At 63.8% G+C, this 111805-nt stretch carries 115 protein-coding genes and 1 tRNA gene (2 of these 116 cut by a window edge); 39 read left to right on the top strand and 77 right to left on the bottom strand.

What is annotated here, in order from left to right:
- From BH93_RS25090 to BH93_RS25080, 3 genes are all read left to right on the top strand, one after another.
- Nucleotides 1-1314 carry the 3' portion of a VanW family protein gene (locus BH93_RS25090; protein ID WP_037173228.1) on the top strand. The gene continues 876 nt to the left of window position 1, outside the view, so only the last 1314 of its 2190 coding nucleotides appear in the window; the start codon falls outside the window, past its left edge; its stop codon occupies nucleotides 1312-1314.
- Between the two features lie 170 nt (nucleotides 1315-1484).
- Complete coding sequence (locus BH93_RS25085; protein WP_032378376.1) at nucleotides 1485-1976, top strand: flavin reductase family protein; 492 nt, start codon at nucleotides 1485-1487, stop codon at nucleotides 1974-1976.
- A gap of 535 nt (nucleotides 1977-2511) precedes the next feature.
- The gene (locus BH93_RS25080; protein ID WP_052065034.1) at nucleotides 2512-3498 is read left to right on the top strand and encodes a hypothetical protein; all 987 of its coding nucleotides are present in this window, start codon (nucleotides 2512-2514) and stop codon (nucleotides 3496-3498) included.
- Between the two features lie 480 nt (nucleotides 3499-3978).
- On the opposite strand, the gene BH93_RS25075 is transcribed toward BH93_RS25080, so the two are convergent.
- The 3 genes from BH93_RS25075 to BH93_RS25065 all read right to left on the bottom strand — a co-directional run bounded on the left by BH93_RS25075 (nucleotide 3979) and on the right by BH93_RS25065 (nucleotide 7569).
- Entirely contained in the window at nucleotides 3979-5814 is a 1836-nt protein-coding gene (locus BH93_RS25075) for an acyl-CoA dehydrogenase (RefSeq protein WP_037173227.1), read from the bottom strand.
- A 79-nt stretch (nucleotides 5815-5893) separates the two neighbouring features.
- Nucleotides 5894-6517 (bottom strand): class I SAM-dependent methyltransferase, encoded by a 624-nt coding sequence (locus BH93_RS25070; RefSeq protein ID WP_037173226.1) that lies wholly within the window; start codon nucleotides 6515-6517, stop codon nucleotides 5894-5896.
- A gap of 23 nt (nucleotides 6518-6540) precedes the next feature.
- Complete coding sequence (locus BH93_RS25065) at nucleotides 6541-7569, bottom strand: DUF4185 domain-containing protein (protein ID WP_230592733.1); 1029 nt, start codon at nucleotides 7567-7569, stop codon at nucleotides 6541-6543.
- A 219-nt stretch (nucleotides 7570-7788) separates the two neighbouring features.
- On the opposite strand from BH93_RS25065, the gene BH93_RS25060 reads away from it, so the two are divergent.
- The gene (locus BH93_RS25060; protein WP_037173225.1) at nucleotides 7789-8223 is read left to right on the top strand and encodes a MarR family winged helix-turn-helix transcriptional regulator; all 435 of its coding nucleotides are present in this window, start codon (nucleotides 7789-7791) and stop codon (nucleotides 8221-8223) included.
- Between the two features lie 6 nt (nucleotides 8224-8229).
- On the opposite strand, the gene BH93_RS25055 is transcribed toward BH93_RS25060, so the two are convergent.
- From BH93_RS25055 to BH93_RS25035, 5 genes are all read right to left on the bottom strand, one after another.
- Nucleotides 8230-8391 (bottom strand): hypothetical protein, encoded by a 162-nt coding sequence (locus tag BH93_RS25055; protein WP_165712864.1) that lies wholly within the window; start codon nucleotides 8389-8391, stop codon nucleotides 8230-8232.
- A 172-nt stretch (nucleotides 8392-8563) separates the two neighbouring features.
- On the bottom strand, nucleotides 8564-9238 hold the full coding sequence (locus BH93_RS25050; RefSeq protein WP_037173224.1) for a TIGR04282 family arsenosugar biosynthesis glycosyltransferase: 675 nt from the start codon (nucleotides 9236-9238) through the stop codon (nucleotides 8564-8566).
- On the bottom strand, nucleotides 9235-9849 hold the full coding sequence (locus tag BH93_RS25045) for a glycosyltransferase family 2 protein (RefSeq protein ID WP_052065060.1): 615 nt from the start codon (nucleotides 9847-9849) through the stop codon (nucleotides 9235-9237). The genes BH93_RS25050 and BH93_RS25045 overlap by 4 nt, the downstream gene beginning before the upstream one ends.
- Before the next feature lie 31 nt (nucleotides 9850-9880).
- Nucleotides 9881-10939, bottom strand: a complete 1059-nt coding sequence (locus BH93_RS25040; RefSeq protein ID WP_037173223.1) for an NAD-dependent epimerase/dehydratase family protein — start codon at nucleotides 10937-10939, stop codon at nucleotides 9881-9883.
- Nucleotides 10936-11733, bottom strand: coding sequence for an S-methyl-5'-thioadenosine phosphorylase (locus BH93_RS25035; protein ID WP_032405817.1), 798 nt, complete (start codon nucleotides 11731-11733; stop codon nucleotides 10936-10938). Before BH93_RS25035 ends, BH93_RS25040 begins: the two co-directional genes overlap by 4 nt.
- 79 nt (nucleotides 11734-11812) lie before the next feature.
- Between BH93_RS25035 and BH93_RS25030 the strand changes: the two genes are divergently transcribed.
- Nucleotides 11813-13129 (top strand): hypothetical protein, encoded by a 1317-nt coding sequence (locus tag BH93_RS25030; RefSeq protein WP_037173550.1) that lies wholly within the window; start codon nucleotides 11813-11815, stop codon nucleotides 13127-13129.
- Here the strand turns inward: BH93_RS25030 and BH93_RS25025 are convergent.
- From BH93_RS25025 to BH93_RS25005, 5 genes are all read right to left on the bottom strand, one after another.
- Nucleotides 13116-13781, bottom strand: a complete 666-nt coding sequence (locus BH93_RS25025; RefSeq protein WP_080734215.1) for a methyltransferase domain-containing protein — start codon at nucleotides 13779-13781, stop codon at nucleotides 13116-13118. The two genes, BH93_RS25030 and BH93_RS25025, sit on opposite strands and share 14 nt — an antisense overlap.
- Nucleotides 13778-14248: a hypothetical protein gene (locus BH93_RS25020; RefSeq protein ID WP_032405292.1), complete on the bottom strand. Its 471-nt coding sequence runs from the start codon at nucleotides 14246-14248 to the stop codon at nucleotides 13778-13780. Before BH93_RS25020 ends, BH93_RS25025 begins: the two co-directional genes overlap by 4 nt.
- Nucleotides 14249-14339: 91 nt before the next feature.
- Nucleotides 14340-15038, bottom strand: coding sequence for a hypothetical protein (locus BH93_RS25015; RefSeq protein ID WP_032405820.1), 699 nt, complete (start codon nucleotides 15036-15038; stop codon nucleotides 14340-14342).
- A gap of 161 nt (nucleotides 15039-15199) precedes the next feature.
- Nucleotides 15200-16786 (bottom strand): GMC family oxidoreductase, encoded by a 1587-nt coding sequence (locus tag BH93_RS25010; protein WP_037173222.1) that lies wholly within the window; start codon nucleotides 16784-16786, stop codon nucleotides 15200-15202.
- 34 nt (nucleotides 16787-16820) lie between these two features.
- Nucleotides 16821-18545, bottom strand: a complete 1725-nt coding sequence (locus tag BH93_RS25005; protein WP_032378380.1) for an aldehyde dehydrogenase family protein — start codon at nucleotides 18543-18545, stop codon at nucleotides 16821-16823.
- Nucleotides 18546-18735: 190 nt separating this feature from the next.
- On the opposite strand from BH93_RS25005, the gene BH93_RS25000 reads away from it, so the two are divergent.
- A complete protein-coding gene (locus tag BH93_RS25000; RefSeq protein WP_037173220.1) occupies nucleotides 18736-19914 on the top strand; it encodes a PucR family transcriptional regulator in 1179 nt (392 codons plus the stop codon).
- Nucleotides 19915-19918: 4 nt separating this feature from the next.
- Here the strand turns inward: BH93_RS25000 and BH93_RS24995 are convergent, their stop codons facing one another.
- The 6 genes from BH93_RS24995 to BH93_RS24970 all read right to left on the bottom strand — a co-directional run bounded on the left by BH93_RS24995 (nucleotide 19919) and on the right by BH93_RS24970 (nucleotide 27005).
- Nucleotides 19919-20878 carry an esterase/lipase family protein gene (locus tag BH93_RS24995; protein ID WP_037173218.1) on the bottom strand — a complete coding sequence of 320 codons (960 nt, stop codon included), beginning with the start codon at nucleotides 20876-20878 and terminating at the stop codon, nucleotides 19919-19921.
- Between the two features lie 179 nt (nucleotides 20879-21057).
- A complete protein-coding gene (locus tag BH93_RS24990; RefSeq protein ID WP_037173216.1) occupies nucleotides 21058-21909 on the bottom strand; it encodes a glycoside hydrolase family 16 protein in 852 nt (283 codons plus the stop codon).
- A 269-nt stretch (nucleotides 21910-22178) separates the two neighbouring features.
- Nucleotides 22179-22252, bottom strand: a tRNA-Gly gene (locus BH93_RS24985).
- A gap of 32 nt (nucleotides 22253-22284) precedes the next feature.
- Nucleotides 22285-24066 carry a putative bifunctional diguanylate cyclase/phosphodiesterase gene (locus BH93_RS24980; RefSeq protein ID WP_052065032.1) on the bottom strand — a complete coding sequence of 594 codons (1782 nt, stop codon included), beginning with the start codon at nucleotides 24064-24066 and terminating at the stop codon, nucleotides 22285-22287.
- 117 nt (nucleotides 24067-24183) lie between these two features.
- On the bottom strand, nucleotides 24184-26295 hold the full coding sequence (locus tag BH93_RS24975) for an Rv1355c family protein (protein WP_037173213.1): 2112 nt from the start codon (nucleotides 26293-26295) through the stop codon (nucleotides 24184-24186).
- Nucleotides 26292-27005 (bottom strand): hypothetical protein, encoded by a 714-nt coding sequence (locus tag BH93_RS24970; RefSeq protein ID WP_052065031.1) that lies wholly within the window; start codon nucleotides 27003-27005, stop codon nucleotides 26292-26294. Before BH93_RS24970 ends, BH93_RS24975 begins: the two co-directional genes overlap by 4 nt.
- Before the next feature lie 140 nt (nucleotides 27006-27145).
- Here BH93_RS24970 and dcd point away from each other — a divergent pair, with 140 nt between their 5' ends.
- From dcd to BH93_RS24935, 7 genes are all read left to right on the top strand, one after another.
- On the top strand, nucleotides 27146-27724 hold the full coding sequence (gene dcd / locus BH93_RS24965) for a dCTP deaminase (RefSeq protein ID WP_037173212.1): 579 nt from the start codon (nucleotides 27146-27148) through the stop codon (nucleotides 27722-27724).
- A 165-nt stretch (nucleotides 27725-27889) separates the two neighbouring features.
- Nucleotides 27890-29440 carry an Hsp70 family protein gene (locus BH93_RS24960; RefSeq protein ID WP_165712862.1) on the top strand — a complete coding sequence of 517 codons (1551 nt, stop codon included), beginning with the start codon at nucleotides 27890-27892 and terminating at the stop codon, nucleotides 29438-29440.
- A gap of 54 nt (nucleotides 29441-29494) precedes the next feature.
- Nucleotides 29495-30937 carry a CYTH and CHAD domain-containing protein gene (locus BH93_RS24955; protein ID WP_037173208.1) on the top strand — a complete coding sequence of 481 codons (1443 nt, stop codon included), beginning with the start codon at nucleotides 29495-29497 and terminating at the stop codon, nucleotides 30935-30937.
- Between the two features lie 84 nt (nucleotides 30938-31021).
- A complete protein-coding gene (locus tag BH93_RS24950) occupies nucleotides 31022-32068 on the top strand; it encodes a hypothetical protein (RefSeq protein ID WP_052065030.1) in 1047 nt (348 codons plus the stop codon).
- A gap of 150 nt (nucleotides 32069-32218) precedes the next feature.
- Nucleotides 32219-32506 carry an ANTAR domain-containing protein gene (locus BH93_RS24945; protein WP_037173205.1) on the top strand — a complete coding sequence of 96 codons (288 nt, stop codon included), beginning with the start codon at nucleotides 32219-32221 and terminating at the stop codon, nucleotides 32504-32506.
- A 139-nt stretch (nucleotides 32507-32645) separates the two neighbouring features.
- Nucleotides 32646-33614, top strand: a complete 969-nt coding sequence (locus BH93_RS24940) for an Hsp70 family protein (protein ID WP_037173203.1) — start codon at nucleotides 32646-32648, stop codon at nucleotides 33612-33614.
- Nucleotides 33615-33664: 50 nt separating this feature from the next.
- A complete protein-coding gene (locus BH93_RS24935; RefSeq protein WP_080739007.1) occupies nucleotides 33665-34780 on the top strand; it encodes a fused (3R)-hydroxyacyl-ACP dehydratase subunits HadA/HadB in 1116 nt (371 codons plus the stop codon).
- Nucleotides 34781-34894: 114 nt separating this feature from the next.
- Here BH93_RS24935 and BH93_RS24930 read toward each other — a convergent pair whose 3' ends face one another.
- Nucleotides 34895-35290, bottom strand: coding sequence for a VOC family protein (locus BH93_RS24930; RefSeq protein ID WP_037173199.1), 396 nt, complete (start codon nucleotides 35288-35290; stop codon nucleotides 34895-34897).
- Nucleotides 35287-35841 (bottom strand): CGNR zinc finger domain-containing protein, encoded by a 555-nt coding sequence (locus BH93_RS24925; RefSeq protein WP_052065028.1) that lies wholly within the window; start codon nucleotides 35839-35841, stop codon nucleotides 35287-35289. The genes BH93_RS24930 and BH93_RS24925 overlap by 4 nt, the downstream gene beginning before the upstream one ends.
- A 52-nt stretch (nucleotides 35842-35893) precedes the next feature.
- On the opposite strand from BH93_RS24925, the gene BH93_RS24920 reads away from it, so the two are divergent.
- Nucleotides 35894-36484: a LysE family translocator gene (locus BH93_RS24920; protein WP_037173198.1), complete on the top strand. Its 591-nt coding sequence runs from the start codon at nucleotides 35894-35896 to the stop codon at nucleotides 36482-36484.
- 53 nt (nucleotides 36485-36537) lie between these two features.
- Here BH93_RS24920 and BH93_RS24915 read toward each other — a convergent pair whose 3' ends face one another.
- A complete protein-coding gene (locus BH93_RS24915) occupies nucleotides 36538-37005 on the bottom strand; it encodes a winged helix-turn-helix transcriptional regulator (protein ID WP_155290919.1) in 468 nt (155 codons plus the stop codon).
- 93 nt (nucleotides 37006-37098) lie between these two features.
- Between BH93_RS24915 and BH93_RS24910 the strand changes: the two genes are divergently transcribed.
- A complete protein-coding gene (locus BH93_RS24910) occupies nucleotides 37099-38268 on the top strand; it encodes a thiolase family protein (RefSeq protein ID WP_037173194.1) in 1170 nt (389 codons plus the stop codon).
- Between the two features lie 96 nt (nucleotides 38269-38364).
- Here the strand turns inward: BH93_RS24910 and BH93_RS24905 are convergent, their stop codons facing one another.
- From BH93_RS24905 to BH93_RS24870, 8 genes are read right to left on the bottom strand one after another with little or no spacing between them, the layout of a single operon-like run.
- Nucleotides 38365-38991, bottom strand: a complete 627-nt coding sequence (locus BH93_RS24905; RefSeq protein ID WP_037173191.1) for a TenA family protein — start codon at nucleotides 38989-38991, stop codon at nucleotides 38365-38367.
- Entirely contained in the window at nucleotides 38988-39740 is a 753-nt protein-coding gene (locus BH93_RS24900) for a glutamine amidotransferase (RefSeq protein WP_037173190.1), read from the bottom strand. Before BH93_RS24900 ends, BH93_RS24905 begins: the two co-directional genes overlap by 4 nt.
- A 9-nt stretch (nucleotides 39741-39749) precedes the next feature.
- A complete protein-coding gene (locus tag BH93_RS24895) occupies nucleotides 39750-40778 on the bottom strand; it encodes a phosphotriesterase family protein (protein WP_037173188.1) in 1029 nt (342 codons plus the stop codon).
- A complete protein-coding gene (locus BH93_RS24890; RefSeq protein ID WP_037173187.1) occupies nucleotides 40775-41809 on the bottom strand; it encodes an ABC transporter permease in 1035 nt (344 codons plus the stop codon). The genes BH93_RS24895 and BH93_RS24890 overlap by 4 nt, the downstream gene beginning before the upstream one ends.
- Nucleotides 41806-42588, bottom strand: a complete 783-nt coding sequence (locus BH93_RS24885) for an ATP-binding cassette domain-containing protein (RefSeq protein WP_037147221.1) — start codon at nucleotides 42586-42588, stop codon at nucleotides 41806-41808. Before BH93_RS24885 ends, BH93_RS24890 begins: the two co-directional genes overlap by 4 nt.
- Nucleotides 42589-42592: 4 nt before the next feature.
- Complete coding sequence (locus BH93_RS24880) at nucleotides 42593-43606, bottom strand: substrate-binding domain-containing protein (RefSeq protein WP_037173185.1); 1014 nt, start codon at nucleotides 43604-43606, stop codon at nucleotides 42593-42595.
- The gene (locus BH93_RS24875; RefSeq protein ID WP_037173183.1) at nucleotides 43603-44499 is read right to left on the bottom strand and encodes a carbohydrate kinase family protein; all 897 of its coding nucleotides are present in this window, start codon (nucleotides 44497-44499) and stop codon (nucleotides 43603-43605) included. The genes BH93_RS24880 and BH93_RS24875 overlap by 4 nt, the downstream gene beginning before the upstream one ends.
- Before the next feature lie 2 nt (nucleotides 44500-44501).
- Nucleotides 44502-45368: a BtpA/SgcQ family protein gene (locus BH93_RS24870; RefSeq protein WP_242459065.1), complete on the bottom strand. Its 867-nt coding sequence runs from the start codon at nucleotides 45366-45368 to the stop codon at nucleotides 44502-44504.
- A 201-nt stretch (nucleotides 45369-45569) separates the two neighbouring features.
- On the opposite strand from BH93_RS24870, the gene BH93_RS24865 reads away from it, so the two are divergent.
- A complete protein-coding gene (locus BH93_RS24865) occupies nucleotides 45570-46595 on the top strand; it encodes a LacI family DNA-binding transcriptional regulator (RefSeq protein ID WP_032377610.1) in 1026 nt (341 codons plus the stop codon).
- Here BH93_RS24865 and BH93_RS24860 read toward each other — a convergent pair.
- The 6 genes from BH93_RS24860 to BH93_RS24840 form a co-directional block, all read right to left on the bottom strand.
- Nucleotides 46556-47653, bottom strand: a complete 1098-nt coding sequence (locus BH93_RS24860; RefSeq protein ID WP_037173541.1) for a M20 family metallopeptidase — start codon at nucleotides 47651-47653, stop codon at nucleotides 46556-46558. The two genes, BH93_RS24865 and BH93_RS24860, sit on opposite strands and share 40 nt — an antisense overlap.
- Nucleotides 47643-48506 (bottom strand): alpha/beta fold hydrolase, encoded by an 864-nt coding sequence (locus tag BH93_RS24855; RefSeq protein WP_037173180.1) that lies wholly within the window; start codon nucleotides 48504-48506, stop codon nucleotides 47643-47645. The genes BH93_RS24860 and BH93_RS24855 overlap by 11 nt, the downstream gene beginning before the upstream one ends.
- Nucleotides 48500-49708 (bottom strand): lipase family protein, encoded by a 1209-nt coding sequence (locus BH93_RS24850; RefSeq protein ID WP_080739006.1) that lies wholly within the window; start codon nucleotides 49706-49708, stop codon nucleotides 48500-48502. The genes BH93_RS24855 and BH93_RS24850 overlap by 7 nt, the downstream gene beginning before the upstream one ends.
- Nucleotides 49709-49770: 62 nt before the next feature.
- Nucleotides 49771-49905, bottom strand: coding sequence for a hypothetical protein (locus BH93_RS28175; RefSeq protein ID WP_277950837.1), 135 nt, complete (start codon nucleotides 49903-49905; stop codon nucleotides 49771-49773).
- A gap of 749 nt (nucleotides 49906-50654) precedes the next feature.
- Complete coding sequence (locus tag BH93_RS24845) at nucleotides 50655-51320, bottom strand: TetR/AcrR family transcriptional regulator (protein ID WP_037173178.1); 666 nt, start codon at nucleotides 51318-51320, stop codon at nucleotides 50655-50657.
- Nucleotides 51321-51390: 70 nt separating this feature from the next.
- Nucleotides 51391-52593, bottom strand: a complete 1203-nt coding sequence (locus tag BH93_RS24840) for an oxidoreductase (protein WP_037173176.1) — start codon at nucleotides 52591-52593, stop codon at nucleotides 51391-51393.
- 139 nt (nucleotides 52594-52732) lie between these two features.
- On the opposite strand from BH93_RS24840, the gene BH93_RS24835 reads away from it, so the two are divergent.
- Entirely contained in the window at nucleotides 52733-53164 is a 432-nt protein-coding gene (locus tag BH93_RS24835; RefSeq protein WP_037173174.1) for a type II toxin-antitoxin system Rv0910 family toxin, read from the top strand.
- A gap of 51 nt (nucleotides 53165-53215) precedes the next feature.
- On the opposite strand, the gene BH93_RS24830 is transcribed toward BH93_RS24835, so the two are convergent.
- The 4 genes from BH93_RS24830 to BH93_RS24815 all read right to left on the bottom strand — a co-directional run bounded on the left by BH93_RS24830 (nucleotide 53216) and on the right by BH93_RS24815 (nucleotide 58015).
- Nucleotides 53216-54001 (bottom strand): 2-oxo acid dehydrogenase subunit E2, encoded by a 786-nt coding sequence (locus BH93_RS24830; protein ID WP_080739003.1) that lies wholly within the window; start codon nucleotides 53999-54001, stop codon nucleotides 53216-53218.
- 28 nt (nucleotides 54002-54029) lie between these two features.
- The gene (locus BH93_RS24825; protein WP_242459260.1) at nucleotides 54030-56330 is read right to left on the bottom strand and encodes a transketolase-like TK C-terminal-containing protein; all 2301 of its coding nucleotides are present in this window, start codon (nucleotides 56328-56330) and stop codon (nucleotides 54030-54032) included.
- Between the two features lie 355 nt (nucleotides 56331-56685).
- Nucleotides 56686-57156, bottom strand: a complete 471-nt coding sequence (locus BH93_RS24820) for a flavin reductase family protein (RefSeq protein WP_037173169.1) — start codon at nucleotides 57154-57156, stop codon at nucleotides 56686-56688.
- Between the two features lie 232 nt (nucleotides 57157-57388).
- Nucleotides 57389-58015 (bottom strand): TetR/AcrR family transcriptional regulator, encoded by a 627-nt coding sequence (locus tag BH93_RS24815; protein WP_037173168.1) that lies wholly within the window; start codon nucleotides 58013-58015, stop codon nucleotides 57389-57391.
- A 118-nt stretch (nucleotides 58016-58133) separates the two neighbouring features.
- Here BH93_RS24815 and BH93_RS24810 point away from each other — a divergent pair, with 118 nt between their 5' ends.
- From BH93_RS24810 to BH93_RS24800, 3 genes are read left to right on the top strand one after another with little or no spacing between them, the layout of a single operon-like run.
- Entirely contained in the window at nucleotides 58134-58769 is a 636-nt protein-coding gene (locus tag BH93_RS24810; protein WP_032405324.1) for a VOC family protein, read from the top strand.
- Between the two features lie 40 nt (nucleotides 58770-58809).
- Entirely contained in the window at nucleotides 58810-59736 is a 927-nt protein-coding gene (locus BH93_RS24805; RefSeq protein ID WP_037173162.1) for a fumarylacetoacetate hydrolase family protein, read from the top strand.
- Nucleotides 59733-61547 carry an FAD-dependent monooxygenase gene (locus tag BH93_RS24800; RefSeq protein WP_052065025.1) on the top strand — a complete coding sequence of 605 codons (1815 nt, stop codon included), beginning with the start codon at nucleotides 59733-59735 and terminating at the stop codon, nucleotides 61545-61547. The genes BH93_RS24805 and BH93_RS24800 overlap by 4 nt, the downstream gene beginning before the upstream one ends.
- Here the strand turns inward: BH93_RS24800 and BH93_RS24795 are convergent.
- Genes BH93_RS24795 through BH93_RS24760 form a run of 8 tightly spaced genes read right to left on the bottom strand, consistent with a single transcriptional unit; the run spans nucleotide 61544 to nucleotide 69127 of the window.
- Nucleotides 61544-62215 carry a 4-carboxy-4-hydroxy-2-oxoadipate aldolase/oxaloacetate decarboxylase gene (locus BH93_RS24795; RefSeq protein ID WP_037173161.1) on the bottom strand — a complete coding sequence of 224 codons (672 nt, stop codon included), beginning with the start codon at nucleotides 62213-62215 and terminating at the stop codon, nucleotides 61544-61546. The genes BH93_RS24800 and BH93_RS24795 overlap by 4 nt on opposite strands.
- A gap of 8 nt (nucleotides 62216-62223) precedes the next feature.
- Nucleotides 62224-63435, bottom strand: a complete 1212-nt coding sequence (locus BH93_RS24790; protein ID WP_037173159.1) for an aspartate transaminase — start codon at nucleotides 63433-63435, stop codon at nucleotides 62224-62226.
- 31 nt (nucleotides 63436-63466) lie between these two features.
- Nucleotides 63467-64516 carry a zinc-binding dehydrogenase gene (locus BH93_RS24785; protein ID WP_037173157.1) on the bottom strand — a complete coding sequence of 350 codons (1050 nt, stop codon included), beginning with the start codon at nucleotides 64514-64516 and terminating at the stop codon, nucleotides 63467-63469.
- Nucleotides 64509-65264, bottom strand: coding sequence for an SDR family oxidoreductase (locus tag BH93_RS24780; RefSeq protein ID WP_037173155.1), 756 nt, complete (start codon nucleotides 65262-65264; stop codon nucleotides 64509-64511). Before BH93_RS24780 ends, BH93_RS24785 begins: the two co-directional genes overlap by 8 nt.
- 9 nt (nucleotides 65265-65273) lie before the next feature.
- A complete protein-coding gene (locus BH93_RS24775; RefSeq protein WP_037173152.1) occupies nucleotides 65274-66620 on the bottom strand; it encodes an MFS transporter in 1347 nt (448 codons plus the stop codon).
- The gene (locus BH93_RS24770; RefSeq protein ID WP_052065024.1) at nucleotides 66617-67675 is read right to left on the bottom strand and encodes a biotin-dependent carboxyltransferase family protein; all 1059 of its coding nucleotides are present in this window, start codon (nucleotides 67673-67675) and stop codon (nucleotides 66617-66619) included. Before BH93_RS24770 ends, BH93_RS24775 begins: the two co-directional genes overlap by 4 nt.
- Nucleotides 67665-68345: a 5-oxoprolinase subunit B family protein gene (locus tag BH93_RS24765; protein WP_037173150.1), complete on the bottom strand. Its 681-nt coding sequence runs from the start codon at nucleotides 68343-68345 to the stop codon at nucleotides 67665-67667. Before BH93_RS24765 ends, BH93_RS24770 begins: the two co-directional genes overlap by 11 nt.
- Nucleotides 68342-69127: a LamB/YcsF family protein gene (locus BH93_RS24760; protein ID WP_037173531.1), complete on the bottom strand. Its 786-nt coding sequence runs from the start codon at nucleotides 69125-69127 to the stop codon at nucleotides 68342-68344. Before BH93_RS24760 ends, BH93_RS24765 begins: the two co-directional genes overlap by 4 nt.
- A gap of 277 nt (nucleotides 69128-69404) precedes the next feature.
- Between BH93_RS24760 and nac the strand changes: the two genes are divergently transcribed.
- Entirely contained in the window at nucleotides 69405-70328 is a 924-nt protein-coding gene (gene nac / locus BH93_RS24755; RefSeq protein ID WP_170944619.1) for a nitrogen assimilation transcriptional regulator NAC, read from the top strand.
- Nucleotide 70329: 1 nt separating this feature from the next.
- Here the strand turns inward: nac and BH93_RS24750 are convergent, their stop codons facing one another.
- From BH93_RS24750 to BH93_RS24735, 4 genes are all read right to left on the bottom strand, one after another.
- Nucleotides 70330-71247, bottom strand: a complete 918-nt coding sequence (locus BH93_RS24750) for a D-isomer specific 2-hydroxyacid dehydrogenase family protein (protein WP_037173148.1) — start codon at nucleotides 71245-71247, stop codon at nucleotides 70330-70332.
- An 18-nt stretch (nucleotides 71248-71265) separates the two neighbouring features.
- Complete coding sequence (locus tag BH93_RS24745; RefSeq protein ID WP_037173147.1) at nucleotides 71266-72039, bottom strand: SDR family oxidoreductase; 774 nt, start codon at nucleotides 72037-72039, stop codon at nucleotides 71266-71268.
- The gene (locus BH93_RS24740) at nucleotides 72036-72533 is read right to left on the bottom strand and encodes a gluconokinase (protein WP_037173146.1); all 498 of its coding nucleotides are present in this window, start codon (nucleotides 72531-72533) and stop codon (nucleotides 72036-72038) included. The genes BH93_RS24745 and BH93_RS24740 overlap by 4 nt, the downstream gene beginning before the upstream one ends.
- Before the next feature lie 234 nt (nucleotides 72534-72767).
- Nucleotides 72768-73682 carry an alpha/beta fold hydrolase gene (locus tag BH93_RS24735; protein ID WP_037173144.1) on the bottom strand — a complete coding sequence of 305 codons (915 nt, stop codon included), beginning with the start codon at nucleotides 73680-73682 and terminating at the stop codon, nucleotides 72768-72770.
- A gap of 180 nt (nucleotides 73683-73862) precedes the next feature.
- Here BH93_RS24735 and BH93_RS24730 point away from each other — a divergent pair, with 180 nt between their 5' ends.
- The 3 genes from BH93_RS24730 to BH93_RS24720 all read left to right on the top strand — a co-directional run bounded on the left by BH93_RS24730 (nucleotide 73863) and on the right by BH93_RS24720 (nucleotide 76495).
- Nucleotides 73863-74843, top strand: coding sequence for an NmrA family NAD(P)-binding protein (locus tag BH93_RS24730; protein WP_037173141.1), 981 nt, complete (start codon nucleotides 73863-73865; stop codon nucleotides 74841-74843).
- Between the two features lie 9 nt (nucleotides 74844-74852).
- Entirely contained in the window at nucleotides 74853-75614 is a 762-nt protein-coding gene (locus tag BH93_RS24725; protein WP_037173139.1) for a lysophospholipid acyltransferase family protein, read from the top strand.
- Nucleotides 75615-76282: 668 nt separating this feature from the next.
- The gene (locus tag BH93_RS24720) at nucleotides 76283-76495 is read left to right on the top strand and encodes a hypothetical protein (protein ID WP_037173136.1); all 213 of its coding nucleotides are present in this window, start codon (nucleotides 76283-76285) and stop codon (nucleotides 76493-76495) included.
- A gap of 10 nt (nucleotides 76496-76505) precedes the next feature.
- On the opposite strand, the gene BH93_RS24715 is transcribed toward BH93_RS24720, so the two are convergent.
- Entirely contained in the window at nucleotides 76506-77174 is a 669-nt protein-coding gene (locus BH93_RS24715; protein ID WP_037173134.1) for a TetR/AcrR family transcriptional regulator, read from the bottom strand.
- Between the two features lie 154 nt (nucleotides 77175-77328).
- On the opposite strand from BH93_RS24715, the gene BH93_RS24710 reads away from it, so the two are divergent.
- Genes BH93_RS24710 through BH93_RS24695 form a run of 4 tightly spaced genes read left to right on the top strand, consistent with a single transcriptional unit; the run spans nucleotide 77329 to nucleotide 80256 of the window.
- Nucleotides 77329-78531: a cytochrome P450 gene (locus BH93_RS24710; protein WP_037173132.1), complete on the top strand. Its 1203-nt coding sequence runs from the start codon at nucleotides 77329-77331 to the stop codon at nucleotides 78529-78531.
- The gene (locus tag BH93_RS24705) at nucleotides 78528-78725 is read left to right on the top strand and encodes a ferredoxin (RefSeq protein ID WP_032405340.1); all 198 of its coding nucleotides are present in this window, start codon (nucleotides 78528-78530) and stop codon (nucleotides 78723-78725) included. The genes BH93_RS24710 and BH93_RS24705 overlap by 4 nt, the downstream gene beginning before the upstream one ends.
- The gene (locus BH93_RS24700) at nucleotides 78722-79864 is read left to right on the top strand and encodes an NAD(P)/FAD-dependent oxidoreductase (RefSeq protein ID WP_037173131.1); all 1143 of its coding nucleotides are present in this window, start codon (nucleotides 78722-78724) and stop codon (nucleotides 79862-79864) included. The genes BH93_RS24705 and BH93_RS24700 overlap by 4 nt, the downstream gene beginning before the upstream one ends.
- Nucleotides 79865-79875: 11 nt before the next feature.
- Nucleotides 79876-80256 (top strand): hypothetical protein, encoded by a 381-nt coding sequence (locus BH93_RS24695; RefSeq protein WP_037173129.1) that lies wholly within the window; start codon nucleotides 79876-79878, stop codon nucleotides 80254-80256.
- A gap of 21 nt (nucleotides 80257-80277) precedes the next feature.
- On the opposite strand, the gene BH93_RS24690 is transcribed toward BH93_RS24695, so the two are convergent.
- On the bottom strand, nucleotides 80278-81582 hold the full coding sequence (locus tag BH93_RS24690; RefSeq protein WP_242459064.1) for a carboxylesterase family protein: 1305 nt from the start codon (nucleotides 81580-81582) through the stop codon (nucleotides 80278-80280).
- A gap of 95 nt (nucleotides 81583-81677) precedes the next feature.
- Between BH93_RS24690 and BH93_RS24685 the strand changes: the two genes are divergently transcribed.
- The 4 genes from BH93_RS24685 to BH93_RS24670 all read left to right on the top strand — a co-directional run bounded on the left by BH93_RS24685 (nucleotide 81678) and on the right by BH93_RS24670 (nucleotide 86036).
- Nucleotides 81678-82229, top strand: coding sequence for a TetR/AcrR family transcriptional regulator (locus tag BH93_RS24685; RefSeq protein ID WP_037173128.1), 552 nt, complete (start codon nucleotides 81678-81680; stop codon nucleotides 82227-82229).
- Nucleotides 82230-82331: 102 nt separating this feature from the next.
- Nucleotides 82332-83921 carry a GMC oxidoreductase gene (locus BH93_RS24680; RefSeq protein WP_037173126.1) on the top strand — a complete coding sequence of 530 codons (1590 nt, stop codon included), beginning with the start codon at nucleotides 82332-82334 and terminating at the stop codon, nucleotides 83919-83921.
- Nucleotides 83922-83942: 21 nt separating this feature from the next.
- Nucleotides 83943-85235 (top strand): lipase family protein, encoded by a 1293-nt coding sequence (locus BH93_RS24675; protein ID WP_242459063.1) that lies wholly within the window; start codon nucleotides 83943-83945, stop codon nucleotides 85233-85235.
- Between the two features lie 45 nt (nucleotides 85236-85280).
- Nucleotides 85281-86036 carry an EAL domain-containing protein gene (locus BH93_RS24670; RefSeq protein WP_052065023.1) on the top strand — a complete coding sequence of 252 codons (756 nt, stop codon included), beginning with the start codon at nucleotides 85281-85283 and terminating at the stop codon, nucleotides 86034-86036.
- 8 nt (nucleotides 86037-86044) lie between these two features.
- On the opposite strand, the gene BH93_RS24665 is transcribed toward BH93_RS24670, so the two are convergent.
- From BH93_RS24665 to BH93_RS24650, 4 genes are read right to left on the bottom strand one after another with little or no spacing between them, the layout of a single operon-like run.
- Nucleotides 86045-86656, bottom strand: a complete 612-nt coding sequence (locus tag BH93_RS24665) for a methyltransferase (RefSeq protein WP_037173125.1) — start codon at nucleotides 86654-86656, stop codon at nucleotides 86045-86047.
- A gap of 23 nt (nucleotides 86657-86679) precedes the next feature.
- The gene (locus tag BH93_RS24660) at nucleotides 86680-87672 is read right to left on the bottom strand and encodes a Bug family tripartite tricarboxylate transporter substrate binding protein (RefSeq protein ID WP_037173123.1); all 993 of its coding nucleotides are present in this window, start codon (nucleotides 87670-87672) and stop codon (nucleotides 86680-86682) included.
- Complete coding sequence (locus tag BH93_RS24655; protein WP_037173122.1) at nucleotides 87669-89192, bottom strand: tripartite tricarboxylate transporter permease; 1524 nt, start codon at nucleotides 89190-89192, stop codon at nucleotides 87669-87671. The genes BH93_RS24660 and BH93_RS24655 overlap by 4 nt, the downstream gene beginning before the upstream one ends.
- Nucleotides 89193-89195: 3 nt before the next feature.
- Nucleotides 89196-89771, bottom strand: coding sequence for a tripartite tricarboxylate transporter TctB family protein (locus BH93_RS24650; RefSeq protein WP_032377631.1), 576 nt, complete (start codon nucleotides 89769-89771; stop codon nucleotides 89196-89198).
- A 142-nt stretch (nucleotides 89772-89913) separates the two neighbouring features.
- Between BH93_RS24650 and BH93_RS24645 the strand changes: the two genes are divergently transcribed.
- On the top strand, nucleotides 89914-90753 hold the full coding sequence (locus BH93_RS24645; protein WP_080739000.1) for a MurR/RpiR family transcriptional regulator: 840 nt from the start codon (nucleotides 89914-89916) through the stop codon (nucleotides 90751-90753).
- Nucleotides 90753-91922, top strand: a complete 1170-nt coding sequence (locus tag BH93_RS24640; protein WP_052065022.1) for an MFS transporter — start codon at nucleotides 90753-90755, stop codon at nucleotides 91920-91922. Before BH93_RS24645 ends, BH93_RS24640 begins: the two co-directional genes overlap by 1 nt.
- 1 nt (nucleotide 91923) lies before the next feature.
- Here BH93_RS24640 and BH93_RS24635 read toward each other — a convergent pair whose 3' ends face one another.
- The 7 genes from BH93_RS24635 to BH93_RS24605 form a co-directional block, all read right to left on the bottom strand.
- The gene (locus tag BH93_RS24635) at nucleotides 91924-92358 is read right to left on the bottom strand and encodes a GNAT family N-acetyltransferase (RefSeq protein ID WP_037173119.1); all 435 of its coding nucleotides are present in this window, start codon (nucleotides 92356-92358) and stop codon (nucleotides 91924-91926) included.
- A gap of 31 nt (nucleotides 92359-92389) precedes the next feature.
- Entirely contained in the window at nucleotides 92390-92809 is a 420-nt protein-coding gene (locus tag BH93_RS24630) for a DUF4234 domain-containing protein (protein ID WP_037173118.1), read from the bottom strand.
- 101 nt (nucleotides 92810-92910) lie between these two features.
- Nucleotides 92911-93627, bottom strand: coding sequence for a TetR family transcriptional regulator (locus BH93_RS24625; RefSeq protein ID WP_052065021.1), 717 nt, complete (start codon nucleotides 93625-93627; stop codon nucleotides 92911-92913).
- Between the two features lie 57 nt (nucleotides 93628-93684).
- The gene (locus BH93_RS24620; protein ID WP_037173116.1) at nucleotides 93685-94470 is read right to left on the bottom strand and encodes an SDR family NAD(P)-dependent oxidoreductase; all 786 of its coding nucleotides are present in this window, start codon (nucleotides 94468-94470) and stop codon (nucleotides 93685-93687) included.
- Complete coding sequence (locus BH93_RS24615; protein ID WP_037173114.1) at nucleotides 94467-95447, bottom strand: NmrA family NAD(P)-binding protein; 981 nt, start codon at nucleotides 95445-95447, stop codon at nucleotides 94467-94469. Before BH93_RS24615 ends, BH93_RS24620 begins: the two co-directional genes overlap by 4 nt.
- Nucleotides 95448-95653: 206 nt before the next feature.
- A complete protein-coding gene (locus BH93_RS24610; protein ID WP_242459062.1) occupies nucleotides 95654-96409 on the bottom strand; it encodes a bile acid:sodium symporter family protein in 756 nt (251 codons plus the stop codon).
- A 145-nt stretch (nucleotides 96410-96554) separates the two neighbouring features.
- Nucleotides 96555-97607 (bottom strand): YihY/virulence factor BrkB family protein, encoded by a 1053-nt coding sequence (locus BH93_RS24605; RefSeq protein WP_037173112.1) that lies wholly within the window; start codon nucleotides 97605-97607, stop codon nucleotides 96555-96557.
- Between the two features lie 101 nt (nucleotides 97608-97708).
- On the opposite strand from BH93_RS24605, the gene BH93_RS24600 reads away from it, so the two are divergent.
- Nucleotides 97709-98089, top strand: a complete 381-nt coding sequence (locus tag BH93_RS24600) for a VOC family protein (protein ID WP_037173111.1) — start codon at nucleotides 97709-97711, stop codon at nucleotides 98087-98089.
- Between the two features lie 7 nt (nucleotides 98090-98096).
- Here BH93_RS24600 and BH93_RS24595 read toward each other — a convergent pair whose 3' ends face one another.
- Nucleotides 98097-98582: a hypothetical protein gene (locus tag BH93_RS24595; RefSeq protein ID WP_037173109.1), complete on the bottom strand. Its 486-nt coding sequence runs from the start codon at nucleotides 98580-98582 to the stop codon at nucleotides 98097-98099.
- Nucleotides 98583-98735: 153 nt separating this feature from the next.
- Here BH93_RS24595 and BH93_RS24590 point away from each other — a divergent pair, with 153 nt between their 5' ends.
- Nucleotides 98736-100019, top strand: a complete 1284-nt coding sequence (locus tag BH93_RS24590; protein WP_052065020.1) for an MFS transporter — start codon at nucleotides 98736-98738, stop codon at nucleotides 100017-100019.
- Here BH93_RS24590 and BH93_RS24585 read toward each other — a convergent pair.
- Both BH93_RS24585 and BH93_RS24580 read right to left on the bottom strand, forming a co-directional pair.
- Nucleotides 99994-101016, bottom strand: coding sequence for an ABC transporter substrate-binding protein (locus BH93_RS24585; protein WP_037173107.1), 1023 nt, complete (start codon nucleotides 101014-101016; stop codon nucleotides 99994-99996). The two genes, BH93_RS24590 and BH93_RS24585, sit on opposite strands and share 26 nt — an antisense overlap.
- An 81-nt stretch (nucleotides 101017-101097) precedes the next feature.
- Nucleotides 101098-101778 carry a FadR/GntR family transcriptional regulator gene (locus BH93_RS24580; protein ID WP_037173106.1) on the bottom strand — a complete coding sequence of 227 codons (681 nt, stop codon included), beginning with the start codon at nucleotides 101776-101778 and terminating at the stop codon, nucleotides 101098-101100.
- Between the two features lie 177 nt (nucleotides 101779-101955).
- On the opposite strand from BH93_RS24580, the gene BH93_RS24575 reads away from it, so the two are divergent.
- On the top strand, nucleotides 101956-103716 hold the full coding sequence (locus BH93_RS24575; RefSeq protein WP_052065019.1) for a 2-isopropylmalate synthase: 1761 nt from the start codon (nucleotides 101956-101958) through the stop codon (nucleotides 103714-103716).
- Here BH93_RS24575 and BH93_RS24570 read toward each other — a convergent pair.
- The gene (locus BH93_RS24570) at nucleotides 103713-104156 is read right to left on the bottom strand and encodes a VOC family protein (RefSeq protein ID WP_037173102.1); all 444 of its coding nucleotides are present in this window, start codon (nucleotides 104154-104156) and stop codon (nucleotides 103713-103715) included. The genes BH93_RS24575 and BH93_RS24570 overlap by 4 nt on opposite strands.
- 17 nt (nucleotides 104157-104173) lie before the next feature.
- Between BH93_RS24570 and BH93_RS24565 the strand changes: the two genes are divergently transcribed.
- The gene (locus BH93_RS24565) at nucleotides 104174-104689 is read left to right on the top strand and encodes a hypothetical protein (RefSeq protein WP_242459061.1); all 516 of its coding nucleotides are present in this window, start codon (nucleotides 104174-104176) and stop codon (nucleotides 104687-104689) included.
- A 2-nt stretch (nucleotides 104690-104691) separates the two neighbouring features.
- On the opposite strand, the gene BH93_RS24560 is transcribed toward BH93_RS24565, so the two are convergent.
- The 3 genes from BH93_RS24560 to BH93_RS24550 form a co-directional block, all read right to left on the bottom strand.
- Nucleotides 104692-105489, bottom strand: coding sequence for a hypothetical protein (locus tag BH93_RS24560; RefSeq protein ID WP_165712860.1), 798 nt, complete (start codon nucleotides 105487-105489; stop codon nucleotides 104692-104694).
- Between the two features lie 149 nt (nucleotides 105490-105638).
- The gene (locus tag BH93_RS24555) at nucleotides 105639-105923 is read right to left on the bottom strand and encodes a hypothetical protein (RefSeq protein WP_037173098.1); all 285 of its coding nucleotides are present in this window, start codon (nucleotides 105921-105923) and stop codon (nucleotides 105639-105641) included.
- A gap of 74 nt (nucleotides 105924-105997) precedes the next feature.
- On the bottom strand, nucleotides 105998-106414 hold the full coding sequence (locus tag BH93_RS24550; RefSeq protein ID WP_197914487.1) for a hypothetical protein: 417 nt from the start codon (nucleotides 106412-106414) through the stop codon (nucleotides 105998-106000).
- Nucleotides 106415-106480: 66 nt separating this feature from the next.
- Between BH93_RS24550 and BH93_RS24545 the strand changes: the two genes are divergently transcribed.
- A complete protein-coding gene (locus BH93_RS24545; protein ID WP_037173096.1) occupies nucleotides 106481-107050 on the top strand; it encodes a CGNR zinc finger domain-containing protein in 570 nt (189 codons plus the stop codon).
- On the opposite strand, the gene BH93_RS24540 is transcribed toward BH93_RS24545, so the two are convergent.
- The 5 genes from BH93_RS24540 to BH93_RS24520 all read right to left on the bottom strand — a co-directional run.
- Nucleotides 107051-108184, bottom strand: a complete 1134-nt coding sequence (locus BH93_RS24540; protein ID WP_037173094.1) for an FAD-dependent oxidoreductase — start codon at nucleotides 108182-108184, stop codon at nucleotides 107051-107053.
- A gap of 100 nt (nucleotides 108185-108284) precedes the next feature.
- Nucleotides 108285-108947 carry a TetR/AcrR family transcriptional regulator gene (locus tag BH93_RS24535; protein ID WP_037173093.1) on the bottom strand — a complete coding sequence of 221 codons (663 nt, stop codon included), beginning with the start codon at nucleotides 108945-108947 and terminating at the stop codon, nucleotides 108285-108287.
- Between the two features lie 265 nt (nucleotides 108948-109212).
- Complete coding sequence (locus BH93_RS28170; protein WP_037173520.1) at nucleotides 109213-110241, bottom strand: hypothetical protein; 1029 nt, start codon at nucleotides 110239-110241, stop codon at nucleotides 109213-109215.
- A gap of 5 nt (nucleotides 110242-110246) precedes the next feature.
- The gene (locus tag BH93_RS24525; RefSeq protein ID WP_037173091.1) at nucleotides 110247-111362 is read right to left on the bottom strand and encodes a glycosyltransferase; all 1116 of its coding nucleotides are present in this window, start codon (nucleotides 111360-111362) and stop codon (nucleotides 110247-110249) included.
- Nucleotides 111359-111805, bottom strand: partial view of a lipopolysaccharide biosynthesis protein gene (locus BH93_RS24520; protein ID WP_242459060.1) — the 3' portion only. 708 nt of this gene lie beyond the right edge of the window; the window shows 447 of its 1155 coding nt (coding positions 709-1155); its start codon lies off the right edge, out of view; the stop codon is at nucleotides 111359-111361. The genes BH93_RS24525 and BH93_RS24520 overlap by 4 nt, the downstream gene beginning before the upstream one ends.

The raw sequence follows: 111805 nt of genomic DNA, 5'->3' as shown, positions 1-111805 counted from the left end.
GCTCCCGTCGAAGGCGACGTCGTGTTCGACGGCGTCACTCCTGTTGCTGTTGCACCACTCGAGGGTCGGGTGTTGGATGCCGACGGGACGCGTCGCAATCTGCAGACCGAATGGGCTTCGGGGGCAACGGAAGTGGCCTACCAGTCCACCCCCGTCACGGTGACCCAGGAAGCTGTGGATCGAGCCTTCGCCGAGATCGCTGTTCCCGCTGTGGAGGCACCGGTAATCGTCGCCGGTCGCGAGAACGTCGATGCGACGCTGCCGACCGACCGAGTGGGCGAGATTCTGCGCTTCGATCCGGACGGTCAGGGCGGCTTGACTCCGATCTACGACACCGATGTCGCCGCCGGCATTCTCGCTCCGCAACTCGTACGCACCGAGGTACCGCCGAAGGACGCGTCGTTCACGTTCTCCGGCGGTGCGCCGACCGTCGTGCCTGGCGTGATGGGTGAGCTGGTGGAGTGGCGTAAGACTCTCGAGCAGCTGCCCGCACTGTTGTCTGCGGACGGGCCCCGCACCACCGAGGCGATCTACGAACCGGCTCCGCCCGCTCTCACCACCGAGGCCGCGCAGAATCTCGGTGTGCGAGAAGTGATCGCCGAGTACACCACCGGCGGGTTCGAGTACGCGTCCGGCGTCAATATCGGGCTCACCGCGCAGATCGTCAACGGTGCACTCGTGAAGCCGAAGGAGACGTTCTCGCTCAACGGATACACCGGTCCGCGAGGTACGGCGCAGGGCTTCGTCGAGTCGGGGATCATCGACAACGGCAGACCCGATCGCGCTGTCGGCGGTGGCATCAGCCAGTTCGCGACGACGCTGTACAACGCGTCCTACTTCGCCGGTATGGAAGACACCGATCACACCGAGCACAGCTATTACATCAGCCGGTATCCCGAGGCCCGCGAGGCGACGGTCTTCGAGGGTGCCATCGATCTGAAGTTCACCAACCCCAACGACACCGGCGTGGTCATCGAGTCGTTCGCCGATTCGTCCAGCGTCACCGTTCGACTGTGGGGAACAAAAACCGTCGACGTCGAATCCATCACCGGGTCGCGAACCAACCCCACGTCACCCAATACGGTGACGCTGCCCGCCGGCGCAGGCTGTGTCGCATCGGGTGGAGGACCGGGATTCACGGCCAGCGACACCAAGGTGATCAACGATGCCGCGTCGGGCAGGGAATTGTCGCGGAACACGAGAACGGTGAAGTACGACCCGATTCCGATCGTGAAATGCGTCCAGCCCGATCGCCCTGATCCTTCGCCTGCACCTCGACCCGACCCCGCGCCGGAGCCGGAACCGGATGAGTGACGTTCGGGCTGCGAGGACACAGTTCGAATCACCTCGAGTCGGACTGTGGCGTCGACGCTCGATCGGGTGTTTGCTGGTTACAGGAAACTGCTCGAAATGAATGTGTCCGTGCGGGGGTTGCACTGCACAGGTGCTTCGCTGCACTCGACCACCGAAAGGGAGCATTGCCGATGACGCTCACACGTACCGTCCTCGATCAGCAGACGCTGCGTGAGGCGTACGCGCAGTTCCCCAGCGGCGTTGTGGCAATCGCCGCGAAGATCGACGGCGTGCTGGTGGGGCTGGCAGCGAGCAGCTTCGTTCCGGTGTCCATCGATCCGCCTCTGGTGGCTGTCTGCATTCAGAACACGTCGACGACGTGGCCCAAACTCGAATTGGCACCGAACATCGGCGTCAGCGTTCTGGGTGAGGCGCACAACGATGCGGTTCGCACGCTGGCGGCCAAGACCGGAGACCGATTCGCCGGTCTCGATCTCACCGTCACGGACGGGGGAGCCGCCTTCATCGTGGGTGCAACAGCGTGGCTCGACACCACCATCGACCAGCAGATCCCCGCGGGCGACCATGCAATCGTGTTGCTGCGCATCCATTCCCTGGACGTACAGAGCGAAGTGAACCCAATCGTGTTCCACGGCAGCAAGTTCCGCAAACTGCAGCAATAGTCGCTCGATTCCTTTGCTCGGCCTGGTTCTGCCTTTGCCCGGCCTGGTTCTGCCCGGCCCCAGGATTCCGCCCGGCCTGGTTCTGCCTTTGCCCGGTTCTGCCCGGCCCCAGGATTCCGCAAACGCGCGCGCATTTGCTGAACGCGCGCGAATTGGTGGCCTGATCGCGGGCGATTCTGCGCGCACCTGACAAACGCGCGCGCGTTTGCGCGACGGACGGCGTGGCCTTGAACGCTTCGCTGGGTCAGCCCGCTCACCGGAGCGCCCTCGACCAGGTCTGTGTTCGGATCTTCCTCGATTCCCCGTTCGGCTCTCCAGGATTCCGTAAACGCGCGCGCAGTTGCTGAACGCGCGCGAATTGGTGGCCTGATCGTGGGCAATTCTGCGCGCACCTGACAAACGCGCGCGCGTTGCGCGACCAACACAGCCCAGCGAACTGGTACGCCGGTACCTGTATTCATCCACAGGTCCGAAGTTGTGCACAGGCGGTCACTTTCGCCCTCGACTCGCTGTCGAAATAGCCGAGACTCGGAGAATGAAGGATGACCGAATGGTGCGACGCTCGGAAGCGCTTGCCGATGGCCACGCCGATCACCAATTGCGGGCGCTCTACGAACGCGATGGTTGGGAACGTCTGGTGAACGGCGTTTACGTTCCGTCGTCGAGGCTGGCCGGCCTCACTGAGCACGAGCGGCATCGACTTCTGATCGCCGCCGTATTTCCGACTATCGCTGAGGGCAGCGCCGTCAGCCATCGATCGGCAGCGCTACTGCACGGATTGCCCTTGCCGTCAGGCAGATTCGACAAGGTCCACGTCACTCGACACCACCGCGGCGGCGGCCGTACGAACGCGACGGTGGTCGTGCACTGTGCACCGTGGGTACCGAGTGTGATCGTCGACGGAATTCACGCGACCTCGTTGGCGCGGACGGTAGTCGACCTCGCTCGCACCGAGGAGCTTCTGTCGGCGGTTATCGCAGGTGACGTGGCTCTGAAGCGCTGCGATCCGAAGGAACTCGACGCGGAGTTGCAGCGTGCTCGAGGATGGAAGGGTGTGGCGCAGGCGCGACGAGCCGTGAACCTGATGGACGGGCGCAGCGAAAATCCCGGGGAATCGCAGAGTCGACTCATCCTGCGCGAGAGTGGATTCGACGTCGAGTCTCAGGTAGAGATCCTGGATCCAGGCGGGCGGTCGGTGGCACGGATCGACTGGTTGGTCAATGACGTCGTCGTGTGCGAGTTCGATGGTAAAGCGAAGTACACCAAGTACTTACGGCAGGATGAGAACCCCGGCGACGTGGTGTTCAAGGAGAAGGTACGGGAGGACGCGGTGCGTGATCTCGGCTATCCGGTGGTGCGCTGGACCTGGGCGGACCTGGCTGATCCGGCAGAGTTGGCGGCGCGCGTTGCCCGAGCTGTCGAACGGGCCGCTGCACTACCGCCACCGCGAGGGAGCGTGCGGAGTACACCGTGTGGCCCGCAAACGCGCGCGCACTCGTTGAACGCGCGCGAAATTGCCTGAGGATCCCGCTGAATTTGCGCGCATCTGACAAACGCGCGCGCGTTTGCGATGGGAGGGCTTGCGACGCCGCAACTCTGACAAACGCGCGCGCACTCGTTGAACGCGCGCGAAATTGCCTGAGGATCCCGCTGAATTCGCGCGCATCTGACAAACGCGCGCGCGTTTGCGATGGCAGGAGGGCTCGGGACCCGGCAACTCTGACTAACGCGCGCGCATTTGCGCCCGCCGGGGGCTTGCGACGCCGCAACTCTGACAAACGCGCGCGCACCCGTTGAACGCGCGCGAAATTGCCTGAGGATCCCGCTGAATTCGCGCGCATCTGACAAACGCGCGCGCGTTTGCGCCCGCCGGGGGCTTGCGACGCCGCATCTCTCACAAACGCGCGCGCGTTTGCGACAAACCGAGCGCCAACCGACACCCAGCACACAAAGAACAACGGCCGCACCCGTGAACAGGTGCGGCCGTTGCAAGGTCAGTGGATCAGAACGCTGCTTCGTCCAGTTCCATGATGTCGTTGTCGATGTTGGTCAGGATTGCTCGCGTCGAGGTGAGCTGCGGCAAGATGTTCTTGGCGAAGAACGAGGCCACTGCGATCTTGCCCTCGTAGAACGCCTTCTCCTTGCCCTCTGCACCGTTGTCGAGTGCGGCGATGGCGATTTCGGACTGACGCAGCAGCAGCCAGCCGATGAGCAGGTCGCCGAAGCCCATCAGGAAGCGCACCGATGCCAGGCCGACCTTGTACAGCTCGGTGGGCTGGTCCTGTGCACCCATGAGGTGCTGGGTCATCGAGGTGACGATGGCCTGCACGTCTTCGAGTGCGGTGGCGAGCAGTGCGCGCTCGGCCTTGAGGCGGCCGTTGCCTGCTTCGCTGTCGATGAACGACTTGATCTGTCCGGCAACGTGAGCCAGAGCAACGCCGCGGTCGCGGGCGATCTTGCGGAAGAAGAAGTCCTGCGCCTGGATGGCGGTGGTTCCTTCGTACAGCGAGTCGATCTTGGCGTCACGGATGTACTGCTCGAGGGGGTAGTCCTGCAGGAAGCCGGAGCCACCGAAGGTCTGCAGCGACTCGGCCAGCACCTGGTAGGCAATTTCCGAACCGACGCCCTTGACGATGGGGAGCAGGAGGTCGTTGACGCGGTATGCGATGTCTGCGTCGGCGTCCGAGACCTGCTTGGCGGTGATCGGATCCTGGTGTGCGGCGGTGTAGAGGTACACCGCGCGTAGGCCCTCGGAGTACGCCTTCTGCAGCATGAGGCTGCGGCGGACATCAGGGTGGTGCGTGATCGTGACGCGCGGCGCGGTCTTGTCGGTCATCTGCGTCAGATCGGCACCCTGGACGCGCTCCTTGGCGTAATCGAGTGCGTTGAGGTAACCGGTGGAGAGGGTGCCGATTGCCTTGGTGCCGACCATCATTCGAGCGTGCTCGATGACGTCGAACATCTGCGCGATGCCCTTGTGGACCTCGCCGACGAGCCAGCCCTTGGCCGGGACGCCGTGGCCACCGAAGGTGAGCTCACAGGTGGCGGAGGCCTTGAGGCCCATCTTGTGCTCGACGCCGGTGACGAATGCGCCGTTGCGCTCGCCCAGCTCGCCCTTCTCGAAGTCGAAGAGGACGGACGGTACGAAGAACAGGCTCAGGCCCTTGGTGCCCGGTCCGGCACCTTCGGGGCGAGCGAGCACGAGGTGGAAGATGTTCTCGAACAGGTCGTCGGAGACAGCCGAGGTGATGAAGCGCTTGACGCCTTCGATGTGCCACGAGCCGTCGTCCTGCTTGATGGCCTTGGTGCGACCTGCGCCGACGTCGGATCCGGCGTCGGGCTCGGTGAGCACCATCGTGGCACCCCAGCCGCGCTCGACAATGACCTTGGCCCACTCCTTCTGCTCGTCGGTTCCGTTGTGGTACAGGATGTTTGCGAAGCCGGGGCCTGCGGAGTACATGAATGCTGCGGGCTGCGAGCCGAGGAGCATCTCGTTCATGCCCCACAGGAGGTTGCGGGGAGCCGGGGTGCCGCCGATTTCCTCGTCGAGGCCGACGCGCCACCACTCACCGTCGTAGAGCGCCTTGAACGACTTCTTGAAGGAGTCGGGCAGCTTCAGGCTGTGGGTATCGGGATCGAAGACGGGCGGGTTGCGGTCCGCATCGGCGAAGGACTCGGCCAGCGGTCCCTCGGCCAGGCGTACGACCTCACGCAGCATGTCGCGGGCGACCTCGCCGTCCATGTCGCCGAAGTTGTCGCCTTCGAGCGTCTCGTCGAGTCCGAACAGCTCGAAGAGGTTGAACTCGAGGTCCCGAAGGTTGCTCTTGTAATGGCCCATTGCTCGTTCGCTCTCCAGTCGGTGGTGCGGTCTCGTGAGTACCGCCCAAGTTAGCTACTCGTCGGTAACTTAAGGGATATTACCCCCGATCCGTTTCGCTGCCAAGGGCAGACCTACTCGCCAGTAGCAGTGCATCGATCGCAGTGCTGTCGCTCACGTCGCGATACCGATTCTCGGCGGTCACAATGGTCAGGCGGGAGTCGATGTCGGAGACCAAATCCTCTGGCGTGTAAAGGATTTCGATTTCCTGTGGGCCGCCGATGCCGGACTCGATGTTCGACGTGTGGTGCCCGAGAATCATGAGGATTCCCTCAGGTTTCAGCGCCGAAATTGCGGCCGAGACGGCCTTCCGTCGTCCTTCCGGGGGCAAGTGCAGGTAGAACATGAGAACCAGGTCATAGTTGGGTTCCGTTGCCAATTGCGTCACATCGGCATGAATCCAGGTGAGGCGTTCGCGAACGGACGCGGGTGCAGTGGCGGCGATACGACTCGCCCTCGTCAACCCCACCGAGGAGAAATCGACCGCGTCGACGGTCCAGCCGCGGGTGGCCAACCAGATGGCGTTCCGACCCTGGCCCGACGCGAGATCCAGTGCGCGACCGCGCTTCAGAGTTGTCGCGACCTCGACCAATGTTGCATTCGGTGCCTCGCCGTACACGAGTTCTCGGCCGTCGTACTTGCGATCCCACTCTGCGGCGTCCACCTTCGGAAGCCTAGTGGGGGCTACTACAACGTGGTGCGCAGCAGCAGGACGTTGTAGTTCTGGTAGACGGTGGCGAGGAAGTACAGGTCTCGGCCGGTCGAGAACGGGTGGATGTACGGCGCATAGATGGAGCTGACCTCGCGGGTGTCGACCAGAACCTCCGGTTCGCTCCACGGACCGACCGGTGACGGTGAGCGCCGCAGCACGATCGAGTTGGCATTGTCGGTCGTCATCATCAGGTACTGCCCGAGCGTGGCGTTGTACGCGACCGAGAGTTCTCCCACTCCGCCGACGATGGGTGCCGCCGCGGCCGGGTCGCCCTTCTTCCAGTCCTGGCCGGTCCAGTACTCGTATTCGCCGAGCTTCGCGATGTCCTGCTCTTTCACGCGGGCAACGTGGCCGAGGTTGAATCGGCCGGGCGGGGTGCCGTATTGGTAGACGTAACCGCCGTCCTTCAAATATGCGCTCTGCTGGAAGTTACGGTCGCCGCCGACGCTGGGGCGCTGGGTCTCCGGCAGTGGTGCCCAGTTCTCCCCGTTGTCGTTCGAGACCGCCAGCCCCGAGAAGTTGGTCTCCCAGGTTCCGGCCGGGCCCCAGTTCTTCACCGACATCAGGTTCAGATACTGGGTGTCGCCGACGGCCACGCCGGCCGTCGGGATCCGACTGATCTCGACGAACGGGATCTTGGGACTGGGAACGACCTCTTTGGTCTGGCCCAGCGGGTCTTTCACGATGCTGTCGAAGTTCATGCCGTCGGCGAGGTTGCGGTCGGTGCTGCGGACGATGGCATTGCTGCGCCACGACCACAGACTGCCTTGCAGCAGGTTGGGTATCCCGAGTCCCGCGGTGTCGCCGAATGCCGTCAACACCTCTCCGCGGCCGTTGTCCCACATGATTCCGAGATCGGTGCCGATCATGTTCACGTTCTGGGTGTTGTTGGGGCTCGACATGCCGGTCACCTGGGCGACGGCCTGGGCTCGGCCGTGCAGCTGCGGCAGCCCGAACGTGCCGTTGAGCCCGGCTATGGGATTGACCGCATTGGGATCCGCCATGGCATTGGGGCCTGTGACCAGCAGCGACGCCGCCAAGGTCACGGTAGCGATGGTCAATGCTCTGGAACCTACGCGACTCAAGACGTCCCCCCGATTTCGATCTCCCACCCCGACAACCTCAGGAACCATATCAGCGGTTTGTTCGAGGGGTAATACATTGAGTGATCCGCTGTTTCGGAGGAATCGGGCGAATGCACCTCGATGTCGTAATCTGGACACGTGAGTGATCTACCCGATTCCGGGCTGGCCAGGGATCTGTCCGTCAGTGCGATGAGGTTGAATCGGAGGCTGCGTCTGCGCCATTCCAGCGACAGATTGCCCGTCGCTCAGCTGTCGATTCTGACGACTCTGCTGCGAGAAGGGCCGATGACGACGGGTGAGTTGGCGGCGCGGGAGCGAATAAAGCCACCGTCGGTGTCGCGGTCATCGCACACGTTGGTGGAATCCGGTTTGATCTCTCGGGCACCGCACCCGACGGATGGCAGGCAAGTGGTTCTGCAGCTGACCGATACCGGGACTGCTGCCGCGCGGGACGAGGTCGCGTCTCGGGAGATTGCGCTTGCCGAGCAGTTGGAGAACCTGACGGCACAGGAGCGGGAGACATTGGCCGCCGCCGCCGGCATTCTCACCGAGATCGTCGAACAGGTCGACTGAGCTTCGTCAGTTGTCGTTCCGTACTTCGTGATCGAGGGTGTCGATGTCCCACTCGAGAGTCGAGCCCAATTCTTCCGAATCGCCCCGGCGCGCGACGCGACCGAGGACGGTGGCGACGACTGCCGCGCACACCATCCATACGGTAACGACTATCCACAACCCGGTCATGACACACTTTCTAGCACCCGTGTCTGTGAAATCGCCGTGAAACGGTGATTCGGCTTTGTTGCGATTCGATATTGGTCGTCGATGGTTCGACAATCAGGACATATCGAAGGCGCTGTTCCACAACAGATGTGGAGTTTCGGGCTTTACGGAACCAATTCGGGCAAAACAAACCTCACGTAACGGACTCGAAATCCTGTTTCGATCGAATTCGGTCGACGGCAATGCGGAACCGACTCTCCGGTGCGCACTTGTGGGATACCGGGTCCAGATCCGACTCGAAATCGACATCCCGCAATTTTTCGAGCATGGTCAGCGACGCCCCCGCGGCCGTCAGCGCGGCGTGTGTGTCGGTGCCCGTCGACGGCACCGACATGGGCACGTCGAGCAGGGCCCGTGCCATGGCCGGGTCACGCAGGCCCAGCGCCCACCAGCCGCCGTCCTCGGCCGATCCGAGCACGTCGCCATGGTCCAGCCGCGCGGCCGCGTCGGACAGTATCTGCGCGGTTACCTGGGGTGTGTCCATACCGATCTGCAAGACGGCTCCGTCGGTGGCCGCGTCTGCGTGTGCGTTCGCCAGCCGTTCCCCCAGTCCGTCGCCGCGTTGCGTGATCACCGTGAACGACGCCAGAGCCCGAGTCAGTTCGTCGGAGCGGGCCGCGTCGGCAAGGGTGCCGGTGAGAGCCACGACGCGGTGATCGACGTCGGACGCGGAGACGGCATCGAGGGTGTCCAGCAGCGAGGCCGCGGCAAGCTCGGCCGCAGCGGCATCCCCGATCGTGGCAGCGAGGCGTGTCTTGGCCAGGCCGGGAACGGGAGCTTTGGCAACGACGAGAGCGGTGACGATCACGAAAGAACCTTCCAGAAATCTCGCACGGCGACGATCGTTCCCTTCACCGAGCCCGAAACCTTGGATGTACCTGCCGTTCTCGGACGGTAGTCCACGTCGTGTTCGGCAACGGTCCACCCGGCTTCGGCTGCCAACACGAGCAGCTGGAGCGGGTAGCCCGAGCGGCGGTCGGTGACGCCGAGGTCGAGCAGTGCCTGGCGGCGGACCGCGCGGATGGCGCCGAGATCGTGCACCGGAAGCTTGTACTTGGTCCGGAGTCGAAGGGACAGAACGGCATTGCCGATCCTCGCGTGCAGGGGTGAGCTTCCCTTGGCCGGTCGTCGACGGCCGACGGCGAGGTCGGCGTGATCCAATGCGGCCACGAGCGTCGGCAGGTCACCCGGATCCATCGAGCCGTCTCCGTCGAGGACGCACACGATCTCGGTGTCGGCGGCGAGGACGCCCGCGTGCACGGCAGCCCCGTAACCAGGTACCGATTCCGACACCACGGTGGCTCCGTGCGCCGCGGCGACGGCGGCGGTGTCGTCGGTGGAGTTGTTGTCCACCACGATGGTCCGATACCCCGACGGCATCGAATCGAGAACTGCAGGAAGCGATTCGGCCTCGTTCATGCAGGGAACGACGACGGTGACCGAGCCCGGGTCAGACACGAGGGGGACCCGTACCCTCGGCGTCGCGCAACGGTGCGTCGGCGAATGCGGTGAGGCCTTCGCGAGGCATGACCTTCGCGCGGAATCCCAGAGTCCGTTCGGCGAGTTCCGAACTGGCGACGATGTGCCGCACATCGCCCGCTCGGTACTGTCCGGTGATCTCGGGTGCCGGTCCGCCGCGTGCGTCCGCGAGGATGCCTGCGACTTCACCGATGGTGATCGGTTGTCCCGAGCACACGTTGAGCGCGGTGAAGCCGTCCAGTGCGGCCGAGATCGACGCGATGTTGGCCGCCGCTACGTCGTGAACGTGGACGAAGTCACGGGCCTGCTTGCCGTCCTCGTAGACCGTCGGAGCCTGGCCGCGTTCGAGGGACGATCGAAACATCGCTGCCACACCGGAATACGGGGTATTGCGTGGCATGTGCGGGCCGTACACGTTGTGGTAGCGCAGTGCTACCACCGATCCGCCGGTAGCAATCGCCCAGGCGGAGGCGTAATTCTCCTGAGCAAGCTTGCTGGCGGCGTAGGTACTCCTGGGCTCGAGTCTCGAATCCTCCTCGACCAGAAGCCAATCGAGTGGCTCACCGGACCTGGGATCGCGGTTGTCGAACATGCCTGCGTCGAGGTCGGCGCGGGAGCGGGGCCGAGGAACGACGGTCTCGCCCGACGAATTGAGGTACCGCCCCTCGCCGTACACGACCATCGACGAGGCGAGAACCAGTCGGGTGCAGCCCGCCTCGTACATGGCTGCGAGCAGGACTGCCGTCCCGTAGTCGTTGTGGCTTGCGTACGCCGGGGCATCTGCGGCGTCGACGCCCGCTCCGACGACTGCGGCCTGATGACACACGACGTCCACTCCGCGCAGTGTCTCGACGAGTGCGTCCTTGTCTCGCACATCGAGGTCGATGATCCCATCGGCATGCGCGCCGGGGCCGTGCGCCGATTCGAGCATCGCGTCGACGCCGACCACGTCTAGGTCGGCGGTTCGCGCGGCGTCGAGGATGTGGCCACCGATGAATCCGGCTGCGCCGGTGAGGAGTACCCGTGTCATGGCAGCTCGATCGGCAGGGTGATCCCGGTGTGCACGCGGCACGTAGGGCAATCACCGGTCGGAGCGTCACGAACGGCCGATCGCACGAGGGTCTTGAGTGGTTCGATGTTCTTCTGGAATTCCGCGAACACGTCCACGGCTTTGACGCCCTGACCGGATTCGATGCCGGCATCGAGGTCGGTCACCAATGCGATCGGTGCATAACAGAGTTCGAGCTCGCGAGCGAGAACGGCTTCGGGGTGACCGGTCATGTTCACCAGTGTCCAACCCTGGCGGGCGAACCACTGGCTTTCCGCGCGAGTGGAGAATCGCGGACCCTCGACGACCACCATGACGCCGCCGTCGATCGCGGTGTCCTGGAGGGCCGCCCTGCGCAACTCCCCGCAATAGGGATCGGCGAACTCGACGTGGATGCCGCCCTGATCGAAGTAGGTCTGCGTTCGCCCGGAGGTGCGATCGACGAGCTGATCGGGAATCACGACGGTGCCGGGGCCGTACTCGGGCACCAGTGATCCGACGGCGCACGGCGCGAACACTCGACTCACCCCGAGCATCCGCAGCGCCCACATGTTCGCGCGGTACGGCAACGTGTGCGGGGAGTACTCGTGATTCCGCCCGTGCCGAGGGAGGAAGGCAACATCTCTACCCTCCACCTCGCCCAATGTGATCGGAGCGCTCGGGACTCCGTAGGGCGTATCGAGCACGATCTCCTCGGCGTCGTCGGCGAAGAACGAATAGAAGCCGCTGCCGCCGATGACGGCGATCTCGGCCCGTCCCTGCGCGTCCTTGTTCATCTGTTCATCCTCCATCACCGTCGGTCGATATGCTGATCGGAAGTCGTGTTCGTCTCGAGGTCCGCAGGGAGAAAACACTATCCGTTACTGGAGAGAAGCCGTCGCCGGTGCGCTCGCCGTCGCGCTCGTCGTGGTCGCGTTCATCGTGCCGTATCTGGGAAACGAACTCGTCACGCCCATCATCAACAGAACCCCTCAGCAGGTGCGCGATTTCGCAGACGCGGCACCGCTGTTCGGATTCCGTGAGATTCACTTCGGGTGGGGAACTCCGTTCGCCGTACTCATCGCCGTGGCCACCGTGCTGTGGGGGCCTACGGTGGCCCGCCGGTTGTCCTGGACGCGCTTGCTGTTCGTCGTCTGGGGCGCGTCCGCAGCATGGACGATGTCGTTGGCGATGGTCGATGGGTGGAGGCGCGGCTTCGTCGACCGGCTGGCGTCGACGGACGAGTACTTGCACGAGGTGCCGGGGATCACCGACCTTCCCGCAACTCTGCGCGGGTTCTCCGAGAGAATCCTGGATTACCAGGCGGATTCGTGGACCACGCATGTCTCGGGACATCCGCCGGGCGCGTTGTTGACGTTCGTCTGGCTGGACCGCCTCGGCCTCGGCGGCGGTGCGTGGGCGGCGACGCTCTGCGTGTCGGTCGGGACGAGTGCCGCAGTGGCTGTCGTCCTCACGCTGCGGGTGTTGGGCGACGAGAAGATGGCCAGGCGCGCGGCGCCGTTCGTGGCCATCGCGCCGGCCGCGATCTGGATCGCCGTGTCGGCGGATGCGTTCTATGCCGGGGTCGCCGCGTGGGGTATCGCGCTGCTGGCGATCTCCACGAAGCGGTACCTGTGGCCCGCGTCGATCGGTGCGGGAGTGCTGCTCGGTTTCGGTATCTATCTGAACTACGGGCTGGTGCTGATGGGCTTGCCCGCGGTGGCGGTACTGATTGCCGGTCGAAAGATTCTCCCGTTCGTGGGCGCGGTCATCGGAGCGCTGATCGTCGCGGGAATATTCACGGCGTACGGATTCTGGTGGTACGACGGTTACGAGTTGGTGCAAGAACGTTACTACCAGGGCATCGCCAAGGATCGCCCGTTCGAGTACTGGGGTTGGGCCAACTTCGCGGCGCTGTTCTGTGCGCTGGGTGTTGCTGTGCCAGCGGCATTCCCGCGAATTCTCACGCGAGTGCAGCCGATCAACCTGCTGGTGATCGGCGGCCTGGCGGCGGTGGTCATGGCAGATCTGAGTCAGTTGAGCAAGGCCGAGACCGAGCGAATCTGGTTGCCGTTCGCGATGTGGATGCTCATTGCGCCCGCGGTGTTGCCGATGCGCACGCACCGATTCTGGTTGGCACTGCAGGTGATCGGCGCATTGGCGGTCAATCATCTGCTGTTCACGAATTGGTGAGCGGTGCAGGCGTCATCTGGGCGAACCAGCGCCCGTCGATCGGTGCGACGTCGATCATTCGAAGGCCTGCTGCCCGAGCGAGATCCGCGGTGGCGTCGGCGCTGACACTCGACCACGCGAACCAATCTCCGACCATGGTGTCGGTTTCCCAGCGCACGGTGCGGTGCCGCACTCCGTAGTTGCTCGGCGCATCCACCTCGGCGATGACGGCTCCGTGCGGTGCCAGCAGGTCGGCAGCGCGGCGCAGCAGCCGAACCGGATCGCCGCCGATGCCGATGTTTCCGTCAGCAAGCAGCACGCAGGACCATTCGCCGGTGTCGGGCAGTGGCTCGAAGATGTCCTTCAGGACGGCGTTTCCGCCGCGGCCGATGGTCAGGTCGACGGCTGCCTTCGAGGTGTCGACGCCGAGTGCCGACACTCCCCGTCGAGCAAGTGCTTCGGTGAGGCGCCCGGGCCCGCAGCCGAGGTCGAGGGTGGGGCCGGTACATCGACTGATCATCGCGTGGTCCGCACGGCGATCCTCCACGGACGAGGCATCCCCGCCCATCCAGCGGGCAGTGGGTAGACGTTCTCGTGAGCCGTCGGAATCGCCTATCCAACAGGGCAATCCGGCTGCTGCGCGGTGGAAGAGTGTATCGGCGGTGACGCTCATGCTCGGCTCCGTACGAGGATCAATCGAATGAAGTAAGCGGCTGCGCTCACGGTGAACAACGCGGCGGTGAGCGCGAGCCAACGACCGAGGAAGGGCTCTTGCGTCAAACCGGTTGCGGCCCGATACGACTCCGCACCCTGGGTGAGTATCCCGGGAAAGAACATGAGAAACGTCAGTCCGGCTCCGAGAGCGGGAACGCGAACGTAGTTGACCGGAGACAACATCCAGGGGCGGTGTGTCGATCCGGTGAGAAGTCGGTCGGCGAGCGAGTAGAGCGGATACAGCACGGCGTCGTGCAGCAGGACCGAACCGAAGAACCACACGATGATGGACTTCCACCACACGTCGTTGTTCCACAATGTTTCCGGTCCGGCAATCGCGATGACGTAACCGACGAGGGCGAACGAAAGCAGCAGACCGACTGCGTGCAGTGGGTGCCCACCGTAGATCTTCGTGAACGCTCTCATCCGAGGCTCCTGACCTTGCTATGCAAAAAGACCCGTGCGCGAGAGCCACCGTCTGTCACGGTGTGCTCTCGCGCACGGGGTCAGGCAATGGTTATGCGGCGGTCTTGACCGTGATGGTCGCAACGCCCACGAGCAGGCCCGGGGTCACAGCATCGGTGTTGAAGGTGCTGTTGAGCAGTCCGGCAGCGGTCTCCGAGATCTTCACCTGGGTGCCCTGCAGGATGGCGGTGTTGTCGGGTCCGGTTGCGAGCGGCTGCAGGGTGCGGCCGTCGAGATCGAACAGCACGGCGTCCGCAGCAGCCTCTTCGCCGTTGACGGTGACGTCACCGGTGAGAAGTGAAGTGCCCGGGTCGATGTCGAAGTTGGTGAGCTCGACGACGGTTTCGCCGGCGGTCAGCGACAGGCCGCTGCCGTCGTGCATGATCTCGCCCTGGACGTAGGGATCCACGGTGCCGGGCTCCCAGTACTTGACGTCTCCGCCGGTGATCGGGAAGCGGATGGAACCGTCTGCGAGAGTGGCGGTTCCGACTACGCCGGGCGTCAGGCCCAGGGTGGTCAGTGCGCCCAGGAAGCCGGGATCGAGTGCAACTGCGGTGTCGACGCCGTTGCTGAGGTCGGCGACCTCGGCAGCGGGCTCGGGGGTGCTCTCGGTGGTTTCCATGGCCGATGCGGCCGAGGACGTGGCTGCATCGACTGTGCTGGAAGCGTCGTCGCTGGAGCATGCGGCAAGCGGGACGATCGTCATTGCACCGATTGCGGTGGCGGCCAAAGCTTTACGAACAGTGAACATGTCGGTCAACCTTCCGTGCTCGTCTCTCGAGCGTTGTGGGTCATTCGGCGCTGCTTGCCGAGCGGATGGGTTACATCTCGATCCCTGCTGGGAGCGTGACAACCTGTTACCCGACAAACCGGACCGTCAAACCGGAAAGATTCCTGATGTTCGGTGCAGACTCAGCGAAGTATCAAATCCGCTGCCCGTTCTCCGATCACCACCGACGGCGCATGGGTGTGTCCGCGAATGATGCTCGGCATGATCGACGCATCGGCCACGCGAAGGCGGTCGACTCCCCTTACCCGGAGCTCGGAATCGACGACACTGTCGGCGTCGTTACCCATCCGGGCGGTGCCCACGGGGTGGTACAGAGTGTGCGCATTCTGCTCGAGGGCTTCGGTGAGCAGGTCCGCCGGGGAGATGTTCGACGCCACCCTGGGGCGGAGGATGTCGCCGAGCTCGCCCTTCAGCGAGGGGGTTTCCGAAATCGCGACGCAGGCCCGTAGCCCTTCGATCATGGCGCGGCGGTCGAGTCCGCCGGGGTCACTGAGATAGCGCGGCTCCACGATGGGCTTCGCCAAGGGGTCGGCAGAGCGCAGGGTGATCTCGCCGTGGCTCTCGGGTTTGACGAGTACCGCGCCGATGACGGCGGCGTGTGAGTCCTGGCCGACGAGTCCCTCGTCGAAGAACGGTGCCGGTCCGAAGATGAGTTCGACGTCGGGCAGGGCAAGGTCTTCTCGGCTCTTGATGAATCCGTACGCCTCGGCGACGTTGGAGGTGAGCATGCCGCGTCGGCGCGTGAGGTAGTTGACCAGCTCGGGGATCTTCTCGGCATGGAAGAGGGAGTCTCGTTCGGTTTTCCAGCCGATGAGGGCGGCCAGGTGGTCGAGGAGATTCTGTCCGACGCCCGGTGAGTGATGCTGAACGGCGATGCCGTGCGATTTCAGTTGTTCCTGGTCGCCGATGCCCGAGAGCATGAGCAGCTGTGGGGTGTTGATCGCTCCACCGGAGAGGATCACTTCCTTGTGTGCGCGCACGGTGTGTGTCTCGCCGCCGGAGATGTATTCGACGCCCACGGCCGCAGTGCCCTCGAACAGCACGCGAGTGGCGTGTGCCTCGGTGAGGATGGTGAGGTTCTTGCGCTTCTTCGCCGGTCGCAGGTATCCATCCGCGGTGCTCCACCGTGCTCCGCGCTTCTGGTTGACCATCGTGCGGGTGAAGCCCTTGGGCTCGGGCAGGTTGGCGGTTTCCAGCGGATAGCCCGCTTCTTCGACGCCGTCGAGGAACGACGACGTCAGGTCGCGAGGGCTGCGCTGGTGCGAGACGATGAGTGGGCCGTCGGTGCCTGCGTCGAGTGCTGTTGTGCCCTCGATGTTCTCGATCTTGCGGAAGTATCCGACGAGGTTACGGAACGACCAGGAGTCGTCGGAGACTGCCGCCCACTCGTCGTAGTCGGCGGCGAATCCGCGCACCCACATCATGGCGTTCATCGACGACGAGCCACCGAGCATCTTGCCGCGCGGCCAGTAGATGCTGCGATCTCGGAGCTCCGGCTGCGGTTCGGTCAGGTAATCCCAATCGACCTCGCTACGAAAGAGTTTGGAGAACGCAGCCGGGATGTGGGCGAACTTGTTCTTGTCCTCGGGGCCTGCTTCGAGCAGTATCACCTCGTTGCGAGGGTCGGCGCTGAGGCGATTGGCCACCACTGCGCCTGCGGAACCTGCGCCCACCACGATGTAGTCGGCAGTCTTGTGCTGTGAGCTCATCTTTGTCCTTGAAGTCGTGGCGGGCGCAGGGGTGTCAGCCGCGGAGGGCGGAGGCGAATATCGCGGGCAGTTTGGCCCAGGACGGTGCACCGGCGAATGCAGTGAGCAATTTGCCGGTCGATGCTGCGGTCTTGTTGGTGACGAACCACGGCGGCTTCGGGGAGATGGAGAGTTCGCCGTTGATCAGTGAACGCGACAGGGGACGGAAGGGGCCACGGACCACTGTTCTTTCGGCCCCGTCGATCAGCAATGCGTTGTGCACGATGCCGATTCCGCTCTGCACGTCGTCGACGGTGTGACCTGGGTAGGCGCCCCAGGTGGCCGATGCGGTGAGGAAGCCGAGCGCTGTCCATGCGTTCACGGCGATGGTGCCGTACCGCAGTTCGGCGAGCATGGTGTCGAACTTCTCGCCGAGTCCCTTGATGGTGGCAGGGGAGCCGATGATGTTGATACCGAGGGTGCCGGTGAATTCCTCGTTCGCGGCCTGGACGGCCTTGGCTGCGAATGCTGCACCGCTGTAGGGCAATTCGATGACACCCATGACCGGAGCGAAGTACTCGGTTTGCAGCAGGGGTGCGTATTCACCGGGGTTCAGATCGGTGATGAGCACGCGGCCCCCACCGTCGCCGAGTCGTTCCGCGGCCGGGTAGGTGGCGGTGGCGTCGGACACCCTCTTGTCGCTGCCCGGGTAGTAGGGAGTGCGTGCCGGTGCGCGATCGAGTGCCGCGCGCAGAGCAGCGATGAATTCGTCGCGCTGCTTCCATTCGGAGGACAGCACGACGACCTGTGATGCGACACAGTTGTACCCACTGTTGTGCAGGCGTTGGGTGGCAACGTGTTCGGCCTGGAACAAGATGTCGGCGCGGCTCCACTCACCCGGCAGCACGATGGTGGGCGAGACGCCGCCGAGCTCGCTGGAGATGTCCTTGGTGAGAATCGGGTCGTTCGCGGCCTTGCGGGCGGCTCCGTCGTTGCCCGTGCCGAACACGATCGCATCGTGTGTGAGGGAGCTACCGGTCATGTGAACGTGGTCGACGAGATCGTGCCGAACCAGGTAAGTGCCCACATCGGCACCGCCGGTGAGCAGGCGCAGTGCCCCGATGTCGACGAGGGGTGCAAGCACCTTCTCGAACACCGGTAGCAGCGGATCCATGATGGGGTTCAGCTTGAGTGCGACCACCCGGTTGAACGCGAGCAGTTCGTACAGGGCGTCGAGCGGGGCGATCGAGGTGATGTTGCCTGCGCCGAGTACCACTCCGATGCCAGCGGTGTGGGCCGGGTCGAGTTGGGCGAGCCCAGCGGTGCGCTGTGCGGTCGCACGATCGATTCCGGGCTTCAGCCATACCTCGCCGGTGAACCCGTTGAGTAGCAGGCGGTCGAAGATGTTGAGCGGCAGCACCGACACCGTCGTCCGCCCGCCGGGCGCCGTCCCGAACTTCACATCGGCCAGCGGACTGGTGCCCGCTTCCAGCGCGGTGAGCGTGTGAGAGAGGGCGCCGAGCGCACCGAGGAAGGAGTAGGGGCCGGACAGCCATTCCTCACCGACGAGGCTGGACGAGCTGTCGAGGCCCTTGATCGACGAGGCCGCTGTCACCCATTCCTGGGCGTGAGTGGAGGTCAGCGCGTGCATGCGTTCGAGCAGTGCCCGCCGGTCGGCCAGGGTGAGCTGTCCCCAGGTCTTCTCACCCTGAGACAGATCGGAGAGAGCGGCATCGACGGCTGGCTGGGAGTCGGAGCCAGTGGTCGGGACGGGATGCAGGTACGGGGTGGCTTCGCTGGTCAACTTCTCGGCTCCAGATCGTTGTTCGGGTACACGGCTTCGAGTGTGATTGTCGTCGCATTCGTGGCGCGAACGCTATGGGCCACCGCTCTCAATCGAGTCCCACCGTTTGTGCCGTCGCACAGTTCGGGTGTGGCGTGGCTTACATGGGTGCGGTTAGAGTTCTGTCATGACCGCGACCGAATTGGATCTGCATCCGTCACCGACCGATCTGGCCGCGACGATGCTCGACGGCGTCGACGATCTGGCGAGCGAACTGGTGCGTCGGATTCTGGGGGCAGAGCACGCATACCTCGAATCGACGCTGCTCACCCCCGAGCAGCTGCACGAGGCGGCGCGGAGCAATCTGGTGTCGATGCTGGGCAAGCTGTCCGGTCGCGCGCCCATGCAGCTGGAGTCGGCACAGGCCGCAGGCCGACTCAAGGCCGAGCAGGGGGTGCCGCTGGCAGCCTTGCTGCACGCGTTCCGGCTCGGCGGCAGGTTGGTCTGGGACGAGTTGATGCAGCGCTCGGACGGCCGGGCGAGTCACGCACTTCTCGACATGGCCGCACAGGTGTGGGCTCTGGTCGACGTGTATTCCGACGAGGCCGCGGAGGCCTATCGGCAGAGCGCAGACATGCGTGCCCGCGAGAGTGCCGAGGCCCGTGGCCGACTCATTCGGGTGCTCTTCGCCGATCACACGGCGAATCCGTCCGCGGCTGCCGACGCGCTGCGAGCATTTCGCATTCCCGACCACGGTTACTTCGTGGTGGTCTCGCAGGAGCCGCTGACCACGGCCGTGGGGGTCGACGGGTTGATCGCGCGACTGCGTGCGACGGGCGCCGAGTCCGTGTGGGATGCGGAGGTGGACGGAAGCGTCGGGTTGATGTGCGCGGCAACCGAATCGGAGATCGACTCTGCGTTGGTGACGCTGAGTGAATTGTGTGCGGGGCGGGTAGGGGTGAGTTCGGTCTTTCGGTCCCCGTCGGGTATCGGCGACGCCGTGGTTCAGGCGCGGTTGGCGAGATCCTGTTGCACTGTCGAGTCGACGCCGATTCGATACGACTCGGTACCGGTGCCGCTGTTGTTGGTCCGCGATCCGAAGTCGGGTCGCATCGCCTCGCGTCAGATCCTCGGCGATCTGCTGGCGTTGCCACGCGCCGAGCGGCAGAGCCTGCTGGCCACACTCGACGCGTGGTTCTCGTGCGGTGGATCCACCAAGGGCGCCGCCGAATCGCTGCACTATCACCGCAATACGGTGTTGTATCGGCTACGTCGAATTGCCGAGCTGACCGGCCGCGATTTTCGTGATCCCGTTCAGGCCGCAGAACTGTACGTCGGACTCAGAGCGCATCAACTGCTCACCTGAGACGTCAATTGCTGGCCAGGGCGACGTCGAGGATTCCGGATCCCAGGGGTACCGGGACGCACGTCGGTGGGCGTGCGTTCGCCGGATCCAGTGCATTGAGCGCCAAGCGCAGTGCAGTGGGATCGTAGGTGAACGTGAAGTGCGCTACCTCGGTGTCGGGGCACACGTCCTGCACCACGATGTTCTGGGCTCCGGGATCCCGAAGTAGCGCATTGGTATACGGCTGAATCACTTCGTCGACTCTGGTTGCGATGGACGTGTACTCGACGCCGGGCACGGTGTCGCCGCCTGCATTGAGGCGATCGAGAAAGTCGGATCCGGCCATCAGCTGCGCCAGCCCGGGTCCGAATTCGCCTGCCACCAGACTGGTTGCACCGGGCACAGCCTGCACGACGGGGGTGGCTCCGTACATGGTGCCGCCGTAGGTCGGGGATGCAATTCCCACCCAGCGACGCACCATGGCGTTACCGCCGAGCCGGTTGACGAAGTACCGTGCCACCGCCGCGCCCTGTGAGTAACCGACCACATCGACCGCTGCAGCCCCGGTCGCGTCCAAGATGGACTGGGCCATCGATTTCAGTTGTGCCGCACTGTCTTCGATGGCACCGTAGCCATTGCTCGTGCCGTCAGGAGATGCACCGTAGTTGATGGCGAACACGCAGAATCCGGCTGCTCGGAGTATCGGGGAGAAGGCGGCCCAATCGGAGTACGCAGTGGAGTCGGTGCCGTGCACCAGGACGACGGGGTCGGGGTGCTCTGCGGTGGGTGTGCAGCTCATGTCGTTGGACCCGGGTGGGGCGGCGTCACGGTTGGTTGCCGCGTAGCGGATGGCCTCGGCGTGATCGGGTTGCTCGGGCGCAGCCGCAATGGGCATCAGCGGAGTCGCTTGTGCGGTCGGTGCAGCGATGGCGACAGCAGCAGCGGCGATGACGAGGGTGATCAGACGATGGCGTGGTCCGCGCATGTACAGACGGTATTCCTGAATTTGTGAGATGTCCCTACGACCAACGCGTTTGACCGGTAAAAGTCCTAAGAATTGTTCTGCTACAAAGAACCGAGCAAAAAGAGGAGAAATGACCGACGCACGACGAGGGGCCCGGCCGATGTGGCTGGACCCCTCGATCGATCGGGCTTACCTGCAGGTCAGAGACGGCTCACGCGGAGCCAGTCGACGCTCATGGTCTGCGGGTACGGCGTGCTCGTGGGTGTCTTGCCGACCCAGTTGTTGCCCACTGCCACGTTGAGGAGGATGTAATGCGGCCAGGCACCCGAGAATGCCTTCCAGTTGCCGCCTTTCGCCTCGTACTGCGCCTTGGTCAGTGAATATCTCGCAACTCCGTCCACGAACCAGGTGATACTGGTCGGTAGCCAGTCGATTCGGTAGGTGTGAAACCCGTTTCCGACGGGACCCATTCCTCCGCCTGCTTTTACGTCCTGGCTCGAATTCCATTTCGAGGGACCGTGCAAATTGAACGAAGGCCCGTTCAATCCAGGAATTTCGACCGCATCTATCTCGCCTTGACTGGGCCACGAATACTCACCGCCGGGCTGAAGTCCCAGTGTCCAGAATGCAGGCAACAAACCCTGTGCGCTCGGCATCTTGATCGATGCCTCGATGCGTACCGGTGGGGTTGCCGACTGCTTCCCCATGCTGACCACGCGAGCGCTGGTGAAGTTGTTCGGTGCCCCCTTGCGGTCCGGCGGGGTTTCGCGACGCGCGGTGATGTTCAGGGTTCCGTTGAACTGGTTCGCATTGTTCCAGGAGTTCGTATAGTACTGCTGCTCACCGGAACTGGCACCCCACCGGCCGGTCTGGAACCCCCACTTGGAGGGGTCCGGTCCGCCGTAGCCGTTGAATTGATCTTCCCACAGGAGGGTTCCTGCTCCGCCTTGGGTTCTCGGGGGCGCAGCGAGCGCGGGGGCCGCAGTGGCCGACGAGACGGCAACGGCCAATGTCGTCAGGGTGACCGCAGCAAGGGTCGATAGTGAACGCATGAGGGGATTCCTGTCAGGTCAGATGTCGTGTGAAAGAACGTCGACATTCGATTTCTAGCACGCCGAAGAAGGCGGAAGAAGACTCTTTTGAAATGCAGGAATTCTTGCGAATACAATGAATGAATTCGCATACGCTATCGGTCTTTTGCGAGGGTACCGACCGATCGACCCGTTGGTCGGTTTGTTTCAGGAGTGAATGTAGTGACTCAGGATGGTCGGTGTGTTCAGGGATGCTCGCGAGTCGGAGGCGAAGCCGAAGGGTCGGTCCGTGGAGCCGGTGACGGGAATCGAACCCGCCTCTCAACCTTGGGAAGGTCGCGTTCTACCAATGAACTACACCGGCGTGGTGTTGCGTTGTTCAGGTTAGCAGGGCGCTCAGACGTCGATTCGCACACCGTGCAGCAGGATCAGGGCGTCTCCGGCGGCTACCGGTTTGGAGAACAGGTATCCCTGCGCGCGAGTGCAGCCCAGTTCGATGAGGGTGTTTCTGGCGCTCTGCGTTTCGACGCCTTCGGCGATGATGCTGAGCCCGAACGCGTCGGCGAGTCCGATGATGGACTGGACGATGGCGAGGTCGCCGGTGGTCCCGTTGCCGAGCTCGGTGACGAAGGCGCGATCGATCTTGAGTGCGTCGACGGGCAGTTCCTTCAAGTGCGACAGTGAGCTGTATCCGGTACCGAAATCGTCGATCGCTACTTGCACGCCGAGTTCGCGAAGTTCGCGGAGCGTTACGCGAGTGCGTGAAAGATCCTGTACCACTGCTACTTCGGTGATCTCCAGGCAGAGGTTGGGGCCTGCTATCGAGAACTCTTTCAGTGCTCTGGCGACGGCGCCGACGAAACCGTTGGTGACGAGTTGGACCGGCGATATGTTCACCCGCATCGAGATGTCGAGCTCGGGGATGTCCCGTTGCCAGTTGGCCAGGGTGCGGCAGGCGTGTTCGAGAACCCAGCGACCGAGTTCGCCGGCGAGGTTCGTCTCTTCGGCGACGGGGATGAACGCGGACGGGGGTAGCAGTCCACGGGTGGGGTGCTGCCATCGAACCAATGCTTCGACTGCGGTGATCCGTCCCGAGACGAGGTCCACCTCGGGCTGAAAATGCAGGATCAACGAGTCGCCTGCGATGGCGTCGCGCAGGTGGATCTCGACGTCGTTGCGTAGTTCGGAATCGGCATGCATTTCGTCGGTGAACAGAGCGATGTCATGACCGCCTGCACGTTTGGCAACCAATGCTGCTCGATCTGCCTGTCGCAGCAACGATTCCGCGGTGTGCCGGCCGGGTTGGCCGAAGGCGATTCCGATACTCGCGCTGCGGCTTATCCGTTCGACACCGAGGGTGACGGGTGCGTTCATGGCGTCGGCGATGAGTTCGGCGTGGTGTTTCGCGACGCGGGCCGAGCACGGTCCGGCGAGTACGACGACAAATTCGTCGCCGCCCAGACGCGCGACGATGCCGGCCGAATCGCCGACGAAGCTCTGCAGTCGGTTGGCGATGGTTTCGAGGAAGTGGTCTCCGGCGAGATGTCCGAGAAAGTCGTTCAGTGCTTTGAGTCGATCGAGGTCGATGTGCATCACCGCGACGGGACCGGGCATGGACGGGTCGAGTCGTTCGCGGAGGTGCTGCGCGAGGGCCGTGCGGTTCGGCAGTGAGGTCAAGTGGTCGTGCAGGGCCGAGAATCGCAGTTGTTCCTCGGCGATCACTCGTGCTTGTAGTTGGGAGAGCAGCGCCGCAATTGCTTTGAGAGCGTTGAGTTCTATCTCGGACCAGGAGCGGTCGCCGATCTTGATCAGGCCGAGGATGCCGATGGTTCGTTCCGCGTGCAGCAGCGGCACCACGGCCATCGACGTCGCGGAGAATCCCGATCCCTGCTCGACGCGTCGACGATAGCCATCCTGTTGCCGGCCCGGCCGAAACACTGCCGGTTCGGTCAGTGTTTCGGCCAGTGCGAACACCGAATCGGCGTCTTCGAATTTCACGACGGCCAACGGATCCGGATCGGGCCTACTCAGTCGTCGGGGCCATTCCGCGCTGAGCACAGTGGCTCTGGCCTCGAAATCGTTGTGCCTGAGGAAACCGAAGTCGATGCCGAGGTGGTCCACGAGTCGCCGCAGCACGGATTCGTACGCCTCGTGCACCGTCGCCGCATCGACTCCCATGAGTTCGGTTGCGACGCCGGTGACGAGAACCTCGAGCGTCTGTGTGTGCTCCAGTGCCCCGCTCCCGCCTCTTCCCAGACACAGTGCAGGACTGGTCCCCCTGGTCTTTGTCGGACTCTACCCCGATCCGAGAGCCGAAACAGGCACTCTGCGACTGTATATCCCGCTTTTCGGGGCGCAACTGAGCCGCAACACCAGCGCTACCGATTCGATGTCGGCGATGTCGAGGAGTGCGCGAAACCTCGAGTTCAACTCCAGCAACGCTTCTCCGCGATGCATCGACAGCTGCTGATGTTCTTCCGGGGTGCGTGCGTACAGGAACGCGGGGGAAACCGGCTGTACGGCCAGACCGTGCAAATGCGCAGTTACCCAAACGTTCTCCGTTGCATATCCTCCCCGAATGTAATGGTCTGCGGTCGATCCGGGTACGACGATCACCACGAGCGCCGAGCTCGACAGCACCCGATCGCGCATGTCGGACCCCAACGCCGCGCCGGCGTCCCAGGTATCGACGAGCGCCATGACGTCCGGCCGCTTGACGATCTCGAGCTTGGACAGATCCGCGTCGTCGATCCCCAGGCTCGATACCTCGATGCCTCGGTCCGGATCGGGATCTCCCGGCCATCTCAACTCGGAGAACATCTCTCGGTGCAGACGTGGTGTGAGATACCGAATACGGTCGGCGTCGGCGAGGATGTCCGCAGCGGCCGAAATGGATTCGCGTGCCGTCAGCAGCACGGCTCGCCCACCTTCCGCCGCGGCCGCAGTAACGACGTCTGCTGCAACGCTCGCGTCGAGAGGCTCGGCGGTGCCCAACTCCCGATCGGTGCATCGTCCGACAACGCCGTCGAGGAGGCGTCGATCGGTGATCGGTTCGGGGTCACGGTCACTCAACGAGATCTCGACTCCGTGGTCGGTGATGAGCTCACCGTCGAATCTGCCCTGAGCGGCGGCAGCCACGCGAGCGTTGAAGGCCGCGGCACCCACTGCTACACAGCTGCCGCGGAAAGCGATGTCGAGTGTCGAGGTGCGGGATCGGTCGATGCCTATCGTCACCGTGCGTCCGTCGGTCGACAGCGTCCACGGCTGACTGTTGCCGCCGGACGGTGCGCGTCGGGCAGCGTCGAGAACGGCTTCGTCGGGATCGACGGAGCTCGTCGGCGAACCGTCTGCACCCTCGTCCGGGGACAGTTCCTCCGTCCGAGTCGGATGCGGAGAGGCGAGCGCATCGAGATGAGTGTCGAGGTCGATCCGGATTCGTCCGGACGGCAGGTGGGCTCCGGTGCCGAAGCGTCGAACAGCGGCCGCGACGGTGGCACCACCGAGCTGGACGTCTCCGCCCAGCTGTGGCCACGTCTCGATCGTCTCGCTCACCTCCACCATCGATGCGGCCATGCGTGCCGAGAGGAGCGCGGCGTCCAGCTGGTCGAGCACGATCGGAATCTTGTCCCGGGTGCCCAGACCCCGCAGGCCCGTCGAGTCGATCTCTCCTAGTACGCCGTGGAACACCGGGCGCTCGGGTTCGAGGTCGAAGCGTTCGACGTCGAGCAATCCACGGTCGGATGTCTCCATCAACACCGGGATACGGCGCGATCTGGCAGCTTCGCGGGCGAGGACCTTGACGTCGAGTGAGTCGCATTCCTCGACGAGCAGGTCCAGTCCGTCGAAGAACCCGTCGATGGTGTCCTCCGTGATTCCGTCCTCGACTATTTCTATCCGCAGATACGGATCGATCTCCGCAATGCGTCTCGCCGCGACGACCGCTTTGTTGGTACCGAGATCGAGGATGGATGCCGGAATTCTGTTGAGATTGGAGAGCTCGATGGCGTCGAAGTCTGCAAGGCGCAGCGTTCCGCATATTCCTTCGAGTGCCAACGTGTGGGCAATGGCGTGTCCGACGCTGAGGCCGATAATTCCGATGGTGAGATCTCCCAATGAATTCTGTTCGGAACGGGTTATCTTGTTCCTGTTTCTGTCGAGTCTCAGGTGTCGAAATGCCGTGGGTCCGAGAACCGCGACCACCGTTTTTCTCCACGGGAAGTACACCCACCGGTCGTTCTCTTCGAGAACGCTCTGCTCAGGGCTGGGAAGGAGAGTGCGCAAGCCTTTTCTCTGCGTCTCGCGCTCGTCGAGAAATGTCAGGCTCGTATCCTGTTCGAGTTCCGTCAGGGCGGCGCGCTGTGCGGCATCCGTCTTGTCGAATATCACAGGCTGCCATACCTCGCTCATGATGCCACTGCTTCCGGGAGTTCGATGGACGGTCGACGGTGGGCGAGCAAGGTGACTGTGTTGCGACGCATCCGACGCCAGGTGGACAGTTCGGCGTCGAACGCGAGAGTTCGCCTGTCCCACCAGAACACCTCTGTTCGGTAACGCTCGTCGGGATAGGGGATGGGTTCGATCTGGGTGGCGATGATTGCGCCGGTGTCGAGCCATGCGCTGCGGACGTGGGAGGCGGCGGTGGCCAGTGCGTACCGCGCGCCGAGCAGCGCGGTGCTGTACGCGGGCGATTCCGCGATCACTGCCGTGACGGCGCGGCCGCGGTGTGCGTCCCGCGCGACCCATGCCGACTTGAGTTCGACCACCCCGTGCGCGATGCGCTCGTCGAGCATGGCCCGAACGCGGCGGCGGCCGGTGGGGTGTCCGGCGAATTCGACGAGTGCGTGTGATTGATCCACCGAGGAATACGGGCCTTGCACGCGCACCCCGCCGACCATCACCTCGGCGTGATCGAGTGCTGCGAAGAACAGGGTGGTGGTTTCACCGTCTCGAATGGTCGACATTTCGAGCGCAGAAGCAACACCGTGTCTCATATAACTTTCTTCTGCGCCGTCGAGGAATTGTTCCCACAGCACCGGATTGTTTCCGGGTGTTGCGGCGACAATGCGGCATCGAGATCGATCGTCCTGGTACGACGGAACGTCGAATGGAATTCTCATTTCACTCTTCCTGATAGGAGTTGCCCGAGTGTGAAAGTTGGTGCCGCTCGATTGTCCGGATTTTCTTTTGCCTAGCTACTCGCCCTGACCGGGGCTCGGGTGTGTCGCGGGAGGCAGTAGTGGACCAGTAGCCTGCAGAGGTGCTGCTCTCCGACCGTGACATCCGTGCCGAAGTGACCCTTGGCAACCTGGCCATCGAGCCGTTCGACCCGTCGATGGTTCAGCCGTCGAGCGTCGATGTACGGCTCGACAAGCTGTTTCGTGTGTTCAACAACACGCGCTACACGCACATCGATCCGGCCATGCAGCAGGACGAATTGACGACGCTGGTCGAGCCCGAGGCCGGCGAACCCTTCGTTCTGCACCCGGGCGAGTTCGTGCTCGGCTCCACCCTGGAACTGACGACGCTGCCGGATTATCTGGCCGGTCGACTCGAAGGAAAGAGCTCACTCGGACGGCTCGGTCTGCTCACTCATTCGACGGCAGGGTTCATCGACCCGGGCTTCAGCGGCCACATCACACTGGAGTTGTCCAACGTCGCCAATCTTCCGATCACATTGTGGCCGGGAATGAAGATCGGGCAGCTGTGCCTCTTCCGGCTGTCGTCGCCCGCCGAGAACCCCTACGGAAGCGCCGCCGTCGGGTCGAAGTACCAGGGCCAGCGCGGTCCCACCCCGTCCAAGGCGTACCTGAACTTCAATCAGTCGATCGTGGACTGACCCCCGAGTTTGTTTTCGGCCGTCGAAACATGACGAATGGCCGGTTGTAGCGGTACTCTGGTGACCTAACGTGGGTTGGGGCCTACCAGAACGAGGTTTCTTGTGTCCGCGGTTGTCGGTGCGTCTGTACTCGGTGCATCACTGGGATCGAGCGGTGTTCGCAGCGTGATCAGCAGCAACACTCCTCCCGGTTCCGTCCTGGAAGTACACGAACCAGTGGCGTCAGGGCCTGCACCCAACGGTCTTGCACCCGATCCCTGGGATGCCGTCATCACCTCGGTGCACAATCTGGCAGCCGAGCATGCGTCCGCTGACTACTACCCGGTGCTCGCACTTCGCGAAAGCGACCCCAGAACGGCCTTCGACCAGGATTTCTCCGACGACGTTGTGCTCGTCTCGGAGCTCGGTGCCCAGTTGGGTGCGCTCCGGGAAACGGGTGTGCTGGCCGGGGAAAGCTGCGTCGCGCTGTTCGACGTCGGTGCGTCCGGCACGTCGGTGTCCGTGGTGGATGTCCGCAGCGGCCGGGTACTCGCCGCGTCTCGGACCGATGAATTGGGTGGTGATGCCTGCGATCGTGTCCTGTGCGATCACCTCATTGCTATGTTCGGGGCAGCGGAAGCCCTGACGGTCGAGGCCAGGCGACGGCTCGTCCACGACGTTCGAGCCGGTAAACACCAACTGTCGCTCCTGCGCAGCGTCTCGGTTCTCGGACCTTTCGTCGGCGGTCGCGCGACCTTGTGGCGCGGCACTCTCGACGAGCTCATCGGCGACTCGGTCCACCGAGCCGTCTCGATGGCGGTCGATGTGCTCGACGCCGTCGGTGCGCGAGGCATCCGCGTCGACGCCGTCGTCGCGGTGGGTGGCGGCGCCAACATGCAGATCGTTCGACAGGTCTTGTTCGACGCGGTCTCGATGCCGGTGTTCGTTCCCGAAGAACCGGAACTGTTGGCGGCCCGCGGTGCTGCAGGGATTGCTCGGACGGTAGGCGTGCGGCCTGCGCCGATTGCGCACGACGCGATCACCGAGCAATTCGCGGCCGTCGGTGGCGAGTCCGCCGATCGCGAGGTGGCCGCAGTTGTCCCGGTGGGTGCAGTGGTCTCCAAACGCCCGCGCCACAGCGACACCTCCTCCAAGCGGATGACCAGAGCCAACAAGTCTCGGCATCTCGGACGCGCAGTCGCCGCACTGGTTGCGGTCTGTGCGGCCGGGACCGTCGTCGCCGCAGCAGCGCGGACCAGTACCGACGATCCGGCTCCGTCGGTCGGCAGCTCGCAGGATTCGTCGCAGACCGTCCGCTCCCAGTCCGTGGAGCCTGCATCGGCTGGTTCTCCTGCAGATCCGGATCGGTCATCGGTGCCGCTCGCGACCACGACGACGTCGACATTCCCGTCCGGGGACGCCTCCTCCCCGGTGCCCACGACATCTTCGTCGGACGCACCCACGACCTCCGATGCGGCACGAGCAACCACGACGCGGCGAACGACGGCCTCAACCGGTGCGACTCCCGACAACGACGGGTCGACGGCTCCCGTCAGGCCCACGTCGGAGCAGTCGACGGCGGTTCCGACGACGACGGCTTCACCGCCCACCACCACACAGGCTCCGGCGACCACCAGCACGCGGCCGACGACCACCACCACGCGTCCGACGACCACCACCCGCTCGACTCGGACGTTCGATTTCCCGTTCCCGAAGCTGGACATGCCGCGAGGCTGACGGGTCTGCACTTTCCGCCGCCGTCGGACCCGGTACTCGAGGCAGGATGGTCGCATGGAGTCGATTCAGACCGAGCGCGAAGACAAGTTCGACGTCGACGCACATTTCGAGTTGCCCACTCTCGCTTCGCTGGTGCCCACCGATGGGGTTCTGGCGTCGAGTGAGACCGATCTGATCAGCGAGTACTTCGACACCGCCGGGCACGATCTGTTGCGACGGGGAATCACGCTGCGGCGGCGCACCGGAGATTCGGACAACGGCTGGCACGCGAAGGTTCCGGCCGAGAAGGCGCGAACGGAGATTCGACTTCCTCTCGGCAGCGGTGCCGACGACGTGGTGCCCGACGAGTTGGCCGACGTTCTTCGCGGCGCCGTGATGGGCGGGCAGCTGTCCGCGGTCGCGACCTTGACGACGCGTCGGACGGTGCATTCGGTGTCCGACGCCGACGGGGCGGTGGTTGCGGAGATCGCCGACGACGAGGTGTCGGTGGTCTTGATCGGCGGCGCGACGGGGCCGCGGTGGCGGGAGGTCGAGGTCGAACTCGGCCCCGCCGGCTCCGAGTCGTTTCTGAAGAAAGCCGGAAAGCTGTTGCGCGGTGCGGGTGCTCGCCCGTCGGCGCATCCGTCGAAGTTGGATCGGGCGCTGTCCGTGGTGCGTGAGGTGCCGGCCGACACCGGAGTTCGGCTGCTGACGGATTACCTCGACGAGCAGGTGCAGGCAATCGTCGCGGGTGATGTGTATCTGCGTCGCGGGTTGGATCCTATTCATTCCACCCGGGTGGCCATCAGACGGTATCGCAGCACTCTTCGGGTGTTCGGGAGTGCGTTCGAGGACGAGGCCGCAGCTCATCTGGAGGCCGAACTATCGTGGTACGCAAGTCTTCTGGGTGAGGTGCGAGATCGTCAGGTGCAGCGCGCCCGGTTCGCGGCGGCGCTGCGTGAACTGCCGTCCGAATGGGTGCTGGGCCCCGTGGCCTCGCGTATCGAGAACGATCTGCTGGCAGAGCAGATTCGGCATCGTGAAGCGGCGATGGCCGAACTCGACGGCGACCGCTATCGCGCGCTGCTGACGCAGTTGTCGGCATGGTCGCGGGGGCTGCCGATCGACGGGGAGGTCAGTGATCGCCTGCTGGTCAAGCTTGCACGCAAGGCCGGGAAGAAGGCGATCGATCGTACGAAGAGTGCGGTGCTCGGTACCGACGACGAGGCGTTGCACCGCGCTCGCAAGGCGTCGAAGCGAGCTCGGTATGCGGCCGAGTTGGTCGCGCCGGTGGTGGACAAGAAGGTATCGAAAGCAAACATCAAGCGTTTCAAGATGATTCAGGAAGTGCTCGGCGAGCATCAGGACGCGGTGATCGCGGCGGGCATTCTGCGGACGCTGGGTGCGCGAGCCGGGACGACGGCAGGGGAGAACGGTTTCACGTTCGGTCTGCTCTTCGAGCGCGAGCGCCGCGCGGCAGAATCGGCCCGAGCCGAGGCGAGCAAACTGGAGTTCTGATCGTCGCGTAAAACAATTGAATGCCCCGTTTCGCGTTCCGAAGGGTACTCTGAGTCGGAATTGGATTCGGGGGAGTCGACGATCATGTCCATAGCGCTCGGCGTACACGTCGGTGTCGAAGAAGTGTCGGCTGTCCTGGTCGAGGCCGATCTGCCCGAACTCGGGCCAATTTCCACCCGCACTGTTTCTGTTGCCGCAGCTCCCGGCGGTGTCGGTGACGCCGTCACCACGATGCTCGGAATCATGAGGGTGCAGGCAGCCCAGAACGATCTGCACATCGTCGGTTCCGCGGTGGTCTGCGACAGCATCGCGCTCTGCGGAATCGTTCGCGCCGCCTTGGTCGCCCATGCTGTTCGCGATGTCGGGGTGGTGGATGCCGGAGATCCGCGGTTGGACGCCGAGGTTCCGTTCACAGTCGCAGCCGCACTCTTCGGTACCGCGACCGGCCCTGCCGCCTGGCGGGGCGAGCTGTCGGCGGACGAGCTCGACGCGGGTGAGGACGTCGGGGGTCCTTCCGGTGGTGATCGGACGGGCACTCCGCGCGGTGCTCGGCTGACGATGATCGGCTTGGGTATCGCAATACTGGCCGCGCTCAGCGGTGCGACGGTCTGGGCACTGGCGGCGACCGGCCCGGAGCAGAGTCCCGCGGTCGGTACCGCAGACGCCGTTGTCGTCGCCGAGACGCCGTCGTCTGCGACAGTGGTGGCCGGTACCACGGGCGCGCCTCTCGGTTCGTCGACTCTTCCTTCCGCGGATGCGCAGGGCATCGAGGCACCCCCGTTCGGGCCGGTGCCGGTCGGCGTGTGGAGCGAACCACCACCGGCGGGCGCTGTTCCGACTCCGGTAGCGGACACGGCGTCGGGCACCGGTGGTTCGGGCGGCGGACAGCCCGACCGAGCGATCGTCGGTGGAGGCGGCAACTCGTCCGACGCCTCCGACGGTGACGAGCCGGGCGGCGGGCGAACTCCGACCAAGGATCCGAAGCCACAGCCCGAGCCGGAACCGGAACCCGAGCCCGAGGTTCCGGACACGGATCCGCCCACGACCACCGAAGAGGTTCCGGTGACAACCGAGCCCACGTCCACCCCGGAGGAGCCTTCCGCGGAACCGACGGTGGAACGGGTCGAGTGATCCGAAACGTGCTGTTCCCTTGTGAGCGAGCGGGTTTGATACTCGGACAAGTCCTTCTTATGACGGGTGTGTGAATTCCACTTCGACACCTGAACTTCTGCTCGAGCCTCGCTACCATCGGGTGATCGACCAGTAGACGGTGAGTATCCGATGACCGACAGTGCCGCAGTAGAAGTGGTGACCCGCACGACGATCGACAGGGCAGTGGGTGTTCTCATCGCGCTGCGTGGCTGTAGTCCCGAGGATGCGTTCGCGGAGTTGGCGGCGCACAGCTTTCGTTTCGATGTGTCTCTGGTGCAGTCGGCCCGTTCCATTGTGGCCGCCGCCCGCGGTCTGGACTCGGCCAACGGTGTCGCCGGCGCGGCCATGATGTCGGCGCAGGAGGACTGGGGACCGTTGTTGGCCGACCGCCGTGATCCCTTCGATCATGTCGCCTGACGCTGTCGGATTCCGCCCGGCGGCATGAAGAATCGGCCGAAACAAACCGGAAGTTCACATAGTTCGCTGTTTTACTGTCCAGAGGGCGGTTCGAGGGCTACTATCGGCTGGTCGGAGTAGCTATTCGAGTCGAGGGAACATGAGAACAGTCCTTGGTGTCTCGGTGGGTTCAGCCACTGCCCGAGGGGTCGCCGTCGATGCGTTCGACGAATCCGTCCGGTCGGCCCACATCGTGCACTCGTTCGACCCCGGCGACCATCTCCAGGTCGCCCTCGATCTGGTCGAGTCGATGTCGCGCGATCAGATGGTCGAGCGAGCAGACATCGTCTTGGCCGTCCCCGACGATCCCGGGGCCCGTGGCCGGACGTCGGCGTACTCCACATACGAGGCCGATCGCCTGCTGGTCGCGTCGGAGCTCGGTGCTCAGCTGCGGTACTTGCGAGGCACGGGTCAGCTCGAGGGCGCACGAACTGTCGCGATCTGCGACATCGGAGCGTCCGGCACCACGATGTCGATCGCGGACCCGGCCACCGGCAGAGTGTTCAGTTCGGTGCGCACCACGCTGTTCGGTGGCATCGGTTGTGATGAGCAGATTTCGCGTTACTTGCTCTCTACGTTCGGTGCCCACGAGTTGACGTCCGATCGCGCGCGAGCGGACCTGATGGTCGCCATTCGCACGGCTCGGGAACAATTGTCCAGGTTGCGGGTGGCCGAGGTCGATGGCCCGTTCGTCGGTGGGCCGGTCCGATTGTGGCGCAACACCTTCGACGATGTACTCGAGCGCAGCATCGGTTCGCTCGAGGATTGGGTTGCCAGTGTCATAGTCGATGCGCCCTGTGCCGTGAACGCGTTGGTGATGGTCGGTGGCTGCGCCAACCTTCCGTCGCTTCGCCGGCTGTTTCGCCGCGATCTGATGTTGCCGGTGATCGCGCCCGCAAATCCGGAGTCACTCACTGCTCACGGCGCTGCGCTGATGGCCGTCGACGTCGTTGCGTCGCGTCAACACCATCCGCGTGGGGCGATGAGCCGAGCCGGTGGGTTGTCTCAGCAGGGTGCCATGGTGGGCATGGTGGGCTATCGCGACGCGCCGCGACACCGTTCTGCTTGAATGCCCCAGCCTGGCCAACCTGCGCCGTTGTTGGGTAGGTTGCTCGGGTAATGATGAACAGCAGGGGACGAGACGGTGGGACAACAGTGGCAGAGCAGGTAGCGGAGTCCGGCGCGGTAGCAGCCGACGAACAGGCATTCGACCCGGCGGAGCACGCGCGGAGCATGGTCGGTTATCACTACCGCACCGAGGACTACTACGAGGTGGGTCGCGAGAAGATTCGTGAGTACGCCCGCGCGGTCCAGGACTTCCACCCCGCGCACTGGGACGGCGATGCCGCGGCCGCGCTGGGACACAGCGCTCTGGTTGCACCTCTGACATTCATGTCCTTGGTCGGCACGCTCGCACAGAAGAAGCTCCTCGAGTCCATCGCCGAGGGCTACGACCTGAGCCAGATTCTGCAGACCGACCAGGTGCTGGTCTTTCAGAAGCCCATCCTGGCCGGCGATCAGCTGACGTGCGACGTCTCGCTCGACTCCTTCAAGACGGTCATGGGCAGAGACATGATGGTCACCAAGAACGTCGTGTCCAACCAGAAGAACGAACTGGTGCAGACCACCTACACCACCCTGCTCGTCGGACGGTCCGGTGAAATCGACCCGGCCATCGCCGACGCCGCCCGCAACCTGGTGATGTTCGGCGCGTCGATGGACGCAGCAGTCGCCAACGCGAGTGAGCACGACACCCTGTCCACCCCTCAGGAGCACGAGCCGCTCATCGTCGAGGAGTACCGGGGGCAGCCGACGCGGACGTTCGACGAGGTGAGCGTCGGCGATGAGTTGCCCACGCGCACCGTGCGATTGACTCGTGGAGATCTGGTGAACTATGCCGGCGTCGCGGGTGATGCGAATCCGATTCACTGGGACGAGAAGTTCGCCAAGATGATCGACCTCGAGAACGTCCTGGCGCACGGCATGCTCACGATGGGCGTCGGCGGCGGATACATCAGCGAGTGGCTCGGCGATCCGGGTGCCGTCAAGGATTACACCGTTCGCTTCACCACCCCGATCCCGGTGGACACGCACAAGCCGGCCGAAATCGTCTTCAGCGGCAAGATCAAGTCGAAGGACGAGGCGACTCGAACCGCTGTGGTGTCCATCGGTGCGACATTCGAGGGCAAGCGAATCTTCGGTCACCGCGCTACGGCAACGGTGCAATTGGGCTGAGTTCAGGTCCTGTGCCGCGATGTGTTGGTGTGTCGGGATTGACGCCCCGTTTGGGAATCCACGCCCCGTGCGGGGGGTGTGGATTCCGACGAGGGGCGTAGATGTGTGCCGGGTTCAGGCCCCTACGAAGATGCAGAAGGGGTGGCCGGCCGGATCGGCGTAGATTCGGATCGGTTCTTCCGGATCGTCGTGTAGGTCCCGCAGCAAGCGCGCGCCCAGTTCCATTGCACGCGAGTGTTCTTCGTCGAGTTCCGCCACGGTGCTCACCATGAAATCGAGGTGCGCCATCTGCGGGTGTTCGCCGTCCGGCCATGTCGCTTCGGGAAGAGCGTCGATCTGCTGAAACGCGATGCGCCACGAGCCGTCGGGTGCGTTGATGGCGAGCCAGTCCGGGTCGATCGTTTCGGCGTCGCCGGGAACGTACTCGAATCCCAGGAGTTGCCGATAGAACTCGGCGAGTTGGCGGGCGTCGGTGCAGTCGAGTACCACCTGGCGTACCGAAATGTTCATGATCCGCGCTTCTCCTTTGCGTGGTGTCGTGCCGCACGCGCGCGATTCCCGCATGCGCTGCAACACCATTGCTGATTGGGCCGATCCTGCAGAAACAGTTGACCGCATCGCGGAGCGTCACACAAGGCCAGCCGTGCGCGATCCGACCCGTTGAGTAGATCGATGACGGCGGACGCCCCACGCGCGCAGAGTGATTCGATCGGATCATCGGTTCCCACAACATCTCCGACGCCACCGCCGTCGCCGAGATCGAGCCGTCGGGTCACCGGATGGCGTCGGGCAATCTCATCGATGTGTTCGACGCTTTCCCGCGGAACATCCATGTTCGACGCCACCGCCCGCAGTAGCGACAGCATGTGATCGCGCGTCACCTTGAACGTGTCGATGTCGGCATCGTCGGGGATGGCCTCGGGCACTCGCGCGCCCTGCAGTTCGGCCCAGTCTTGCAGGTCGGCGACCGAGTCGATCAATTCGGCGTAGGCACCGCGCTGCAACTGCACGGTGTTGACCACGTCGAGTGCGAAGTGGTCGCCGACCCAGTTCCAATCCATAACCCGACTCTAATGGTTTACGTATCGAAAAGCATCAGATACCGTCGAGGCAATGACGGATATCCGATGGTTACCGTTCCTCGGCGTGGTGCTCCTGGCCTACGCGATACCCGGTCCTGACTTCGCGGTGGTGGCCCGAGCGGCAGCGAGCAGCCGCGCCGCGGGGTGGCGAGCGGGCCTCGGCGCGCAGACCGGACTGTGCGTGCACATGGTTGCAGCGGTGGTGGGGCTGTCGCTGCTCATCTCTCGATCGCCGACCGCGCTGAACATCATTCAGATCCTCGGAGGTCTGTACCTGGTGTGGCTGGGCATCTCGGCGCTGCGGCAGACTTCGTCGGAGGGGAGTGCGGCGTCCGACGTGCATTGGTTTCGCATGGGTCTGGTGACGAATCTGCTCAATCCCAAAGCCGTGCTGTTCTTCGTCGCGCTCCTGCCGCAGTTCGTCGATGCCTACGGAGCACTTCCCCTGCAGATCGGTCTACTCGGAATCGTCGATGTGGCAATCGGATTGGCGGTTTGGGCAGTGGTCACCGCCGCTGTGGGCCGCTTGGCCGGCGGTTCGTCGAACTCGACGTCCTGGAGCCGTGTGGCCGGGGTGTTGTTCATCGGTATCGGAGTCGCACTCGCCGTCGAGGCGGTGTGACCCGAGCAAGGCACCTGTGCGTGCGTCGGCGAAGGGTCCTGTGTCGTCGGGACCTATTGCATGCGTACTCGCAACTCGTTGATCGGCACTTCGGAACCACTGTCGTCGGTGACCCGCACGCGCACGGGCTCGCCGTGTGAATCGACGACGTCGAGCGGCCCGTCGTCGTCTTGCAGGTACTGGTCGCCCCACTGCATCAATCCGAGTACGACGGGCAGCAGATCCTCGCCCATCCTCGTCAAAACGTATTCGTAGCGCGTTCTGCCCTTGTCCGGTCGGTAGGGCTGTTTGACGAAGATGCCAACCTCCACCAGCTCTTTGAGGCGGGCCGCACTGCTGGCGTCGGTGATGCCGACGCGTCGGCTGAAGTCGTCGAAGCGGGTGGTTCCGTAGAAGGCCTCGCGCAGGATCAGCATGGTCGATCGCGTGCCGACCACGGACAAGGCGCGTGCAATGGAGCATCGGTCGCCGGCTGTCCAGGTGTCGAGGTCGGACAGTGGGCCGTCCATGTGGAGTGGCATGTCACGATCCTACTGGCTTTACAAGACTAAAGCCAGCTCGTACCGTGGTGTCAGCGATCCGATAGGAACGGATCGATCGGACAAGGAGCCGTCATGAGAGACGCAGTCATCGTCGAGGCAGTCAGAACCCCGGTCGGGCGGGGCAAAGCGAACGGCACGTTGCATCCCGAGCATCCAGTCGACCTGATGGCTCACAGCCTGCGGGAAGTAGTGCAGCGCAGCGGGATAGACCCGAACCAGATCGACGACGTCATCGGCGGAGTCGTCACCGCGGTAGGGGATCAGGCGTCGAACATGACTCGGCGCGCGGCGCTGGCGGCCGGCTATCCGGAATCGGTGCCCGCAACCACCGTCGACCGGCAGTGTGGAAGTAGCCAGCAGGCAATACATTTCGCCGCTCAGGGCGTCATCTCCGGTGCTTACGATCTGGCTGTGGCTACCGGTTCGGAGTCGATGAGCCGCATTCCGATGGGCTCGAACCTGGTCGGAACCGAGGATCCGTCAGGTGTCGGTTTCACCGAGAGGTATCCGGAAGGTCTGGTGCCGCAGGGAATCAGTGCCGAACTGATTGCGGCGAGGTGGGGTATCAGCCGCACCGAGATGGACGAGTTCGCCTTGTTGAGCCATGCGAAGGCTGCCGCAGCCACCGAAGAGGGACGTTTCAAGCGGGAGATCAGCGCTATTCGTGGGCTCGATCGCGACGAGGGAATCCGCACCGGATCCAGGCTGGAGACCTTGGCCGGACTGCGACCGGCCTACTACAGCGACGCCATGGCGCAGCGATTCCCGGAAATCGGGTGGAACATCACCGCGGGCAACGCAAGTCAGGTCAACGACGGTAGTGCAGCTGTCATGATCACGACCAGCGACAAGGCTCGACAGCTCGGCCTCAGCCCGATGGCCAGGCTGCACAGCTTCGCGGTGGTCGGCGACGATCCGCTGATGATGCTCACCGCGGTCATCCCGGCGACGAAGAAGGTGCTCGCCAAAGCGGGGCTGACCGTGAACGACATCGACCTGTTCGAGGTGAACGAGGCCTTCGCTTCGGTGGTGCTCGCATGGGCGAAGGAGACCGGCGCGGACCTGAACAAGGTCAACGTCAACGGCGGAGCCATCGCCATCGGTCATCCCCTCGGCGGCAGTGGTGCACGCATCATGACGACCATGGTCCACGCACTCGCCGAGCGCGAACAGCGATTCGGGTTGCAGGTGATGTGCGAGGCGGGTGGTCTCTCGAACGCAACCATCGTCGAGCGCCTGTAATGCCGAAGCAGTGGTGTGGTTGAGTGCCCCAGGCGGCACATGGGAGTGGAGCCTGCGGAACGACCCGCAGGCCTTGCCACACCACTGCCGCAGGCACTAGTGCATCGCCGCGTTGTGGAACTCGGTCTCGGCGGCGAGCATGTCGGCGAACCACGCGTCCAGCGTTGCGTCGTCCACACCGTCCATGGCGTCGACCTCGCGGGCCAATGCGTCGACCTGTGCCACGAAGGCGGGGCGGGTGTGCATTTCTATCCACTCCTGCAGCGCCGGTTCGCGATCGACCGACGCATCAAGTGCTGCGCGACACCAGGACAGGTACAGGGTCTCGGCGGCGAACATGGCCACCAGAGCCGCAGCCCTTCCGTCTCGACGGGCGAGCCCCAGTGCGTAGTCGGACAGAATCGATGAGCTCTCGATCAACTCGCGCACATCGCCGTCGTACGGAAACTGCTCGCGCAGTCCCGCGAAGTATTCGCGCTGTTCACCGACGAGGTTGGACAGCGACATCACGTGATCGGTTGCGTCGTCCAAGGACTCGGACTCTGCAACCACGAGTCCCAGGATGCGTACGGCCGTGAGCACGAACGCTTCCTCGATCACCAGGTAACGCCGAAAGTCGTCGTCGCGCAGTGTGCCGCCGATCGAGTCGGTGATGAAACTGGCCTGCTGCGCGGCAACGAGGTTGCGATGTTGCCGCGCAGTCAGTTCGGTGGATCGACTCATTGTTCGGACAGCCAGGTGATCAGGCCGTCGAACAGATCGGTGTATCCGAGCCATTGCTCGCAGAATTCCGGCGGTGCCCAGTGCGGCGAGCAATCGGAGGTGAAGACTGCCGAGCGGCCCTTACCGTAGGTGCCCGCAGCGACGAGCGGATCGCCGTTGATCGTGGCGGGTACGGCGACTCCGTCCTTGGCGATCACGCGGTTGTAGCCGAGTAGAGCCGGCCACTCGGTACCGCTGGCGCTCACGGTGGGGTGCGTGCCGTCGACGACCACGGGGATCATGCCGCCGGGTGTCTCCACGCGATCGTCTTCGGCGAGCATCGTCACCGGCAGCGCTTCTGCGAGTGCCGTCTGCCGAAACGCTGCTCGGGCCTGGAATCCGGAGAACGAGAGGTACCCGCCGATCATCAGCAGTGCACCGCCGTCGTGCACCCAGTTCCGGAGCTCGACCAATCGATCCTCGCCCGCCTGAAACCGGTCGAAGACGCTGGGCGCGAGCTGAATCGAGTTGGCACCGATGTCGGAGAGCACGATGACGTCGTAGGCGGACAGGGCGTCTGCGCTGCCGGGAAACTGGGTCGGCACCAGGTGCGCCGGCATGTGCACCACGTCGTGTCCGCGGGAGATCAGGGCATCCTTGAGCGGTCCGACGCCTTCGACGTAGGAGTGCACAGTGAATTCGTCGACGCCTTTGACGTGGGTCGAGGTGGTCATCCAGCTTTCACCGGCGATCAGAACTTTCTTACCCATGGTGGTTCTCTATCCTTTTCCGGCGCTCTCGAAGAGCGACCTGGGGTTGTCTCGCATCAGCGAGGAAACGTGCTGTGGATCGATTCCGCTGCGCACGAGTCGGGTTGCGAAAGCGATTGGTACGTAGGCCAAACCGTTGCCGCCGAATGCGCGGAGCATCGACTTGAGGAACAGGTCGTGACTGAGGAGCAATTGCTGTCGGTACCCTCCGCCGATGAGACCGGCGACCGCGAAGGCGGTTTCGGCGGGCGACGGAGACTGTCCCTCGCCCGGGAACTCGAAGGGCATGCCGATCATGTCGAATTCGAGATACACCCCGCGATCACCCAGAGCGCATTGGTAATCGGGATCGTTGCCCGACGGATCCATGTGGCAGAGCACCACAGCACTCGGGTCGACACCCATCTCCTCGATGACGATGTCGAGCACTTCGTGCCCACGCCGCTGCCAGCCCGGAAGATGAACGAACAGTGGTACATCGACTTCTCGTTGGGCAACGCATGCGGCGCGCAGCGCTTTCTGTTCGGCGGCGGTGAACGACGGCGAGACGCCGATCTCGCCGATCACCCCGGGCCGCGGTCCGTCGTCCGCGGTGAACTCGGCAATGAGTCCCGACGCGAGCTGGTCGACGCCGAGCGACGCGACCTCGGCCGGGTGCGTGGCCTCGAGGTACCAGCCCGAGCCCATGACGACGCGGACGCCCGATTCGCGGGAGTACCGTTCCAGAATCTCGGGCCGACGACCGATTCCGGGCGGCGTCAGATCGACGACGGTCGTTCCACCGTGATCGGCGAAGGTTTTCAGGTCTGCCAACACGGCTGTCGCGTCGTCGATCCGACAGTTGTCGGCGCTGTGATAGGGATTGTCGTGCAGCAGCCAGGCATCTCGAGCCGAGATCGGTCCGGAGAGAGCCTGTGCCACAGCGGGGTCGGGCGACTCCGAGTACGCCACGGAGGCGTCGTTGTGCAGGTGCTCGTGTGGCAGCACCAGCCCCAGTTCGCTGGAGTCGACCGGCCCCGTGACCGTCCTGACGATCACTGCTTGCCCGGAGCGCTCTGCAAGTGCTTGAACAGCGACGCCAGTGAGTGCCCACGCATGTTGATCCAGATGGCGACGAGCAGAACGATTCCGGTGATGATCGGGGTGAGGAACGGGCTGACGCCCAGCAGGGTCAGGCCGTTGGCGATGATGCCGGTGAGGACCGCACCGATCACGGTGCCGACCACCGTTCCTCGTCCACCGAACAGATTGGTACCGCCGAGCACCACCGCGGTGATGACGGTCAGCTCGAAACCGTTGGCGGAGTTGGCCGATCCCGAGCCGAGCCGTGCCGCGATGAGTAGGCCGGCGATGCCGGCGGCCAGGCCGGTGAACACCAGCGTCATCATCAGCACGCGGCGAGTGTTGACGCCGGAGCGTCGAACGGACTCCACGTTGGAACCGATTCCGGTGACGTAGCGGCCGAAGCGGGTGCGGTTGAGGGCAATTGCACCGATGATCACCACGGCCAACGCGATCCACGCACTTGCCGAGAATCCCAACCAGGACGCAGTACCGAGCTTCGCGAACGCGGTGCCCGGGGTGATGGGGACGGAGAACCCTTCGGTGCGGTAGAGCGCAATTCCGCGGATGATGGACAGCGTGGCGAGGGTGACGATGAACGGTGGAATGCCCTGGTAGGCAGCAAGCCAACCGTTGACCAGGCCCCAAGCCGCTCCCATCAGCGGGGCCGCGATGAACACCACCGAGGAGTCCATGCCTGCCTGGATGAGCTCTGCACTCATCGCGGCGACGAAGGCGACGGTTGCTCCCACCGAGAGGTCGATCTGGCCGGTGGTGATCACGAATGTCATGGCGACGGCGATGATCAGGACCGGTGCGATCTGCGTCGCGAGGTTGGAGATGTTGGTGAACGTCAGGAACGAGGACGTGGTGACCGAGAAGACGATGGCCACCGCGACGGTGACAGCCAGCATGGCCAGTGTCGGCTTGTTGGTCTGTTGCCACAGTGATGGGCGCGCAGCGAGTTTGGCGACGCTGGGCTGCGCGTTCTTGTCGAGTGTGATCATGGTCGGCCTTCCGGCGAGGACGGTGAACGCTGGGGAACCGGAGTGCGTGTGATCAGTCCGACGAGCGATTCGATGTTGAGGTCACCGATCGGTACGTCGTCCACGCTCTGCCCCTCGTACATGACGGTGATGCGGTCGCACACCCGGAACAGATCCTGCAGCCGGTGCGTCACCAGGATGACTCCGACGCCCTGAGCCGCCACGTCGGTGATGAGTTTCAACACCGACTCCACCTCGGCGACGGCCAGTGCAGCCGTTGGCTCGTCGAGGATCAACACGTCGGGGCGGAACGACACGGCGCGGGCGATCGCGACGGTCTGCCGCTGCCCGCCCGAGAGCTGCCCGATCTCCTGGTACGTCGACTTCACTTTCACATGCAGGTCCGCCAGGATTTCGGCAGCGCGCTCGTGCATACCGTGCCGGTCCAGAAACGGTCCCTTGCGGGGTTCGCGCCCGAGGAACAGGTTGCTGGCGACGTCGAGGGTGTCGCACAGTGCCAGGTCCTGATAGACGATGCCGATCTTCTGCTGTTGTGCATCGAGTGGCGTCGAGAAGCGAACCGGTTCTCCGTTGACTCTCATCTCACCACCGTCGTGTTGAACGGCGCCGGCAAGGATTTTCATGAGCGTCGACTTGCCGGCGCCGTTGTCTCCGACGACCCCGAGTACCTCGCCGCGCGCGAGCCGAAGATCGACTCCGCGCAGCGATTTCACCGGGCCGTACGATTTGGTGATTCCCGACAGTTCGATCAGTGGCGCAGTCGGATCTTGTTGTGCCATGGCCCTACTTCTCCAGGTAGTACATGTAGTCGCCCACGTTGGCGGGGGTGACGATCTGCGTGGGGACCGGGATGTCCGCAGGTGCGGTGCGTCCGCAGCCGAGGTCGATGGCGGCATTCATTGCTTCGTAACCGAACTCGAAGGTGTTCTGCTGCACGACGCCTTCGAGCCAGCCGGCCTGCAGTGCCGAGACTGCCTGATCCGACAGGTCCCAGCCGACGGCCTTGATGCGGTCCTGTGCGCTCTGGCTGTTCACTGCGGCGACCAGCCCGATGAGTGCCGGTTCACCGGTGGCATAGACGTACTCCATGTCCGGGTTGCCGGTGAGCAGATTTTCCGCGGCGGTCTGCGCGTTCTCCTGGATGTTGCGACCGTCGACAACGGTCCCGACGGTCATGCCTGCAGCGGAGACGGTGTCGGTGAATCCCTTCTGACGCTCGAGCTGGATGGTGCTGTTGAGCGCACCGACGATGCCGACGGTCCCGGTGTTGTTCGCGAGTTCGGTGAGGGTGTTGCCGATCTGAGCGCCACCCTCGGCGTTCGCGGTGCCGACCTGGGTGGAGACGCCCGCGGCGTCGATGGTGGCGTCGACGGCGACCACCGGGATACCGGCTGCGGCGGCCTTGGCGACGGATGGCTTGATGCCGTCGGTGTCGATGGCGTCGACGATGATGGCGTCGACACCGGAGGCGATGAGGTTGTCGAACGCGTTGGCCTGCGTGACGGAATCATCGTTTCCGCTGATGATCTGGAGATCGACCCCGGCTTCGTCGGCCACCTTCTGGGCGGCGTTGTTGATCTGGTTGAAGAACAGTGCCTGCAGGTTGATCGTGACCAGACCGACCTTGAGGCTGCCGTTCTTGCCGTCGCATGTGTCGGCGACTCGGGACGGATCCGGAATGGACGACGCGGATGCGTCGGTGCCGCCCGCCGTGTCGGTGGTGGAGGCGGAATCGCACGAGGTGAGACCGAGGGCGAGTGCTGCGCCGAGGACGAGGGGAAGTGCGCGTTTGATCATCGGATCTCCTGAAGATCGACAGTAGCGAGGGTGGCGGTGAATTCGTTGAGTTCGGTGATGCTGGGGCATCCGCGTGGTCCGGCCGTCGCGCAGGCGAGAGCTGCCGAAGCTCCGGCGAGTCGGGCTGCGCGAGCGGGAGGTTCGCCTGCGTCGACGAAGGCGATGTAGGTGCCGCAGAAGCAGTCTCCGGCGCCGACTGCATCGACGACGTCGACCGACACTGCGGGTTCGGTGATCGTCTCACCCGAGGGTGTCACCAATGTCCACCCGTGTTCGCCGTCGGTGACGACGAGGTGGGTGTCGTGCTGGGCGGTCAGCATCGACCACCGTTCGGCATCGATGCCGAAGTTGTTCTGCCACAGACTGCGTCCGACGATGACGTGATCGGCGAGGGCAAAAGCGCGCAGTGCGGCGTCGAGATCGTCGCAGCCGTCGAGGTCGATGGCCAGGCTGACGTTGTCGGGTAGTTCGGGTGGGAGCATCTCTGCTCGGTAGCCGTCGACGAACAGTCGTCCGCCATCGATGGAAAGGGTGTCGAGGACGGTCGCCAGTCGTTGTGCGTCGTTGGCGTCGTCTTGGCTGATGATAGAGCGGTCGCCCCCGTCGGCGATGAGAACGACTGCGGTAGAGAGGAATGCGTCACGCGGTGCCCAGCTGGTGTCGACTCCGTCGTGCTCGAGCCCGGCGAGAAACTCGGTGGATCGGGCGTCGGGGCCCACTGCGCCAGCGAAGGCTACGCGGGCACCCATACGGGCTGCGGCTACCGCGGCGTTTGCGTTCATGCCGCCGTCGATCGAGTCGATGGCCGTTGCCTGCACTCGCTCGCCCAGGACAGGAACATGCGGAACATGCACCGTCACATCGTTGTTGGCGTAGCCGAAGAAGACGATCATCGCTATTTCCCTGCCGCGCGGGCCACGGCGCGGACCTTCTCGCCTGCGACGCGTCCCCACCAGCGAGCGTTCTCCTTCACCGAGGAGGCGATGATGGCACCGTCGCATTCCTTCATGAGGTCGCCCACGTTGGCGGCGGTGATGCCGGAGCCGATGATGACCGGGAGCGTCGTGTTGTTCTTGATCACCGAGACCTCGTCGACCGAGGCGGCATCTCCGGTTCGTGAGCCGGTGGCGATGAGGACGTCGGCGTCGAAGAACTCTGCGTCCTCGGTCTGCTCGGCGATGGTGCGGTCCGCGACGATGGCATGTGCGCCGTGCTTGACGTGCACGTCGGCGAAGATCTTGACCGGATCGGCACCGATGCGGTGACGGAAGCGGGTGGTCTTGGCGGCCTGGCCCTCGATGAATCCCTCATTGGCGATGTAGGCGTTGGCCCACTGGTTGACGCGTACGAAGCTCGCGCCTGCGGCCCAGGCTGCGGCCACGCCGCATTCGCCGGCATTGGACAGGATGCTCACGCCGACGCGGTTGCCGAAGTCGCCGACGACGCAGGCCGTGACGACGCCCATGCTGGCCGCGGTTTCGTAGCCGTGTTCACCTGGCTTGAGGAACGGTATGTCCCAATGGTTCTCGACGATGACACCGTCGAAGCCGTTGTCGATGTACGCGTGTGCCTCGGCCAGGGCGAATGCCGAGATCTCGGAGATGGGTTGACCCTTGTAATGCGGGCTGCCGGGTAGAGCGGGCAGGTGAATGGCACCGATGAGCGCTGGTGCCGAGGTGAAGATCTCGGCCAGAGCCGACGGCTTGGTCGGGAAGACTCCCAGCAATTGCTCGGGGTGCTGGTCCGACAGGGACGTACTCACGTAGGGAACTCCTCGGGTGATCGTCGGGCGAGGCGATGTAATCGATTACCTCGCATGTATGCACCGTAAGGGATCGACACCCATTCGTGTCAAGGAATTCCGGAGTCGTTTATGTAAACGATTACCTCTACTGTGTAAACAGCAACGCAAGCGACTGCGCGGTTCGATAACCTCGGGTCCTCACGTGAGAGTAGGAGTTGGATGCGTAAAGCAACCATTCGCGACGTTGCCGAGCGCGCAGGTGTCTCGACGGCCACGGTGTCTCGAGCATTGTCGGGCTCACGTCCGGTTTCGGAGGACATTGCTGCCACCATCCGGCAGGCGGCCGAGGATCTGGGATATTCGGGCAACATCATTGCCAGTTCGCTGCGCCGCAACAGAACGGACACGGTCGGCATGGTGGTGCCGAGCATTGCCAACCCCTTCTTCACCTCGCTCGTCGTCAACGTCGAGCACGTGCTGTCACAGCGTGGCCTGCAACTCTTCCTGTGCGATTCCCGATCCGATCCGGAGGTCGAAGCGCAGAGGTTGCGCAGCTTGGTCTCGCGTCAGGTCGACGGCATCATCATCAGCCCGTGCCACGGGGAACGGTCCGCAGAGGCAGTGCGCACCACGGCCCGCGCCATTCCTGTCGTTCAACTCGACCGCTTCGCGCTCGACACCCACACCGACTGGGTCGGCGTCGACGACGATGCTGCGCAGGCGCTGGTCATGGATCATCTTGCTGCGCTGGGTGTTCGGAGTGCAGCCTTCATCAGTTCCGAGCTGACCAACTCGTCGACCGAGCTACGTCGGGCCGGCTTCTTCCGTCACGCGCAGAGAGTGGGAATCGAGACGCGAGAGGAGTGGACGCTGCTGGGCGACTACTCGATCGACTGGGGACGTGAGTCATCGCGGTCGATGCTCGGCGCGTCTTCACGTCCCGACGCGGTGGTGTGTGCAGACGATCTGATTGCACTCGGCGTGCTGCAGAGTTGCCAGGCGCTGGGCTTGTCGGTTCCCGCTGATGTCATGGTGACCGGGTTCGACGACATTCCGTTCTCGGCGTTGAGCAATCCACCTCTGACGACCGTCCGGCAGCCGCAGGAACGCATCGCGGCGGAGGCCACTCGGCTGTTGGATCAGGCGATGAACAGCGACGAGACGGGTACCGCGCACATCGCTCTGCAGCCGGAGTTGGTGGTCCGTCAGTCGACGGTAGGCCAGGCGCGCGTCACTGCGGTGTAGGCGGTGATGGCGGCGTCGAGTTCCTCGAGCGCGACGGTTTCGTCGGCGGCATGCATCAGGGCCGGCGTCCCCGGTCCCCACACCACGATCGGCGCACCGGGAGCCGCCGCGGCGATGATGGATGCGTCGGTGAAGTACGTGACCGGTTCTGGCGCAACGGAGTGCGGTAGCTCGTCGACCCAGCTGCTTCCACCTGCCGTCCTCACGCCGGGCAGGTCGATTCGTGCCTCGACGTGGTCGACCTCGGGTTGATCGCGCCACCACGACAGCAGTGTCGAGCCGTCACCGACGGTGCGATGGTCGACGACGACGTGTGCGGTGTCGGGAACGATGTTGGGGGCCGATCCGCCGTCGATCATCCCGACGTTGAACGTCTCTGCGCCCAGGAACGCATCCGTCGACAACGGGAGTTCGTCGCGAGCCCGTGCCAGGACGTCGACGAGCTTCATGATTGCGCTCTCGCCCCGCTGCGGTGTACTGCCATGTGCAGCAATACCTTTGGTTGTGACATCGACCCACAAGGCACCGCGATGGCCCAGATGTACCTGGTTTCCTGTCGCCTCGGGCACCACCACCGCACCCACCGAACATTCGGCCACGGCGTGACGAGCGGCAAGTGCGCCGAGCGATCCGATTTCCTCGTCGCTGGTGAGCAACAGCGCTGCGGGAACACCGTTTTCGAAGGCCTCGAGCACGGCCGCCGTGGCGGCCACCATACCGGCCTTCATGTCGGACGTACCTCGGCCACGCAACACGCCGTTCTCGATATCGGCGGCGAACGGGTCGAACTGCCAGTTCGAGAGATCGCCCGCCGGAACGGTATCGACGTGGCAGGCGAACATCAGCCGCGCCGCCGTTGGAGGCGCATCGTTGGTGATCAACAGCCACGGGTGCGGGCCGTCGCGATCTCCCTCGACCGCAATGCCGGTCGTGCGTGCCGAGAGCACGGAGACGACGGCGTCCATGGAGGAACGCTGAGGCACCGGGTCTCCGGACACGGTGCGTTGCGTGACCAGCTCAGCGAGCAGGCCTGCGGCAGTGGTGCGGTCAAGTGCCATGGGGAGCACTCAACCGCATCACCGCGGCGGCAGCGGCATCGGGGGCCTGCGTCGGAATCCAATGCGAGATTCCGGGCAGCACTGTCAGCGTGTACGCAGCATCGACATACCTCTGGGTGGTGTCGATGGCAGCACGGCCGATGAAGGTGTCGCCGTCACTCCACACCATCGAGGTCGGCACGGTGATGCGCAGTCGACCGATGCCCGGGCTCGAGAACGGCAGTCCGCGGTACCAGGTGACGGCGAAGGGCAGCGCGCCGTAGTCGACGATGTCCGTCTTCGTGCGTTCGAGGTCCTCTTCGGTCATGCCGCTTGCCCTGTACCACTTTTCGGCTCTCTCGCCGGGCCGCGTCATCCATTTCTCGGGAAGTATCGGCAACTGGAAGAACGCGAAGTACCAGGAGTGCAGTATCTGCCTCGAGTTGAAGAAGCCGGTCATGAACGCACCGGGGTGGGGAACCGAGAATGCCGTCAGCGACAACACCAGGTCGGGTCGTCGGCCTGCGGTGACCCACGCGATGTTCGCTCCCCAGTCGTGCCCCACCAGATGAACCGGAGTCCCGATCCTGTCGATGAGAGCGACGACATCGCCCACCAGTGCTCCCACACGATAGTCGCGACGCCGCGTCGGCCGGGCGCGCGGTGAGTATCCGCGCTGATCCGGTGCAACAGTACGGAATCCGGCATCGTTCAGGATCGCCATCACTGCGGACCACGACGACGCTCGCTCGGGAAAACCGTGCAGCAGCAACACAACCGGGCCGTCCAGCGGTCCCTGATCGATGACGTCGAACACCAGACCGTCGTGGGTGTACTGGGTGATTCGCTCCACCGCGGAGCCGCTCGTCAGCATGTGCTGGGTACCGACTGGCCTGCGAACACGGCGGCCAGGAATTGCATGGCCGCTTCGTCGCTGACATCGTGGCCTTGCTCGGGCTGTTCCTGCGCTACGATGGAATCGCCTAGGGCACATGCCCTTTCGACGCCCTCGGCAGTCCACTGGGGTAACACGATATCGTCCTTTGCACCGTAGGCCACGAACATCGGCACCTCGCTCCTCACTTGCGGCAATGTGTAGCGTCCGACGACGTCGAGGAGCTTCTGCTCCGCTTCTGTCGAGTCTGCGGCGAACTCGTCCGGTGCCATTGCCTGGACCGCCCGAGCCTTGCCGTCCGTGTCTCCACCCTGGCAGGTGAGCAGCAGCTCGTTGTTGGCCTCGGCGACGCTGCCGCTGTAGTCCTTCGGATCGATGGCGGGATCCACTTGCTGTGCGCCGTAGAGCAAGTACGGCAACAGTTCCTTCTGCGGTGTGGTGAGAGTTCCGTCCATACCCGATCGAACGAGAGGCGTCAGATCGGTCGGTGGTGAGAGCGATACCGAGCCGACGAGATCGAGCCCCTGGCCGTACGAGGCAGCGAGTTCGTTTGCAGCCCAGGCTGCTTGGCCACCTTGCGACAGGCCCACTGCGGCCCAGCGTGCGGACGTCTCGGGCAGCGCATTGTGGACTGCGCGGGCCGCGTCGATCATGTTGTTGCCGGTGGTTCGCGGTTCCAGGTACGGGTGCGTTCCACCGCCGGTGCCCAGGCCCTGGTAGTCGGGGAGCACAGTGACGTACCCGAGTGCGGTGAAATCCTGCACTGCGAATTGGTACCCGATCAGATCGGGATACAGGGTGGGTCCGCAGTCGGCCTGTATGCCGGTGGTGCCGTGCCCGTAGACGACGATCGGCCAGCCGCCCTCGGGTGCGGTGCCCGCCGGAACGGCCGCTACACCGGATACCGCCGTCGGGGAACCGTCGACACCCGACGTCGACTCGTACACGAAGCGATACAGCGTTGCGCCTGTGTTCGAGAGTTCAGCGGATCGCTCACCGAAGTCCTCGTATTCGAGAACAGTGCCCGGCACGCCCGTCAGGTCGTACTGCGGGGCCTGGGCGGTGGTGGTCGTCGCTTCGCCGAGCGTGGTGTCGGGATCGTTGGCGGGGCCACACCCCGCTGTCACTGCTACCGCGAGGCAGCAGACGACAGCAGACATCGAACGGGAAAAGGAGAGCACACGGCGTGTCTACCAGAAAGGAGCCGCGTTCGGCCGATGCCTGGGGTTTCACATCACCGCCCCTACCGAAATTCAGACAGAATTTCCTCCGACGCCTGAAGCGGCGCGTAGCCGTCGGGAATGACGCGTCGGCAGCCGTCGAGCTCGACGGTCAAAGTACGAACGTCCAGTGCCTCACCACTTACATATGTGGTCACGGCCTTACGCGTTGGAACCGAGAAGCACGGCGCGGCACGGGGTAGAACCTCGATCGAAATGCGGATTTCATCGATCGATCGTGTGAACGAGAATCCGTCGAACAAGCAGTAGGTGTAGCCGATTGTCAGCCCAGTACCTTCTGTCGTGCCAGTGACAGGATCGGCGAAGTGTGGCGAGCAGCTCGACACTCGTAGGCGCTGAGGGTCGACAATCGGTATCGAATGGTCGAACTCGTTGACCAGGTCCAGTTTCCGGATATCTGCGATTGCGCTGACGTTCGGCACACCGCATTCGCCGATCGGCAAGGTCGGCTCCACCGCGCGGCCCCAGGTATCGACCAGCCACATTTGGGTGGGCGCGGCCACGCTGTATGTCGGGCACAGGCCCGGCATCAGGGCGCGTTCATCCGGTTGGTTCAGAGACCTGACAACGGTTGAGACGTCACCCTCCCATCGATACTCGCTGTATGTGATGGATAGGGCGGGAATGGTCAGGTCGTTGGGCTCGCACGTGATTACTGCTGTAGGAACGAATCCGTCCGGCACTGTTCCTGCACTAGGTCGAGGTTGCGTCGAGCGCGGCCTGTCCGTTTGATAAGGGACGTCGCATTGGAATGCGTCCGCTGATCCGATCTCTGCGACAGGCCGGGATGGGCCGAGCGACGTCGGTGAGCCGCACGTGACCGCGGTAATCGCGACAATGAGCAAACCCGGTGTCCATCGCCACGTCATGCCGACACAGTAGTGGGCTAGCCGGTTCCGAGGATTGTCTCGATTGCATCGTCGACATCGAGGGTGGGATCCAGGACCGGTGCGGTGCGCAGGCACGCAACGATGAGGTGCACCAGCCACTCCACCATCTGCTCGACGTCGACGCGGACGTCCTGTTCGAGCCATCGGGCCGTCGCGCCGTCGATTGCCGCGACGATGCTGTGCCCGACGAGTCTGACGCCGGCGTTGTCCGCGTCGAGTCCGAGCTGAATGGCGGCCGCCTCCAGCACTGCGGTTCTGGCATTCTCGAATACTTCCCAGGCTTCTGGATCGGCACCTCTGCCGCCCAGCACCATTCGGAGCGCGAGGCCGCGGTGCACACGCAGGTACTCGAGATGGCTGGTCAGAGCAGCTCGTATCTGGACGTCGGGTGTCGAGTCGGGAATGTCTGCGAACGCCTGCGACATCGCCGAGGCAGTGGCGCGCAACGACTCGAGGTAGATGCCGCGCTTGTTCCCGAAATAGTGGAACAGCAAGCCGTGGGCCACATCCGCCGACTTCACGATGTCCGAGACAGCGACCTTGTCGTAGTCGGCCTCCGCGAACAGGCCGACTGCTGCATCTACGAGTCGCTGCCGAGTCTCGGCGGCTCGGGCGGTGGCCCGGTTGACTCGGGCAACCGGCTTGGCGGAACGATCTGGCACCGAATGTCCAATCTGCCTGGGCCTACCCGTTCGGTTGTCACCGAGGGTTCGATACCAGCCTAGGGCGTCATCAGATGATCGGGGTGATGTGGTCGTGCAGATCGAAGCCGAGAAGCGCCTTGCCGTAGGTTTCGATCGACACTCGCGGCAGCATGACGGCATGGCGAGCACCGACATTCGAGTCACGCCAAATGCGCTGCAAAGCATTCACTTCGGCGAATGCTCCGGCACCGGTGGCGTCGACGAGCATGTTCAGTGCCTCGTTGATGCTTCGTAGCGCAACGGCCGCGTCGCCGCGAACGCGGGCGCGGGAGAGCAGGTCCGGGTACTCACCGGCCTCGGCCCAACGCTTGACGTCTTCTGCTGCGCGGTAGGCGTGCAGGTGCGCAGTGTCGACTTTCAATGCGGCTTCGGCGAGCAGCATCTGGAAGGCCACCGAGTCGGCCTGCCGGTCGAACACCGTGTAGGCCAAGGCCTTCTGTGACGCCTTCGTTCGGACGAGCTCGACTGCAGCACGACCCATTCCGAGTTGCGGTCCGATGAGCACCATGACGAGCATGGGGCCGAAGGCCGAGCGAGCGAACGCGGAGTCGGTACGTTCTGCCACGTTGGCACCGCTGAACGCCGGAATCATCGAGAGCATGCGGTGTTCGGGGACGAACACGTCTTCTGCAACAACGGTGTTGCTGCCGGAAGCGCGCATGCCGGCTACGTACCAGGTGTCGTCGATGCGGTAGTCCGAGCGGGGCAGCAATGCCATGCCCTGGTCCAGCATGTCGCCGTCTTCGTCGTTGATGATAATTCCGCCGGTGAACCACTCCGAGTGCAGGCTGGCCGAGGCGTAGGGCCATGTCCCGGTCAGCCGGTAGCCGCCCTCGACCTTCCGGGCGGTGCCGCCCGGGGTGACGACGCCGGCAATGACGGCGTCCGGTCCGTTCGCGTAGATCTCGGCCTGAGCCTCGTCACTGTAAAGACCTGCAGCCCAGTTGTTCACGTTGGACAGGGTGGTGACCCAGGAAGCACCAGCGTCACCTTCGGCGATGATCGCCGAGACGTCGAGCATGGTGCGCAGATCGGTTTCGAGTCCGCCGAACTTCGCCGGTGCTGCAACTCGGAATGCGCCTGCGCGGCGGAGGGCGTCGACGGTGTCTTCGGAGAGGCATCGTGCCTTCTCGTTTTCGGCGGCTCCGGCCTTCAGGTCGGGTACGAGAGCTCGAAGGTTGGCAATCACATCGGTGGCGGTCGCAACAGGCAGCGCTTCGGTCGTCGTCATGGCTTTTCTCTCGTTTCGGCCCCACGGATGTGAGGCGTGTCTCTCGAAAGTAAGCGCTATTTGACTCTAGGTCAATATTGACTTCCGATCAACGATGTGGCGTAGTTGTGAATCACCGTTGTCGAGCGAAGGAACCCGGATGCTGAACATCACCATGACGCAGGAACTGCCTGTCTCTCAGAACGAGGTGTGGGCAACTCTGTCCGACGTCAGCACCTTCGAGAAGTGGCATGCCCTGCACGAGGAGTGGGTGGAGACACCCCCGAGGGACCTCGAAGTCGGGTCGACGATGGTCGAGAAGATCAAGATCGCCAGCATCACCGATACCATCGAGTTCCAGGTCGAAAGTCTGCGTGCACCGGAGGTACTGGTCCTGGTGGGTGCCGGATCCACTGGATCGAAGATCCGGCTCACGATGAACTGCGCCGCTCGCGGAAGCGGCTCTGCCGTCACCCTCGAGCTGGAGGTGACCAGTCCGTTGTTGTTCGGAGTGGTGGGCAAGGCGCTGCAGGGAACGTTCAAGAAGAAGCTCACCGCTACCCTGAACGGACTCGCGGAGTACCTCGGGTGAAACGCCGATCGCCCCGCACTTGCGAGCGGGGCGATCGGACAGTTCGACTCGTCAGTCGAGAAGATCAGCAGCGTAACCCTTTTCGAGCCGACTCTTGACGTCGCCGAGGTAGCGGGCCGCATCGGCACCGTCGACGATGCGGTGGTCGTACGACAGTGAGAGATACACAGTCGGAACCGCGGTGATGGTCAAATTTCCCGCGGCGTCTCGGACGGGCACCACACGTTCGACGACCGAGCCGAAGCCCAGGATCGCCGATTGCGGTTGATTGATGATGGGCGTGTCGAACAGTGCGCCGCGGCTGCCTGTGTTGGTGACGGTGAAGGTGCCTCCGGCCAGGTCGTCCGCCGTGACGGTGCCGCTGCGCACCTTCTCTGCGGCGCCGGCAATCTCGGCGGCGATCGCGGAGATGGAGAGCCCCTGAGCATTTCGAATGACCGGGACCATCAAACCCTTCGGGCTGTCCACGGCCATCCCCAGATGGCAGGCACCGTGATAGGTCACTGTGGTGACGTCGGCGTCGAGCGAGGAATTGACGACGGGATTGTCGGCCAGTGCCTCCACGGCAGCTTTGACGAAGAACGGCAAGTACGACAATTTGTTTCCGGTTCGGCGGAGAAACGCATCCTTGTTCTCGCTGCGGACTCGCGCCACCGCGGAGGCCTGGGCTTCCACTACCGTCGTCAATTGCGCTGCGGTGTGCAGGGATTGGACCATTCGGGTTGCGATGGTCCGCCGGATGCGCGGCAGCTTTTCGACGCGGTCGGCCGCGGTCTCGGCAATGTTCTCACCGAGCGAGGGCATCGCAACAGTGGTGGTCGTGACTGTCGCTGTCATGGCTGCTTTCGCTGTCGGAATGGATCTGTCACTGACCGGTCACGTCGAGAGCTGCCCCGACGATGGAATCGGTGTCGATTCGGTGGTGCTTGTACACCTCGTCGAGTGATCCGACCTGCCCGAAGTTGCTGACGCCCAACGACGTCGACGCAACCCGGTTGACGGTAGCGAGGAATGCGAGGGTGTGCGGGTGTCCGTCGAGCACCGTCACCATCGGGGTCGCTCGCTCGGCGGGCAGCAGTTGATCGAGAATCCAGGATTCGCCGACGTGGTGTCCTTGCCTGGCCTGCAGCGCGCGGTAGAGCTCGCCCGGGCTGGTGATGCACAGAACGTCTGCGATCACCCCGATCTGCTCCAAACGCTCTGCGGCGTCCAGGGCTTCGGTCATCAACGCCCCCATCGCTGCGATGGTCACCGTCGCTCCGTCGCGGCGCACCAGCGGGTAGCCGCCTGCAACGACCTGACGACGCCTGCGTTCCCTGGCAGCCGGATCGCTGGGGACATCTGCCTTCGACTGATCGACAGGACGCGTCGACAGTCGTAGATATGCCGAGGTGCCGTCCGGGCGTCCGAGTCGACCGATGCTCGCGAGCAGTGTCCATTCGACGTCGATGGCGAATGCAGGCTCGTAGGTTATGCAGCCGGGCTGTTCCAGTCCGATGGACGGGGTCTTGATCGACTGGTGCGCACCACCTTCCGCGGCCAGGGTGACTCCCGACGGCGTTCCGACCAGAATCGATTGGCCACCCGCGTAGATGCCGTACGACCACGGCTCGAGTGCGCGCTCGACGAAGGGGTCGTACATGACACCGATCGGGAACAGAGGCTCCCCCCAACGGCTCCAGGTGGCACCGAGCTCGCCCATCAGGCCGACCAGGTTGGTCTCTGCGATACCGAGTTCCATGTGCTGACCGGAAGGTCCTTCGCGCCAGTGCATGATCGTCTCGGCGTCGTCGCCGAACCAGTCGTGTCGATCCGACGACGACCAGACGCCGACCTTGTTGACCCAACCGCCGAGGTTTGTGGTCGAACTGACGTCGGGGCTGACCGTGACGACGCGTCGGGCCGCGTCGGGAGCCTCCCGGGTCAGGTCGATCAGGGTGCGACCCAGTGCGGCCTGCGTCGTGGCTGTGCCCTTGGGGGTGCGTCCGATGTCGGTGGGCACGGCAGGCGGTGTCGATGCCGGAATCGGTTCGCGGCGTAACCGTTCCGCGGTGGCAGCGCACAGCCGACCGGGTCCGCTGTCGGTGTCGAAGCGGCCCCAGGGCTGCTCGGGATCGGTGCCTAGGGTACGTGCGAGTTCGGCGTATTCCTCGACGGTCAACAGCGAGGAATGGTTCTGCGGATGTCCCTGAGTGGGCAGGCCGAATCCTTTGACCGTGTACGCGACGATCACGGTGGGCCGGGTGTCGTCGATGCGAGAGTAGGCGTCGCGCAACGCATCCAGGTCGTGTCCGCCCAGGTTGCGAATCGACTCGGTCAGCAGTGTGTCGTCGAGATCGGCGATCAGGTCGGCGATGGCAGTGGCGTCGGGGCCGGATCCGGGGAGTCTGGTGCGCACCTCGTCGGCGGTGCAGCGCAGCAGGCGTTGGTATTCCGGGTTCGGCATGTCCAGGATGCGCGTGCGCAGCGCGTCGCCACCCGGCTTGGCGAACAGATCTTCGAGCAACCGGCCGAACTTGACGGTGATGACCTGCCAGCCGGCGGCGTCGAACATCTTCTCGAGGCGACGCGCAGCGATGTTGGGGACCACTCGGTCCAAGGACTGACGATTGAGGTCGACGATCCAGACGATCTCGCCGAGCTCGGCAATGCCCGGGTCGATGATCGCCTCCCAGACCGCGCCTTCGTCGAGTTCCGCATCGCCGACCAACGAGTACTGCCGTCCGCTGAAGCCGGGCGTCTTCGGTGTCGATTCCTCCGGGCCGAACCGGTCCTCGACGAAGCGTCGGGACATCGCTCCCCAGATCGGGGCCGTGGCACCGATGCCGACGGATCCGGTGGAGTAGTCGACGGTGTCCGGGTCCTTGGCCCGCGAGGGGTAGGACTGCAGACCGCCGTAGGCGCGGAGTGTCGTCAGGTACTTCTGGTCCAACTCACCCAGCAGGTAGTTGATCGCGTGCAGCACCGGCGAGGCATGAGGCTTGACCGACACGCGGTCGCCGGGTTGCAGCTGTTCGAACCACAGTGAGGTCATGATCGAGACCATCGACGCGCAGGACGCTTGGTGGCCGCCGACCTTGAGTCCGGTCGGGTTGGGCCGAATTCGGTTGGCATGGTGAATCATCGACGTCGACAACCACAGCACCCGCTGGGCGATGTCATGCATGTCTCCGCCGTCACCGGTGGGCGAACGGCGGTCGGCGGGGCTGATGCTGGTCATGGCAGATGGCTCCTGAATCGACGTTGAAGAACGTCCTGATGCCGGCCGAGGCCGAAGGGGTGAACGAGAACGCTGACGACGCGGGACCGAGTGTGGTCCGGTGGCCTGGGCGGGCGTTCGGGTTGCGAATCGCCGGAAGGGTGCAACTGAGCTGCGATGGGGGACAGTGGAACAGGCTCTGCCCTTCTTGCGCAAGTGAGGCAGCGTGCATGGTGCAGATTGCATGGTTTCGGGTTGCGGGCGGGGTTCGATATTGGTCGAACTGACCTCTTCTGCCGCTCGTCGCTGAGAGATCGGGGCGTCATGGGACGCGCGTGAGTGATCCCAGGGTCCGCAGGTTGTACGCCAGCGGAACGTTGCTGCCGGTCGAGCAATCGGCTACCTGACCCAGGATGAGGGTGTGATCGCCGCCGGCCGCCTCTGCTGCGACAGTGCAGTGCAACCATGCAGATGTGCCGGGCAGTCGGGGTGCACCGCTGCTGAGCTCCCAGTCGGAACCGAGGAAGCGCTTGTCCCGTGGTCCGGCAAAACGCGAGGCGCACTCGTGTTGGTCTACGGCGAGTACGTTCACGCCGAAATGTCCCGTCCGCCGCACGATGCTCAACATCGTCGACGCATTGTCCAGAGCCACCGACACCATCGCCGGTTCGAGGCTCAGAGATGCCAACGAGCTGACAGTGGTGCCGTGCGGTACTCCGTCCTCGTACGCCGTGACGATCGCGACTGGCCCGGTGACGCGCGCCATGGCGTCCTTGAAAGTGTGTAGGTTCATGTCGCCGAATTCTCCTGTGTGCGTCCGTGTTCGGTAAACCCGTCTCAGCGGGGGAGGGTGGGTCCTGTGCTGGTCGGGGTTGCCTTGGCAAGACCCGTCGAGACGAGCTGCAGTCGATCGGTGTGGTCACACAAACTATGCTCAAAATTGACTTGATGTCAATGTTGATTTGAAGTCAAATCAATGGGTGTGTCTGCCCGGTGATGCTTGTCAGCGAAACTTCGAGGGGCGTCTAATCCTCGTGCGAACGCGAGTGCGTCACTTCGACGACAGCCTCGAAGGTGTCGACGATCAATCCGACCACCGCGTCGAGTTCGAGATCGCGGGTGTCGAAGTACGCGTCTGCGGTCCGATCGAGAAAGCCGGTCCACCCGGAGATGGCGGCACTCTGCAACGGAGACAGGGGTTCCGAGAGCTCGGCGAGGGCCGCGACCTGTCGGGCACCCTCCGTTCGTGCCTTTCGGACGGCGTCTTCGACGATGGAATCGCCCAGTTCTCCCTCGCGGATCACTCGGACGTAGAGGGCGCGGTGGCGTTCGAGGAATTCGATGTGCCGTCGTACGAAACCTTCGACCCGAGCCCGTACGGATTGCTCATCGGCCACGGGCTCCTGGAATTCGGCCAGGTTCGCAAGGACGTCGGCGAGCGCTGCCGCGACGAGACCCTGTTTGTCGGTGAAGTAGTAGAACAGCAGCCCGTGGGCCACCCCAGCGCGACGCGATATGGCCGCTGCGCTGATGTCGGCGCTGTTGCCCTCGGCCAGTAGCTCGATCGCGGCGTCGATCAGGGCTTGACGACGGTCTTTCCGAGGGCGGGCACGGTGGGACCGCTCGGCTCCGGGGGGCGGGTTGGTCGACACCGATCCGACATTAGCGCACCACCCGCGGCCTCTCCTGACCCTTGTTCAAATTCTTGACTAGTAGTCAAAGTGGACGTAGCGTCGGTCACACACAGGTGACCCGAAGAAAGGTCGTTCGATGAGTACGACGCAGGATGCAGGGAGTCGGAAAGCGCCCAGGGTGGCACCCGATCTCATCGCCCACTGGGTGGTCAAGTCCGCGCGCACCGAGGAGATGGTGCGGTGGTACGGAGCGGTGTTCGGTGCCGAGATCGTCTATCAGGACGAGGGAATCACCTTCCTGACCTGGGACGACGAGTCGCACCGGTTGGCGATCATTGCGGTGCCGAAGCCCGTCCGGTTCCTGTTCCCGTTCGCCAAGTTCAGGCGCAAGGCGTACGGCATCGACCACATCGCGCTGACGTTCATCTCGCTCGAACGACTGTTGGAGAACTACGTGCGGCTCAAGCGGCTGGGCATCCTGCCCGTCTGGTCGATCAATCACGGACCGACGATCTCGCTCTACTACGAGGACCCCGATGGAGTGCGCCTCGAGTTCCAGGTCGAGAACTTCGATGCCGAGAACACTGCGGCATTCTTCTTCACCGAGGAGTTCGCCCAGAACCCGATCGGCGTCAACATCGACCCCGACTACCTGCTTAGCCAGCTGCGCAACGGCGTGCCGCACGAAGAACTTCGCCGACGCGAGGCCGGAACTCGGCCCGGGCACCCGGTCGTCGCCAACAAGAAGACCATCACGCCGAAAACTTTGTGACCGAGCAGATTTCGACCGAACAAGGGGGAGGAAGACTCACATGTCTGTCAACGTAGTCCGGACCATCGACGGCTGGTGGCGCCTCGATGGCGACCGTGCAATCCGTGTCGAGACGACGGCCGAGACCACCCGCGAACTTCTTGCCGATCGCGACGCCATCACCGGCGCATCGGGTGCGGGGTCGAGTGTCGATGAGCTCGAGCTCGTATCTCCGGTCACCACACCGTGCCGGGTGGTGGCGCAACTGCTCAATTATCGATCCCACGCGATCGATGCAGGATCCGATCCGAACACGTTGCAGCCGACCTTCTTTCGTAAGTCCTCGGCGTCGGTCAGTGGCCCGTTCGATCCCATCCGCCAGCCACCCGAGGTGGCGCTGCTGGACTACGAGATCGAACTCGGAATCGTCGTCGGTGCCGAGATTCCCATCGGTACGACTGTCACCGACGAGAACCTCTCGGACTACGTGGCCGGTGTGATCGTGGCGAACGACGTGTCCGCGCGCGAGATCCAGTTGACGAAAGTTCAGGTCTACGAGAGCAAGTCGTATCCCACGTTCACCCCGTTGGGGCCTCGGCTGGTGCTGTTGGACAACGATGAGCTCCGGCGCATCCCCGAGCTGCACATGACGCTGGCGGTCAACGGCGAGACGCGCCAGGACCAGACGATCGGCAACGATCTCATCACTCCGCCGGCCGAGGCACTCACCCGGCTGGCCCGCTTCCAGAACATGACCGCCGGCGACGTACTCCTCACAGGAACACCGATCGGCACCGCCATTTCCGCGCCGCCCAAGATCGTGCAGAAAATCGGTGAGTTGATTCCGCCTGCGCTGAAGTGGAAGTTCTTCTTCGCCCGGCAGGCGAAGAATCCGAAGTATCTCTCGGTCGACGATGTGATCACCGCCGGTATCAAGACCGCCGACGGAGCCATCGATCTGGGGACGCAGGAGACGGTGGTCCGATGACCGTACCGATCGTCGTGGTCGGGGCCGGCCCGGCTGGCTGCACCGCAGCATTGCTGTTGGCGCGCAGAGGGATTCGTAGTGTCGTGCTCGAGCGACGATTCGCGCCGCTCTTTCATCCTGCCGCGCACGTGATCAACGCCCGCACCCTCGAGATCTGGAACGAATACGGCCCCGAGCTGGCGCGCTCGATCGCCGCTATGTCGCCGCCGCACGAGACCGTCAACCTCATCAGCTGGTACGGAGATCTGGCAGACGAGGCCATCGGCTCCATCGACCTGCTCTCGGACCCCGAGCGCAAGGCAATCGTCGAGAGCCAGAGTCCGTTCCTGGTCTCGCACATCGGCCAGCATCTGCTGATGCCGGCACTGTGGGATGCGCTCGACGCCGAACCGCTGATCGAGTTTCGACGCGGATGCGCTGTCGAGTCCGTCGACACCGACGCATCCGGTGCACGGGTGCGCGGGCGATGCGCGAACGGAGCAGCCGAGATCGAGGCCGAGTACGTGCTGGCGTGCGACGGTGCGAACAGCGCGACACGAGACGGCACCGGTGTGGGCTTGACCGGACCGGTCCTTGCGAACATGGGTAGTGCCTTCTTCACCTCGAAGACACTTTTTCCCGATGACGCTCGGCCGCTGCTCAGTTGGATCTTCACGCCGGAGTTGTGCGGAGTGATGATCGCGCACGCCGACCATCGATACATTCTGATGACGGCGTACCTGCACCCCGAACAGGAGATCGCCAAGGACAGTCGAGCCTACTGGTCACGCACGCTGCCGAAGGTGTTGGGAAACCACGAGTTCGATCTGGAGTCGACCGGGACGTGGGTGATGACCTCACAGACCGCCGATGCGTTCCGTCGTGGCCGTCTGCTCCTGCTCGGCGATGCCGCGCACCGGTTTCCGCACACCGGTGGTTTCGGGTTGAACTCGGGTGTTCAGGATGCCCACAATCTGGCCTGGAAGCTCGACGCCGTTCTGTCCGGCAACGCGTCCCCGTCCTTGTTGGACACCTACGAGACCGAGCGCCGTCCGGTGGTGGAGAAGTTCGCCGAGCAGAGTGTGGCGAACCATTTCCGGATGGACGACATCGGGAAGAGGGTGGGCATCACCAACATGATGTTGGCGAAAGCCACTCAGGTGATGGGGCGTCCGCCGCTGAACAAGGTCCCCGGGAAGTTGATCGCGCCACTGGCCGCCGCTGCGACACGGCGGCAGATGGCGCGCTCGCAGAAGGTCGATCCCGATGCACCCGGGTCCGCTCGGCTTCGTCGCGAGATCGCCGACGCGATCCCACTTCAGGTCGAGCATTTCGTGTCGATCGGCTTGCAGTTCGGCTACCTCTACGCCAGTCCGTTGATCGCACGGGATCCCTCGGTCAAACCCGCCGAAGACGTGGTCGACTATCTGCCCACGACATACCCGGGGGCACGACTTCCACACGCGGTGGTCTCGGTAGGCGGAGAGCAGGTGCCGGTGCACGAGACACTCGACCCGAACAAGTTGTCGCTGTTCACCTTTGCCGGCGACAGATGGTCAGGCGTGGTGTCGGATCTGGAGAACACCGGGCCCGGCGTCACCCTGATCTCCGCGGGCGTACCGGCAGGTGCCGATCGTGACGAGCTGATTCGCCTGTACGAGGTGGGTGAGACCGGCGCGGTGCTCGTTCGCCCCGACGGCCACGTCGCTTGGCGTACGACAGGTTCGGTGTCCGACGGCGGTTCGGAAATCGAACGTTTTCTGAACTCGAGCTGGGGTCGCTACTTCACTGCCGTCACCGGTCATCGACCCTCGGGCCACTCCCGCACCTAGACGTCGACGGTCAGCCCCTTGCTGTCGAGAGTAGCGGCGAGGTTGCTGACCTGGATCGGCGTCTCGCCGCGCTTGTATCGCTCGATGAACTCTGCTTCCGAGGCGTCCCGTGCGCGGCACGCGTCGATCGCCGAGCGAACTTCGTCGCGGCGCGTCAGCACCACCCCGTCGCAGTCACCCTTGATGACATCGCCGGGGTAGATCAGCTGACCGCCGAAGACCAGCGGTTGATTGATCGGGCCGAGGGATTCCTTGACCGTGCCCTGGATGCACAGGTACTTGCTGAACACCGGAAATCCGAGTTCGCGAATCTCCCGCGAATCGCGGACTCCGCCGTCGGTGACGAGTGCGGTAATTCCTCGGGCCACACAGGCATTGGCGAGTACGTCGCCGAACTGTCCGGCGGGCTGATTGCCGGAAGAGACGATGAGGACATCTCCGGGTTGGGCGTAGCTGATGGCCACTTGCAGCATGATGTTGTCACGTGGATGGCAGACCACGGTGAAGGCGGACCCGCAGAACGACATGTCCCGATCGAGTGGCTTGATCGCGTCGTCGAGTGCACCGGAGCGACCCTGTGCCTCGTGGATGGTGGCGGCCGAGAACGTGCCGAGTTCGTCGATGAGCTGCCGATCGGCGCGATCGATCTTGGTGGTGACGTGAACCATGAGACTTCCTATCGAGTGAGGGCGGAGACCGCTGAAGAGATGGCCGCGGCTGCGGCACGGAGAGTGTCCTCGGACGTGGCGAACGAGACGCGGAAGTAGCCTTCCGCGCCGTAGGCCGAGCCCTGGATGGTTGCGACGGACGCATGATCGAGCAGATACAGCACGACGTCCTGATCGCTTCTCAGGACCGTGCCGTCGGGGGTGCGAGCACCGACGAGGTCCGCGCAACCGACGAACAGATAGAACGCGCCCTGCGGAAGAACGGGTTGCAGACCGTCGATCCGATCGAGCAACTCGAAGGTGACGTCGCGGCGATGCCGGTAGCTGGCAACGGATTCGATGACGAAACTCTGATCGCCGGCCAGTGCTTCGGCCGCGGCCGCCTGGCTGATCGACGAGGGACAGGACGAGGACTGTGACTGCAGTTTGTTGATGGCACCGACCAACTCGGGATTCCCGACGCCGTAGCCCAGACGCCATCCGGTCATCGCGTAGGACTTCGAGACACCGTTCGTGAGAAACACTCGATCGCGCAGCTGCGGGGCGACGCCCAACAGATTCGGGACGGGTGCATCGAGATACGTGATCTCGTCGTAGATTTCGTCGGACAGCACATGGACCTGCGGATGCCGATCGAGTACCTCTGCCAGCCCGGCGAGCTGCTGGGTGGTGTAGATCGCCCCGGTCGGATTCGACGGGGTGTTCAGGATGACCCAGCGCGTGGCCGGGGTGATGGCGGCTTCCAGACGTTCCGGGGTGAGCAGGAACTGCTCGGACTCGGGGCAATCCACGACGACGGGTGTGCCGTCGTGAGCCGCGACCATGTCCGGGTAGGAGACCCAGTAGGGGGACGGCACGATGACCTCGACCCCGGCCTCGACGGTTGCCATGAGCGCCAGGAAGATCACCTGCTTGGCTCCGCCGCCGATCGTGATGCGGCTCGAGTCGTAGTCCAATCCCGTCTTGAGGTGCAGTCGCTTCGAGATCGCTTCTCGGAGGGAGGCGATTCCGTTGACGGGGGTGTACTTGGTCAAGCCGTCGTTCATGGCTGCGACAGCGGCACGTTTGATGTGCTCGGGTGTGTCGAAGTCGGGTTCGCCGACGGTCAGGTCGAGGATGGCGCGGCCCTGCGCTTTGAGTTCTCGGACACGTTGGGCAGCAGCAACACTGGGTGACTCACGCATGCGAGTGACGCGGGAGGCGAGGGTCTGGGAGGACATGGCAATCTCCTGTGAAAGAGGCGAGGTCGAGTCAGAATTCGAGAAGTACTTTGCCGGATGCAGCCGAATCTTTGGCGACAGCAAAGGCTTTCAGGGCATCGTCGGCGGAATAGACATGGGTGACGACGGCTCCCACATCGAGCGAGCCGTCGGTCAGTGCGCCGAGCACCTCGTCGATTTCGGTGTTGAATCGGAAGGATCCGACCAACTCGAGTTCACGGGTGATCACCAGCGACAGGGGAGCCGGTTGCATCCCGGTGGGAAGCAGGCCGAGCATCACTATCCGGCCACCGCGAGTTGCGCCGCGGATGGCGGACTCCAGCCCGAATCGGTTGCCGGAGCACTCGATCACCACATCCGCGTCTACTGCGGCAATGGCGTCGGAGTCGGCCGCATCCAGGGTGGCGGTCGCGCCGAGCTCGGCGGCGATCCTGCGAGGAAACTCGTGTACGTCGACCGCGGTGATCGACGACGCCCCCGCGCGCGTCAACACCGCGATCGCCAGTGCGCCGATCGGTCCGCAGCCGATGACCAATGCGCTCCTGCCCGCCACCTCGCCGGCCCTGTCGACGGCATGCCAGGCCACCGCGGCCGGCTCCGCAACTGCGGCGGTGCGGAAGTCGAGGCCGATCGGAAGCGGTCGGAGCATGCGGGACGGAAGTACCGAGTACTTCGCGAACGCTCCCTCGGTGTGCGGAAAGTGTGCCGCGCTGCCCAGGTAGGTGCACCCGGGCGACAGGTTGGGGCGGTCCCGCGGGTAACGGGATGCTCCCGGTGCCGGTGTGGCCGGGTGTACGGCGACGCGTGTACCCGAGCTCGGGCCCGAGCCGTCTGTGGCGGCGGTGACCACGGTGCCGACGACCTCGTGCCCGAGCAACATCGGGGCCCGCAGAATCGACTCCCCGGCCGCGCCGTGGGTCCAGTAGTGCAGATCGGAACCACACACGCCACCGAACGCCACCTCGACGACTGCCTCGTGAGCTCGAGGCGCGCGCACCGAAATCTGTTCGACACGTAAGTCGTTCGCGGCATGCGCCACTACGCCCAGGGTCGTGACCGGGACGGTGGTCGAGTCAGTCATTGCGTCGGACGAAGTCGAGACCGCCGGGCACCTGGAATGTCGGCATTATTTCCATCATGCCCATGTTGACGTGGCGGGGTGCGTCGATTGCGAACTCGATGGCGTCGGCGATGTCCTTGGTGGTGATGGACTCGAATCCCTCGTAGAACGTGTCCCAGGCTTGTTGCATCGCCTCGGGTGTCCCGCCGAGGTTGCGTCCGAAGATCTCGGTCTCTACGCGTCCGGGGCAGATCTCCGTCACCCGAATCCTTTTGCCTTTGGTGTCGTTTCGCAGCTGCCGAGAAATTTGGTGCACCGCTGCTTTGGTGGCGTGGTATGCGGTGTGCCCGTAGAAGTTGTACAGGCCTGCGATCGAGCTGATGTTGACGACGTGGCCCAGATCGCGCTCGACCATGCCGGGTAGGAGCAACCGGCACAGGTGCAACACCGCGCGCAGGTTCACGTCGACCATGGCGTCGATCGACTCTTCGGACGCGTCGAGAATGTTGCCGGTGGCCGAGACGCCCGCGTTGTTGATCAGGATGTCGATCTCGAGGCCCTCGACGGCCTCGGCGAGGGCCGCGGTATCACTGATGTCGACGGCAAGGGGGATCATTCCGGTGCGGCCGGCGATGTCGTCGAGCTTCTCTTTGTTGCGTGCCACGCCGTAGACGGTCAGGCCGCGTTTGGTGAGCAGTTCGGCTGTGGTAGCGCCCATTCCGGTGTTGGCTCCGGTGACGAGTGCGGTGTGGTAGTCGCTGAAAGTCATGCTGTGTCCTCAGAGAGTGTCGCGCAGTGGCTGGTGGGCGCGGTCGGTGATGGTGCTGACGGCGATGAGGGTGCCGAGGGCGGTGATCACCGCGTAGAACGCAGGAACGTAGATCCCGAAGTGCGGAATCAGCCAGGTCATCAGCAACGGAGCAGTGCCGCCGAAGAGCGCCGACGAGATGTTGTAGCCGAGGCCGTATGCGGAGTAGCGAACTCGGGTGGGAAAGAGTTCGACGATCAGGATGTGGATGACGGCCGTGTGGCCGGCGAAGATGACCGCCATGATGCAGGCTCCGAGGATGGCCAGCGGCAGGCTTCCTGTCGCGATCAAGGCGTAGCACGGGATGCCCGCTACTGCCATGGCCGCGGCAGCACCGGCGATGACCTTCTTCCTGCCGATTCGGTCGGACAGTGCGCCCATGAAGGGAATCGCGATGCAGATCGCGACCAGTGACACTGCGGTCACCAGGAGGGCCGTGCTGGTCGGGAATCCGATCTTGTCACCCTTGAGGAAGGTCGGCATGTACGAGAACAGGACGTAGTAGCCCGAACCGTTCATCAGAGGAATGAACAGAGCGAGGATCATGGCGCGGCGGTGTTCGGGTGACGAGAACGCTTCCTTGAGCGGGTTCCGAGACAGTCCGCCTTCGGCCTTGAGCTTCTCGAAGTTCGGTGTGTCGCTGATTGCCTTGCGGATGTACCAACCGATGACACCCATCGGGATTGCGACCAGGAACGGAACACGCCACGCCCAGCTTGCGATCCCACCGCCGTTGATGGCCGCTTCGTTGAGCCACGGCGACATCGCGAACGCAACCATGGTGCCGGTGAGAAGTGCCAGGAACGACGCGATCTGGGCATAGCTGGTGATCTGGCCGCGCTTGTTCGCCGGGGCATGCTCGGCCAGGAATGTCATCGCACCCGCGGCCTCTCCACCGACCGAAAAGCCTTGCAGGATGCGCAGGAAGATCAGCAGTGCCGGGGCTGCGATGCCGATGGCCTCGTAGGTGGGGAGCAGCCCGATGCCCGCGGTGGCGACCGAGATGAGCAGGATGACGAACACCAGCATCTTCTGCCTGCCGATGCGGTCTCCCAGGATGCCGCAGACGACGGCACCGAGGGGGCGGACGAAGAACGAGATCGCGTAGCCGGCAAAGACCAGCATGAGTGCGTCGGAGGATTTGGATACGTCGAAGAAGACGATTGCGAGCGCAGTCGCCATGAAGGCGAAGATGCCGTTGTCGTAGAGCTCGACGAATATGCCGACGCAACCGGCGGCAACGACCTTTCGGATCTTCTGGGGGTCCGGAGGTGCGGGTGCGGTGTCGGTGTTGTCCGGGACTACTGAGTTGGTCATGCTGACTCCAGTGTGAGGGCAGTGCACGGGTCTTGGGAATGACTGATGTGATCGGGGATCGACAGAGCCTCGAACACGGTGCGAACTCGGCAGCGAAGTTGATCGAGACTGCGCTGCCGGGCTCGGTGGGCTTCGACTGCACCGGCGATGCCCACCCGGGTGAAGATGACCTTGTTGCCAGGGCGGGCCTGGCCGAGCCGGTCGAGGCCGAGCGTGGTGACCACGGCGAGGACCGGGTATCCGGCGGTCACTCCGCGCCCCCGGTGGAGGACGAGGAGTTCGTTACCGACGGGTACTTCGACGGCCCCGATGGGTACGCCGCGGGAGAGCATTTCCGACGCCGTGACGCGTTGCGGGAGAGGACGATCGATGCAGGGTGCGAGACGAAGACCGATGTGATTGCTGGCGTTGCCGATCGTGAACTCGGTGGTGAACAATCGGTCGGCGGTGTCGCCGAAGTCCTCGATGTCGGGCCCGTCGGTGACCGGGATCGTCCAGGTATCGCCGAACTCCGGTTGCATCGCACCCAGCCGGAACAACGGAATGTCGAAGTGCGGGTGACGGATCGGCGTGCCGTCCACATCGATCTCGATGCGGTCGCCACCGGAGAGGGGACGTCCGAATCCGAGAACGGTATCGGGCGCGCAGCTGTTCTGTAGTCGGTCGGCGTGAACCGAGCCGTGCACCGCGATGTAGCTGCGGAGCCCACGGCGAATGTTTGTCACAGTGAGCGTGCTGCCTGCCGGCAACACCAGAGGTTCCCACTGCGGTACTGCCGTACCGTCGACGCGGATGTCTGCCGGTGCACCGGTGACGGCGACGAGCATGTGGGTATCGGTGGCGGCCGCGAAGTCGAGTGCCGTCAGTTCGATCAGCGGTGCGTCGGGATCGCTTGCGACGAGGGTGTTGGCGGCTCGCGCGCTGTATTGATCGAGTGCGCCGCCGGTCATCTGTCCGATACGGCTGCCGCGGTGCCGACCCAGATCTTGAAGGACCGACAGGCCCGGTGTGAGGACGGTGATCGTCCCAAGTCGGGAGAGGCGTTCACAGTTCATGGTGATCGCCCCACTCGGCGGCGGAGATCGGAACGAACTGGAATGTGTCGCCGGGTGCGTAGGCAGAGATCGGATCGGATGCGATGTCCACCAACGTCACCGGCGTCCTGCCGAGGACCTGCCATCCGCCCGGTGCCGGTCGCGCGGACACCACGGCCTGGTGCCCGGCTACGGCGACGGCTCCTGCCGGGACGCTGGAGCGCGGGCTGGCTCGGCGCGGAATGGGCAGTCCGAAGTCGGGCCCGTCGAGCATCGGTGCGCCGCCCGGGGACCCGTAGCAGCGCATGGTGAGTGGGCGGGCGCAGTGACGTGCGATCACGTCGTCTTCGCTCACGTCGAGCAGTGTTGCGACGACGGCCAGATCGGGTCCGTGTTCCCCGCCGTACACGACGGGAATCTCGAATCGGCGCGGCAACCTCGCCGCACCGAACGTCCTGGTGTCGAGTTCGGATACCGCTGCACGAATATCGTGGTGAGACACTGTTGCGCAGTCGAATTCGATGAGCACCGCGTCATAGGTGGCGATGGTGCCCAGAACTCCTGTGATACCTGCGGCATCCACCGCGGCAGCGATGCGATGAACCTCGCGCCACCGCTCGTCCGGTGTGGCGGCGGCCGAGGTGATGCGCAATGCGGAGTCGCCGCAGTCGGCGATGGCTGGGGCGGTCACGCCGTCCGCCTCGAGTCGAGTACCCGGCTGAGCGGGGCGATCTCGACACCCGCCGCGAGTAGACCGGCACGGATCGCCAGTGCAGCATCCACTGCGCTCGGGCTGTCACCGTGCAACAACACTGTGTCTGCCGAGATCGGAATCGGGGTACCGTCGACCGCGTCGATGATGCCGACGGTCACCATTCTGACTGTCCGCCGGACGAGTTCGTCGAGATCGTCGATGACTGCGCCGGTCTCGCTGCGAGGTACGAGTGTGCCGTCGGGCCGATACGCACGATCGGCTATGCCGACGATGCCCACCGCGATCCCCCTCGCTTTCGCCTCGTCGGCTAGGTGACCGTCCTGGGCCAGCACGACCAACGTGGGATCGAGCGAGGCCACGGCGTCGACGACCGCGATCGCGTAGTCACGGCGAGTAGCGACCAGGTTGCCGAGTCGTCCATGAGGAGCAACGTGCATGACGGTGGTTCCGTGTGCCGAGGCGAAGGCTTGGAGAGCGCCGATCTGATACAGCATGTCGGTGCGAACCTCGTCGGGCGTGAGGTCCATTGCTCTGCGGCCGAACCCGGCGAGATCGGGGAAGCTGGGATGGGCACCGATTCCGATGCCGCGCTCGACACAGCGACGGACAGTGGTGTCCATCGTGCGGGGATCGCCTGCGTGGAATCCGCACGCGATATTGGCAGAGGTCAGCACATCGAGTAGCGCCTCGTCGTCGCCCATCGTCCACGCGCCGAAGCTTTCGCCCAGATCTGCGACGAGATCGATACTGATGGCCATTTCTGCGGTGCCTTTCGGAAGGTGAACCGGAAGCGTCGGAAGGTCGAACACTCACTGTCGTGTTCGTGTTGTGGACGCTACGCAGGAACGACGATTCCGCGTTAATACCCGTTCGCAGTGATGTAATAGGAAAGGCATATGCTCTTTGACGTGGGGTTTCGTGGCCCGCGCCGGCCGCTGTGCCGCAAATCGGTACATTGCTGTCGTTCGTCTGAAACGGTGAGGAAACATATTCGTGAATGCCGAAGATCGAGACCGACGGGAGGCCCTGTAGCCCATGGATACCCGACGTCTGTTCTCGTTCGTTCGTATCGTCGACGCCGGCAGCATCACCCGCGCCGCGGACATTCTGCATATTGCCCAACCGGCATTGAGTCAGCAGATGACCGCGCTCGAATCGCATTTCGGGCAGCAGCTTCTGATCCGAAGCAAGCAAGGCGTCGAGCCGACCGATGCCGGCCGCGCGCTCTATCGTCACGCGCAGGTGATTCTGCGTCAGGTCGAGAGCGCTCAAGCCGAAGTCAGCGTCGTGGGAAGGGAATTGGCAGGCGGGGTGTCCGTGGGGCTCGCGCCGTACAGCACGGTCACGGCCATAGCGCTGCCACTGTTGACTGCAGTGCGGGCACGTTATCCGAGCATCTTGTTGCATATCAACGAGAACTTCGGTGGTGTACTCAGCGAGGCGATGATGACCGGACGGATGGACATGGCGTTGCTCTACGACGCTGGTCCCATCAAAGGAGTCACATTCGAACGGTTGCTGACCGAAGAGCTGATGGTCGTGGCACCGTCGGGCACGGGTTTGCCGGGGGAGACAGGAAGTGCCGTTTCTCTGTTCGAACTCGCCGACGTGCCACTTCTGCTTCCCGGACGCATGCACACCATCCGCAAGATGGTCGAGTTGGCATTCGAGACCACGCTGACGCAGCCGAAGATCGTCGGCGAAGTCGAATCGGTGACCCTGATGGCGCAAGCGGTCCGAAGCGGCTTGGGCGCAACGATTCTGCCGTTGTCGGTCGCCCGCCGAATGATGAACGTCCAAGGTCTGGAGCTTCGTCGTATCGAACCGTCCATCCAGGTTCAGGTATCGCTCGGCACGCCGGCGAACCAACCGCTGTCGAAACCGGCAGAGGCTGTCCGTGAAGTACTACGAACAGTCCTCGCCGATTACGTCACTGTGCACTCCAAACCTGCTGACTGAGTCAGTAGCCGCGAGAGAGATCGATCCGGGCAGCCAATTCTTCACCGGCTGTGAACTTCTCGACGTTTCGCCCGATGTGCTTCGCCAGCGCCGACGACAGTCCCGACGCCGGGTTGGCGATATGCGGGGTGATGATGGCGTTCGGCAGGGACCACAGTGGGTGTCCGTCGGGGAGTGGTTCAGGATCGGTGACGTCCAGGGCGAGACCACCTATCCTGTTGTTCTGCAGTGCTTTTGTCGCTGCTTCGGTATCTATCAGTGACCCGCGGGCGACGTTGACGATCCATGACTTCGGTCCGAGCTGGTCGAGCGCGGCGGCATCGACGAGGTGGGCGGTGGCACTGGTGGCCGGAGCTGCGATGACGACATGGTCTGCGCGAGTCCACACCTCGCCGGTTCGCTCGGCCGGCAGCGTGTCGACCGCACCGGCTACAGGGACTCCGGACCGTGTCACCGCAAGAACATCCGCACCTGCCGCGTGCAGGAACGGGATGAGGGCACGGCCGATGCCGCCGCAGCCGACGATCGCGACCGTTGCACCGTCCAGAGTGCCGACGAGCGGATCGAATTCATCCTTACGCCAGGAGCTTGCGGCGAGCTGAGCAGGCAGGCCTCGAACTCCGGCCAACAGCAGCATTATCGTGTGCGAGGCCACCGTACGCGCGTAGGCACCTGCGGCCGAGGTCCATACCCGACGGTCGTCCACTATTCCGCTGTCGATCCAGGCCTCGACCCCAGCCGACGAGAGTTGCACCCAGCGAACCGAATCGGGAAGGTTCGAGGGAAAGTTGTCGGGTCCGGCCGTCCAGACCACGGCGTCTGCGGTCTCGAGGGGACCGAGGATGCCTCCGGAGGAGGTAACCGCCTCGGCTACAGCGACATTGTCCTGTGGCCCGAGGTATATGCGGGGAGCTGTCATCGACTTCTCGTTTCTCTCTCAGACGACGGCGGTCATGCCGCCGTCGACGTACAGAATTTGTCCGTTGACGAAGTCGGATGCGCTGGAGGCGAGGAACAGCAACGAGCCCACCAGTTCTTCGGTTCGACCCCACCGCCCTGCGGGCGTCCGCTTCGCCAGCCATGCAGTGAACTCGGTGTCGTCGACGAGAGCTTTGGTGAGTTCGGTGTCGAAGTAACCGGGTGCGAGCGCGTTGACCTGAAGACCGTAGGGCGCAAGATCGGCGCACATGCCGCGGGTCAGCATCTTCAGGCCGCCCTTGCTCGCTGCGTAGGGTGTGATTCCGGGGCGGCCCAGCTCGCTCTGGACCGAGCAGATGTTGACGATCTTGCCGTGCCCGCGAGCAACCATGGCGCGCGCGAACTCGCGCCCGACGTAGAAGGCGCTGCTGAGATTGGTCTCCAGGACTCTCCGGAAGTCGTCGTCGGCGAACTGGAGCAACGGCGCACGATGTTGCACTCCGGTGTTGTTGACGACGATCTCGACGGGCCCCACCTCGGTCTCGATGGTCCGGGCGGCCTGAGCAACTGCAGCCGAGTCGATGACGTCGAATGCGTATGCGTGCACGGCTGCACCGGTGCGCTCAGCGAGTTGGGCGCGGGTGGCCTCGAGGGATTCGGCGTCTCGTCCGTTGAGGACGACTACCGCGCCCGCCTCGGCGAGCCCCGCGGACAGTGCGAGACCGATCCCACGGCTCGAGCCGGTGACGAGAGCGATCTTGCCGTTGACGTCGAACACGTTGTGGCCGGTCACGGGGATACCTTTCGTGGGAGTGCGAGCGCATCGACGATTCGGCGAACGAGCTCGGTCGGAGGGGGACTCAGATCGATCGTCACGCCTGCTTCGTCGGCACCGAGGGGTTCCAGGCTCGACAGCTGAGAATCGAGAAGTTGGGACGGCATGAAGTGACCGGCGCGATCGCGAAGCCTGGCCGAAATCGTCTCGCGGGTGCCGCAGAGGTGAACGAAGACCAGTGTGGGGACCGCGGATCGGAGCTGATCACGGTAGCTACGTCTGAGGGCCGAGCAGGCCAGTACCGTGCGACTGCCGAGCCGATCCTGCTGCGCGACCCACTCGCGCAGCATGTCGAGCCACGGTGCGCGATCAGCATCGTCGAGCGCCAACCCACGTGTCATCTTGTCGATGTTGGCAGCGGGGTGATGATCGTCGGCATCGGAGAAAATTGCCCCGACTTCGCTCGAAAGTAGTTGTGAGACAGTCGACTTACCGCACCCTGACACGCCCATTACCGCGATGTGTCGAACCGGATGAGCTGGCATCGAAGACCTTTCCGCTTGCTCGCTCGGACGAGCGGCAGCACTGACGAATCTTCACCACCGAACCCTGATGCACAACGGCTTGCGCTATACCGATTCGGTGTGACGTCATACATCCGCGGACTGGTCGGTCGAGCAACCGGTTCCCGACGAGCCGGTGTTGTTCGTGTGCAATCACGGGTTCGGCGTAACGATCCGAAACGGTCAGGGCTCCTGTGCCGGAATGTCCAGGAAGGCAGTCAGTTCGGTCAGGAACTCGACCGGCTTCTCGATGTGTGGCCAATGTCCGGTGCCCTCGATCTCGACGGCGGTCGCGGCGGGAACGGCGTCGAGGAACCGCTGAACGTCGGCGGGTGGTGACAGGGGATCGCCCGGTCCGCGAATGATCCGCGTCGGGCAGGTGATGCGGTCCAGCCCGGCACTTGGGTCGGCGGATGCGGTGGACAGCAGCGCCGGGAACGATCCCGGTGCGCCCAATGCAGACATCACCTGGTCCATGAGCTCGGGGTCGAGTCGGTCGGTCCGGTTCACGAACGGTCCGAGGGCGGCTTTGAGGAGCAGGGGTGATCGTGCGGCCCTGTGCGCCAACCAGTTCGGCATGGGGAGGCCGATCGTGACCAACTCTGCCAACAGGGTCGCCACCGCGCGTGGTTGATCCCGGATGGTGCTGATCGGACGTCGTGTGAGGCCGGTGAGCGACAGGATCGGTCCGCCGGTGACGACGAGCCGCTCGATCAGCCCGGGGTGATCCGCCGCAAGTCGCGTGGCCACGATCGAACCCATGGAGTGCCCGACGACGGTGGCCCGTTCGACACCGAGGACGCCGCACGTTGCGACGACGGAATCGGCGAGGGCGGCGAAGCTGCTGTGCCCCAGCGAGAATTGTGAGCCGCCGAACCCGGGTAGGTCGATGCCGATTGCGCGACGCGACCGCGCGACCTCGGGCAGGATTTCGATGAACCAGCGCCAGCTGGCCGATATGCCGTGTAGAAAGATCACCGCCTCGTCCGCGGTCGGATTCAGATCGACCAGGTGTACTCGCGACCCGTCCACGCTGATGTCACGAGTGTGGCTGTCCCACTTGATCTCCTGCCAGCGAAGTCTTTCGGAATCTCTCACGTCGCTACTTTCTCGTAGAGGGCGTCGTCGGATGCAGTGCTCGGCCCGGTGAAGCCGAGCACTGATTCGTCGTCGTGACCGGACAGGCCATTGACTGTCAGTCAGTTTTTTTGTACCGTACTTTTTGACTTCAAGTCAATATGTGACTTGTTCTACTTCGGTCCCGAGGGAAGGTGCACGATGATTCTGGTCACCGGTGCCGGCGGCAGCGTCGGACACGCAGTAGTCCGCGATCTGCACGGACGCGGAGAAAAGGTCCGAGCGTTCGTCAAGGACGAGAAGCAGGCCAAGGGCGCACGTGCGGACGGAGCGACCGATGTGGTGATCGGTGACATTCGATCTGCGGCGGACGTACTCGCAGCGACCGTCGGTGTTCGACGCCTCTTCCACGTTCATCCGACGTCGCTCGTGCACGAGGTATCGATCGCCGAGGACATCGTCGCAGCATGTCGCGCGAACGGCGTCGAGCACATCGTGTATCACTCGGTGATTCATCCCGAGATCGCCGAGATGTTTCACCATCAGGAGAAAGGCCGCGTCGAAGAGGTGTTTCGTCGGTCGGGTATCGCCTACACGAACTTGCGGGCGTCGCACTTCATGCAGAACTACCTGGATTTCTGGGAGTTCATGCAAGGTGGAGTTCTGCCGTACCCGTCGTCGCCGAATTCGGTGATGGGGGTCGTCGACAGCGACGATGTCAGCGAGGTCGCGGCGAACATCCTGACCGCACCGGAGCGGCACGTCGGCCAGACGTACGACCTGTCGTCGCAGGAGCTCGACCGACACGAGATGGCACGGATCTGGTCCGACGTTCTCGGCCATCCCGTATCCGCGGTGAGGCTCCCACCGGCGTCTCTGCAGAACCCGTTGCGGGGAGCCGGTGCGCTGGTCACCGTTGTCGCCAAGTCGTTGCTGTCGACCAAGATCCATGCGCCGCAGCATGTGATTCGTGGACTTGCGCAGTCCTCGAATGCCAGAGGGATCCGCAACTGGTCGCAGGATTCGAGGGACTGCTACGAGCGCATGATGAACTACTACGACAAGAACGGCCTCCCTGCGGGAGATATGACGGAGTTGCCGAAGCTTCTCGGACGGCCTGCCACCACCTACCGTGAGTTCGCGGTCCGTGAAGCAGCACGCCGGGGCGTCCGACACCGCTAGAGTGCGCCCATGCACAAAGTACCTCGGGCGATTCGGGCCATGGGAATCAATGCGGTCCGTCTGTACAACCGCCTCGAAGTGTCGGTCGCACAACCGGTTCCCGACGAGCCCGTGTTGTTCGTGTGCAATCACGGGTTCGGCGGAGTGATCGATCTGAACGTGTTCGCGTTCTCGGCGGCCTACGACGATCTGAAGCTGTCCAGGGAAGTGGTCGCGTTGACGCACCAGATCGCGTGGACACTGCGTGCAGGAAAGTTGCTCGAGCCCTTCGGCGCGCGGCCGGCCGCTCGAGAGAATGCTCTTGACGCATTCGAGGAGGGGCACAATGTACTGGTCTTTCCGGGCGGTGACCTCGATGCGCTGAAGTCGTGGCGGCACCGAAACGAAATCGTCTTCGCCGGACGCAGTGGTTACGCGCGTCTCGCAATGGAAGCCGGGGTGCCGATAGTTCCGGTCGTGACCGCGGGCGCGGGTGAGTCACTCCTCGTCCTCAGCAGTGGACGTCGTATCGCCAAGGCGCTCCGATTGGACAAGACGGCATTTCGGGTCAAGACGCTACCGCTGTCGGTATCCATTCCCTGGGGCGTGAATGTGGGGGTGGTCGGGTTGCTTCCGTATCTACCGCTACCGACGAAGCTTCAGACGTCGGTGCTCGCCCCGATGCGTCCCGAACCCGACGAGTCCGCAGAGGACTTCGCTCACAGAGTTCACTCTGTGATGCAAGCGGAACTCGACGAACTGACGAAGGACCGCACGCCGGTGATCGGCTAGCCGTCATCCCGGTCCTTCCCATCCGCAGGCCTCACAGGAGGCATAGATGCGGCTGGTGACCGGTCCTCGGAGCGGAGAGGATACGACGTTTTCGCCCAACGTGATTCGTTGGCATAGTGGGCACACGCCTCGGTATTCGAGGTTGAAGCTGTAGGTGAGCACTGAGGACTCGATCCTGTACGTCGAATGCCGCTGCCGCACGTGCGCCGGACCAACAGCATGTGTCCTCGGCAGGAATGTTTGTCGAGGTTCGAGTCGCCGTTACCCCGCGCTGCGTACAGAGGGCCGGCCATCGACTGCCGCTTCGTTGCGATCGACCCTGTCGACGTGTTACCGACAGTAGACTCCGAGCCCCTCGCCCGTCGATAGCAACGTAGTTCTGGTCGACTATGTGCAGCGCAGCGTGGACCGCGTGGGAGGAAAGGCCGTAGGGTCGGTGTCACGCCGCTCGTTCAGCGCACACAATGGTTCAGCGAAACCGAACCGACCTGCGAATCGTAGGTCGAGAAGGTCGAGTCTCATGACCGACACACCTATCCACGACGAACTGCAGAACTTCATGAAGATGAGCACGCGCGGTAGTGATCGGAAGTTCGAACCCGTTGCTGTATCGGCTCCTGTCAAGGTGTCTGCCCACGCCCCAGCGCGACATAAGAAGGCTTGATGGCATGGCCACCGCACGAGAGAAGCAGGACGAGGCCCTTGCCGTCTACCGGCGAGCGAAAGATCGCGAGCAGGAACTCGCCGATGTGCGAGGACTGTCCGACGCCGATATGCCGTTGCTCGTCGACCTCGACGATGCCGAGATGCGCGGAGCGATCGAAGCGGACATATCGGCGCAGGAGGCGCTGAGCGTCGCGCTCAGGGCCGTGGACGACTGACTCTGGTCGTCTATGTGATCGGCTGGCCCGAGGGGTCGATCGCTGCGTGAACTCCGCCGCTGTACGACGTCGGAAGTTCTCGGCTGCAGAGGATTTCGGCTTCGTCTGCAGAGATTCCGAGTGCCCGTAGAACGCGCTGTGTCGTGCCGTCCACGGTCGCTGCTTCGTCGCGTTCGGGTTGGGCGAGCAGCAGTCGACCCATCGACAGCAGAGAACCGGCCACGATGGCGAGTGCGACATCCGCGTCGTCCACATCGAATCGTCCTTGTGCGGCGGCTGATTCGATATCACGACGCGAACGCGGGGCAAGGCCCCCGGCCGCGGCGAATGCCGCGGCCTCGGAGTTGAGCAGGACACGACTCAGTTCCGGTTCGAGGCGGAACAGCCGTCCGGACAATCGAAAGGACTGGGTGAACTTTTCGACTGCGTCGTCCAGGTCGACGGTGAGCGAGTCGAGGTAGTCGCCTGCGGATTCGAGGGCGGAGTCGATGGCCGCTTGCCACAGCTCTTCCTTGCTCTCGAAGTAGTTGTAGAACGATCCGTTGCTGACGTCGGCTGCCTGCGTGATCTCGAGGACCGGTGCGTTGGTGTTTCCGCTGGCGAGAAGCCCTTGAGCTGCGCGGACCAGCGCGGCTCTGGTGCGTGCCTTGCGGCGCTCGACGCGGTTGCCTTCGGTCACGGTGTGCTCCTGCTCTGGAATGTCGTGAGGGCAGCCTATCGCGAGAAATATTGACGAATTCGTCAAAAATGCTTGACGCGGTGACGTGTGATGAGTGACGATATCGTCAATGTCTGGCGGACGTCGCCGGATCCGTGGCCCCATCGAGGACTTGATGACAACCGACGTGTCGATTCCCCAGTACCGCAGGAACATCTACTCCACCGACGCCATTCTCGATCCGTACCCGCACTACGCCAGGTTGCGAGAACTCGGTCCGGTGGTGTGGCTTCCGGGTCAGCAGGTGTTCGCCGTCTCGCGTTTTGCCGACTGTAAGAAGGTCCTGCTCGACGACGAGACCTTCATCTCCGGGGACGGGGTAGGACTCAATCCGGTTGCCAACAGGCTCGGACGTGGCACGACGCTCAACAGCGACGGCGACGAGCACGCGACCAAGCGTGCGGTTCTCGCGCACCGCTTGACGCCGAAGGCCGTGCGAAAGATGACGGCCGCAGTGGAGGAGAAGGCGGAGAGCATCGTCGATGCGGCCCTGAGCAAGACGTTCGTCGACGGTGTCGACGATCTCGCCACGGCGTTGCCGATGTCCGTCGTGCCCGACCTCGTGGGGTGGCCCGAAGACGGTCGCGAGGAGCTTCTCCGCTGGGCTGGAGCAACATTCGACTCGCTCGGGCCCGTCAATCGTCACTCCGTCACGGCCGTGAAGGCCGCCACCGAGATGCTCGCGTTCTCCAAGAAGGTGGTGCGGCAGAGGTCGGTGCTCCCCGGGAGTATGGGCGACGACGTGCTGAAAGCCGCCGACGAGAACAGGATCGGCAAGTCCGCATGTCCGGCATTGATGATCGACTACCTCGGCCCATCGCTCGATACGACGATCGGAGCGATCTCCGGCGCACTCGCTCTGTTCGCTCGCCACCCCGAGCAGTGGCTGGCCATCCGACAGGACCCGGACCTGATCCCCAACGCCGTCAACGAGGTCGTCCGATACGAGTCCCCCATCCGAGCGTTCTCACGCCGGGCCGTGCGCGACGTCGAGATCGATGGATCGCGAATCCCGAAAGGTGCACGCGTGCTGGTCATCTACGCGTCGGCAAACCGGGACCAACGCGAGTGGGACAACCCCGATGCATTCGACGTCACCCGTGACGCCGCTCGGCAACTCGGATTCGGATCCGGAGTGCACGGGTGTGCAGGTCAGGGTCTCGCGCGCCTCGAAGCGCAGACCATGCTCCGGGTACTGGCGCGCAGGGTCGAAAGATTCGTCCCCTCGGGAACACCGAAAAGGGCCGTCAACAACGTCATTCACCGATACGAACGCCTGCCGCTGAAATTGGTGGCTGCAGAAGGGACACCGCAATGAGAATCGACGTCGACTGGGATCGGTGTGAAGGTCATGGAATCTGTGCCGATCAAGCGCCGAAGGTCTTCAGCCTCGATGACGAGGGCGAGCTTCATTATGCCTTCGACGACAACGACATTCCGGACGACCTTGCTTCCGGGGCACGTTCTGCGATCGGCGTCTGTCCGGTAGCGGCCCTCCGAGAGAGCAAGTGAACACCGCTGAACGTCGGATCGTCATCGTCGGCGACTCCATCGCAGGCTGCACCGCGGCCCGTGAGCTCCGCGCGCGGGGTCACGATAGCGCGCTCACCATGATCGGTGCGGACCCCGACGGCTACTACGCCAGACCGCCGTTGTCGAAGCACGTCCTCAAAGGTGATGTGGCCGAGGCCGAGACGTGGGATCTGTCCGATCTCGTTATCACCTCGATCGGCGATCGCGCTGTATCGGTCGACACCGATCGCCGCATCGTGACAACGGCCCTTGGCACCGACGTTCCCTATGACGCCCTCATCGTGGCGACAGGGGCGTCCGCCCGACGTATCGCCGGTCCGGATCAACCGGGCGAGAACGTGTTGCGGACCTTCGCCGACGTCCGGGCGCTGCGAACGAAACTGGACACGGCTCGAACAGCAGTCGTCGTCGGGGCAGGCTTCCTCGGCTTGGAAGTTGCGAGTGCATGCATTGCTCGCGATATCGAGGTGACCGTCGTCGATGTCGATCCCCCGTTGCATCGGCTGCTGGGGCCCTATCTGTCCGACGTGATCACTGCCCGCGCCGAGGCGGCGTCGGTTCGGTTTGTCCGTGCCGACAGCCCGGTCTCGTTGATGGGCAGCCCCGTCCGCGGGATCGAGTGCGCGGGTCGCACCCTCGAGGCGGATGTGGTGGTCACCTGCGCAGGCGATGTGCCCGAGACCGGTTGGCTGACTGGCGCCGGTATCGCTGATGCTCGGGGTGTCGCTGTCGACGGACTCTGCGCCACAGCACTTCCCGACGTGTTCGCGGCGGGCGACGTCGCCTACTCCCGAACTGGGTCCGGTCGGTCCCCGTTCTGGTCCAACGCCGTCGCGCAGGGCAAAGTGGCGGCAGCGTCCGCGCTCGGCCTCGACCCGACGTGTGCACCCAGCGACGACTACTTCTGGACCGAGATCCTCGGGCTGTCCATCAAAGTTGTGGGCCCCCTTCCGCTCGACGGAGAACCGACCGTTCTCGAAGGGTCCGTGGACGAGGGATCGGCCCTTCTGCAATGGAGTCATGACGACGGCCGTACCACCATCGTGGCCCTCGGCATCAAGAAACCCGTCGGCCTGCTCCGGCGGCTGGCTCGCGAGAACACTCACTCCACTACCTGAGGAACGTATTCATGGCTACTGGCTCCGCATTCGTACGACGCCTTCCCGAGATCGTCGGGTTGGGCCGCGCCGCAATCGGCGTCGCTCACATGATCGCCCCCACGCGGGCCAACGAACTCCTCGCCGGTCCCGACGCCGCAGTGGCGACCACGCGAGCTGCCGCACGCACCTTCGGGATTCGAGAGATCTATATCGGTGGCGGGCTGTACGCAGCCACGAAGTACGCACCGAAGTTGGTGCGCCCCCTGCTGCGTGCCGGGGTGGCCGTCGACGTATGGGACACCGGTGCTTTCGCCTTGACCGCATACCTTCCGCGCCGCACCCGAGTGGCCGGTTGCGCCATCGCCGGAGGTTTCGTTGTTGCCGGTGTGCTTGCCGACACGCAGCTCTGACGATCGGAGAGGGTGGGCCGGTCAGAACACCATCGAGCGCCCGGGCAGTCCGGTCACTCCTTCTCTGGCGAACGCGGCCCATGTCTGCCGCACCTTGGCGGCCAACGCCTCCGGGGGAGTATTGCCGGCCAACATCGGCGCGTCCCACCACGCGTCACCGAACAGCAACGGCAAATCGATGCTGTGGCACGCTCCCAACGGTGCGCCCTTCGGTGCCCAGTCGATTCGGTACGACGCGACCTGACCACCGGCTCGGTGCCACATCTTCACCATGCCGTCGACGCCGAACAAGAGGTTGGTGACGAGACGGACGACCGGAGCGGTCAGTACCGAACTGACGATACCGAACCTGTTCAGCCACAACATGTTCGATACGACGTCCACGAACGGTGAAGCATCGTCTCTGGTGTGACCGATCAGAAGTTCGACGCCAGGGGCAGTTCTGCGTAGGGCGGCCTCGGGGTCGGCGGACAGGGGCTCGAGGTGAGCAACCGGCCCGAACGGCATTCCGCCTGCAGCACCGAACCTGCGCACGGCCTTCGTCACGGCACGCTCTGCATCGAGGACATCCGTCGCGGGAGCGGTGGCCGGGTCGGTACGAAAGTGTGCTGCGAAAGCCTTTCGGGCCGTGTCGTACAGAGCCGGACGGCCCGAACGCAACCCGAGAGGCGCGCTCTGCACGATTGCCCTCGAGAACAACCCTGCGGCCGACTCGCACGCCATCAGCGCGAGGATGGCATCGCCGCCCGCAGACTGCCCGAACAACGTCACGTTGTGCGGGTCACCGCCGAATCGAGCGATGTTGGTCGACACCCAGCGCAGTGCTGCGATCTGATCCTGCACACCGATGTTGCTGTCCCCTGAGCCTTTCGGGGTCAGGTAACCGAATCCACCGAGCCGGAAGGTGACACTGACCACCACGACACCCTCCCGAACGAGGTGGTCGGCGTCGTATCTCTCGGCTTCCCCGCCGCCGGAGACGTAGCCGCCGCCGTGCAGCCACACCATCACCGGAAGTCCCTCCGCCTCAGAGGGAGCGGTCACCGACAACACGAGGCAGTCCTCGCTCTGTTCGAGCCCGTCGACCATCGGGCCCGTGACATTGTCGAGCCGGGAGGGCATTTGGATGCACACCGGGCCGCGTCGGGTGGCGTCGCGCGTCGCCCCCGGGGTGTCGACCGGTTCGGGTCTACGAAATCGCGTGGCGGTGGCATAGGGGATTCCCCGTGCGTGGATCAGCCCGTCGGCTTCGACTGCTTCGAGGTCTCCGCTGGTGGTGCCGGTGATGGTGCGCAGCGTCGCCCCGGGTGTCGTCTTCTCGCTCACGTGTGAACCCCCATTCGATGAACAGGTGCGAGCTTATCGTCTCCACCCCGTCGTCGGATGAGGCCGCAACGCTCGAATTCCGTCATAATCGGACCGTGCGGTCCAAGCAGAAGATTCTCGATGCCACCCTCGGGTTGATCGCCGAGAGCGGCTTCGAGGGTGTCACGATCGCGGCTGCGGCGCGTGCTGCGGGTGTCACGCGGCAGACGGTGTATTCGATCTTCACCACCCGTGAGGACATGGTCTCCGAGGCGATGGTGGGACTGATCGTCGACGTGCTGGGCGGTATCAGGGACAAGGCCGATCAGGCCGAGACTCCGACGGAATTCATCGTCGAGACCGTGGTCGCTGCGCGCAATCTCATTCGGCGCGAACCTGTTCTGAACTCGTTGTTGCGCTCGGGCAACGCGAACCCACTGTTCGACGCGGACATGATGGATCGCGCGCGGCCGGTGGTTCGCCAGTTTCTCGACGGGTACATCGCACGCAATCCGGGCTTCGATTCCACGCAGTTCCACGGCATCGACGGCGTCATCGTGCGGGTGGGGCTGTCGGTAATTCTGTTCGACGACCCGTCCATTCACGACGACGACGGTTTGCGGCGCTACCTCGAACGGTGGTTGATTCCCGTCCTGCCCTTTGCTTAGCATCGAAAACTTGACACCCGAGCCTCACTCTGTCTAGTTTGGCACCGCACGTACATGTGACCCGAGTCTCGATGCGTGCACGTCAGCGAGCGTGGGGGGAACGTGTCGAATCTGAACCGTCGGTCATTTCTGGGCGCTACTGCGGTAGCCGGTCTGGCTGTAGTGGCGGGGACCGGCGTAGCCCATGCGGGCACCCGCGCCAGGACTCGGATTCCGCTCACCCGCGAGGACCATCGCGTAATCGTCATCGGATCGGGGTTCGGGGGCGGTGTCGCCGCGTTGCGCCTGGCCGAGGCCGGTGTTCCCGTTCTGGTCCTCGAGCGCGGAAGGCGTTGGCCCACAGGGGCGAATGCCGATACCTTCCCCAACGCGACCGCGCCGGACAAGCGGATGCTGTGGTATGGCTCGAGCCCCAATCTATTCGGTAGGCCGGTTCCGTTCGATCCGTACGTCGGTTTGCTCGAGGCAGTCCCCGGCGAGAACATGACCGCGCTGTGCGCTGCCGGAGTGGGCGGCGGGTCCCTGATCTACCAGGGAATGACGTTGCAGCCCTCGCAGGCCGTGTTCGAGACTCACTTTCCGGTCGACCTCGACTGGGCCACGTTGAACACGGTCCACTACCCCCGCGTCGCTCGGATGCTGCAGCTCGAACAGGCTCCCGACGAGTTGATCGACACGCCCAATTATCAAGCAGCCCGGGTGTTCGCGGCCAATGCGCGGCGAGCGGGCCTGCCGGTATCGAAGATCCCGATGCCGATCGACTGGAACTTCGCCCTCGACGAGACGCGCGGAGTGATGAAGCCGTCGTACACCGACGGCTCCGGTGCGTTCGGAGTCAACAACGGCGGCAAACATTCTGTCGACGTCACCTACATCGCAGCCGCTGAGGCGACGGGTCTGGCTACCGTGGCGACGCAACACAACGTCACGCACATCGAGCGTGCTGCCGATGGTCGCTGGGCCGTCCATGTCGACCGAATCGATTCCGACGGAACGGTGTTGGAGAACAAGATCCTCACCACCGGCGCGTTGATCATGGCCGCCGGCAGCTTGAACACCACCAAGCTACTGGTCCGTGCCGGGGCCACCGGAGCCGTTCCCGATCTACCGGACCGACTCGGGCAGGGCTGGGGAACCAACGCAGATCGCATCTACGTGTGGTCGAGCATCGAGCAGCAGTTCGGTACGCCGCAGGGTGGTCCGGTGGTGTTCGGCAGCTTGAACTGGGACGACCCGCGCACCGCTCACACGGTCATTCAGGCATCCATTCCGCCGTTGGGTGTCGATGCCCACAGCACGATGCTCGTCGGCTACGGAGTCAGTGACGGTCGCGGACACTTCGCCTACGATTCCGCACGCGACCGAGCTCAGTTGTACTGGCCGGCCAACGGCGACAGCGCCATTCAGGACGGCTCCATCGATCCGACGGTACGTCGCATCGCCGGTTCGGGCAGCATCCTCACCGATACCAACGCGTTGTTCCCGTCCACCTGGCATGCGTTGGGCGGGGCGAACATGGGTCCGGTGTGCGATCTCGACGGACGTGTCCACGGCCAGCGGGGTCTGTATGTCCTCGACGGGGCGCTCATGCCCGGCACCACAGCAGCGTGCAATCCATCCATGACCATCGCCGCTCTGGCCGAACGTGCGCTGGACAACATCGTCGCCCGCGACCTCGGCACAATTATCTGACCCCTCGGTAGAAAGAATCCAATGCATCTGTATCGCCACATGATCGGCGCAGTCGCAACTGCTGTGCTTGCGTCCTCGGTAACCGTACTCGGGGCCTCTGCGGCGCAGGCCGATGTCGTCGACGATTTCTACGTCCCCCCTGCCCAGCTCGCCGACAGCCCCGGATCCGTCGTTCGGACGCAACCGATGTCGTTGTTCGCTGCACTGCCGGGTACGGACGGCTCGTATCCGGCCCAGGCGCAACGGGTGCTGTACACCTCTCGAACACAGGACGATGCGCCGGTGGCGGTGTCGGGCACATTCATCGAGACCGAGGTGCCGTGGCGAGGTGCGGGCCCACGACCGACCATCGTCGTCGCACCGGGAACCGTGGGGCAGGGCGATCAGTGCGCCCCGTCGAGAGCGTTCCCTACCTCGATCAATGCTGTGACGCAACCACTGTCGATCTCGTTCAACCAGGAGTTGCTGTCGTCGACGCTGTGGGGATCGATGGGGGCGAACGTGTTCGTCACCGATTACATCGGGCTGGGAACGCCCGGGCTGCACACCTACGTGAACAGAGCGGAGGAGGCGCACGCAGTCCTCGACGGTGCTCGCGCGGCAACAGAATTGACCGGCGACGCGAATGCACCGATCGGCATCTGGGGCTACTCGCAGGGCGGGGGAGCTGCCGCCGCCGCTGCAGAACTCGCCGGTGAGTACGCGCCTGAGCTGAACGTGAAGGGAACGTGGGCCGGGGCTCCGACGGCTGATCTGCTCGAGGTGTTGAAGACGGTCGACGGGACGCTGATCGGTGGTGTGATCGGGTACGCCCTCAACGGCTTCGTCGAGCGAGATTCGAGTCTGCTGCCACTCATCGACGAGCGACTCACCGATCACGGCAAAGCGGTGCTCGACGACCTGTCCACGCAGTGCATCGGCGACACGATTCTGAAATACCCTTTCCTGAAGACAGAATCGCTGACCGTCGACGGTAGATCGATGCTAGAGAACCTGGGCACCATTCCTGAGGCCGGTCGAATCCTGGACGAGCAACGTATCGGCCGCAGTACTCCGAACGCACCGGTGATGATCACCAGCGGAGTCAACGACGACACGGTTCCGTACGGTCAGGCCCGACAGTTGGCCCAGGATTGGTGTGGGCGAGGTGCCGCGGTCGAGTTCCGCACGAATACTTTGCCGCCGATTCTGCAGGGTGCTGTGTTGCCGAACCACTTCGGACCGCAGTTGATCGACGGTTACGGCGGAGAGGCTGCCACGTTCTTGATGGACCGGTTCGCTGACATTCCCGTATCCGCATGCACTCTGAACTGATCGCGGTTGTGGCTCAGCGGCGTTCGGTGATTCCCGTGTGGACCCGTGTCGTCGACTAGAGGCACCTCGACACCGCTGCACTCGACGCTGTTGCGTGCGCGGCGGCGGGTCGAAGCCGTGATCGCAAGCGGTGGCCCGAACGTCGTGTTCCAACCGATCGTCCGCGCGAGTGACGGATCCGTCGAGGGATACGAGGCCCTGTCCCGCTTCCCAGCCACCGGTGGTGATCCCGCAGCATGGTTCACCGATGCCGCGCACTGCGGTCTGGGACCCGAGCTCGACCGATCGGCGGCTGTCCGGGCCTTGGACGAGTCCGCTCGTCTACCCTGCGAGTCCTTCGTTGCCGTGAATCTCAGCGCTGCAACGCTACTGGTCGATGCGCCGCTGATCGAACTGCTGCTCGACGCCGGTCGGCGACGACCTCTGGTCGTCGAGATAACGGAGCATGCCGCGCTCGACGACGAGGATGCGGTGGTCGCTGTGCTGGGCGAACTTCGACGTGGTGGGGTGGCCGTGGCGGTCGACGATGTGGGATCGGCGTACGCGGGTATGCGTCACCTCGTTCTGCTGGAACCGGAGATCGTCAAACTCGATGCCTTCGTCGTCCACGAGATGAGGGCGAACCGGGCGAAGCTGGCATTGGCCGAACTCGTGCTCGAGTTCGCGCGCAAGACCGACGCGCGATGCGTGTTCGAGGGTGTCGAGACCGACGACGATCTCGAGACCGCGATTTCGGTCGGGGCCGATCTGCTGCAGGGCTACCGAATCGGTCGCCCTGCAGCGGTGGATCTGCTCGTCTGAGGCGGTGTTCAGTGGCTGCGGGCGGAGAAGCTCTCTCGTTTCGACGCCTCACGTGCCACTACTTCCTCGGCAGCGACGATGACGACCTCCACATCGGAGCTCTTCACGACGACCACGCCGTCGGCGTCGGCGACGATGACATCACCGGGAGATACGACGACGCCTCCGAGCGCCACCGGCTCGTTGAGCCGTCCCGGACCATTCTTGTACGGTCCTGCCGGTGTGACACTGCGGGCGAACACGGGCAGGCCCAACTCGGCCAATGCGTCGGCGTCGCGTACGGCACCGTCGATGACAAAGCCCGCAATGCCCAGTGATTTGGCGCGGATCCCGATGAGATCGCCGATGAGGGCGCGGGTGTCGTCGCCCGAGCCGTTGACGACGATGACGTCACCGGGGCGGGCGTCGTCGAGAGCCTTGTGGATGTAGAGGTTGTCGCCTGATCGGGTCCACACGGTGTAGGCCCGGCCGGTGACTGCCGCTCCGGCCCAAATGGGTCGGAGGCCGGCGATGATGCCGAAACGATCCTGGGCATCGCCTACGTTGGCCGCGGGCACTCGAGAGAAGCGTTCGATCATGTCGTCGGATACGGCAGTGGCGGAATAGGTTTCGGTGCTCATGAGATCAATGCCTTTCGGGTGACTTATTGCTGGTCGGCGAGCAGTTCGGCGATGATCGGCTCGATCTCGGTTTCACGCTGTTCCCAGAGGGTTTCGACGTCGGCACCGGAGACCCAATCTGGTTGTGTCGCTGCGCCGGTGAGCTTCTCGGCCACACTCGGGTCGGCCAGCGCGGTCTCGAGGGCGTTCTGCAGCGTGGTCATCGTCGCGTCCGGGGTGCCTGCGGGGGCGCTGATGGCGAAGTTGTTGGTCATGAACGGGGCGTCGTATCCCTCGCTCGCCAGCGTCGGGACGTCGGGGATGAGCTTGTTTCGCTCCTCGGTGAGTACCGAGAGGATGTTCACCTCACCCGAGGCGAACTGGCCGTAGAAGCTGGACACTCCACCGAGGGCGAAGTCTGTTTCGCCGGAGACCAGTGCCGAGATCTTGTCGGCACCGCTGTTGTAGTGAACGATGTTGAAGTCCAGGCCCAGAGTGTCTTCGAGGGTGCGCAGGTTGACGTGGTCGTCGCCCGCACGGGAATCGGTGCCTACCGTGATGGTGCCCGGGTTGGCCTTCACTGCATCGAACAGTTCGCCGATGTTCGCGTAGGGGCTGGACTTGTTGACCCCGATCACGATGTCGTTGGTCGCGAACGACCCGATGGGCGAGAAGCTTTCACGATCGAAGCCGGCCTTCTTGCTCGGGTCCAGGTATCGCCCGAGGATCGACGGGATGTTGGTGAAGCCGATGGTCTCGCCGTCCGGCTTGGCGTTGGCCAGGTAGTTCAGTCCGACGACCTGGCTGCCGCCTTCTTTGTTGACCACTTTGACCGGGACTCCCAGTTCGGCTTCCATGGCCGGTGCCATGATGCGGGCCAGGATGTCGTTGCCTGCGCCTGCGGCGGACGGGACGACCCATTCGACAGTGGCACCGCTGCGTGGGAACGGTGCTCCCGAATCGGTTGTGCCCCCACTGCATCCGGCAATGAGTGCGGCGGTAGAGATGGCCGCGACGAGGATGGGCAGTTTTCTCATGAGACGGGCTCCTTGATGGGGTGGTTCGCGGTGGCGCGGCGGGAGAGGATGCGAGCCAGGACGGGGCGCAGCATTCCGAACAGAACGGCTGCGATGAAGACGAGCAGGAGAACCTTGTTGATGGGGCCTTCGACGAAGACTCCGTAATCACCGCGGGACAGTGACAGTGAGCGTTGAAAGTTCTCTTCCAGCAGTGGTCCGAGGATCAGCGCGAGGACGAGGGGTGTGAGCGGAATCTTGGTGAGGTGGAACAGGTATCCGATGACGCCTGCGCCGAGCATGATGAAGATGTCGAAGACGCTGCCGTTGATGCTGTAGACGCCCAGGAACATGAAGGCCAGGATCATCGCCATCAGGTAGTGGAACGGGATCTTCAGTACAGCAATCCACAGGCGAACCAGTGGCACGTTGAGAATCAGCAGGATGATGTTGCCGACGAGGAAGCTGGCGATGATGGTCCAGGCGACCTCGGGGTTGTCGCGGAACAACAGTGGGCCGGGGATCAGACCGTTGATGGTGAAGGCGCTTGCCATGATGGCCACCGTGGCGGAGGTAGGGATACCGAGGGTGAACAGCGGAATCATCGACGACAGCGCGAGTGCGTTGTTGGCCGATTCCGGTCCGGCGACACCTTCGACGGCACCCTTGCCGAATTGCCCAGGACGCTTGGTGAGCTTCTTCTCCATCGCGTAGGACGCCAATGAGGTTGCGGCACCCGGAGATCCGGGGAGCAGGCCCATGAAGAAGCCGATGACCGATCCGCGCATCGTTGGGCCTGCAGACCTGGTGATGTCGGTCTTGGTGGGTAGCAGCTTGCCGACTGCGAGTGGTCGTCGGCCGGCACCTCCCGCCGAGCGGGCCTGGATGAGGATCTCGGTGAGGCCGAAGCAGCCCATCACGACGGCTACGAGTGCGACGCCGTCGAACAGTTCCGGCATGCCGAACGTGAATCGCTGGACGCCTTGGCCGGGATCGATGCCCACCGACGCGATTGCCAGACCGAGACCGACGCTGATCAGTGCCTTCGCGGGGTTGTTGCCCGAGAAGCTTGTGATCAGGGCCATGCCGAGCAATGCGACGAGAAACAGTTCCGGAGCACCGAATTCGAGTGCGAATCGGCTGAACGGGGCGACGACCACGAATCCGATGACGCCGACCAGTCCGCCGACGAACGACGCGAGTGCGGCGACGACAAGAGCGGGTCCGCCGCGTCCACTCTTGGCCATCTCGTAGCCGTCGAGCGTGGTGGCGATGGACGACGCCTCACCCGGAATACGCAGCAGCACAGCGGTGACGGTGCCGCCGAATGCTGCGCCGTACAGGATGGCGGCGAGCATGATCAGCGCTGTGGTGGCGTCGAGTCCGAAGGTGATCGGGATCAGTAGTGATACCGCGGCGGCGGGGCCGAACCCGGGGAGGACACCGACGAGCATGCCGAGCACGCAGCCGAGGAGTGCGAACAGCAGATGCGTCGGAGTCAGGACGTTGACGAAGCCTGCCATCAGATCGGGAAATCCCATGACTCACAACCCCCAATCAGCGAGGAACGGAATGGAGGAAGCCGGCAGGGCCGTGCCGAGCCAGACGTCGAACACCAGCCGGGTGGCCAAGGTGGTGGCCACTGCGACGCCGACGGCGACCACCGGGGTGCGCTTGCCGACGAACGTCAACACGACTGCGAGCATCAGCGCCATGGACAGCGTGTAGCCGAGTGTGGGGAGTACCAGTGCGGCTCCGGCGATCGCGGCAACGACCACTCCGATTCTGATCCAACCGGCGCGATCGGGCAGTTCGGCCTCGTCGGCGTCCTCCTCGTTGTCACTTGAGAGGAACGCGACGGCCGCGGAGGTAGCGGGCTCGAGTTCGGGATCCGGTTCGGGCGCGCTCGTCCGCGGTGCTCGAACGAGCTGAATTGCCCACATCGCACCGCCGAGGATCATGCCGAGGCCGCCCACCAAAGGCAGGAAGCCCGCCCCGACGCCGGGGTCGGCTGTGACGCCGTACCCGGTTGCCATGGTGACCGTCGCCAGGCCGACGACGAGGGTCGCGCCGAGCACGATCCATTCGATCGTGTGTTGTGTGCCGAGCAGTACCTTCACGGCCTGCCGCCTTTCTGACATGTGTTCGGATGCGGCCTGAGAAGGTCGGCCGGATTGCTGTGCTGTGGATCACTTGCAATCTTGCACAGGTTTACAGGATTGTGGTTGAGTGTGTCAACAGACACAGTGGAAAGTGGAGGGTATGAGCTTCCGAACAGTGGTGGCGAGCAGCGGAAAGTCGCTGAGCGCGTCCGAAAAACGGGTCATTGCGGTGCTTCTCGGCGAGCCCGAGCCGTCGAGTCTGCGCGCTGCTCCCGTTGCGGCCCGCGCGCAAACTCACGAGTCGACCGTCGTGCGGTTGGCGCAGAAGCTCGGATACAGCGGCTTCCCGGACTTGCGCGCAGATCTCGAACGCGACAACCCCGAACCCGTGACCGCATCGGCTCTGATGCGCAGCGATACCGGTCACGAACTGGCTGTCTTCGCGCGCGACGAGGCCCGTGCACTGGAGCGGTTGTCGAGCTTCATCCCGCAGGAGCAGCTGGTGGACGTGGCGACCTCCATTCATCGGGCGCGGGTGGTCTACCTGTTCTCCAAGGCCGACGAACGCCCGGCCCTGGATATGCTGGCCCGTCGTCTCCGCCGACTCGGTCTTGTCGTCGTCGAGCTCGGTCTCGGGGGAAAGGACCTCGCCGAGCGGTTCGTCAGCTTCACCGAGGACTCCATCCTTATTGCATTTGCGCTGCGCGAGGCACCGTCTCAGCTGCCTGCTCTGGTCCGTGAAGCAGAACGACGCGGCGGCACGTCGATTCTGATCAGCGATGCGCCGGGTTATCACTTCAGGCCCGCGCCGACGCATCTCCTCGTCGCGCAACGCGGAGACGATTCCGAGTACAACACTCTCATCATTCCCATCGCCATTGCGTACGCACTGCAGTTGGCAATCTTCCACCTCGATCCCGATCGGTACGGGGCGGTGCGCGACGACATCAACGACGTATCGAGGTTGGTCGGAGGAACCGACGAAATTCCCTTGCGCTGATGGCTTCTCGTGATTCCATTGCTCTGACCGTTCAGGCGACGACTGCGCAGGCCGGGTGGGTCGGGGTGCGGTTGATGATCGGTTATCGGGCGATCGCCGAGGGTGCCGACACTCGAACGCTGGCCGTGATCGCTGCACTGTTCGCCGCGCCCGCGGTATTGGCGGCCCTGCCGATCGGGCGCGTCGCCGACAGGTTCGGCGGGCCGGTGGTGATCGTATCGGGAATCGTTCTGTGCTCCATCGCAACCGGTGTACTCGTTGCATTTTCGGCAATGTGGGCGTTGCTCGTGTGTACGGCCGCGTTCGGTCTGGGCAATCTGCTCATCATGATCGGGCAGCAGGCGTTCGTCGCACACGTCCACGTCGACGGCAAGAACGAAAGTGCCTTCGGCGCATTGACTGCCGCCGCGTCGATGGGGCAGTTGGTCGGGCCGCTCGCGGTGACGGCCGTCGCGTCGAGATTCGGCGGCGCGAGCGTCGAGAGTCCGAACACGACGGCAGGCATCCTCACCGCCGGTGCGTTCACCGCGGTAGCGCTCCCGACCGCACTGTTCTTGATGCTCGGCCGCAACCACATTCGCGCGCAGAAACCTGCCGAGGGCGAAGCGTCGGGGTTGAAGTTGCTGAAGCTGCCGGGCATGTGGCAGTCGTTGACGGTCAGCGGTGCCGTGCTGGTGACGGTCGATCTGCTCTATGCCTTCGTACCGGCGTGGGCCGTCGAGCGTGGGGTATCGGTGACGACTGTGGGGTGGCTGTTGGCGTTGCGTGCCGGGGTGTCGGTGGTCAGCCGAGTGGGGCTCGGCAGACTCGACGAGAAGTTCGGGCGTACTGTGCTGCTCAACGTTTCGCTGGCGGCGGGCGCGATTGCTCTCGCAGTGCTGCCGTTCGTGCAGGCAGTCGGAGCCATCGGAGTCATGATTGCACTCGGCATCGCGTTGGGTATTCCGCAGCCACTGACCATGTCGTGGGTGGTGTCGATCGTGCCGAAATCCACGCAGGGGGAGGCGTTGGGATTGCGGATGTCGGCCAACAGATCTGCCCAGATTCTCATCCCACTGACGGTCGGTGCCATCGCCGGGCCCTTCGGGGTGACGGGCATTCTGCTCGGTAATGCACTGGTGCTCGGGGGATCCATCGTTGCAGCCTCGCACCCGCGGAGTCGGCCGTGACTCAACCGGCGCGGGTCAGCATCTTCACGTGCGGGATCCCGGCTTCCAGGTAGTCCTCTCCCTCTCGAGCGAATCCGAATCGCCCGTACCACTTTTCGAGGTGCGCTTGTGCGGAGATCTCGACCACCCCGGGGTATGCCTTCAGTGCCGCCTCGACGAGTTCGCCGGCATAGCCGCGTCCACGACCTTCGACCGCGGTTGCGACGCGGCCGATGTGGATCGTGTCCTCGACGAGGACGCGGAGGGTAGCCAATACCTCTCCGTGTTCGTCCTGTATCCAGAACAACTCCGTTGTCGCCAGTAGGTCTGCGCCGTCGAGTTCGACCTCATCGACGATTTTCTGCTCGTGCACGAACACTGCAACGCGAAGCGCCATGATGCGGTACAGCGTGCTCGGCTCTACGCCGGCAAGTGGAGCATGGTGAAGGGAAGGCATGGGTCCGTTTCGTCAGAGTCGATATCGATCGTCACACCGCAAGCGGCACAGCGGTTCCCGGTGCAGCGTCGTTGTATCGCGCCGTGATCTTGTTCAGTTCCAGCTGGTAGTAGAGGCTCTGCAAGCCGAACACGAAGGTGAGTAGCAGGCCGACGATCGAGCTGCACGTCGGCTGGAGGCCGGCCGCGCGTTGGGCGTCGGCGATGCGGTTTCCGGTGTTGTAGTAGCTGATCAGCGGCGCGATGATCGTCCAGCCGAGCAGCAGTAGAACCAGCAGCGGCCCGGCGACGGGGGCATTGACTTTGCGACGGTCGAAGTCGGCCATCTCGCGGTGAATGAGGTAGTACCACACGAAGTGGTAGATGCCGAGAGTGATGAGCGGCAACAGGATCCAGACGACAACGGGATTGCGCCGCTTCATCGCGCTTCCTTGGGTAATCGGACCGGTCATGATGCTCCCCAACCTTGTCGAACGGCCTGCTCGTGGACCGGACAATTCTCGCACGTCGAGCGGTATTGTGGGCTCCACGCGGCATCGGCTCGCACCGAATGTCAGCGCGGTGGGACCAACAAGTGAACTCTCTCGACCAGGCTCAACGCAGTGTCAGCATCCGCGCCCTCGAATACTGCTCTGTGTATCCCTCTCATCGCACCGGTGATCAGGTGGGCGGCAGCGACGATGTCTGTGTCGCGGTCGATTTGACCGGCCTCTGCGGCGGCACTCAGTAGCTGGGCGATCGCGTCGACGAAACTGTCGTGCCAGCGTTCTGCCGAGCCCTCGGATCTCGGTACTCCGAGATTGCGGAACAGCACATGGGTACGCGGGGTGTCGTAGATGCTCGCGGCCGCGATGCGAAGAAATGTCTGTAATTGCTCGAGTGGGGTGTCCGGCCACGTGGTCGCAACCGACCTGTCGTGAATACGGTCTATCAGCACGCTAGCGGCGTCGTCGACTGCGGCTTGGAAGAGCTCTCGTTTGGTGGGGAAGTGGTGATATGCGGTTCTCAGTGCGAGACCGCAGCGAGCAGCGACGGTTTCGATCGTGATGTCTGCGTAGTCGTCGTGACGCAGCAGTTCCTGGGTGGCCTCGACCAGTCTGGCCGGTGCGGGCCCTGGATCGTCTGTGGGCGACGACCCGGCCCAGCGATAGAGCGTAGTGGTGTGGATGCCCAGCGACGTCGCTACGGCCGCTGGGGTTTCGGCACCACCGAAGGCGCGCGCCACCGCTGCCTGCCGATCGGCGAGTGTGAATCTGGAGACCCTGGCCATGTTCGTGACACTACATTTCGGTGGGAGAGTCGGGAAAGTGTCGCGTTCGGAGTCAAACTAGCGAAGCATGCGATCGAGGGCGGGCAAGAGAATTCGCGCGGGGACGAGACCCGCCGCGATGGCTTGAACGGTGTTTCGTCGACCCGAGATCACCTGCGGTCGAGATCTTTTCGCATCGAGTGCGCGCATTGCAGTGGCCACGACTTCGATCGGTGTTTGGTAGGTACCGGTCGCTGCGGCGGATTCTCCGATGACATCGAAGAATTCGGTGCGGGTCGGGCCAGGGTTGAGTGCGAACACTCTGACTCCGTTCTGTGCCAATTCGTACCACAGGGACTGACTGAAGCTCAGGACGAAGGCTTTGGCGGCCGCGTACACAGCGAGCGACGGTACGGGCTGGAAAGCAGTCGTGCTGGCCACGTTGACGATGGTCCCGTCCCTGCGGTCGATCATGTCCGGGAGAAACGCCGAGCAGATGTCCACGACAGCGCGGATATCGACGGCGACAAGACGTTCGAAGTCATCGGCTTTGCCGTCTACGAAGGGTCCCTGTACGGCGAACCCCGCATTGTTGACGACGAGATCGATCTGCTCGGGCACCAATTCACGCAAGAGGCGGCCACTCGATTTCTCCGACAGGTCCCAGGCCACTGTGCGGCAACGGATTCCGTATGCCTGCTCGAGCTCCTTTGCCAGAGCGGTCAGTCGGTCTTCTCGCCGTGCGACGAGCACGAGATCGGACCCTCGTGCGGCCAGCGCCCGGGCGAACTCGGCACCGATTCCGGAACTCGCGCCGGTGACCAACGACCGGCCGGGACGGTAGTGAGGACCTCGGCGGATCATCGATCCGACCGCCCGAGCTCAGCGGCCGAGCGTCGTGCGAACTGTTCGTACGACGTGGGAGTGCGGCCCAATAGCGTCGGGAGAACGGCCAGGTCTCCTGCAGGCAAGCCGTGGCCGTCGTAGTGGGTCATCATCGTGCGGTATGCCATGCGTGCGTCGGCGGGCCAGTTCTTCATGTCACGCGGATTGGACGCAGCCTGGGCACCACGAACGAGGTGGCCGACAGATTTCAGTTTTGTCGAGAGCAACGCGTGTCCGACGACCGAGGCGAGCGCAGGCAGCACCGTCAGTGAGTTCGTCAGCGACGACGGCGGGATCCGAATGGCAGTCACCTTGTGGCCGAGCACATCGGACCAGATCTCTGCCATCTCGTGACGCGTGAGCTCGACGGTGGACAGGTCGTAGACGCGACCGGTGTGCGGCGATGGGTCGATCAAGATGTTCGCGGCCGCTTCGGCGACGTCGGCTACATCGACAACGCCCATGACGCTGTCCGGTGACACCGGGTACGGCATCACTCCGGCCTGTAGAAATTCCCACACTTCCAAGTAGTTCTGCATGTAGTGCGAAGGCCTGAGCACCGTAGTGGGAATTCCACTGTCTCTCAGCATCCCTTCGGCGATGTCCTTCTGGTGATGGTGCGTCAGTTGATGCAGGTTCGGGTGGATTACGGAATGGAAAACTATGTGCTTCAACCCGCTTGCCGGTCCCACTGCAATCAGGTGATCGAGGATCGGCTTTTCGTCGATGATCTGCGTCGGTGCAGCGTGGTAGAGGACGTCGGTCCCCGCCAGTGCGGTATGGAGCGTGTCCTGAGACCGGAGGTCACCGACGACGACCTCGGTCGCTCCGTCCTTGCGGGTGGTCTCCGCTTGCACTGTGTTCTTGACTACCGCCCGAACCGGCACTTTCTGCGTGGCGAGCTGTCGAACGAGCAAGCGGCCGACACCACCCGCGGCACTGGTCACTGTGATCATGGGGCCTCCTCGACGTTGAGCTCGGCGGACGCTGAGCGTTATGCAAAGATTGCATAGTGAGTGCACATAACGCAAGGGGCTCTACGTCGAGAGCACTGAATCTGCGTGGGGAATCCCGTGAAGCAGAACTGAAAAATCCGGTGCAGCTGACCGCGCTCAGCGCGGTCAGCTGCACCGGATTCTGTGTGTAATCCAGCGTGCAGGCCCTACTCGGTCGTTGTGTGTGTCGACTCCCGTGCGTGCTCGGCCGTCCGCGGTTCGATCGATCGCCGGGACCAATAGCTGGCGAGAAGTGATCCGGACACGTTGTGCCACACCGAGAAGATGGCTGCGGGCAGAGCTGCTGCGGGACTGAAATGCACCGATGCCAGTGCGGCGGCCAGTCCTGAATTCTGCATTCCCACTTCGATGCTGATGGCGCGTCGGCTGGCGACATCGAGTCCGCATGCCTTACCGATGCCGTAGCCCACGGCGAGTCCGAGCGAGTTGTGCAGCACGACGGCCACGACGATGAGAGCGCCGATGGACAGCAAGGTCGGGGCGCTGGCGGCCACCACGAGGACGACAACGGCGGTGATTCCGGCGACGGAAATGAGCGGCAGGGCGTCGAGCATGCGGTCGATGATCTTCGGAAACAGCAGGCGCAGAACAACTCCGAGTACGACGGGTATCAGCACTATCTGCAGGATCGAGACGAACAGTCCACCCGCGTCGACCGGCAGATACTCACCGGCGAGCCACAGCACCAGCAGCGGCGTGAGTATCGGTGCGAGCAAGGTCGACACCGACGTCATCGCCACCGACAGTGCGGTATCACCTTTGGCCAGATAGACCATCACGTTGGACGCGGTACCGCCCGGCGCAGATCCGACCAACACCATTCCGGCAGTGAGCGCAGCGGAGAGCCCGAGCACGTTGGCGATGCCCAGTCCGAGAAGAGGCATCGCGATGAGCTGGGGCATGTGGAGACTCCAAAGGTGGCACTGCTGCTCGGCGTTGCGGCGCAGTTCACGTTCAGTGGCGGCACAGCGGCCGTGCCTGAAGGCCGTCAGCGAATTCACCGGCAGGACTAGACTTCGCGACGCCGTGCCCAACCTTTCGCGGAGCTCACTGTCCCGGGTTGTGTTCCTCCCGCAGTTTGCGACCCTGCTCGACGGCCTGTGCATCCTTCTCGTCGTTCTTGTCCGAGACGCGGGTGTCGCGGGGCGGCAATTGCAGGCGCTTCTCGGCAACGATGCCCGCCTGGAGTTGACGGCCACGTTCGAGCTCGGAGTCCAGCTCGGCTCCGAACAGCAAGGCCAAGTTGGTGATCCAGAGCCACAGCAGGAACACGATGGCTCCAGCGAGGGATCCGTATGTCTTGTTGTAGCTGGAGAAGTTCGCGACGTAGAAACCGAACGCGACGGTGGCCAACATCCAGACGATGATGCCGACGGCGGCACCGGAACTGATCCATTTGAACTTGGGCTGCTGCACATTCGGAGTTGCGTAGTACAGAATCGCGACGGCAAGCACTACCACGATCAGCACCAGCGGCCAGCGCGCGATGTTCCAGATCGTCAAAGCGGTGTCACCGAGTCCGACGGCGTCGCCCACCGCTTTCGCTACGGGCCCGCTGATCGCCAGCATGACGGCGGCGAGTGCGATGAGTACGAGAGCGACGAGCGTGACCAGGAGCATCACCGGACGCAGCTTCCAGATGGGCCTGCCCTCGTCCACCTCGTACATGCGGTTCATCGCGCGGCCGAATGCGCCGACGTAGCCGGACGCAGACCACAGCGCACCGGCGATACCGATGATCAACGCGAAGCCCGCAGTAGGTGCCTGGACCAGCTGTTCGATCGGCTCGCGCAGGGTGTCGACCGCCGATTGGGGTCCGAGATCGCCGACGATCTGCAGTACTCCGTCTACCGTGGCCTGCCCTTGACCGAACACGCCCAGCAACGACACGATGGCCAGAATCGCGGGGAAGAGCGACAGTACGGCGTAGTAGGTGAGTGCGGCTGCGAGGTCGGTGCACTGATCCCGGGAGAACTCACGGACGGTCTTCTTCAGTACGTAGATCCACGACGGCTTGGTCAGATCCGCAGGTGAATCCGCCTTACGGGGGTCGTCGGGATCTGCCTCGGTGGGCGCGGGATCGGTAGCGTGTTCGGCCATCAAGGGCGCATACCCGGGCAATTCCGATGAAAACAAAGGTGTTTGGCGGAGGTCGGTCGTCAACGCACTTTTCGACCCCGTGCCAGGTGTAGATTCGCGTCATGGCATGTCGAATCAGTGAACTCGTGCTCGATTGTCGCGATCCCGAGGCCTTGGCCACGTTCTGGTGTGAGGTGTTGGACTTCGTCGTATTGGATAGGGAGGACGACGGTTCCGTGGAGATCGGTGCGCGCGACGGGTTCGGAGGGTCGCAGCCGACCATCATCCTCAGTCGCAACGAGAACCCCGAAAAGGCGAAACCTCGCTTGCACATCGACGTGAGCGCAACCGATCAGGATCAGGACGCCGAACTGGAACGACTTCTTACGCTCGGCGCACGACGAGTGGAGATCGGTCAGACCGGCCAGGAGTCGTGGCACGTGCTCGCAGACCCCGAAGGGAACGAATTCTGTTTGCTGCGAACACGACTCAGTCCTGTGTGAAACCTCTTCAGGGAGCGCAGAGGGATCCGATATCGGCCACCACGGTGTTGTCGTGCGGATCTATCCATCGCGCGCCGTTCGGGTGGATGCGCGGCTTCAGTAAGTGCTTGCCGCGGCTCGGCCATTGCACGAATTCGTAACCGGCCAGCTCCGTTTGTACTGTCTCGGCTACCCATACGGCGGCGTCGGGGTAGGTCGAATCCATCGACATACCCTCGCCTCGGCCGAAGCCTCCGATGCCTTTGGCTGCGGCCCACCCGATGATCACACAGTATTGGGAGGTGATCTCGAACTCCCATACGAGTGGGCGCAGGTTGACTTCACGCCCGAACCGAAGGCACTCCAGGTCCCGTGCCACGGCCTCGAGCGCGCGTGTCCACGCAAGGGGTGGCTCGAACGATGGATTGCCTTCAGGGGCAATTATCCCTGCGTACAGGGGTAGTCGCCACACCAAGCTGTCGCTCTGCATGTAGTCCCATCCGGGATACTCCATGTGCCTCCATTCACCGTATGTCCGGGCCGAGCGTCAACATGAGCCCAGCTCTCGAGTACGCCGCGGACCGCTTGAACTTATAGCAGTACATAATGGGGTCGCCCCGAGGCTGAGGGGACCATGTGGGCCGCCGCGCCAGTAGTGTCGACGCTCGTGACGATCAACCCTGGATTCGGTGCTGCGTCGGCGCGAGGTCGACTGCGAGACCTACCGTCGGTGGTCAAGCTCGTGTTGGTATCGATGGTGTTGTTCAATGTCGGCTTCTATCTGGTGGTTCCGTTTCTTGCGGTCCATCTGTCCGAGGAGCTCGGATTCGCGAGCTGGATCGTCGGCCTCGTGTTGGGGCTTCGCACATTCAGTCAGCAAGGCATGTTCTTCCTCGGCGGCAGCATTGCCGATCGATTCGGCAGACGCCCGGTCATTCTGTGGGGCATAGCAATACGCATCGTCGGCTTCGGTGTGCTGGCGCTCGCGAGCAGTCTGGTCGCGGTGATCGTCGGAATTCTGCTGATCGGTTTCGCCGCAGCATTGTTTGCCCCGGCAGTGGAGTCGGCCAACGCCGATATCGGCCGGCAGCTCGAAGACGCGGGCGTCATCAAACGCACCGAACTGTTCGGCTACGAACAGATGAGCAGTCGGCTCGGCACCGTCCTCGGTCCCGCATTGGGAGCGGTGCTGCTGGTGTTTCCGTTCTCGGCTTCCGCCGGCGTGGCCGCAATCCTGTTCGCGGGTATGTGGATCGGCTTCTACTTCCTGTTTCCTGCGGCTACCGCAGCCGGCAGCGTCGTCGGTACATCCATCACTCGAGTCTGGCGTGTGGTGCTGAGCAACCGACGCTACGTCGTTCTGGCCACTCTGTGCAGCGCGCAGTTCGTCGCACTCGCTCAGTTGTATCTGATGCTGCCCGAGCAACTCTCGCTACGCGTCGGTTCGCAGGATCTGCTCGGGTGGTTCTACGTGGGGGCGGCGGTACTGGTGATAGTTGGCCAGCGACCGATGGTGGCGGTTGCGGCATGGATGGGATCGCGGGCGGCAACGACCGTCGGATTGGCTGTGATGGCAGCCTCTTTCGTGATTCCCGCCCTCGGTCCAGCGAACGTAGCCACATCGGTGTGGCCGTATCTGCAGATCGCAGGATGGATTGCCCTCCTGCATCTGGGTCAGATGTTGATGGTGCCCTCGATGCGAGACACATTGGCCCGAATCGCCGGGGAGCAATACCTGGGTGCACATTTCGGACTTCTCAACACCATCGGTGGATGTCTGTCACTGATCGGCACTATCGGCGTCGGGTATCTCTACGATCGCCTCGACGACGGCAGCGTTGCAGCGGCCACCCCATGGTTGGTGGTCGCCGGCTGCATCGCCGCGCCTGCGCTCGTGCTCGGTGTGTGGTCGTCGATGTCGGACGCTATCTGGCCGCGTCGACTGCCTTGATGTCGTCGATGAACGCCGACAACACGAAGGGGATGGTCAACGGATTGGGCATCGAAACTGCATCGGAGACAATCGGATCCAGCGCGATCAAACCACCACTGCGCACGACGCCGAGATTGGTGAACGTCTCCTGCGACTGCATCGATTCGCGAGCCAGTTCGTAATTGTCGAAGAACAGGTAGTCGCATTCGAGAAGGCTGTAGCTTTCTGCCGACAGTTCGGTGTTCAGCTTGCCTTCGAATCGGGACGCCAAGGCGGCGGGAGGCTCGAAACCGAGTGCGGTCAACAGCTGGGCCCGCGCCGAGTTCGGACTGAATGCGCGCAGTTTGCCGTCGCTCCACCTGATCACCAAGGCCGCCGTCTTGCCGACGTACTGTGGATTGTCGGTTCGTGCTTGCGCCACAAGGGTTTCGACGCGATCCACCTCGGCCTGAGCGGCGTTCGGCAAGCCCACCGCGCGTCCGATTCTGGTGGTGACCTCCTGCCAGGGAAGCACCCAGTCGGTCTGGTCGGCAGCGTGCAGCACCGTCGGCGCGATTGCACTGAGCTGCGCGTAGACGTCCTCGTCGATGGCGTTGTTGACGGCAATGATCAGATCGGGGGCAGCAGCGGCGATCGTCTCCACATCGAACTCGGTCGTCGCATTCGCCAGTGCTACCGGTTCATCGCCCTTCACAGTGGGTTCGGCCCAGATACCGATGCCGTCGTCGGTCGAGCCCTTCCATACCGGCACCAGCACGGGCGTCAGACCCAACGACAGCAGGACGTCGGAGTCGCCGATGCCCACCGCGGCGATACGAGTTGGGGCAGCCTCGATGGTTGTCGATCCGAGCTTGTGCTCGATCGTCACGGGGAACGCGCCGTTCTCGGCATGCGACCCGGAATCCGAAGTATCCGCAGGTGCCGTCGAGTCGTTGGCGCACCCGGCGACGACGAGACCGGCGACCGAGACGAACGTCATCGACAACGCAGTCCGCCGATTCACCACTGGATTCATCGAGTCTCCTTCGAGCGTAGTTTGGATGCCCTAATCTAAACCACCCTCGCTGGTTTGTGCTGCGCTACGTTCCGCGGCCCGTTACGCCGACGGGTTCATCGACTCCGACAACTCCAGCAGGTGGGCGCGTGTGAGGGCGTGAGCTCGTTGTGAATCGCGGGCCGCGATTGCCTCGACGACGTCGGAGTGTGTGTCGTGGTCTGCCTTGTCGCCGAAGGATCCGGCGATTCGCAACATGTCGATCATGGCGTCGCGGAGACGTGGTGCCATGGAGTCGAAGAGTCCGAGCAGAATGTCGTTGTGTGACGCGACCACGATGGAGCGGTGAAAAGCCATGTCCGCGTTCACCAAATCGGCTGCGTCGCTGCGAGCGGTGTTGCGCGTTTCGAGTGAGCTGCGAATGGTGTCGAGATCGGTGGGGGTGCGTCTGGTTGCGGCGAGGGCGGCGGCCTCACCTTCGATCGCGAGGCGAGCTTCGAGGACTGCGGTGATGTGAACCCGCTGCAGAACTCGGTCCCATTCCGTCCGTGCCTCGTCGAGTGATTCGACGAAGACTCCGGAGCCCTGCCGGGTGACGAGAATTCCGCGCCCCGCCAGCTGCCTGATGGCCTCGCGCATCGTCGATCGACCGACGTCGAACATCGGGGCGAGGGTGGTTTCACCTGGCAGTTTGGTGCCGATCGGCCACTCGCCGGACTGGATTCGGGCAAGCAGAAGTTCGGCGGCCTGATCGGCCAAGGATGTTCGGCGTATCGCGGTCACACCAGAACCCTACTCCTCAGCTTGTCTGAGGAGTGGTGCTACATTGCTCGCATGCGCACATTCACGGGCCTTCTCCTTATCGGCCACGACGGGGCATAGCCAGGACCGGCAACCCCGTCGTGGAGCCCGATGCTTGCCGGTTCGCCTCACCGTCCGATCAGAACAGGTACCTCCACCATGTCTGCATTTCCCACCCTGTCCACTCCCGCTGGTCCCGTCCCCTCCGATGCGCCCACCTGGAATCGGCAGCGGCACTCCCAGATGCCGTCACATCGTTACCGTGACGTCTACTCGAAGGTCGACATTCCACTGACGGAACGTCGCTGGCCGGACCGACGGCTGGCCGAGGCACCGCTGTGGGTACCTGTCGATCTCCGCGACGGCAACCAAGCCCTTCCCGAGCCGATGGATCCTGCCCGCAAGAAGCAGTTCTTCGAGTTGATGGTTGCCATGGGCTACAAGGAAATCGAAGTGGGCTATCCGTCGGCATCGCAGACCGATTTCGATTTCGTGCGTCTGCTTGCCCACACCGATCTCGCACCCGACGACGTCACCGTGGTGGTCTTCACCCCGGCTCGACGTGACCTGATCGAGCGAACAGTGGAATCGATTCGCGGCATCACCAACGACGTCGTGATCCACATGTACACCGCGACCGCTCCGACGTGGCGTGAGGTGGTACTCGGCCGCGAGGCCAACGAGCTTCGCTCACTGATACTTTCGGGTGCGGCCGACGTTCTCGAACTTGCCGGCGACCTGCCCAACGTGCGGTTCGAATTCTCACCCGAGGTCTTCAATCTCACCGAACCCGACTATGTACTCGACGTCTGCGATGCCGTCACGACTGCGTGGGACGCGACGCAGCAGCGGCCGGTCATCCTGAATTTGCCTGCCACCGTGGAAGTGGCGACACCGAATGTCTATGCAGATCAGATCGAGTACATGAACGACAACCTTGCGCGGCGAGACAGCGTGATCCTCTCGGTGCATCCGCACAACGACCGCGGCACGGGAATTGCCTGTGCGGAGCTGGCAGTCCTGGCCGGTGCGCAACGGGTGGAGGGTTGTGTGTTCGGCAACGGTGAACGCACCGGAAACGTCGATATCGCCACTCTCGCACTCAATTTGCATGCACAGGGTACCGATCCCATGATCGACTTCTCCGACATCGACCAGATTCGCCGCACCGTCGAATACTGCAACCAGCTCGAGATCCATCCTCGGCATCCGTATGTGGGCGATCTGGTGCACACCGCCTTCAGTGGTACGCACCAGGACGCCATCAAGAAGGGTTTCTCCGAGCATCGCACGCGGGCGCTGAGCGAAGGTCGCTCCGAGGGCGAGATCGAATGGCGGGTACCGTATCTGCCGATCGACCCCAACGACATCGGTCGCTCGTACGACGCTGTCATTCGAGTGAACTCGCAATCGGGAAAGGGAGGAATCGCCTACCTTCTGGAAACCGGCTACGGCATCGAACTCCCGCGTCGCCTTCAGATCGACCTCGCCCGGCACGTGCAGGCCCGTACCGATTCGATCGGTACCGAACTGTCGGCCGAGCAGCTCTGGGACATCTTCAGGGCGGAGTACATCGATGTCGACGACGCCGATGTGACGCTGATCGGCTTCGACTCTCACGATGACAACGGTTCCGCCGACACCTGCGTCACACTGAAGATCGACGGCACGTCCTTCAGCACGTCACACGGGGGAGTCGGCCCGGTCGAGGCACTCGTCGACGCGCTGGCCGCCCACGGCCGTCACGTGGAGATTCTCGGCTTGACGCAGACCAGTGTGCGAGCCGGCAACGACAGTGATGCCGTCACGATGCTCGAATATCGCACTGCCGCAGGCTCTGGATGGGCGGCCGGGATCGATCGCTCCGTCCTGTCTGCCACCCTCGACGCGGTTGTTCGAGCCGCCAATGCGGTGACCTAGCTTTCGGGTGCGGCAACCGATTGGGCGAACATCAGAAGAATGTCGCTCGGCCCGCGGAGGTAGGTGAGCTTGTAGACGCCCTCGTAGTTGGCCACGCCTCGCAGGGGAAAGTAACCGTGGCGGGCTGCAATCGCCAGAGCGGCGTCGATGTCGTCGACCGAGAAGGCGATGCGGTGCATGCCGATCTCGTTGGGCAGCGTCGGCGTCGTCTCGATGGCGTCGGGATGGATGTACTCGAACAGCTCGATACGGCCGAGGCCGTCCGGGGTTTGCAGCACTGCGATCTTGGCGTGGTTGCCGTCGAGATCGACGGCGGTGTCGGCCCACTCACCTTTGACCGTGTCGCGGCCGAGGACCGTGAGGCCGAGCTCGGTGAAGAAGTCGATCGTGGCTTCGATGTCGCGGACGGCGATGCCGACGTTTTCGAGCTTGATGCTCATACGCTCAGTGTCGCATAGTGCGTTCTCGGATAGAACAAGACCGGGCGGCCTCGTTCTGGCAGGATCAACAGCTACGCCGGGGTGCGGCGGCCACGACCGAAGGACGACCAACACATGACGTCACCGTGAACAAGCTCTCGACGGTGGCACTGCTGATCCTGTTGGGTGCAGCCGGAACGTTCAACGGAGTGTCGTTGACCTCGGATCCCACCGGGCGGTCGTTGGGCTTGAACGTCGGGATGCTCCCGTCGTGGCATACCTGGGATTACCGCATATCCGGGTTGTTCGTGTTGTTCTTTCTCGGACTCGGACCGTTGATCTGCGTGGCGGCCGTACTCGTCGATGCCTCCGAAGCTGCGGTGTATGTCGCGTGCGAAGGGCTGGTGACCATCGGGTGGGTGGTGTGGCAGATCGTCGTACTCGACATCGATGCTCCCCGAGCTCAAGTTCCCCTCACCCTGTTGGGAGTCGCGTTGATCGTCCTCGCGCTCGGCCAATTCCGTGCGCGTGCCCGCGAACGCAGCCGGCAATAGAGTCAGAGACCGACAGCGCCGAGCAGGGCTGCTCCAGGATCGACAACCGCAACGACGGCCGCGACGAACAGCAGCGCCATCGCTATCGTCATCACTGCACCCAGTGATCCGAGGATGACGAACATCCGACGGTGAGCACCGTCCGCCGATCTGTAGCGTCGGAAGGCGATCACGGCTCCGGTAGCGACTACAGCGATCACCACGGCGGTAGCGATAATCACCGCCCAGTTGTAGTGCTTCACCTGTGTGAGCAACTCGAGCAGGGGCGGCCTGGTGTCTCCGCTCTGCACACCGTTCTCGATCAGAGACTGTGCCGTCTGCCCGTCCGCATTGTCGGCGGAGAGCATAGGAAGCAGCGCGACTACGGGTGCGACCGTCGACTGGATGTTGAGCACAGCCACGAACACCGAAAACAACGACAGCACAGTCGTAGTGGCCGCAGCGACCACGTAACCTACGCCGGCTGTCAGAGATCGCCGCCACAGAGTCGCCGCGAGCAGACCCAGAACCACGGTCAGCAGCACCGAGATGACGATCTTGATCGCATGCCACTCGAACCAGTAGTCCACCATCTCCGCCAAGCCGCGAGGATAGGTGCGGACGCCGCTGCCCCAGTATTCGACCAGGCCGCGGCCGAGCAGCTCACTCATGACGGATTGATCCTGGAACTGCGGATAGCGTCCGCGCAGCAACGCGGCTGGGCCGAGCACGAACGCGGCCACCAATGCCGCTCCTGCGCATGTCAATACAACGATCGACCAGTGGCTTCGGGTGACGGACACACTCATCGGACGACTCACGGGAGAGAGTCAATCACCGGGTACTCGAGAGCGCATCCATCTGAAGTACTACATCGTGGACGAGCCGCATCGGTTGCACGGGACGCTCCACTCGCGGCCCCGACGGGAGGGAATCCCCCGATGTCGTCGAGGAGTGGAGCACCAGTTGCTCAGGAGTCGACGTCCGGTCGCTGGTTGCGTCGGACTCTGGCGATAGTCACCCCAGCCAGGATCACCCCAGCAACCGTGAGGAAGTCGGATTCGGTCAACCCTCTGTCTGCGTCGACCACGTACAACACAGCACCTTCGATCGGGGCGTTGAAGAACAACCACAGAATGGAGGTAACACCCAGCGATATCGCCGCGGGCCACGAAGGCTTGGCGAGACACCATGCGGCCGAAGCGAACACTGCGTTCATCAGAACGAGGGCGTGGAAGGGATCGGTAGTCGGCACCGGTACATCATGACCGAAGGCAGACGGTCAGGTCTCAGCCCGGGAACGATGGTCGCCCTTGCCGTCAGGGGTTTTCAGCGGCCTCTACCCCCACGATGTCGAGGAATTGAACCGAGGTCGGTGACGGCAATTTGCGCATCGGTGACCGCAGCTGTCACCGGCTGGCAGCCGGCCGACGCGGTGGCGAGAGCGAGGACCGCGGAGACCAGTGCAGTATCGCGTGCCGTCGTGATCGGACTGGATTCCTCCGCAGCGGAACCACCGGACAGCTGCTCGGCAGCGTCGATGCCGATCTTCTCGATGACGTCGTTGGCGGCTGACGTGCATTGGCCGAGTACTCCGAGAGCCCAGTACAGGTCGGCACCCACCAGAGGTGTTCGGGACGCGACCGTCGTAGCTCGGCGAAGGTGATCGCGTGCGTCGGCGAGTGCGTCGGTGAGGGGATGCCCATAGCCGTCGGCGGTGGAGCTGCAGTGCTGTCGCGTCGTCATACCGAGACCCGTCCGTAAGGGAGTAAAGTGAGCTTATTCGGTTACGGTAGCGACAGGAGGTAAGGGGTGCAACCCCTTTTGGACGATTACACCCAAGGTGCCGCGTTCGCGACCGAGTTGGTGAACACGTCACCGACGGTGTGGGTGGTCGCCGGCGACCAGTTGAGCGATCCTGATGCCCTGCGCTCGTTCCTGGTCGAGAACGGCATCGACACGGCAGTGCTCGACGAAGGCGATCTGCAGAAGGTCAGGGCTCTCCGCGAGCGCCTTCGAGCGATCCTCGACGCCTCCTCGCCGGGCGACATAGTCGACCTCACGCATGAGCTGCTGTCGACGGTTCCGCATCACGTCGAACTCGTCGAAGTGGACGGCAACGGATGGCGCTGGCAGGCAACAACCGATGGCGTCGGGACGGCGGCGCAGGAGCTGACGGTGTTCACGGGATACGCCCTGCTGAGTGCGCTGCGGATGCTCGGGTTCGAGCGATTCCGTGCGTGCGCGTCACCGACGTGCAACGGCGTGTTCGTCGACGTCAGCCGCGGGGGTCGACGGCGCTATTGCATGCCGGGTCTGTGCGGCAACCGCATCAACGTCGCCAACCACAGGCAGCGTAGAAACATGCTCGGCGACAAGTGATTACACCCCGTTGGTAACACCAGTGACCAGGTCGATCAGCCCGAACGGGGATCGTTCCCCGAGACACAGATCGAGCGTTTCATGTGCCTGCACGGCCACCGCTTCACTTCGTGTGAACATGGCCTTCTCGAACGCCGACAAGGCTGCGTCGATGTCGCCGCGGTGATCGGAGATCGCGCGAGCGAGTTCGGCACCGTCGAACATCGCCAGATTCGCACCGTCTCCCGACGGCGGCATCAGGTGTGCGGCGTCGCCCAAGAGTGTCACTCCCGATGTGTGGTCCCAGTGGTGGTCGTTGGGCAGCGTGAAGATCCTGCGGGGAACCAGCGCGGTTTCCCCGCCGGTGATCAATTCCGTCAATTCCGGTGCCCACCCGTCGAACTCGGCTGCGACCGTTGCTTTGGCGGAGGCCGCGTCGGAGAAATCGATCGAGTCGATCCAGTCGGCGCTGCGGTTGAGTTGAACGTAGGTGTGCAGGATGTTGCCCGCCTCGCGATGCACGGTGATTCCCTTACCCGGCGTGAGAGCGAACATCGCACCACCGCCGACTGCGCGGGCCGTGGCGGGGTGGCGTACGTCGACGTCGTGGAGGTAGGTCTCGATGAAGACCGTGCCCACATACTCGGGCACGGCGGCGGAGAGCAGGGATCGGACTCGTGACCACGCGCCGTCGGCGCCGACGAGCAGATCACTGACTGTGGTGGTTCCGTTCTCGAACTCGATTTCGTGTTGCCCATTGCCCAGCGGGCGGACGGAGGTGAGCTTGTGGCCCCACTGAACGGTGTCGGCCGGCAGTGAGTCGAGCAGGATGCGTCGCAGATCGCCGCGCAGCACCTCCGGTCGGCCTCCGGTGCCGTCGTCGGGTTCGTCGAGCAGAGCCTCGCCGTTCGGGCGTAGGACGCGAGTCGCTTCGCCACCCTCGTGAATAATGGCGCGGAACTGCTCTGTCAGCCCGGCTTCGGCGAGGGCGACTTGCCCGTCGTTCTCGTGGATGTCGAGCTGTCCGCCTTGTGTGCGAGCTTCGGCCGCGGAGTCGGCCTCGTACACCGTGGCGGCGATTCCATGCACGTGCAGAACCCGTGCCAGCACCAAGCCGCCGAGCCCTGCACCGATGATCGAGATGGATGTATTCATGGCTGTCTCCGCCCGTTGTTGGAACGCTGTTCCAATCAAGGATGGAACAGTGTTCCAATGCTGTCAAGTGCGGGAGCGGGCGTAGGGAGTTTCGTTCGGTTCAACCTCGGTCGATGCCGGCCAGGATGATGTCGACTCCGGCCTGGAACTGCTTTCGGTCGTCGTGGCCTGCGAACTGCGACGCGATGCGGGTCAGGAACGGATAGTCGCCGGAGTCCGTCACCGCTGTGCGCGTGGAGTCGAGAAATGCTGCGCGGTCCGTCACCGTCGCGGGCAGTTGCATCCCGGCATCGCGTTGACTCGCAACCCCGAGAACGTGGTACAGAAGGACGGATGCGGCGTCGAATTGCGCACGTTCGGGAACTCCCTGTGTGTCTAGTTCGGTTCCGATGCGGTCGAAGAGATGCATGACGGCCGGCTGCCACGGCGCGGCGGCGAGTTGTGTTGCCACCCATGGCCTCGTGGTGATCACGTCGAACATTCTCATTGTCAGGCCGCGAACACCCGGTTCTGCCGCCTCGTTCTCGGGGATTGGCTCGAACGCCGATGCCATGACTGCTGTTGCCGTTGCCGCGAGCAGATCGTCCCTGTTGCCGACATGGTGATAGAGCGCTCCGGGGCCCGTGGACAGGCGTGCGGCAAGGGTCCGAAACGTCAGAGCGTCGGTGCCACCCTCATCGAGCATCTCGATCGCTGCCTGCACGATGCGCTCTTTCGACAGAGCATCGGAACGTCGAGCTGATGCCGGCTTCGTGTTCGTCATGGGCAGATCCTGCCACAACTGGAACGGCGTTCCATGCCTGGACGTGGGCGACAGCCGACATTTGGTGTCGGTTCAGTTCCCGGCCCCCGCTACCGGACCTGAGTGTTCAGTACCGACTCGAGTGCGCGGGATGTCGCGTGCACAGTGCGATCGTGAACCGTGAGGTGCGCCGGCGTCACATCCTGCCCACCCCTCGAACCACTCGACGCCACGAACCCGAGATTCCCACCGTCGAGTCCCGCGAGTGGAGCAAAAATTGCAGAGCTTACGACCCGGCCACCACATCGAATGCCGGCTTGTGGCTGAAGTCCGAGCGCAGCAGTCCGTAGTTCTGTTCCGAATCGGCGGGGTCGGTTCCCGAGTCACGCAGCGAGTGCACGAACACCGGGCCCACGTACGGCAGTGACGACGCCTTGGCCAGGCTCGAGCCGATGATCGCGGCCTGTGCATCCTCGGTGACGGCCATCGGGCCGTTGCCGGTGGGTGCGCCCAGTTCGGTGATCCAGATCTTCTTGCCGCCGTCGCCGTTCGCCGCCATGGTGCCGTAGGCCTGATCCACCTGTGCCCATTGGCCGTTGGGATCGTTCTCGACGGTGAAGGGGAACGTATACGGGTGCAGCGCAACGGCATCCATGAATCCGCCTGCTCCTGCTGCGTACATCTGCTGCAGGAAGGTCACCGGCGCAACGGTCCAGGCACCGAAGTTCACGGTGGTGGCCAACCCGGCGCTGAGCACGGTGGATCCGACGTCGGCGTTGTGGATCGCGGGGTAGGCGGCGCGCAACAGGCCGGTGTAGCGGGCGGCGTCGACGGGCGCGAAGAAGGTGGGGATGTTGGGCTCGTTCCACACCTCGTAGCTGTCGACGCGATCTCCGAGGTGCGCGGCTGCCGCACCGGCGAATGCGCCGAAGGTGTTGGGATCCAACGGAACTGCGCCCGGCAACGGGGAGGCGACGCCACCCTGCGCCCATCCGGGGGTTCCGCCGAGTACGGCCAGTACCGAGTAGCCCTGTGCCGTCGCGGCATTGATCACGCGATCGGTGTTGCCCCAGTCGAACACTCCGGGTGCTGTCTCGATGGCCGCCCAGTTCACTACCACCCGCACCCACGAGGCACCGATCTCGCGTCCGGCCCCGAGCTCGTTGTTCAGCGTGGCGTCGTCGAGCGTCAGGAACGGCGCTCCGCCGGTGAATCCGAGCCCCGCAGCCGGTGCTGCATGCGCCACGGGTGACGAGAGACCGACGGCGATCGCGGCGGCTGCCGCAACGGTGAGCAGACGTGAGCGGAGGGTCATGGCGATCATCCTAGGGTGCGTGTCAGCGGAGCACCGATCAGTGACTCCACGGTGGAGTGGGGGATGCGGTCGTGCCACCGTGCGGTGTTCAGTTCGTAGATGCGCTCGCCTGCCTTGACGGCTGCGGTGCGATCGAGCAGGTAGCGGCGGCATTCGGCGACGAACTGCTCTTTGTCGTCGAAGGTGGGCAGCTCGAAGATCGAGTCGAGGGATCCGACGGCCGCGGAGGTTCCGACGACGGGTAGGCCTTTGCTCGCGGCGTCGAGGATCTTGACGCGTACGCCGCCGCCGGTGGCGACGGGTGCGATCAGAGCGCGGCAGGTGCCGAGGAATTCCTGCAGGTCGTCGACGAAACCGAGGTCGCGAACTCCGGCCGGATAGACGGGATCCTTGGCACCCGGGGCCTTAGCGCCGATGATGCACAGCTCGGCACCGTCGATGCCCGCAGAGATGGCCGGCCAGTACTCCAGAGCGATCTTGAAGGCCTCCTGGTTCGGCGGCCAGTCGCGAGTGCCCATGAACACCAGACGTTGTGCGGTCTCGGCCAGATTCAGCTGCGGCGCGGGTTCGAGGGTGAGGTCGATCCAGCGAGCGTCACGCACACCTTTGTCTCGGTACATCTGCGCCTCGTCGGCGTCGTACGTCCCGACGGCATCCGCTGCGCGTGCGACGCGAATCTCGTCGCGCAGGATGCGCGGTGCCTCGATGCGGCCGATCAATCCGCGCGTCACCTTCCATACCTGCGATTCGGTGTTGACGGTGTTGATCGCGAACGGTGACCCCAGTTTGGCCGAGCGCAGAAACGACTCGGCCATGTAACTGTGTTCGGCCACATACACATCCGAGGTCGATGCGTCGATCGCATCACGGAAGGCGTCGACGTCGTAGCGCCCGTGTACCACCGAGCGGGTCGGCCTCAGCGACTTCGCCAGCAAACCGACATCGACCTTCGGTTTGGGAACGCGGACGACGTCGGGGGCTACATCGGTCTCCTTGGACAGGCAGATCGAGCGCACCTCGAAGGCCTCGCGGGCCAGCTGCATCATCAAGCGAGACAATGCGATGTCGCCACCGTGTTCGGTGACGGGGTCCTTGGACAGCAGGAAGGTTGCGCGTCTCATTGCGTCACTTCTTCTTTCACCGGATCTCGGTACAGGGCGCGCATGAACCAGACGAGGAGCACGGCATCGGTGATCACCGACGCCACGGCTGCGCCGACGGCACCGAAGGGGAACAGGCACAACACGAGCACCATCTTCAGCGGCGCGAGTGTTGCGGCAGCCAGCACCCGCGTGCGGTCGCGATGCTGGAGGTACAGCACGGTGGTGAACACGTGGTTCATCACCCGCATCACCACGAACAGGGACATCACCACCAGAGCGCCGGCAATTTGCGGGGATGCCGGAGTGAAGAACAGTACGATTCCGGCCGCCAACAGCAGAGATCCAGCGGCAGCGCCGAGAATCGCCGTGTGCTTCAACGCCGGACCGGCACTGACCAATCCGTCTGCTGCGCGCAGCTTCTCGTGGAAGGTGCTGCCGAAGGCCTGCCCGATGAAGGCCAC

Origin of the sequence: Rhodococcoides fascians A25f, assembly GCF_000760935.2 — a bacterium.
In the GTDB taxonomy this organism is placed as follows: domain Bacteria; phylum Actinomycetota; class Actinomycetes; order Mycobacteriales; family Mycobacteriaceae; genus Rhodococcoides.
The sequence above is the reverse complement of the archived record's forward strand: the minus strand, read 5'-3'. Positions and strand labels throughout refer to the sequence as shown.

What these genes read in the sequence shown, in the direction of transcription:
- BH93_RS25085 (WP_032378376.1), top strand. Translation starts at nt 1,485, where the DNA reads ATGACGCTCACACGTACCGTCCTCGATCAGCAGACGCTGCGTGAGGCG.
- BH93_RS25080 (WP_052065034.1), top strand. Translation starts at nt 2,512, where the DNA reads ATGAAGGATGACCGAATGGTGCGACGCTCGGAAGCGCTTGCCGATGGC.
- BH93_RS25075 (WP_037173227.1), bottom strand. Translation starts at nt 5,814, where the DNA reads ATGGGCCATTACAAGAGCAACCTTCGGGACCTCGAGTTCAACCTCTTC.
- BH93_RS25065 (WP_230592733.1), bottom strand. Translation starts at nt 7,569, where the DNA reads ATGGCGGATCCCAATGCGGTCAATCCCATAGCCGGGCTCAACGGCACG.
- BH93_RS25055 (WP_165712864.1), bottom strand. Translation starts at nt 8,391, where the DNA reads ATGACCGGGTTGTGGATAGTCGTTACCGTATGGATGGTGTGCGCGGCA.
- BH93_RS25045 (WP_052065060.1), bottom strand. Translation starts at nt 9,849, where the DNA reads ATGAACGAGGCCGAATCGCTTCCTGCAGTTCTCGATTCGATGCCGTCG.
- BH93_RS25040 (WP_037173223.1), bottom strand. Translation starts at nt 10,939, where the DNA reads ATGACACGGGTACTCCTCACCGGCGCAGCCGGATTCATCGGTGGCCAC.
- BH93_RS25035 (WP_032405817.1), bottom strand. Translation starts at nt 11,733, where the DNA reads ATGAACAAGGACGCGCAGGGACGGGCCGAGATCGCCGTCATCGGCGGC.
- BH93_RS25025 (WP_080734215.1), bottom strand. Translation starts at nt 13,781, where the DNA reads ATGAGCGTCACCGCCGATACACTCTTCCACCGCGCAGCAGCCGGATTG.
- BH93_RS25020 (WP_032405292.1), bottom strand. Translation starts at nt 14,248, where the DNA reads ATGAGAGCGTTCACGAAGATCTACGGTGGGCACCCACTGCACGCAGTC.
- BH93_RS25015 (WP_032405820.1), bottom strand. Translation starts at nt 15,038, where the DNA reads ATGTTCACTGTTCGTAAAGCTTTGGCCGCCACCGCAATCGGTGCAATG.
- BH93_RS25010 (WP_037173222.1), bottom strand. Translation starts at nt 16,786, where the DNA reads ATGAGCTCACAGCACAAGACTGCCGACTACATCGTGGTGGGCGCAGGT.
- BH93_RS25000 (WP_037173220.1), top strand. Translation starts at nt 18,736, where the DNA reads ATGACCGCGACCGAATTGGATCTGCATCCGTCACCGACCGATCTGGCC.
- BH93_RS24995 (WP_037173218.1), bottom strand. Translation starts at nt 20,878, where the DNA reads ATGCGCGGACCACGCCATCGTCTGATCACCCTCGTCATCGCCGCTGCT.
- BH93_RS24990 (WP_037173216.1), bottom strand. Translation starts at nt 21,909, where the DNA reads ATGCGTTCACTATCGACCCTTGCTGCGGTCACCCTGACGACATTGGCC.
- BH93_RS24980 (WP_052065032.1), bottom strand. Translation starts at nt 24,066, where the DNA reads ATGGGAGTCGATGCGGCGACGGTGCACGAGGCGTACGAATCCGTGCTG.
- BH93_RS24975 (WP_037173213.1), bottom strand. Translation starts at nt 26,295, where the DNA reads ATGAGCGAGGTATGGCAGCCTGTGATATTCGACAAGACGGATGCCGCA.
- BH93_RS24970 (WP_052065031.1), bottom strand. Translation starts at nt 27,005, where the DNA reads ATGAGAATTCCATTCGACGTTCCGTCGTACCAGGACGATCGATCTCGA.
- BH93_RS24955 (WP_037173208.1), top strand. Translation starts at nt 29,495, where the DNA reads ATGGAGTCGATTCAGACCGAGCGCGAAGACAAGTTCGACGTCGACGCA.
- BH93_RS24950 (WP_052065030.1), top strand. Translation starts at nt 31,022, where the DNA reads ATGTCCATAGCGCTCGGCGTACACGTCGGTGTCGAAGAAGTGTCGGCT.
- BH93_RS24945 (WP_037173205.1), top strand. Translation starts at nt 32,219, where the DNA reads ATGACCGACAGTGCCGCAGTAGAAGTGGTGACCCGCACGACGATCGAC.
- BH93_RS24940 (WP_037173203.1), top strand. Translation starts at nt 32,646, where the DNA reads ATGAGAACAGTCCTTGGTGTCTCGGTGGGTTCAGCCACTGCCCGAGGG.
- BH93_RS24935 (WP_080739007.1), top strand. Translation starts at nt 33,665, where the DNA reads ATGATGAACAGCAGGGGACGAGACGGTGGGACAACAGTGGCAGAGCAG.
- BH93_RS24930 (WP_037173199.1), bottom strand. Translation starts at nt 35,290, where the DNA reads ATGAACATTTCGGTACGCCAGGTGGTACTCGACTGCACCGACGCCCGC.
- BH93_RS24925 (WP_052065028.1), bottom strand. Translation starts at nt 35,841, where the DNA reads ATGGATTGGAACTGGGTCGGCGACCACTTCGCACTCGACGTGGTCAAC.
- BH93_RS24920 (WP_037173198.1), top strand. Translation starts at nt 35,894, where the DNA reads ATGACGGATATCCGATGGTTACCGTTCCTCGGCGTGGTGCTCCTGGCC.
- BH93_RS24915 (WP_155290919.1), bottom strand. Translation starts at nt 37,005, where the DNA reads ATGCCACTCCACATGGACGGCCCACTGTCCGACCTCGACACCTGGACA.
- BH93_RS24910 (WP_037173194.1), top strand. Translation starts at nt 37,099, where the DNA reads ATGAGAGACGCAGTCATCGTCGAGGCAGTCAGAACCCCGGTCGGGCGG.
- BH93_RS24905 (WP_037173191.1), bottom strand. Translation starts at nt 38,991, where the DNA reads ATGAGTCGATCCACCGAACTGACTGCGCGGCAACATCGCAACCTCGTT.
- BH93_RS24900 (WP_037173190.1), bottom strand. Translation starts at nt 39,740, where the DNA reads ATGGGTAAGAAAGTTCTGATCGCCGGTGAAAGCTGGATGACCACCTCG.
- BH93_RS24890 (WP_037173187.1), bottom strand. Translation starts at nt 41,809, where the DNA reads ATGATCACACTCGACAAGAACGCGCAGCCCAGCGTCGCCAAACTCGCT.
- BH93_RS24885 (WP_037147221.1), bottom strand. Translation starts at nt 42,588, where the DNA reads ATGGCACAACAAGATCCGACTGCGCCACTGATCGAACTGTCGGGAATC.
- BH93_RS24880 (WP_037173185.1), bottom strand. Translation starts at nt 43,606, where the DNA reads ATGATCAAACGCGCACTTCCCCTCGTCCTCGGCGCAGCACTCGCCCTC.
- BH93_RS24875 (WP_037173183.1), bottom strand. Translation starts at nt 44,499, where the DNA reads ATGATCGTCTTCTTCGGCTACGCCAACAACGATGTGACGGTGCATGTT.
- BH93_RS24865 (WP_032377610.1), top strand. Translation starts at nt 45,570, where the DNA reads ATGCGTAAAGCAACCATTCGCGACGTTGCCGAGCGCGCAGGTGTCTCG.
- BH93_RS24860 (WP_037173541.1), bottom strand. Translation starts at nt 47,653, where the DNA reads ATGGCACTTGACCGCACCACTGCCGCAGGCCTGCTCGCTGAGCTGGTC.
- BH93_RS24855 (WP_037173180.1), bottom strand. Translation starts at nt 48,506, where the DNA reads ATGCTGACGAGCGGCTCCGCGGTGGAGCGAATCACCCAGTACACCCAC.
- BH93_RS24840 (WP_037173176.1), bottom strand. Translation starts at nt 52,593, where the DNA reads ATGACGACGACCGAAGCGCTGCCTGTTGCGACCGCCACCGATGTGATT.
- BH93_RS24835 (WP_037173174.1), top strand. Translation starts at nt 52,733, where the DNA reads ATGCTGAACATCACCATGACGCAGGAACTGCCTGTCTCTCAGAACGAG.
- BH93_RS24830 (WP_080739003.1), bottom strand. Translation starts at nt 54,001, where the DNA reads ATGACAGCGACAGTCACGACCACCACTGTTGCGATGCCCTCGCTCGGT.
- BH93_RS24825 (WP_242459260.1), bottom strand. Translation starts at nt 56,330, where the DNA reads ATGCATGACATCGCCCAGCGGGTGCTGTGGTTGTCGACGTCGATGATT.
- BH93_RS24820 (WP_037173169.1), bottom strand. Translation starts at nt 57,156, where the DNA reads ATGAACCTACACACTTTCAAGGACGCCATGGCGCGCGTCACCGGGCCA.
- BH93_RS24810 (WP_032405324.1), top strand. Translation starts at nt 58,134, where the DNA reads ATGAGTACGACGCAGGATGCAGGGAGTCGGAAAGCGCCCAGGGTGGCA.
- BH93_RS24805 (WP_037173162.1), top strand. Translation starts at nt 58,810, where the DNA reads ATGTCTGTCAACGTAGTCCGGACCATCGACGGCTGGTGGCGCCTCGAT.
- BH93_RS24800 (WP_052065025.1), top strand. Translation starts at nt 59,733, where the DNA reads ATGACCGTACCGATCGTCGTGGTCGGGGCCGGCCCGGCTGGCTGCACC.
- BH93_RS24795 (WP_037173161.1), bottom strand. Translation starts at nt 62,215, where the DNA reads ATGGTTCACGTCACCACCAAGATCGATCGCGCCGATCGGCAGCTCATC.
- BH93_RS24790 (WP_037173159.1), bottom strand. Translation starts at nt 63,435, where the DNA reads ATGTCCTCCCAGACCCTCGCCTCCCGCGTCACTCGCATGCGTGAGTCA.
- BH93_RS24785 (WP_037173157.1), bottom strand. Translation starts at nt 64,516, where the DNA reads ATGACTGACTCGACCACCGTCCCGGTCACGACCCTGGGCGTAGTGGCG.
- BH93_RS24780 (WP_037173155.1), bottom strand. Translation starts at nt 65,264, where the DNA reads ATGACTTTCAGCGACTACCACACCGCACTCGTCACCGGAGCCAACACC.
- BH93_RS24775 (WP_037173152.1), bottom strand. Translation starts at nt 66,620, where the DNA reads ATGACCAACTCAGTAGTCCCGGACAACACCGACACCGCACCCGCACCT.
- BH93_RS24770 (WP_052065024.1), bottom strand. Translation starts at nt 67,675, where the DNA reads ATGAACTGTGAACGCCTCTCCCGACTTGGGACGATCACCGTCCTCACA.
- BH93_RS24760 (WP_037173531.1), bottom strand. Translation starts at nt 69,127, where the DNA reads ATGGCCATCAGTATCGATCTCGTCGCAGATCTGGGCGAAAGCTTCGGC.
- nac (WP_170944619.1), top strand. Translation starts at nt 69,405, where the DNA reads ATGGATACCCGACGTCTGTTCTCGTTCGTTCGTATCGTCGACGCCGGC.
- BH93_RS24750 (WP_037173148.1), bottom strand. Translation starts at nt 71,247, where the DNA reads ATGACAGCTCCCCGCATATACCTCGGGCCACAGGACAATGTCGCTGTA.
- BH93_RS24740 (WP_037173146.1), bottom strand. Translation starts at nt 72,533, where the DNA reads ATGGGCGTGTCAGGGTGCGGTAAGTCGACTGTCTCACAACTACTTTCG.
- BH93_RS24730 (WP_037173141.1), top strand. Translation starts at nt 73,863, where the DNA reads ATGATTCTGGTCACCGGTGCCGGCGGCAGCGTCGGACACGCAGTAGTC.
- BH93_RS24725 (WP_037173139.1), top strand. Translation starts at nt 74,853, where the DNA reads ATGCACAAAGTACCTCGGGCGATTCGGGCCATGGGAATCAATGCGGTC.
- BH93_RS24720 (WP_037173136.1), top strand. Translation starts at nt 76,283, where the DNA reads ATGGCCACCGCACGAGAGAAGCAGGACGAGGCCCTTGCCGTCTACCGG.
- BH93_RS24710 (WP_037173132.1), top strand. Translation starts at nt 77,329, where the DNA reads ATGACAACCGACGTGTCGATTCCCCAGTACCGCAGGAACATCTACTCC.
- BH93_RS24705 (WP_032405340.1), top strand. Translation starts at nt 78,528, where the DNA reads ATGAGAATCGACGTCGACTGGGATCGGTGTGAAGGTCATGGAATCTGT.
- BH93_RS24695 (WP_037173129.1), top strand. Translation starts at nt 79,876, where the DNA reads ATGGCTACTGGCTCCGCATTCGTACGACGCCTTCCCGAGATCGTCGGG.
- BH93_RS24675 (WP_242459063.1), top strand. Translation starts at nt 83,943, where the DNA reads ATGCATCTGTATCGCCACATGATCGGCGCAGTCGCAACTGCTGTGCTT.
- BH93_RS24665 (WP_037173125.1), bottom strand. Translation starts at nt 86,656, where the DNA reads ATGAGCACCGAAACCTATTCCGCCACTGCCGTATCCGACGACATGATC.
- BH93_RS24660 (WP_037173123.1), bottom strand. Translation starts at nt 87,672, where the DNA reads ATGAGAAAACTGCCCATCCTCGTCGCGGCCATCTCTACCGCCGCACTC.
- BH93_RS24655 (WP_037173122.1), bottom strand. Translation starts at nt 89,192, where the DNA reads ATGGGATTTCCCGATCTGATGGCAGGCTTCGTCAACGTCCTGACTCCG.
- BH93_RS24645 (WP_080739000.1), top strand. Translation starts at nt 89,914, where the DNA reads ATGAGCTTCCGAACAGTGGTGGCGAGCAGCGGAAAGTCGCTGAGCGCG.
- BH93_RS24640 (WP_052065022.1), top strand. Translation starts at nt 90,753, where the DNA reads ATGGCTTCTCGTGATTCCATTGCTCTGACCGTTCAGGCGACGACTGCG.
- BH93_RS24635 (WP_037173119.1), bottom strand. Translation starts at nt 92,358, where the DNA reads ATGCCTTCCCTTCACCATGCTCCACTTGCCGGCGTAGAGCCGAGCACG.
- BH93_RS24630 (WP_037173118.1), bottom strand. Translation starts at nt 92,809, where the DNA reads ATGACCGGTCCGATTACCCAAGGAAGCGCGATGAAGCGGCGCAATCCC.
- BH93_RS24625 (WP_052065021.1), bottom strand. Translation starts at nt 93,627, where the DNA reads ATGGCCAGGGTCTCCAGATTCACACTCGCCGATCGGCAGGCAGCGGTG.
- BH93_RS24620 (WP_037173116.1), bottom strand. Translation starts at nt 94,470, where the DNA reads ATGATCCGCCGAGGTCCTCACTACCGTCCCGGCCGGTCGTTGGTCACC.
- BH93_RS24615 (WP_037173114.1), bottom strand. Translation starts at nt 95,447, where the DNA reads ATGATCACAGTGACCAGTGCCGCGGGTGGTGTCGGCCGCTTGCTCGTT.
- BH93_RS24610 (WP_242459062.1), bottom strand. Translation starts at nt 96,409, where the DNA reads ATGCCCCAGCTCATCGCGATGCCTCTTCTCGGACTGGGCATCGCCAAC.
- BH93_RS24605 (WP_037173112.1), bottom strand. Translation starts at nt 97,607, where the DNA reads ATGGCCGAACACGCTACCGATCCCGCGCCCACCGAGGCAGATCCCGAC.
- BH93_RS24600 (WP_037173111.1), top strand. Translation starts at nt 97,709, where the DNA reads ATGGCATGTCGAATCAGTGAACTCGTGCTCGATTGTCGCGATCCCGAG.
- BH93_RS24595 (WP_037173109.1), bottom strand. Translation starts at nt 98,582, where the DNA reads ATGGAGTATCCCGGATGGGACTACATGCAGAGCGACAGCTTGGTGTGG.
- BH93_RS24585 (WP_037173107.1), bottom strand. Translation starts at nt 101,016, where the DNA reads ATGAATCCAGTGGTGAATCGGCGGACTGCGTTGTCGATGACGTTCGTC.
- BH93_RS24575 (WP_052065019.1), top strand. Translation starts at nt 101,956, where the DNA reads ATGTCTGCATTTCCCACCCTGTCCACTCCCGCTGGTCCCGTCCCCTCC.
- BH93_RS24570 (WP_037173102.1), bottom strand. Translation starts at nt 104,156, where the DNA reads ATGAGCATCAAGCTCGAAAACGTCGGCATCGCCGTCCGCGACATCGAA.
- BH93_RS24550 (WP_197914487.1), bottom strand. Translation starts at nt 106,414, where the DNA reads ATGACGACGCGACAGCACTGCAGCTCCACCGCCGACGGCTATGGGCAT.
- BH93_RS24540 (WP_037173094.1), bottom strand. Translation starts at nt 108,184, where the DNA reads ATGAATACATCCATCTCGATCATCGGTGCAGGGCTCGGCGGCTTGGTG.
- BH93_RS24535 (WP_037173093.1), bottom strand. Translation starts at nt 108,947, where the DNA reads ATGACGAACACGAAGCCGGCATCAGCTCGACGTTCCGATGCTCTGTCG.
- BH93_RS28170 (WP_037173520.1), bottom strand. Translation starts at nt 110,241, where the DNA reads ATGACCCTCCGCTCACGTCTGCTCACCGTTGCGGCAGCCGCCGCGATC.
- BH93_RS24525 (WP_037173091.1), bottom strand. Translation starts at nt 111,362, where the DNA reads ATGAGACGCGCAACCTTCCTGCTGTCCAAGGACCCCGTCACCGAACAC.